At 69.5% G+C, this 112,005-nt stretch carries 102 protein-coding genes (1 of these 102 only partly in view); 54 read left to right on the top strand and 48 right to left on the bottom strand.

From position 1 onward, the window contains the following. The coding region (locus AC07O8_RS23395; RefSeq protein WP_495050335.1) for a type VI secretion system Vgr family protein at window positions 1–830 on the bottom strand (830 nt) is incomplete at its 3' end. Between the two features lie 234 nt (window positions 831–1,064). On the opposite strand from AC07O8_RS23395, the gene AC07O8_RS23400 reads away from it, so the two are divergent. The 4 genes from AC07O8_RS23400 to AC07O8_RS23415 all read left to right on the top strand — a co-directional run bounded on the left by AC07O8_RS23400 (window position 1,065) and on the right by AC07O8_RS23415 (window position 3,754). Beyond that, window positions 1,065–1,613 (top strand): hypothetical protein, encoded by a 549-nt coding sequence (locus tag AC07O8_RS23400; protein WP_495050336.1) that lies wholly within the window; start codon window positions 1,065–1,067, stop codon window positions 1,611–1,613. Further along, window positions 1,603–2,091: a hypothetical protein gene (locus AC07O8_RS23405; protein ID WP_495050337.1), complete on the top strand. Its 489-nt coding sequence runs from the start codon at window positions 1,603–1,605 to the stop codon at window positions 2,089–2,091. The genes AC07O8_RS23400 and AC07O8_RS23405 overlap by 11 nt, the downstream gene beginning before the upstream one ends. Before the next feature lie 194 nt (window positions 2,092–2,285). Continuing rightward, window positions 2,286–3,011: a hypothetical protein gene (locus tag AC07O8_RS23410; protein WP_495050338.1), complete on the top strand. Its 726-nt coding sequence runs from the start codon at window positions 2,286–2,288 to the stop codon at window positions 3,009–3,011. Beyond that, window positions 3,011–3,754: a hypothetical protein gene (locus AC07O8_RS23415; RefSeq protein ID WP_495050339.1), complete on the top strand. Its 744-nt coding sequence runs from the start codon at window positions 3,011–3,013 to the stop codon at window positions 3,752–3,754. Before AC07O8_RS23410 ends, AC07O8_RS23415 begins: the two co-directional genes overlap by 1 nt. A gap of 31 nt (window positions 3,755–3,785) precedes the next feature. Here the strand turns inward: AC07O8_RS23415 and AC07O8_RS23420 are convergent, their stop codons facing one another. Continuing rightward, entirely contained in the window at window positions 3,786–4,709 is a 924-nt protein-coding gene (locus AC07O8_RS23420) for a LysR substrate-binding domain-containing protein (protein ID WP_495050340.1), read from the bottom strand. A gap of 109 nt (window positions 4,710–4,818) precedes the next feature. On the opposite strand from AC07O8_RS23420, the gene AC07O8_RS23425 reads away from it, so the two are divergent. Next, window positions 4,819–5,994: an aminotransferase class V-fold PLP-dependent enzyme gene (locus AC07O8_RS23425; RefSeq protein WP_495050341.1), complete on the top strand. Its 1,176-nt coding sequence runs from the start codon at window positions 4,819–4,821 to the stop codon at window positions 5,992–5,994. Between the two features lie 48 nt (window positions 5,995–6,042). Here AC07O8_RS23425 and tssH read toward each other — a convergent pair whose 3' ends face one another. From tssH to tssA, 10 genes are all read right to left on the bottom strand, one after another. Beyond that, window positions 6,043–8,694, bottom strand: a complete 2,652-nt coding sequence (gene tssH / locus AC07O8_RS23430) for a type VI secretion system ATPase TssH (protein ID WP_495050342.1) — start codon at window positions 8,692–8,694, stop codon at window positions 6,043–6,045. Beyond that, on the bottom strand, window positions 8,691–9,926 hold the full coding sequence (gene tssG / locus AC07O8_RS23435; RefSeq protein WP_495050343.1) for a type VI secretion system baseplate subunit TssG: 1,236 nt from the start codon (window positions 9,924–9,926) through the stop codon (window positions 8,691–8,693). Before tssG ends, tssH begins: the two co-directional genes overlap by 4 nt. After that, window positions 9,923–11,863, bottom strand: a complete 1,941-nt coding sequence (gene tssF / locus AC07O8_RS23440) for a type VI secretion system baseplate subunit TssF (protein WP_495050344.1) — start codon at window positions 11,861–11,863, stop codon at window positions 9,923–9,925. The genes tssG and tssF overlap by 4 nt, the downstream gene beginning before the upstream one ends. A 9-nt stretch (window positions 11,864–11,872) precedes the next feature. Then, window positions 11,873–12,367, bottom strand: a complete 495-nt coding sequence (gene tssE / locus AC07O8_RS23445; protein ID WP_088404496.1) for a type VI secretion system baseplate subunit TssE — start codon at window positions 12,365–12,367, stop codon at window positions 11,873–11,875. Window positions 12,368–12,380: 13 nt separating this feature from the next. Further along, window positions 12,381–13,184: a type VI secretion system accessory protein TagJ gene (locus AC07O8_RS23450; RefSeq protein WP_495050345.1), complete on the bottom strand. Its 804-nt coding sequence runs from the start codon at window positions 13,182–13,184 to the stop codon at window positions 12,381–12,383. 57 nt (window positions 13,185–13,241) lie between these two features. Then, complete coding sequence (locus AC07O8_RS23455) at window positions 13,242–13,739, bottom strand: Hcp family type VI secretion system effector (RefSeq protein WP_297526743.1); 498 nt, start codon at window positions 13,737–13,739, stop codon at window positions 13,242–13,244. Window positions 13,740–13,962: 223 nt separating this feature from the next. Continuing rightward, entirely contained in the window at window positions 13,963–14,442 is a 480-nt protein-coding gene (locus tag AC07O8_RS23460; protein ID WP_067271515.1) for an Hcp family type VI secretion system effector, read from the bottom strand. Window positions 14,443–14,634: 192 nt separating this feature from the next. After that, window positions 14,635–16,134 (bottom strand): type VI secretion system contractile sheath large subunit, encoded by a 1,500-nt coding sequence (tssC, locus tag AC07O8_RS23465; RefSeq protein ID WP_495050346.1) that lies wholly within the window; start codon window positions 16,132–16,134, stop codon window positions 14,635–14,637. Window positions 16,135–16,200: 66 nt separating this feature from the next. Then, on the bottom strand, window positions 16,201–16,710 hold the full coding sequence (tssB, locus tag AC07O8_RS23470) for a type VI secretion system contractile sheath small subunit (RefSeq protein WP_377155241.1): 510 nt from the start codon (window positions 16,708–16,710) through the stop codon (window positions 16,201–16,203). Window positions 16,711–16,791: 81 nt separating this feature from the next. After that, window positions 16,792–17,826 (bottom strand): type VI secretion system protein TssA, encoded by a 1,035-nt coding sequence (gene tssA, locus AC07O8_RS23475; RefSeq protein WP_495050347.1) that lies wholly within the window; start codon window positions 17,824–17,826, stop codon window positions 16,792–16,794. 318 nt (window positions 17,827–18,144) lie between these two features. On the opposite strand from tssA, the gene AC07O8_RS23480 reads away from it, so the two are divergent. After that, window positions 18,145–19,281: a glycosyl hydrolase gene (locus tag AC07O8_RS23480; protein ID WP_495050348.1), complete on the top strand. Its 1,137-nt coding sequence runs from the start codon at window positions 18,145–18,147 to the stop codon at window positions 19,279–19,281. A gap of 98 nt (window positions 19,282–19,379) precedes the next feature. Here the strand turns inward: AC07O8_RS23480 and AC07O8_RS23485 are convergent, their stop codons facing one another. Then, window positions 19,380–19,790, bottom strand: a complete 411-nt coding sequence (locus tag AC07O8_RS23485) for a hypothetical protein (RefSeq protein ID WP_495050349.1) — start codon at window positions 19,788–19,790, stop codon at window positions 19,380–19,382. A 325-nt stretch (window positions 19,791–20,115) separates the two neighbouring features. On the opposite strand from AC07O8_RS23485, the gene AC07O8_RS23490 reads away from it, so the two are divergent. Continuing rightward, window positions 20,116–21,099, top strand: a complete 984-nt coding sequence (locus tag AC07O8_RS23490) for a Crp/Fnr family transcriptional regulator (RefSeq protein WP_495050350.1) — start codon at window positions 20,116–20,118, stop codon at window positions 21,097–21,099. Window positions 21,100–21,196: 97 nt separating this feature from the next. Here the strand turns inward: AC07O8_RS23490 and AC07O8_RS23495 are convergent, their stop codons facing one another. The 5 genes from AC07O8_RS23495 to AC07O8_RS23515 all read right to left on the bottom strand — a co-directional run bounded on the left by AC07O8_RS23495 (window position 21,197) and on the right by AC07O8_RS23515 (window position 27,281). Next, window positions 21,197–23,428, bottom strand: coding sequence for a GAF domain-containing protein (locus AC07O8_RS23495; RefSeq protein ID WP_495050351.1), 2,232 nt, complete (start codon window positions 23,426–23,428; stop codon window positions 21,197–21,199). Between the two features lie 8 nt (window positions 23,429–23,436). Then, the gene (locus AC07O8_RS23500) at window positions 23,437–24,225 is read right to left on the bottom strand and encodes a response regulator (RefSeq protein ID WP_495050352.1); all 789 of its coding nucleotides are present in this window, start codon (window positions 24,223–24,225) and stop codon (window positions 23,437–23,439) included. 9 nt (window positions 24,226–24,234) lie between these two features. Beyond that, a complete protein-coding gene (locus AC07O8_RS23505) occupies window positions 24,235–25,839 on the bottom strand; it encodes a hybrid sensor histidine kinase/response regulator (RefSeq protein WP_495050353.1) in 1,605 nt (534 codons plus the stop codon). A 5-nt stretch (window positions 25,840–25,844) separates the two neighbouring features. Further along, on the bottom strand, window positions 25,845–26,498 hold the full coding sequence (locus tag AC07O8_RS23510; RefSeq protein ID WP_495050354.1) for an MEDS domain-containing protein: 654 nt from the start codon (window positions 26,496–26,498) through the stop codon (window positions 25,845–25,847). A 423-nt stretch (window positions 26,499–26,921) separates the two neighbouring features. Next, complete coding sequence (locus AC07O8_RS23515) at window positions 26,922–27,281, bottom strand: four-helix bundle copper-binding protein (protein ID WP_495050355.1); 360 nt, start codon at window positions 27,279–27,281, stop codon at window positions 26,922–26,924. Between the two features lie 558 nt (window positions 27,282–27,839). On the opposite strand from AC07O8_RS23515, the gene AC07O8_RS23520 reads away from it, so the two are divergent. The 4 genes from AC07O8_RS23520 (at window position 27,840) to AC07O8_RS23535 (ending at window position 33,372) form a co-directional block, all read left to right on the top strand. Further along, complete coding sequence (locus tag AC07O8_RS23520; protein ID WP_495050356.1) at window positions 27,840–28,976, top strand: TolC family protein; 1,137 nt, start codon at window positions 27,840–27,842, stop codon at window positions 28,974–28,976. A gap of 152 nt (window positions 28,977–29,128) precedes the next feature. After that, the gene (locus AC07O8_RS23525) at window positions 29,129–31,405 is read left to right on the top strand and encodes an ATP-binding cassette domain-containing protein (RefSeq protein WP_495050357.1); all 2,277 of its coding nucleotides are present in this window, start codon (window positions 29,129–29,131) and stop codon (window positions 31,403–31,405) included. Window positions 31,406–31,452: 47 nt separating this feature from the next. Continuing rightward, the gene (locus tag AC07O8_RS23530; protein ID WP_495050358.1) at window positions 31,453–32,601 is read left to right on the top strand and encodes an HlyD family type I secretion periplasmic adaptor subunit; all 1,149 of its coding nucleotides are present in this window, start codon (window positions 31,453–31,455) and stop codon (window positions 32,599–32,601) included. Window positions 32,602–32,706: 105 nt separating this feature from the next. After that, window positions 32,707–33,372 (top strand): response regulator, encoded by a 666-nt coding sequence (locus AC07O8_RS23535; protein WP_067271469.1) that lies wholly within the window; start codon window positions 32,707–32,709, stop codon window positions 33,370–33,372. A gap of 32 nt (window positions 33,373–33,404) precedes the next feature. On the opposite strand, the gene AC07O8_RS23540 is transcribed toward AC07O8_RS23535, so the two are convergent. Further along, window positions 33,405–34,550 carry an EAL and HDOD domain-containing protein gene (locus tag AC07O8_RS23540; protein ID WP_495050359.1) on the bottom strand — a complete coding sequence of 382 codons (1,146 nt, stop codon included), beginning with the start codon at window positions 34,548–34,550 and terminating at the stop codon, window positions 33,405–33,407. 340 nt (window positions 34,551–34,890) lie between these two features. Here AC07O8_RS23540 and AC07O8_RS23545 point away from each other — a divergent pair, with 340 nt between their 5' ends. After that, the gene (locus AC07O8_RS23545) at window positions 34,891–35,550 is read left to right on the top strand and encodes a YiaD family glycine zipper/OmpA-like lipoprotein (protein WP_297529372.1); all 660 of its coding nucleotides are present in this window, start codon (window positions 34,891–34,893) and stop codon (window positions 35,548–35,550) included. A gap of 82 nt (window positions 35,551–35,632) precedes the next feature. On the opposite strand, the gene AC07O8_RS23550 is transcribed toward AC07O8_RS23545, so the two are convergent. Further along, window positions 35,633–35,836 carry a hypothetical protein gene (locus tag AC07O8_RS23550; protein ID WP_495050360.1) on the bottom strand — a complete coding sequence of 68 codons (204 nt, stop codon included), beginning with the start codon at window positions 35,834–35,836 and terminating at the stop codon, window positions 35,633–35,635. A gap of 22 nt (window positions 35,837–35,858) precedes the next feature. Then, on the bottom strand, window positions 35,859–36,392 hold the full coding sequence (locus AC07O8_RS23555; RefSeq protein WP_495050361.1) for a hypothetical protein: 534 nt from the start codon (window positions 36,390–36,392) through the stop codon (window positions 35,859–35,861). A 308-nt stretch (window positions 36,393–36,700) separates the two neighbouring features. Between AC07O8_RS23555 and AC07O8_RS23560 the strand changes: the two genes are divergently transcribed. The 5 genes from AC07O8_RS23560 (at window position 36,701) to AC07O8_RS23580 (ending at window position 41,679) form a co-directional block, all read left to right on the top strand. After that, window positions 36,701–36,877, top strand: coding sequence for a DUF1328 family protein (locus AC07O8_RS23560; RefSeq protein ID WP_495050362.1), 177 nt, complete (start codon window positions 36,701–36,703; stop codon window positions 36,875–36,877). A gap of 54 nt (window positions 36,878–36,931) precedes the next feature. Further along, window positions 36,932–37,468 carry a ferritin-like domain-containing protein gene (locus tag AC07O8_RS23565; protein ID WP_495050363.1) on the top strand — a complete coding sequence of 179 codons (537 nt, stop codon included), beginning with the start codon at window positions 36,932–36,934 and terminating at the stop codon, window positions 37,466–37,468. Window positions 37,469–37,472: 4 nt separating this feature from the next. Then, window positions 37,473–38,960, top strand: a complete 1,488-nt coding sequence (locus AC07O8_RS23570) for a phospholipase D-like domain-containing protein (RefSeq protein WP_495050364.1) — start codon at window positions 37,473–37,475, stop codon at window positions 38,958–38,960. Between the two features lie 68 nt (window positions 38,961–39,028). Then, window positions 39,029–41,236: an AsmA family protein gene (locus tag AC07O8_RS23575; protein WP_495050365.1), complete on the top strand. Its 2,208-nt coding sequence runs from the start codon at window positions 39,029–39,031 to the stop codon at window positions 41,234–41,236. Between the two features lie 29 nt (window positions 41,237–41,265). Further along, on the top strand, window positions 41,266–41,679 hold the full coding sequence (locus AC07O8_RS23580) for a response regulator (RefSeq protein ID WP_495050366.1): 414 nt from the start codon (window positions 41,266–41,268) through the stop codon (window positions 41,677–41,679). A 157-nt stretch (window positions 41,680–41,836) separates the two neighbouring features. Here AC07O8_RS23580 and AC07O8_RS23585 read toward each other — a convergent pair whose 3' ends face one another. The 4 genes from AC07O8_RS23585 to AC07O8_RS23600 all read right to left on the bottom strand — a co-directional run bounded on the left by AC07O8_RS23585 (window position 41,837) and on the right by AC07O8_RS23600 (window position 46,919). Beyond that, entirely contained in the window at window positions 41,837–43,456 is a 1,620-nt protein-coding gene (locus tag AC07O8_RS23585) for a DHA2 family efflux MFS transporter permease subunit (protein ID WP_495050367.1), read from the bottom strand. Then, entirely contained in the window at window positions 43,453–44,700 is a 1,248-nt protein-coding gene (locus tag AC07O8_RS23590) for an HlyD family secretion protein (RefSeq protein ID WP_495050368.1), read from the bottom strand. Before AC07O8_RS23590 ends, AC07O8_RS23585 begins: the two co-directional genes overlap by 4 nt. Window positions 44,701–44,818: 118 nt before the next feature. After that, window positions 44,819–46,282, bottom strand: coding sequence for an efflux transporter outer membrane subunit (locus AC07O8_RS23595; protein WP_495050369.1), 1,464 nt, complete (start codon window positions 46,280–46,282; stop codon window positions 44,819–44,821). A gap of 97 nt (window positions 46,283–46,379) precedes the next feature. After that, window positions 46,380–46,919: a MarR family winged helix-turn-helix transcriptional regulator gene (locus tag AC07O8_RS23600; RefSeq protein ID WP_495050370.1), complete on the bottom strand. Its 540-nt coding sequence runs from the start codon at window positions 46,917–46,919 to the stop codon at window positions 46,380–46,382. A gap of 153 nt (window positions 46,920–47,072) precedes the next feature. Here AC07O8_RS23600 and AC07O8_RS23605 point away from each other — a divergent pair, with 153 nt between their 5' ends. From AC07O8_RS23605 to AC07O8_RS23615, 3 genes are all read left to right on the top strand, one after another. After that, the gene (locus AC07O8_RS23605) at window positions 47,073–48,962 is read left to right on the top strand and encodes an ABC transporter transmembrane domain-containing protein (RefSeq protein ID WP_495050371.1); all 1,890 of its coding nucleotides are present in this window, start codon (window positions 47,073–47,075) and stop codon (window positions 48,960–48,962) included. Between the two features lie 83 nt (window positions 48,963–49,045). Beyond that, a complete protein-coding gene (locus tag AC07O8_RS23610) occupies window positions 49,046–49,873 on the top strand; it encodes a thymidylate synthase (RefSeq protein WP_495050372.1) in 828 nt (275 codons plus the stop codon). Between the two features lie 20 nt (window positions 49,874–49,893). Further along, window positions 49,894–50,178, top strand: a complete 285-nt coding sequence (locus AC07O8_RS23615) for a hypothetical protein (RefSeq protein WP_495050373.1) — start codon at window positions 49,894–49,896, stop codon at window positions 50,176–50,178. Window positions 50,179–50,292: 114 nt separating this feature from the next. On the opposite strand, the gene AC07O8_RS23620 is transcribed toward AC07O8_RS23615, so the two are convergent. Together AC07O8_RS23620 and AC07O8_RS23625 are read right to left on the bottom strand one after the other, a co-directional pair. Continuing rightward, entirely contained in the window at window positions 50,293–50,811 is a 519-nt protein-coding gene (locus AC07O8_RS23620; RefSeq protein WP_495050374.1) for an HPP family protein, read from the bottom strand. 22 nt (window positions 50,812–50,833) lie between these two features. Beyond that, window positions 50,834–51,493, bottom strand: a complete 660-nt coding sequence (locus tag AC07O8_RS23625; RefSeq protein WP_495050375.1) for a glutathione S-transferase C-terminal domain-containing protein — start codon at window positions 51,491–51,493, stop codon at window positions 50,834–50,836. Between the two features lie 182 nt (window positions 51,494–51,675). Between AC07O8_RS23625 and AC07O8_RS23630 the strand changes: the two genes are divergently transcribed. After that, window positions 51,676–52,575, top strand: coding sequence for a LysR family transcriptional regulator (locus tag AC07O8_RS23630; RefSeq protein WP_495050376.1), 900 nt, complete (start codon window positions 51,676–51,678; stop codon window positions 52,573–52,575). 12 nt (window positions 52,576–52,587) lie between these two features. Here AC07O8_RS23630 and AC07O8_RS23635 read toward each other — a convergent pair whose 3' ends face one another. The 5 genes from AC07O8_RS23635 to AC07O8_RS23655 all read right to left on the bottom strand — a co-directional run bounded on the left by AC07O8_RS23635 (window position 52,588) and on the right by AC07O8_RS23655 (window position 60,865). Next, window positions 52,588–53,289: a gamma-glutamylcyclotransferase gene (locus AC07O8_RS23635; protein WP_495050377.1), complete on the bottom strand. Its 702-nt coding sequence runs from the start codon at window positions 53,287–53,289 to the stop codon at window positions 52,588–52,590. Window positions 53,290–53,359: 70 nt separating this feature from the next. Next, window positions 53,360–54,937 (bottom strand): MFS transporter, encoded by a 1,578-nt coding sequence (locus AC07O8_RS23640; RefSeq protein WP_495050496.1) that lies wholly within the window; start codon window positions 54,935–54,937, stop codon window positions 53,360–53,362. Continuing rightward, complete coding sequence (locus tag AC07O8_RS23645) at window positions 54,934–56,481, bottom strand: efflux transporter outer membrane subunit (protein ID WP_495050378.1); 1,548 nt, start codon at window positions 56,479–56,481, stop codon at window positions 54,934–54,936. The genes AC07O8_RS23640 and AC07O8_RS23645 overlap by 4 nt, the downstream gene beginning before the upstream one ends. 18 nt (window positions 56,482–56,499) lie before the next feature. Beyond that, window positions 56,500–59,670 carry an efflux RND transporter permease subunit gene (locus AC07O8_RS23650; protein ID WP_495050379.1) on the bottom strand — a complete coding sequence of 1,057 codons (3,171 nt, stop codon included), beginning with the start codon at window positions 59,668–59,670 and terminating at the stop codon, window positions 56,500–56,502. Window positions 59,671–59,692: 22 nt separating this feature from the next. Next, on the bottom strand, window positions 59,693–60,865 hold the full coding sequence (locus tag AC07O8_RS23655; protein ID WP_495050380.1) for an efflux RND transporter periplasmic adaptor subunit: 1,173 nt from the start codon (window positions 60,863–60,865) through the stop codon (window positions 59,693–59,695). A 257-nt stretch (window positions 60,866–61,122) separates the two neighbouring features. Here AC07O8_RS23655 and AC07O8_RS23660 point away from each other — a divergent pair, with 257 nt between their 5' ends. The 6 genes from AC07O8_RS23660 to AC07O8_RS23685 all read left to right on the top strand — a co-directional run bounded on the left by AC07O8_RS23660 (window position 61,123) and on the right by AC07O8_RS23685 (window position 66,361). Beyond that, the gene (locus tag AC07O8_RS23660) at window positions 61,123–61,350 is read left to right on the top strand and encodes a DUF3606 domain-containing protein (protein ID WP_495050381.1); all 228 of its coding nucleotides are present in this window, start codon (window positions 61,123–61,125) and stop codon (window positions 61,348–61,350) included. 17 nt (window positions 61,351–61,367) lie between these two features. Continuing rightward, window positions 61,368–61,691 (top strand): hypothetical protein, encoded by a 324-nt coding sequence (locus tag AC07O8_RS23665; RefSeq protein WP_495050382.1) that lies wholly within the window; start codon window positions 61,368–61,370, stop codon window positions 61,689–61,691. Window positions 61,692–61,748: 57 nt separating this feature from the next. Then, window positions 61,749–62,498 carry a sugar nucleotide-binding protein gene (locus AC07O8_RS23670; RefSeq protein ID WP_495050383.1) on the top strand — a complete coding sequence of 250 codons (750 nt, stop codon included), beginning with the start codon at window positions 61,749–61,751 and terminating at the stop codon, window positions 62,496–62,498. Between the two features lie 60 nt (window positions 62,499–62,558). Further along, window positions 62,559–64,130 carry a cation:proton antiporter gene (locus AC07O8_RS23675; RefSeq protein ID WP_495050384.1) on the top strand — a complete coding sequence of 524 codons (1,572 nt, stop codon included), beginning with the start codon at window positions 62,559–62,561 and terminating at the stop codon, window positions 64,128–64,130. Window positions 64,131–64,256: 126 nt separating this feature from the next. After that, the gene (gene gorA / locus AC07O8_RS23680; RefSeq protein WP_495050385.1) at window positions 64,257–65,663 is read left to right on the top strand and encodes a glutathione-disulfide reductase; all 1,407 of its coding nucleotides are present in this window, start codon (window positions 64,257–64,259) and stop codon (window positions 65,661–65,663) included. 146 nt (window positions 65,664–65,809) lie between these two features. Beyond that, window positions 65,810–66,361 (top strand): tetratricopeptide repeat protein, encoded by a 552-nt coding sequence (locus AC07O8_RS23685; protein ID WP_495050386.1) that lies wholly within the window; start codon window positions 65,810–65,812, stop codon window positions 66,359–66,361. A 121-nt stretch (window positions 66,362–66,482) separates the two neighbouring features. Here the strand turns inward: AC07O8_RS23685 and AC07O8_RS23690 are convergent, their stop codons facing one another. Next, complete coding sequence (locus AC07O8_RS23690) at window positions 66,483–67,376, bottom strand: AraC family transcriptional regulator (protein WP_495050387.1); 894 nt, start codon at window positions 67,374–67,376, stop codon at window positions 66,483–66,485. 101 nt (window positions 67,377–67,477) lie between these two features. Between AC07O8_RS23690 and AC07O8_RS23695 the strand changes: the two genes are divergently transcribed. Next, complete coding sequence (locus AC07O8_RS23695) at window positions 67,478–68,221, top strand: SDR family oxidoreductase (RefSeq protein ID WP_495050388.1); 744 nt, start codon at window positions 67,478–67,480, stop codon at window positions 68,219–68,221. An 11-nt stretch (window positions 68,222–68,232) separates the two neighbouring features. Here the strand turns inward: AC07O8_RS23695 and ppk2 are convergent, their stop codons facing one another. Next, on the bottom strand, window positions 68,233–69,156 hold the full coding sequence (gene ppk2 / locus AC07O8_RS23700) for a polyphosphate kinase 2 (RefSeq protein WP_495050389.1): 924 nt from the start codon (window positions 69,154–69,156) through the stop codon (window positions 68,233–68,235). A gap of 147 nt (window positions 69,157–69,303) precedes the next feature. Here ppk2 and AC07O8_RS23705 point away from each other — a divergent pair, with 147 nt between their 5' ends. From AC07O8_RS23705 to AC07O8_RS23720, 4 genes are all read left to right on the top strand, one after another. Further along, complete coding sequence (locus tag AC07O8_RS23705; protein ID WP_495050390.1) at window positions 69,304–69,606, top strand: antibiotic biosynthesis monooxygenase family protein; 303 nt, start codon at window positions 69,304–69,306, stop codon at window positions 69,604–69,606. Window positions 69,607–69,770: 164 nt separating this feature from the next. After that, a complete protein-coding gene (locus tag AC07O8_RS23710) occupies window positions 69,771–70,277 on the top strand; it encodes a dihydrofolate reductase (protein ID WP_495050391.1) in 507 nt (168 codons plus the stop codon). A gap of 110 nt (window positions 70,278–70,387) precedes the next feature. Further along, window positions 70,388–70,966 carry a DUF4337 domain-containing protein gene (locus AC07O8_RS23715; protein ID WP_495050392.1) on the top strand — a complete coding sequence of 193 codons (579 nt, stop codon included), beginning with the start codon at window positions 70,388–70,390 and terminating at the stop codon, window positions 70,964–70,966. A 91-nt stretch (window positions 70,967–71,057) separates the two neighbouring features. Beyond that, window positions 71,058–72,740, top strand: a complete 1,683-nt coding sequence (locus AC07O8_RS23720) for a hypothetical protein (RefSeq protein WP_495050393.1) — start codon at window positions 71,058–71,060, stop codon at window positions 72,738–72,740. A 77-nt stretch (window positions 72,741–72,817) separates the two neighbouring features. Here AC07O8_RS23720 and AC07O8_RS23725 read toward each other — a convergent pair whose 3' ends face one another. Continuing rightward, a complete protein-coding gene (locus tag AC07O8_RS23725; protein ID WP_495050394.1) occupies window positions 72,818–73,435 on the bottom strand; it encodes a PEP-CTERM sorting domain-containing protein in 618 nt (205 codons plus the stop codon). 408 nt (window positions 73,436–73,843) lie between these two features. Here AC07O8_RS23725 and AC07O8_RS23730 point away from each other — a divergent pair, with 408 nt between their 5' ends. The 11 genes from AC07O8_RS23730 (at window position 73,844) to rbp (ending at window position 86,299) form a co-directional block, all read left to right on the top strand. Then, window positions 73,844–74,377, top strand: a complete 534-nt coding sequence (locus tag AC07O8_RS23730; protein ID WP_495050395.1) for a sigma-70 family RNA polymerase sigma factor — start codon at window positions 73,844–73,846, stop codon at window positions 74,375–74,377. After that, window positions 74,374–75,381 carry a FecR domain-containing protein gene (locus tag AC07O8_RS23735; protein ID WP_495050396.1) on the top strand — a complete coding sequence of 336 codons (1,008 nt, stop codon included), beginning with the start codon at window positions 74,374–74,376 and terminating at the stop codon, window positions 75,379–75,381. The genes AC07O8_RS23730 and AC07O8_RS23735 overlap by 4 nt, the downstream gene beginning before the upstream one ends. 93 nt (window positions 75,382–75,474) lie before the next feature. Beyond that, window positions 75,475–77,979, top strand: coding sequence for a TonB-dependent siderophore receptor (locus tag AC07O8_RS23740; RefSeq protein WP_495050397.1), 2,505 nt, complete (start codon window positions 75,475–75,477; stop codon window positions 77,977–77,979). A gap of 1 nt (window position 77,980) precedes the next feature. Next, the gene (locus AC07O8_RS23745; protein ID WP_495050398.1) at window positions 77,981–78,505 is read left to right on the top strand and encodes a sigma-70 family RNA polymerase sigma factor; all 525 of its coding nucleotides are present in this window, start codon (window positions 77,981–77,983) and stop codon (window positions 78,503–78,505) included. Window positions 78,506–78,623: 118 nt separating this feature from the next. Beyond that, complete coding sequence (locus tag AC07O8_RS23750) at window positions 78,624–80,054, top strand: lysine N(6)-hydroxylase/L-ornithine N(5)-oxygenase family protein (protein ID WP_495050399.1); 1,431 nt, start codon at window positions 78,624–78,626, stop codon at window positions 80,052–80,054. Further along, window positions 80,045–81,283: an MFS transporter gene (locus tag AC07O8_RS23755; protein WP_495050400.1), complete on the top strand. Its 1,239-nt coding sequence runs from the start codon at window positions 80,045–80,047 to the stop codon at window positions 81,281–81,283. The genes AC07O8_RS23750 and AC07O8_RS23755 overlap by 10 nt, the downstream gene beginning before the upstream one ends. Then, window positions 81,267–81,884, top strand: coding sequence for a GNAT family N-acetyltransferase (locus tag AC07O8_RS23760; protein WP_495050401.1), 618 nt, complete (start codon window positions 81,267–81,269; stop codon window positions 81,882–81,884). Before AC07O8_RS23755 ends, AC07O8_RS23760 begins: the two co-directional genes overlap by 17 nt. Continuing rightward, on the top strand, window positions 81,881–83,854 hold the full coding sequence (locus AC07O8_RS23765; protein WP_495050402.1) for an IucA/IucC family protein: 1,974 nt from the start codon (window positions 81,881–81,883) through the stop codon (window positions 83,852–83,854). The genes AC07O8_RS23760 and AC07O8_RS23765 overlap by 4 nt, the downstream gene beginning before the upstream one ends. Window positions 83,855–83,886: 32 nt before the next feature. Next, entirely contained in the window at window positions 83,887–84,612 is a 726-nt protein-coding gene (locus tag AC07O8_RS23770) for a (2Fe-2S)-binding protein (RefSeq protein ID WP_495050403.1), read from the top strand. After that, a complete protein-coding gene (locus AC07O8_RS23775) occupies window positions 84,609–85,751 on the top strand; it encodes an aromatic ring-hydroxylating oxygenase subunit alpha (protein WP_495050404.1) in 1,143 nt (380 codons plus the stop codon). The genes AC07O8_RS23770 and AC07O8_RS23775 overlap by 4 nt, the downstream gene beginning before the upstream one ends. Window positions 85,752–85,939: 188 nt before the next feature. After that, a complete protein-coding gene (rbp, locus tag AC07O8_RS23780; protein ID WP_495050405.1) occupies window positions 85,940–86,299 on the top strand; it encodes an RNA-binding regulator in 360 nt (119 codons plus the stop codon). A gap of 70 nt (window positions 86,300–86,369) precedes the next feature. Here rbp and AC07O8_RS23785 read toward each other — a convergent pair whose 3' ends face one another. Further along, window positions 86,370–87,146, bottom strand: coding sequence for a spherulation-specific family 4 protein (locus tag AC07O8_RS23785; protein ID WP_495050406.1), 777 nt, complete (start codon window positions 87,144–87,146; stop codon window positions 86,370–86,372). On the opposite strand from AC07O8_RS23785, the gene AC07O8_RS23790 reads away from it, so the two are divergent. Continuing rightward, a complete protein-coding gene (locus AC07O8_RS23790; RefSeq protein ID WP_495050407.1) occupies window positions 87,145–87,459 on the top strand; it encodes a hypothetical protein in 315 nt (104 codons plus the stop codon). The genes AC07O8_RS23785 and AC07O8_RS23790 overlap by 2 nt on opposite strands. Next, window positions 87,456–88,220 carry an exodeoxyribonuclease III gene (locus tag AC07O8_RS23795; RefSeq protein ID WP_495050408.1) on the top strand — a complete coding sequence of 255 codons (765 nt, stop codon included), beginning with the start codon at window positions 87,456–87,458 and terminating at the stop codon, window positions 88,218–88,220. The genes AC07O8_RS23790 and AC07O8_RS23795 overlap by 4 nt, the downstream gene beginning before the upstream one ends. 42 nt (window positions 88,221–88,262) lie before the next feature. Here the strand turns inward: AC07O8_RS23795 and AC07O8_RS23800 are convergent, their stop codons facing one another. Beyond that, window positions 88,263–88,754, bottom strand: coding sequence for a MarR family winged helix-turn-helix transcriptional regulator (locus AC07O8_RS23800; RefSeq protein WP_495050409.1), 492 nt, complete (start codon window positions 88,752–88,754; stop codon window positions 88,263–88,265). A gap of 133 nt (window positions 88,755–88,887) precedes the next feature. Between AC07O8_RS23800 and AC07O8_RS23805 the strand changes: the two genes are divergently transcribed. After that, window positions 88,888–89,454: a PaaI family thioesterase gene (locus tag AC07O8_RS23805; protein ID WP_495050410.1), complete on the top strand. Its 567-nt coding sequence runs from the start codon at window positions 88,888–88,890 to the stop codon at window positions 89,452–89,454. A gap of 25 nt (window positions 89,455–89,479) precedes the next feature. Here the strand turns inward: AC07O8_RS23805 and AC07O8_RS23810 are convergent, their stop codons facing one another. Then, on the bottom strand, window positions 89,480–90,115 hold the full coding sequence (locus AC07O8_RS23810) for a bifunctional 4-hydroxy-2-oxoglutarate aldolase/2-dehydro-3-deoxy-phosphogluconate aldolase (RefSeq protein ID WP_495050411.1): 636 nt from the start codon (window positions 90,113–90,115) through the stop codon (window positions 89,480–89,482). A gap of 44 nt (window positions 90,116–90,159) precedes the next feature. After that, entirely contained in the window at window positions 90,160–91,980 is a 1,821-nt protein-coding gene (edd, locus tag AC07O8_RS23815) for a phosphogluconate dehydratase (protein WP_495050412.1), read from the bottom strand. Between the two features lie 311 nt (window positions 91,981–92,291). On the opposite strand from edd, the gene AC07O8_RS23820 reads away from it, so the two are divergent. Continuing rightward, on the top strand, window positions 92,292–92,915 hold the full coding sequence (locus AC07O8_RS23820; RefSeq protein ID WP_495050413.1) for a gamma-glutamylcyclotransferase: 624 nt from the start codon (window positions 92,292–92,294) through the stop codon (window positions 92,913–92,915). A gap of 51 nt (window positions 92,916–92,966) precedes the next feature. Here the strand turns inward: AC07O8_RS23820 and AC07O8_RS23825 are convergent, their stop codons facing one another. After that, window positions 92,967–93,611, bottom strand: coding sequence for a nucleotidyltransferase family protein (locus AC07O8_RS23825; RefSeq protein WP_495050414.1), 645 nt, complete (start codon window positions 93,609–93,611; stop codon window positions 92,967–92,969). 152 nt (window positions 93,612–93,763) lie between these two features. On the opposite strand from AC07O8_RS23825, the gene pdxH reads away from it, so the two are divergent. Continuing rightward, a complete protein-coding gene (gene pdxH, locus AC07O8_RS23830; RefSeq protein WP_495050415.1) occupies window positions 93,764–94,399 on the top strand; it encodes a pyridoxamine 5'-phosphate oxidase in 636 nt (211 codons plus the stop codon). An 84-nt stretch (window positions 94,400–94,483) separates the two neighbouring features. Here the strand turns inward: pdxH and AC07O8_RS23835 are convergent, their stop codons facing one another. From AC07O8_RS23835 to AC07O8_RS23865, 7 genes are all read right to left on the bottom strand, one after another. Then, the gene (locus AC07O8_RS23835; RefSeq protein WP_495050416.1) at window positions 94,484–96,688 is read right to left on the bottom strand and encodes a TonB-dependent receptor; all 2,205 of its coding nucleotides are present in this window, start codon (window positions 96,686–96,688) and stop codon (window positions 94,484–94,486) included. A 155-nt stretch (window positions 96,689–96,843) separates the two neighbouring features. Further along, the gene (locus AC07O8_RS23840; RefSeq protein WP_495050417.1) at window positions 96,844–97,362 is read right to left on the bottom strand and encodes a hypothetical protein; all 519 of its coding nucleotides are present in this window, start codon (window positions 97,360–97,362) and stop codon (window positions 96,844–96,846) included. Between the two features lie 15 nt (window positions 97,363–97,377). Further along, a complete protein-coding gene (locus AC07O8_RS23845; protein WP_495050418.1) occupies window positions 97,378–97,905 on the bottom strand; it encodes a DUF3299 domain-containing protein in 528 nt (175 codons plus the stop codon). A gap of 97 nt (window positions 97,906–98,002) precedes the next feature. After that, window positions 98,003–99,325 carry an ABC transporter permease gene (locus AC07O8_RS23850; protein WP_495050419.1) on the bottom strand — a complete coding sequence of 441 codons (1,323 nt, stop codon included), beginning with the start codon at window positions 99,323–99,325 and terminating at the stop codon, window positions 98,003–98,005. A gap of 11 nt (window positions 99,326–99,336) precedes the next feature. Beyond that, window positions 99,337–100,149, bottom strand: coding sequence for an ABC transporter ATP-binding protein (locus AC07O8_RS23855; RefSeq protein ID WP_495050420.1), 813 nt, complete (start codon window positions 100,147–100,149; stop codon window positions 99,337–99,339). Then, entirely contained in the window at window positions 100,146–100,721 is a 576-nt protein-coding gene (msrA, locus tag AC07O8_RS23860; RefSeq protein WP_495050421.1) for a peptide-methionine (S)-S-oxide reductase MsrA, read from the bottom strand. The genes AC07O8_RS23855 and msrA overlap by 4 nt, the downstream gene beginning before the upstream one ends. An 87-nt stretch (window positions 100,722–100,808) precedes the next feature. Continuing rightward, the gene (locus AC07O8_RS23865; RefSeq protein WP_495050422.1) at window positions 100,809–104,948 is read right to left on the bottom strand and encodes a DUF748 domain-containing protein; all 4,140 of its coding nucleotides are present in this window, start codon (window positions 104,946–104,948) and stop codon (window positions 100,809–100,811) included. Window positions 104,949–105,037: 89 nt separating this feature from the next. On the opposite strand from AC07O8_RS23865, the gene AC07O8_RS23870 reads away from it, so the two are divergent. Beyond that, window positions 105,038–105,805 (top strand): YdcF family protein, encoded by a 768-nt coding sequence (locus tag AC07O8_RS23870; protein ID WP_495050423.1) that lies wholly within the window; start codon window positions 105,038–105,040, stop codon window positions 105,803–105,805. A 234-nt stretch (window positions 105,806–106,039) separates the two neighbouring features. Here the strand turns inward: AC07O8_RS23870 and AC07O8_RS23875 are convergent, their stop codons facing one another. After that, window positions 106,040–107,593: a UbiD family decarboxylase domain-containing protein gene (locus AC07O8_RS23875; protein ID WP_495050424.1), complete on the bottom strand. Its 1,554-nt coding sequence runs from the start codon at window positions 107,591–107,593 to the stop codon at window positions 106,040–106,042. 307 nt (window positions 107,594–107,900) lie between these two features. On the opposite strand from AC07O8_RS23875, the gene AC07O8_RS23880 reads away from it, so the two are divergent. The 5 genes from AC07O8_RS23880 to AC07O8_RS23900 form a co-directional block, all read left to right on the top strand. After that, entirely contained in the window at window positions 107,901–108,752 is an 852-nt protein-coding gene (locus AC07O8_RS23880) for a lytic transglycosylase domain-containing protein (protein WP_431257715.1), read from the top strand. Window positions 108,753–109,159: 407 nt separating this feature from the next. Next, a complete protein-coding gene (gene glyA / locus AC07O8_RS23885; protein ID WP_495050425.1) occupies window positions 109,160–110,410 on the top strand; it encodes a serine hydroxymethyltransferase in 1,251 nt (416 codons plus the stop codon). 16 nt (window positions 110,411–110,426) lie between these two features. Further along, window positions 110,427–110,870, top strand: coding sequence for a transcriptional regulator NrdR (gene nrdR / locus AC07O8_RS23890; protein ID WP_067271194.1), 444 nt, complete (start codon window positions 110,427–110,429; stop codon window positions 110,868–110,870). Between the two features lie 189 nt (window positions 110,871–111,059). Continuing rightward, the gene (locus tag AC07O8_RS23895; protein WP_495050426.1) at window positions 111,060–111,713 is read left to right on the top strand and encodes a GspH/FimT family pseudopilin; all 654 of its coding nucleotides are present in this window, start codon (window positions 111,060–111,062) and stop codon (window positions 111,711–111,713) included. Further along, window positions 111,710–112,005, top strand: the 5' portion of a protein-coding gene (locus AC07O8_RS23900; protein ID WP_495050427.1) for a type IV pilin protein. Its footprint extends 220 nt past the window's final position; the window shows 296 of its 516 coding nt (coding positions 1–296); it begins with the start codon at window positions 111,710–111,712; its stop codon lies beyond the right edge, outside the window. Before AC07O8_RS23895 ends, AC07O8_RS23900 begins: the two co-directional genes overlap by 4 nt.

Consider the following 112,005-nt stretch of genomic DNA (forward strand, 5'->3'; position numbering starts at 1 on the left):
CCGTCGAAGGTCTGGAACTGCGTCTGCAGCTCGTCGAGCCGGTCCTCCACGTACTGCGAGCCGTCCCCCGTCTGGATATAGCCGCCCGGGTAGTCGAAGATCTCCCCGTCGGACAGGTCGTAGTTGCGCGCCACGCTCTGGTGGGTCTCCAGCGACGTCGACGGCCGCTGGAAGTCGTAGTCGGTGATGACGACCTTGCCCGGCTTCACGCACTCGGCGCTGCCCCAGGCCTGCACGTATTCCAGCGCCGGCGTGGCCTGCGCGCCCGAGCCGTAGAACGGCAGCGACTCGCAGCCCGGCTTGGCATCGTGCCCGCTCGCCGAGTCGCACAGCACCACCTTGTGGCCGGCCTCGTCGTGCTCGACGTACCAGTAGATGCCTTCGTGCTCGAGCAGCCGCGCGACGAAGTTGAAGTCGGTCTCGCGGTACTGGACGCAGTAGTTCCAGGTCCGGTACGGGCGCAACAGCTTGAACTCGTAGCGCGCGACCGGGTGGTCCTCGAAGACCTGCTTGACGATGTCGGGGACCGACAGCTCCTGGAAGATCCGGCAGTCCGAGGTCCGCGACAGCAGCCACAGCCACGGCTTGAGCTGCATCTCGTAGACGCAGTACTTGCCCTCGAAGCCGCGTTGCGCGAAGCGCGTCACGTAGCCGCTGAGGTAACGCGGCGCGTCCTCGCGCAGCGCGATCGTCAGCGTCGCGGGCTTGCCCAGCAGGTCCGACGCCAGGATGTCCTTGCGCTCGCTCAGCAGCGTCAGCGTCGTGTCTCCGGCGTCGCTCAGACCCTCCCGCGACACACAGGTGTGCACGCGCAGAGTGTCTTCAGGCAAGGCGGTCTTGAGGCGGAAAGGTGAGGCCATGGATCTTGCTGAATCGTCCTGGCCCGCACAGTAGGGGGCGGCTATCGCGCAGGTAAGAGGCGAAGGTCACTTCGGGCGGGGATCGCCCCATATCCTGCAGGCCTCCCCTTCCCCCCTCGAAGCGGGGGGCAGGACTTGCCTCACTCGACATGTCCGGTGCCTCTCCGCGAAAGTCTCGTCTCAAGTCCGCTCCGAAGAGAAGTCATGCCCCAGATCCGCCGCGTCATCGCCCTGGCCGTCCTCGCGGCCTGCGTCTGGGCCTTCCGGGAGGGTCAGCGAGGCACCTTCGGCATGCTCGGCGCCGCAGTGACCATCGTGGCGGTGGTGATCGGTTTCCTGGCGCTGGCCGCGGCGATCTTCAACCTCAAGGTCTTCGGCGATCGAAAGTGGGAAGACAGCGGCTTCGACAATGCCGTGCTCGGCCAACGGTCAGGCCGAACGTTCGGCGTCTTCCTGGCCTTCCTCTTCGGCGGCCCGATGATCTTCATCGCGATCCGCGGCCTGATCCGGGGCGTGATCCCGCCCTTCTGGAAGGCGCCGGACCTTGTCGCCGCGCAGTCGCCGATGCTGTTCGTGCTCTCGTTCGTGCTCTGGCTGGGTGTGGGGATGGTCCTGTCCGTGCTGATCCTCAAGGGCAGCTGGCGAGCCAAGTTCGGCGGCGAGAAGACATCGTCACCCGAAAGCACGTTACGCCGCGGCGATGATGACGGACTACGTCAACCCAAGACATGGCCACACCCCGATGACCGTTGAGTCGCTCCTCATCCGCCGCATTTACACGAAGTCCTCCCGATACGACAAGATCCGAGGCTTTCGGATGGCCTACACGCTCGACGTGGGCGCCAAACGCCCGGAGTTCGTCCTCCTGCCCGGGGACATCCAGCTCATCGAGGGCCAGCAGATCCACATCGTGCGCTGGAAGCCGGGCTCGCCGACGGTGGTCGCCTTCCTCAACGGGGGATACGACAGACCCACCCACCTGCAACCGGGCAGTTGGTTCGGCTTGACGTCGATGGCGCTCCTCAACAACGGCATGGGCATCTTCTATTGCGTGACGGTGGATCAGTTCGCTCCACTTCTCGTCCTTGGACTGAGCTGGCTGGTGGTGAACGGATGGTTGATCCATGACGTCCGGGCACGGTTGAAGTTGAAGCGGGCCCTGCAGGCCCTGCGAGAATTTCAACAGTTGCGCGCGCGCCTTGGTTGGAGACAGCAAGAGCCGGCGTCTTGAAATTTTCGCCAATTGATCGGCCGCCAGTTGCCAGCGCCGATGCAAACGCGACGGATCACGGGATGCATGGGGCAGGTCTTGCCCCGGTAGAAACATTCGGTTGCGAATTCCCACCTGTGCAGAGGCCAAAGTCACTTCGGCCCGACCGGCCCGCCCGGTAACTTCCGGTTCATCCGCATTCTGAAGAGGCGCCGATGCCTGCTGCACGCATTCCCGGGCCCCTGGGCGCCGGGGCCAACACCCACGAGATCGACGACGGCACGATGATCCGCGCCGCGTCCCCGCTGGTGTCGCCGGTCGGCGCCGCGCCGCGCGCCGAGAAGGCGGCCGCGATCGACGACGACACCCGCGCACTGGCCGCCGTCGCCTACGGTGAGGGCTCGACCGGCAACGTCTACGAGGAGATGGCCGCCATCGCCAACGTCCTGGTGCGTCAGCAGAAGGCGCGTGGCTTCGCGACGATCAGCGCGTTCATCAAGACGGACAAGACCTTCGCATTCGCCGCCCATGACGGCAACCAGCGGCACAACAAGCTCAAGAAGGCCACCGCCGAAGAGATCGCCGCCGACACGGGCATGAGCGACGCCGTGCGCGGCGCGCGCAACGCGCTGAGCGCCACCGGGACGGACTATGCGAACGGCGGCTACTTCTGGGACGGCGCCGACATCAAGTCCAACTACGACAAGCATCCCAAGGTGAAGGCCGGCATCCACATCACCGATCCGAAGCACAACATCTACGACATCAAGGACAAGAACGTCCCCGGTGAAGAATGGTGGCGCAGCGCGGCCGGCGCCAAGACCAAGCTGCGCGGCAAATGGGATTACAAGTACGAGTCCACCGCCGCCTACGGCGGAACGATCTTCTGGAAGTACAACGACGACTTCGTGAAGGCCACCAACAACAAGGTGTACGACTGATGCCCGGACTGTCCCGATCGATGCCTCGCCCGCCGCGCCGCTCGCTGCCCCGTTCGCTGACGATCGCTGCAACCGCCCTCGCCGGCTCGCTCTTCGTCGCGTGCGCGGCGCATGCCGACGCCGTGGCCCGCAATGCGACCGAGCTGCGCGACCTCCTGCGCGGCACGGCGACACCCGCCGCACTGGAGCCGATCAAGACCGAAGGCTGGTGCGGTCCGCAGGGCTGCTTCGTCGACGTCGACGAGCTGCGCCTGGATCGCGACAAGGGCGGCTTCGCCAAGGCGCCGGGCGGCAAGCAGCTCGTCCTCGTCGAACACAAGGCCATGGGCGGCGAGCCGCTGCCGGACATCGACTGGACGTCGACGGACGCCTACCGCGTGACGGCCGGCGGTCAGCGCTGGGGCAGCTGCCTGGAGTTCGCACACACCGGCATCGGCAAGAGCGGCGTGTACCAGCGCTGGGTCAGCGTGGTGCTGGTGCCGTTCAGCGGCGGCAAGCCGGCGGGCACGGCGCATCGTTTCGTCGGCTACTGGGCCGGGTGCGATTCGCTGCAGGCCGCTGCCGCCAAGGGTCAGGTCGTGCTCCCGATCATCGAGCACGGTGAGCCGACGGCGTCGAAGCCCCTGCGCCTCGTGAACCAGCAATGCAGCGCCAAGGGCTGCGACGGCGAGATCGACCGCCGGGTGATCGATGGAGATCCTCGCAGCGAGAGCGGCACGGTGACCATCACCGGGGCGAAGTGAGCCTCAGGGTGAGGAACGGACAAGTCGGGCACTAGTCCGCCGGTACGCGCCCCGCCGCATCGAAGGCCGCGAGCCGGCCGCGCCAGACACGCGCCTGCTCCTGCATCCAGGCGCGGAACGCGACGACAGGCGGCAGCTGCAATGCATCGTCGCGGCACACCAGGTAGTGGTGGCGGTTCGCCACGGCCGTCACGGGAGAGACCTGCACCAGTCGGCCGTCGCGCAGCGCGGACCACGCCACCGTCATGCGCGCGAGCGCGATGCCCGCGCCGATCTCGGCCGCGTCGAGCATCACACCGGCATCGTTGAATTCCATCCCGGCGGGCACGCGCGAGCCGTCCAGTCCGGCAGCCTGCAGCCAGAGCGACCAGTCGCCCGTGGTGTGGCGCAGCAGGCTGCGCTCGGGCCACTGTCGCGGGTCGGTGCCGACACGCTCGGCCACGGACGGCGCCGCGACGCTGACCAGGCGGTCGCCGAACAAGAGCTCGCCATGCATGTCGGGCGCTGGCGCGGCGCCGAAGCGGATCGCGAGCATCGGCAGGCGCGGCGGCAGGCTGGCAAGGGCGTAGTCGGTATGGACGGTGACGTCGATGCGCGGATGCGCCGAGATGAAGGACGGCATGGGCGGCAGCAGCACGGCCCGCGCGATGGACGCCAGGGTCGCGATGTGCAGCGTCTGGATCGGCTCGCCCTCCTCGCCATAAACCGCCGCGTGCAGCGCGTTCAGCGGCGCGCCCAATCGCGCCAGCAGGTCATGGCCGGCGCGCGTGAGCTCGACGCGCGGACCGTTGCGCTCGAACAGGGGCAGCGCGGTCCAGGCCTCGAGCTGCTTGATCTGGCGGCTGACGGCGCCCTGCGTCAGGTTCAGCTCCTCCGCGGCGCGGCTGAACTTGCCGTGCCGGGCCGCCGCCTCGAAGACCTGGAGTGAGAACAAGGGCGGCAGGCGTTTGCGCATCTTGCGGAAAGCTCATGGTGAATGTGCACAGACCTCGTTTTGCCACGCGGACTGGCACGCGAAGAATCGTCGAGGTCAGGCCACTCTACCTGTGCAACTCAAGGCATCCATGGACATCGACGCATTGCGCGCCGCGACACCGGGCTGTACCGGCATCGCGCACTTCAACCATTCCGCCGCCTCGCTGCCGTCGCGGGCCGTGCTGACGGCGATCCGCGAGCAGATGGAACTCGAAGCGACGCGCGGCCCGATCGAATCGGCCGCCGCGCCCACCGCCAGGATCGAGGACCTGCGCATCGGCATGGCGAGCCTGCTGAATGCGACGCCGCAGGAGATCGCCTTCACCGACAGTGGCGCGAGCGCCTGGGGGTTGGCCTTCTCCGCACTGCCTGCGTTGCGGGCCGGCGATCGCGTGCTGGTCGGTCGCCACGAATGGGGCGGCAATCTGGCGACCCTGCACATGGCCGCGCAGCGCGTCGGAGCGCGCGTGGAGGTGATCGATGGCGACGAGGACGGCAGCGTCTCGCCGGCCGCGCTGTCGCGGTTGTTGGACGAGCGGGTGCGCCTGGTGGCGCTGACGTGGCTGCCCGCGAACGGCGGGCTGGTGAACCCGGCCGCGGAGATCGGACGCCTGTGCCGCGCGGCGGGCGTGCCCTTCTTCATCGACGCAGGCCAGGCCCTGGGCCAGGTCGCGACCGACGTGCGCGCCCTGGCTTGCGACGTGCTCGTCGGCGCCGGCCGCAAGCATCTGCGAGGACCTCGGGGCACCGGCATTCTCTACGTGCGCCGGGAGTTCCTGCCGACGCTGCAGCCGGCCTTCCTGGACGTGCTGTCGGCACCTTGGGGCGTCGACGGGCCGGTGCTGCGCGACGACGCGCGCCTGTTCGAAAAGGGCGAGGCGTCGCTCGCCCTGCTGCTCGGCCTGGGCGTGGCGGTCCGGGACGTGCTCGCACTGGGCGTGCCGGCGATCCAGGCGCGCATCGGCGAGTTGGCAGGCAGCTTGCGCACGCAACTGCGGCTGATCCAGGGCGTGCAGATGCTGGACCTGGGACGCACTCACTCGGGAATCGTCTCGTTTAACGTGGCGGGCCACGACGCCGTCGAGGTGCGGCAGCGCTTGTCAACGCAAGGGATCAACGTGGCGGCCCATCTGCGCGCCTACACACCGCTGGACATGGCGGCCCGAGGCCTGGACAGCGTCGTGCGCGCGTCGCTCAGCTACCTCAACACCGAGGCGGAGGTGACCCGGCTGGTCGAGGCGATTGACGAGCTGGCGCGTCGCTGATCGCCGCCATCTCCTGCACGGCGATCAGCGCACGACGACCGTGCGGCCTCAGTCGAACGCGTAGTCGAAGTCCCCGTCCTTCACCGCCAGCTCGACCTTCGTGATCGCCTGGCCGTTGGTGACGCGGGTGAGGTACTCGCGGCTGATGCGCGGCAGCACCGTGTTCGTGAGGATCGCATCGACCACGCGGCCGCCGCTCTCCACCTCGTTGCAGCGGCTGATGATCAGCTTGACCACGTCGTCGCCGAAGGTCAGCGGCACGCCGAGGTTCTCGCCCACGCGCTTCTGGATGCGGCCCAGTTGCAGGCGCACGATCTGGCCCAGCATCTCCTCGCTCAGCGGGTAGTACGGGATCGTGACCAGCCGGCCCAGCAGCGCCGCCGGGAAGATCTTCAGCAGCGGTTCGCGCAGCGCCTTGGCGATGCCCTCCGGTTCCGGCATCAGCTCCGGGTCCGCGCACAGCTTCATGATCAGGTCGCTGCCCGCGTTGCTGGTCAGCAGGATGATCGTGTTCTTGAAGTCGATGTGGCGGCCCTCGCCGTCTTCCATGCGGCCCTTGTCGAAGACCTGGAAGAAGAGCTCGTGCACGTCCGGGTGGGCCTTCTCGACCTCGTCCAGCAGCACGATGCTGTAGGGCCGGCGGCGCACCGCCTCCGTCAGCACGCCGCCTTCGCCGTAACCGACGTAGCCGGGGGGCGAGCCCTTGAGCGTCGAGACCGTGTGGGCCTCCTGGAACTCGCTCATGTTGATCGTGATGACGTTCTGCTCGCCGCCGTAGAGCGCCTCGGCCAGCGCGAGCGCCGTCTCCGTCTTGCCCACGCCCGAGGTGCCCGCCAGCAGGAACACGCCGATCGGCTTGCTGGGGTTGTCCAGGCCGGCGCGCGAGACCTCGATGCGCTTGGCGATCATCTCCAGCGCGTGACGCTGGCCCACGACGCGCTGGTTCAGGGTGTCCGCCAGCTGGAGCACCGCCTGCACCTCGTTGCGCACCATGCGACCGACCGGGATGCCGGTCCAGTCCTGCACCACCGCGGCCACCGCCTGTTCGTCGACCTGCGGCAGGATCAGCGGCGCATCGCCTTGCAGCGTCGTCAGCTCGGCGCGCAGGCCGTGCAGTTCGGTGAGCAGCGTCTCGCGCGCCTGCTCCTCGGGAGCGCCCTCGCCCTCCTTGCGCAGCAGCGCGTGCAGCTCCAGCACGCGATCGACCATGCCCTTTTCCTTCAGGTGGCGCGCCTCCAGCTCCGCCTTGCGGGTCTGCGCTTCGTCCAGCTGCGTCGCCACGCGCTGCTTGCGCTCCGCGACGTCCATGCCGATCGCGCCTTCGCGGCCGATGATCTCGCGCTCGATCTCCAGCGCCTGGATGCGGCGCAGGCAGTCCTCGAGTTCCGCCGGCGTCGCATGCTGGCTCACCGCCACGCGCGCGCAGGCCGTGTCGAGCAGACTGACCGCCTTGTCCGGCAGCTGCCGCGCCGGGATGTAGCGATGGCTCAGGCGCACCGCCGCCTCGATGCCCTCGTCGAGCAGCGCCACGCGGTGGTGCTTCTCCAGGATCGAGGCCACGCCGCGCAGCATCAGCACGGCCTTGTGCTCGTCGGGCTCGGGCACCTGCACGACCTGGAAGCGCCGCGTCAGCGCCGGATCCTTCTCGATGTGCTTCTTGTACTCGGCCCAGGTCGTCGCCGCGATCGTGCGCAGCTTGCCGCGCGCCAGCGCCGGCTTGAGCAGGTTGGCCGCGTCGCCGGTCCCGGCCGCGCCGCCCGCACCGATCAGCGTGTGCGCCTCGTCGATGAACAGGATGATCGGCTTGGGCGAGGCCTGCACCTCGTCGATGACCTGGCGCAGGCGGTTCTCGAATTCGCCCTTCATGCTCGCGCCGGCCTGCAGCAGGCCGATGTCGAGCATGTACAGCGACACGTCCTTCAACTGCGGCGGCACGTCGCCCTGCGCCAGGCGCAGCGCGAAACCTTCCACCACCGCCGTCTTGCCCACGCCCGCCTCGCCCGTGAGGATGGGGTTGTTCTGGCGGCGGCGCATCAGGATGTCGACGATCTGGCGGATCTCTTCATCACGGCCGGCGATCGGGTCGATCTCGCCGTTGCGCGCGCGCTCGGTCAGGTCGACGGCGTAGCGCTTGAGCGCCTCCTGCTTGCCCATCGCCGCCGGCGCGATCGCGCCGCTGGCGTCGCCAGGCGCGGCGCCGGGCTCGGCGGCGCGCATCGCGCGTTCGGGCGAGCCCTCCAGGATCTGGTTGAACTTCTCGCCCAGGTCGTCGACGTTGATCTTCTCGAACTGCTTGGACACCGACAGCAGCACGTTGCGCATCGACGCCGTCTTCAGCAGCCCCAGCACCAGGTGGCCGGTGCGCACCTGCTGGTCGCCGAACATCAGCGAGCCGTAGACCCAGCCGCGCTCGACGGCGTTCTCGACCCAGCTCGACAGGTCGGTGACCGAGGTCGCGCCGCGCGGCAGACGGTCCAGCGAGGCCATCAGGTCCGACGACAGCTGCGCCGCGTCCAGCCCGTAATGCTTGACGATGCGATGCAGGTCGGAGTCGGGCGTGTTGAGGATCTGGTAGAGCCAGTGCTGCAGCTCGACGTACGGATTGCCCCGCAGCTTGCAGAACACGGTGGCGCCTTCGATCGCCTTGTAGGCCAGCGGGTTGAGCTTGCCGAAGAGGCTGGTGCGGGCGATTTCAGTCATGACGATGCTCCCTGTGATGCCGGCGGCGTGGCCCGCCCCTTCGCCCGCTGTTGCGGATGGAGGTGCAGGTCGTCCCGGTCGTGACGATGCGGACGGCCGCCCGAGCGGCCCGTCCAGGAGGTGAAGCCCAGGCGCGCGCTGCCGCTGAGCGCCGCGGCGGGCACCTCGTCGCGACGCAGCACGGGCTGCAGCTCCCATTGCAGGTTGTGGCCGACGTACTGCCGGATCCAGTCGTTCAGCGGCCGCCACGCGTCGCCGTCGGGCAGGAAGCCCTCGTACTGGCGCAGCGTCAGCGGCCCCAGGACGACGCGGAAACGGTACTGCCGGTCCCAGGCCTTGTTGCCTGCGGACGTGTTGCGCCCCAGGCGCGGCAGCTCGCGGCCGATGCGCTCGGGCCGCTGCCGGGCGAAGCCCAGCCGCGTGCGTTCGCCGTCCTCGACGGGCAGCCAGTGCGGCACGTGCTGCTCGATGCGGACGGGCACCTTGAAGTGCGACGACAGGATCTTGGCGAGTCCTTCCGGATGCTGCGCGCGTCCGCCGTGCAGACCGGCCTGGAACAGGCGCGCCGTCTGCGGCAGCGAGTCGCCGGGCCGCTGCGCGCCGTCGAGTCCGGTCGCCGCGCCCAGCCAGGCCGCGTAGCGGTCCGTCGCCGGCCGGTCGTGCTGCACGGCCGGCTGCGATTGCGCCCAGGCGCGGTAGAAGTGCAGCAGCAGCCGGTGATGGAAGACGTCGAGGAAACGGCTCAGCGTCGGATCGCCGCGCTGGTGCAGCCGCTCGCGGGTGTACTCCGTCAGGTGCAGCGGCATCGGCCCCTGCGGGCCGAGCAGGCCGAAGAAACGCACGCCCAGTCGCGGCGCCGGCCCCTGGCCGCGGGTGAGGCTCTGCAGCGCCGCCGGCGCGAAATCGAGCTCAGGCTCCTGGCCCAGCCGGATCGCCTCCTGCGAGGGCCGCAGGCCGCGACCCAGCCGCGGCACGTCGGGCGTCAGGCCCTCGATGCGGCGCAGCAGCGCGAAGAAGTCATGGGCCCAGGGCGTCGCCTCGACGTCCTCGAAGAGCGCGCGCAAGGCGGCATCGCGCTCATTGCGTTTCTCGGGCCGGCGCGCGAGCAGGGACTCGGGCGCCGGCGCGGCAGCGTCGTCGGATCCGGCATCGGATGCCTGCGCCACGGCACCGCCGCCGGAGGCTCCGGCGTCGTCGTCGTCCGGGGTCGAACCAGGGCCGGGGATGTTCATCCGCGCCCCCCGTCGCGGTCGCCGGAGCGGTCGTTGGCGCGTTCGCCGCCGCGGTCGCCGCGTCCTTCCGCGTCGCCGCCGATGCGCGGCGCCCAGCGCTTGACCAGGCCGCGCTGCGTCGTGCGCAGGCTCAGCTGGGTGAAGCTGTTGATCGCGGCATGGCGCGTGAAGTAGCGCTCCAGCACGCTCGCGAAGAGGAAGCTGCTGTGGCCCTGGAACGCGTGCTCGTCGAGCTCCAGCGTGATCTCCGCGCCGGTCCCGAAACTCAAGGGACCGGTGAACGGCAGGCGTCGCACGACCGACTGCGAGGCGACGGCGCGCACGCCTTCGATCTGCCGCAACCAGCCGGCGTCGCCCGGCGGGCCGTACAGCGCCAGCAGGCGTCGCAGCGTGGCGGCCGCCTGCGCGGGCGGCTCGTCGCCCCAGGGCAGCTGCTGCTGCGTCAGCAGGCCGACCAGGCTCCAGCCCGCTTCGCCCGCCGGCTGGCGATTCACCGGCCGCGTCGGACCGTGCACCGCGTCCACCTTCAGGACCGGCCCGGCCGCGTCGAGCCGCCACACGCCGGCGCCGTTGTGCGGCAGCAGCATCGGCAGGTCGCGGTTGGTGACCAGCGCCGAGACCGACAGCTGACGGATGTCCTCGCGATACGGCGCATGGCGCGGATCGACCAGCGAGAGGAAGACCTCGTCGCCGATGTAGCCGGTGCGCGGTCCCTGCTCCTTCTGGCGCGACGACATCAGGCGCGGCTCGCGGCGCGCGGTGTAGAAGCCGGGCGCGTCCGGCGGCGCCTCGTGATAGGTGGCGTAGAGCGGTTCGAAACTCTGCTGGCCGAGCGCCCCGGCGCCGTAGCCGATCACCGACTGCAGGCTGTGGATCTCGTAGTCCATCGGCCGGGTGCGGTCCGGCACGACGTGGTATTCCCAGCTGCCGGTTCCGAGCTGGATCCGGTCCAGCCGCTTCGGGAACAGGTTGATCGCCGGCGTGCAGTGCAGCGAGACGCTGTCGACGTCGACCATGGCCTCCAGCGCGCCGTCGCCGCGGGAGAAGAACAGCACGATCTCGAAAGACGTGCCGTCGATGCGCGCGAGCCGGTCGGCCAGTTGATCGATCTCGAGGAACAGGAAACGCCGCGGCATCGCCGCGAGCTCCTGCATCAGCCGGCTGCCGGAGAAGCTGCGATGCGATTCGGGCAGCAGCGCCTCGTCGGGCGAGAAGCCCAGCGGGCGGATGCTGGTCGCGGGCCGCCACTGCACGGGCACCGCCGCCGCGTCGATGCCGTCCCCGGTGACGAAGCTGCCCAGCGGTGCGCCCAGCGCCAGCTCATGCAGCCGGTAGGCGACCTCGTCCGGCGCGCTCAGGTACAGCGCGAGCCGGTCCAGTCCGAGCTGCCGCACGGGAATGCCGCCGCCGGTCCTGAGCTTGAGCCGCACGCCGCCGCGACTGCCCGCGGCATCGGGAAGCCGCGACACCGGCAGGTCCGGCGCATGGGTGAAGTACTGGACGTCGTCCAGCGTCAGCGGCCAGAGCGTGACGTCGTGGGCGGTGCGGAACTCGCAGCGCGTGTCCTGCCCGCGCGGGATCGCCGACTGCAGCACGCTGCCGCGCGGCACCGGATGGCCCTTGGACAGGTTGGGGTCGGTCGGATCGACGTTCAGGCGCGCGATCATCATCGACGGGATGGGCGCCAGGAAGTTCGGGTAGATCGATTCCAGCAGGTGCGAGATCAGGCGCGGATGTTCCGCGTCCAGCTTGAGCTGCACGCGCGCCGACAGGAAGGCGAAGCCCTCCAGCAGCCGCTCGACATAGGGATCGGCGACCTCGGCATCCTCCAGCCCGAGCCGGGCGGCGATTTTCGGGAAGTCGCGCGCGAACTCGGCGCCGACCTCGCGCAGGTGGGCGAGTTCGTCGTTGTACAGGCGCAGCAGGCGCGGATCCATCGCGTGACCTCAACCCTCGCGGACTTCGACCTGGCCCGCCTCGAGGTCCATCTGCGTGCGCAGCAGGATCTCCAGCGGGATCGGCTGCGCCCAGAGATGGCCGCGGATGTCGAACTCGATCACGTTGTGGGTGTCCATGACGCTCTGCGTCTCGATCGCGCGGACCTCCAGCGTGTCCGGCAGGATGCGCGGCTCGAAGCGCAGGATGGCCTGGCGGATCTGCTTCTCCAGCAGGTGCACGTCGATGCGCGAGGCCAGTTGCCCCGACAGCGCCGGCAGCCCGAAGTTCAGCACACTGTCGCCCACATGGCCGTAGGGATCGCATTCCTTGCCCATCGGCTGGATCGCGTTGAACAGCCAGCCCAGGTCGCGCAGCACCGCCTGGCGCAGCTGCGACTTGGTCATGACGCGGCGTTCCTCCGCCTCGACGCGGTGGAAGGGATCGTCGTCGGTCAACCGGTCCAGCAGGGCCGGTTGCAGGCGGTCGCGGTGGATCTGGCTCATGAGCGCGTCGCGCTCATGGCTGGCGCAGTTCGATCAGGCGCGCGTCCAGCAGCCCGGTCTCGCCCTGGTCGGTCATCAGCACGCGCTGGCCGACGCCGGCGTACTGGTCGTCCTGCGAGCCCGGCAGCGCCTGCCACTCGGTGCGGCGCGCCATCCAGACGCGCTCGTCGTCGAAGGCCACGCTGCGCGGATAACGCGTCGGGATCAGCGCGACGGAGCCGCCGCCGTTGGGGAATTCGAGGTGCGCCGCGGACCACACGAGATCGCGCAGGTCCGTCGGCGGCTCGATGTGGATCTCCTTGATCGCGGAGAACGGCACCCAGCAGTAGCGGCCGTTGATCACCGCCTCCAGCACCGGCCCGAGGCGCGAGTCGCCGTCGCAGATCCAGTCGAAGGCCTGGCCGTCGATCGCGCCGGCGGTCGCGGGCGCGGCGTCCAGCGCCTGCGCGCGCAACTGCCGCGCGCCGGCGACGTCGCCGTCATGCTCGACCTTCAGCGAGTGCACCAGGTTCGCGACCCATTCAGCCGGCTCGCCCATCACCATCGGCGTGGTGCGGCCCTCGAAGACGGCCTCGCGCACCAGCTCGCACTTGAGCGCTTCGCGGTAGGTGTTGACCATCGCCAGCGTGCCCGCGTCGAGCTCGCCGCAGACTTCCAGCTGCGCGGCCGCACGCGCCCATTGGCCCGTCACCGCCAGCAGCTGGAACAGCATCGTGCGCAGCTTCGCATCCTGCGGACGCTGACGGACTTCCGCCTGCGCCGCGGCCAGCGCCTCGGTCGGTCGGCCCGCGGCCAGCAGTTCCTGCACTGCGCTCATTCAAGACTCCCGTGGAATTCAATGCCCCGGCGGGCCCGTGAGCGCGCCGTAAGGACCTCAGGTGAGGTCGTCGTCGAAGGTGTGCGTGCCGCCCATTGCGCCCTTGGCGTTCTGGGTGCGGTACTCGATGTTGACCTTCTGGAAGCTCATCGAGATGCGCTCCACCGGCGCGCCGGTCTCGTCGCAGTCGATGTCGTAGGAGGCGATGCGCGCCTTCTCCAGCGTCAGGCAGAAGTAGTCCTCCTGCGAGCCGCCGGCCTTGCGCAGGTAGAGCTTGGAGCTCTTGACCTCGTCGTTGGTCGCGACGGCGCTCATCAGCGCGGTGCTGGCGCTGTCGAGGCCCTTGGTGATCGTCAGCTGGCGGTAGCTGCGGCGACCGGTCTGCTGACCGGCCACGGCATCGCCCGCGGCGCCCACGCCCCAGCTGAAGCCGCGCACGACGATGTCGTTGGCGTGGCCCGCCGAGGTGGACTCGCCCTTGACCTTGCCCGCGCGCTTGAGCGACAGGTCCAGGTACATGTCGGCGCTGTTCGCGCCGCTGGTCAACGGATTCATCTTTCGCTCCGGCATGGACAACGGATGACGGCCCCTGCTGGCACCCGACGGCGGCACCCCACGGTGGTACCCCACGGTGACGTGCGACAGCACCAAGCGGCGGCCCCCGCCGCCGAACCATCATTCGTTGTCCGAGCGCGGCGCGCCGGGCCTGAGCCCGTCGCGCCGCGGGATCGTCGACGGCAGCGACCCGGCGCGACGCCGGCGTGCCGCCATCAACGCATCAACGCGTTTCGGTCGTGGCCACGTTCCAGCCGAACTTGACCGCGCCGCCCAGGCCGCCCTTGGCGTCTTGGGCCTTGTACTCGAACTCGATGTCGGCGTAGGACACCGACACGCTTTCGCTGATCTCGCCGCCGGCCGAAGCGGACGGGGAGACGGCGGTCACGAGGACTTGCTTCAGGGTGACCTTCAGGAAGTCCTGCTGGCCTTCACCGGCCTTGCGGCAGGTCAGCACGGCCTGGTCGAAATGCTTGCCCGAGGCGCAGGCCTTGGCCAGCACCGGGGACGCCTTGTCGTAGTAATGCGCGAACACGAACTGGCCAGGAACGCCCTTGCCCTTGCCCGAACCGGTACCGGCGGCGGCGGTGCTTTCCTGACGGACGTCCCACGACCAGGCCAGCAGGTCGATCTCGCCCTTGTGGTCCTTGTGGGTGGATTCGCCTTCGACTCCGGCGAACTTCAGATTGGCGTCGATCGTCATGGTCGATTTCTCCTAGATGAACTCTGTGAAAACAGTCTCCGCCTCGACGCTGACCGCGACGGAGACCAGGGATTTCGGACCTGGGAAGGTCCGGATGGCGGGGTGCCTCGAAAGTTCAGAACGCGCCTTCCAAGGCGCTCCCTTCAACACGTCGCGCGTCGTTGCGCGCGATTCTCAAATTCAGGTTCAGCGTCACTTGCCCTTCTGCGAGGGCAGCGTCGAGACCAGCCGCAGCGACACGGTCAGGCCTTCGAGCTGGTAATGCGGACGCAGGAAGAATTTCGACGAGTAGTAGCCGGGGTTGCCCGGGATCTCCTCGACGACCACTTCCGCGGACGCCAGCGGCTTCTGCGACTTCGTCGTCTCCGACGAGTTCGCCGGATCGCCGTCGACGTAGTTCATGATCCACTTGTTGAGCCACTTCTCCATGTCGCCGCGTTCCTTGAACGAGCCCACCTTGTCGCGCACGATGCACTTCAGGTAATGCGCGAAGCGGTTGCAGGCGAACAGATACGGCAGGCGCGCGGCCAGGTTGGCGTTGGCGGTGGCGTCGGGGTCGTCATACTCGGCGGGCTTCTGCAGCGACTGCGCGCCGATGAACGCGGCGAAGTCCGAGTTCTTGCGGTGCACCAGCGGCATGAAGCCGTTCTTGGCCAGCTCGGCCTCGCGGCGGTCGCTGATCGCGATCTCCGTGGGGCACTTCATGGCCACGCCGCCCTCGTCGGTCGGGAAGGTGTGGGCCGGCAGGCCCTCGACCGCGCCGCCCGCTTCCACGCCGCGGATGCGGGTGCACCAGCCGTAGGTCTTGAACGAGCGGTTGATGTTGGTCGCCATCGCGTAGGCCGAGTTGGCCCACGTGTACTTGCCGTGTTCGCCGCCGCCGGTCTCTTCCTCGAAGTTGAAGTCCTCGACCGGATTCGTCTTCGAACCGTAGGGCAGGCGCGCCAGGAAACGCGGCATGGCCAGACCGATGTAGCGCGCGTCGTCGGACTCGCGCAGCGACTTCCAGGCGGCGTACTCGGGCGTGCTGAAGATCTTGGTCAGGTCGCGCGGGTTGGCGAGTTCCTGCCACGAGCCCATCTGCATCAGCGACGGGTTCACCGCGGCGATGAAGGGCGAGTGCGCGGCGGCCGAGACCTTGGCGATCTCGCCCAGCAGCTCGACGTCCGGCGGGCTGTGGTCGAAGTAGTAGTCGCCGACGATGGCGCCGAAAGGCTCGCCGCCGAACTGGCCGAATTCCTCTTCGTACACGCGCTTGAAGATCGGGCTCTGGTCCCAGGCCGTGCCCTTGTAGCGCTTGAGCGTCTTGCCGAGATCGTTCTTCGAGATGCTCATCACGCGGATCTTGAGCTGCTCGTCGGTCTCGGTGTTGTTGACCAGGTAGTGCAGGCCGCGCCAGGCCGATTCCAGCTGCTGGAACTCGGCGTGGTGCAGGATCGCGTTGACCTGCTCCGACAGCTTCTTGTCGATCTCGGCGATCATGGCCTCGATCGAGACGATGACGTCGCTGCCGATCAGCGTGGTCTGCGACAGGGCCTGCTGGGCCAGCGTCAGCACCGCCTGCTCGACGGCGGACTTGGCCTCGTCGGTCTTGGGCTTGAATTCCTTGTTCAGCAGCGAGGCGAACTCGCCGCCTTCGTACTCGATGCCCTGCAATGAAGGCGCGTGTTGCGCGAGGGTGTCATCGGCCATGGTGCGTGCTCCGTGGGATCCGTGGGTCGGTTCTTGAATCGGTTCTGGAAGGCGTCAGCGGCGCGCTCACTGCGCGGCGCCGTCGTCGGGCTTCTGGGCCGAGGCCAGCGACTTGAGCAGCGCCTCGTCCTTGACCACCTTGGCGATCAGTTGCTCGGCGCCGGCCTTGCCGTCCATGTAGGTGATCAGGTTGGCGAGCTGCTGGCGCGCCTCGAGCAGCTGCTTGAGGCCGTCGACCTTGCGCGCGACCGCGGCCGGCGAGAAGTCGTCCATCGACTCGAAGGTCAGGTCGACCATCAGGTTGCCTTCGCCGGTCAGCGTGTTGGGCACGGCGAAGGACACGCGCGGCTTCATGGCCTTCATGCGGGCGTCGAAGTTGTCGACGTCGAAGTCCAGGAACTTGCGGTCCGACACCGGCGGCAGCGGCTCGGTGGGCTTGCCCGACAGGTCCGACAGCACGCCCATCACGAACGGCAGCTGGACCTTCTTCTCGGCGCCGTAGAGCTCGACGTCGTACTCGATCTGCACGCGCGGGGCGCGATTCCTGGCGATGAACTTCTGGCTGCTGGTGGCCATGGGATGCTCCTTGAAGCGGGGATCGGGTGAAAGGTCGGAACGTTGAAGAACGGGCTCGGTGTCGGTGTCGCGGTCGGGCGCTTACTCGCTGGTCGTGCCGGCGAGCTTCTCGATCTCGTGCACGCCCTCGGGGTTGAGGTCGCGCATGATCTCGAGGAAGCTCTTGCTCATCAGCCGCTGCGCGCGGCGGATCAGCAGCGGCGCGGGATTGCTGGGCTCGTGGCGCTCGATCCAGTCGCAGACGCGTTGCAGCGCGCGGACGGCGTCATCGCGGCTGGCGATGGTGCCGGGCGCGGCGACCGCGCCGACGGTCGCGCCGCCGAAGCCACCGACACCGCCGGCCGGCGCACCGGTCGCGTCGTCCGCGGCGGGCGCGTCGCCGCCCTGCCCCTGCAGTTGCCCGGCGGCCGCGACGAGCGGCTTGAACAGGCGCAGCAGCGGCGAGAAATCGGGTCCTTGTCCGGCGCCGAGCGGCACTTCGATCGCCGCGACGATGCCTTGCACCGTCGGCAGCGCCTCATGCAGCCGGGCGGCGAAGGCGGGATCGTTGGCGGCCTGCGACGCCAGGCCGGCCATCAGGCCTTCGGGCGACGGCACGGACTCATCGCCCATCGGATCGGCATTGCCCAGCGCCAGTTCCACGTCGCGCAGCCGGGGACCGCCGCGCTGGCCGGTCAGGCTCGCGGCGCGCAGGTCGGCGATGCCGGCCATGACGCTGGTCAGCGGTTGCAGCGCGTTCAAGCGCATCGTCGGGTCGTCGTGGTCGGACGCGTCCAGTTGCGGATGCACGTGCGCCCACTGTTGTTCCAGCAGACCGCGGATCAGCGCCAGGCCGTCGATGGCCGCGCCCAGTCCTTGCAGCCGGGCGCCGGCGCGCACCAGCCAGACGGCGACGCGCAGGTCGCGGGTGCGCCTGGCCAGCGCCAGTGCCTGCTCCTGGACCGCGTGCCAGTCGGGCTCCTCGGCCGGGATGATGGTGTCGCCGAACTGCTGCTCGGGTTTGCCCGCGCCCGCCGCTTCCAGGGCGAGGAAGGCAGGGTCGTACTCCAGGTCGGCGCCGCATGGGGCGTCGTCCTGCAAGGGGGCAAGCAGCGAATCGAGGTCGAGGTCAGCCATCGCGTCGGAGGCAGCAAAACGGTTGCATGCCATGGACTCTATTGAGGGCTGTAACTGCGCGCAGTGGTCGAAAGTCACTTTGGCGCAAGTGGGGGGCGCTCAGGCTAGGGATTGCCGCCCCTCGCAAGTCAGGCGGACGCCCCTTTGCGGACCGCGGGACACCCTCTTACGAGGTACCAGGATGAATGCCAGCCGTCAGCAACATTAACAATGTGTTTCGGTGCGGGACAAGAACGCGGCGACCCACTCATACTCCGGCCCCGCAAGACCTGTCCCCTGCGGGAGGGACAGGCCCTCCCCCGCTGCAAGAGCTCCCCCATGAAGCACCCGGCTGATTCCCCTCTCAACGCGCTGACGAACGCGCCGACGAACGCGCCCGTCGCGCCGGCCGCGCCGACGCTCGTCGCCCCGCTGCCTCCCGGCGTCGACCGCCGTCGCCTGCTGACACTGGCAGGCGCCAGCGCGCTGCTGTCCGCCTGCGGCGGTGGCGGCAGCGGCGGCGGGGACGCGCCGGCCACGCCGGCGGCACCGCCATCGGGATCGCCGCCCGCCTCCCCACCACCGCCCGCATCGCCCCCCCCTCCGGCGGCGCCGCCACCGTCGGGATCGCCTCCGGCTTCACCTCCTCCTCCGGCCTCGCCCCCGCCGCCGCCGCCTCCTCCTCCCCCGCCGCCTCCCTCATCGGTCAAGCGCGGCGTCGCCTACGACCTCAAGGACGCGGCCGACTTCAACGCGCTGTCGGGCGGCAGCGTGGGCTGGTGGTACAACTGGGCGCTCCAGCCCAACGCGACCGTGGTCGCGCAGCCGTCGATCGCCGGCGCGCTGGAACACGTGCCGATGCTGTGGAACTTCAACTTCAACACGGCGCAGGTCGTGACGGCGCTGAAGGCCCGGCCGACGGTGCAGTACCTGCTGGTGCTCAACGAACCCAACCTCACCGACCAAGCCAACCTCTCGCCGGCGGATGCCGCCGCGCAGTGGCCGCGCTTCGAGGACGTCGCCCGCCAGACCGGCGTGAAGATCGTCGGCCCCGCGATCACCTGGGGGACGATGGCGAACTACGCCGATCCGGTCGTGTGGATGGACGCGTTCATCGCCGCCTACCGCGCCGCCAACGGCGGCCGCGACCCGCAGATCGACGCGATCGCCTTCCATTGGTACGACTACGGCCTGGGCGGCCAGCTGGACCGGCTCAAGAAGTACGGCAAGCCCTTCTGGGTCACCGAGATGGCCAACTGGCACAACGGGGACGGCAGCGCGCAGATCGACACCGCCGCGAAGCAGAAGGCGCAGATGGCCGACATGGTCCAGACCTGCGAGTCGCGCACCGACGTGGTCCGCTACGCCTGGTTCACCGGCCGCTGGTCGAACGACGTGCACTTCACCAGCCTGCTCGGCAACACCGGCGTGTTGACCGAGGTCGGCCAGCACTACAAGAGCCTGCCGAAGTCCTGATGGACCGCAGACCTCACTGAACTCAGGTTGACCACCCCTCGACGCGCAGGCCCAGGCCCGTCGACAAGACGAGGTGAGGCGAGGCGAGGCGAGGCGGTCTAGCGCAGCGCGGCGAGCAGTGCCGCCTGCGCGACGCGGCGGCGCTCCGCCCCATCGGTGGTGTCGCGCCCGTCGGCGGGTGCGAGCACCGCCTGCACCGTCATCACCGGGACCGCCGCCGCCGCCGTCAACCGCCGCAACACCGCCGGCGGCAGGTCGTCACACGCGACGGCGCCGTACAACTGCCCCAGCAGGCGGGCGATCTCCTCCAGCGCGGCGCCCTCCTCAAGCATCCGCTCGGGATCCAGCACGGTCACCTGCGCGCCCAGTTCGAGCGCCACCTGCTTGAACAGGCTGGGGGCCGGCGCGCCCTCATCCCCGCACACCATCCCCATCCTCATGCCCAGCAGGGGCTGATGCGTCGTGCGCGGAAGCGGCGTCGTGCGCGGGAACGGAGCGTGTGGGGGCATGGTCGGACGCGTGGCGTGGCGGAGGGGGAAACAGCGGCATGGCGGAGGCGGAGGCCGAGGCGGACGCGGCGGACGAGGTGGACGCGACATCGCACCGGAGGCCGAGGTCCGCAGCGTAGTCAGCTCCCGACGAAGCGGGTTGACCAATGTCAATGCGCAGGCCTTGCGTCACCCAGGCGCGGCGGGGTGCGGGCCGGGCTCGACGGATCGTTACCGAACCGTCACCGAGGGTTCACCGACTGTTGCTGATCGATGTCAAGGATTGGTTCCGCGGTTGCGGGCCGTTTCTAGCATTCCCGGCAATCCCTCCAACCACGAGACCCTCATGCAAAGCGCCATCGCCCTCGCCTCCCCTCCGAGCGACCTCTCCCGCGATCGCCTGCGCGATGTGCCGGTCGGCCGGCCGCGCATCGCCGTCGCGGCTGCCGCGGCAGCCGCAGCGCCCGCGGCGCCCGCGGCGCCCCGGCCGCTTCGTGACCTCGCCCTCGCCCTGTCCTCCGACGCCGCGCTCGTCGCGGACACCGCCCCGGGGCTGATCGCGCCCGACTTCGGCCTGCAGGAACGCCCACCGCTGTCGCTGTCCGTCGCGGAGCCGCACGTGGTCGCCCGCGACCCGCAGCAGCGCATGCTGGAGGTGATGCGCACCATCCGCGACATCCTCCAGCCCGCGGCCAAGGTGGTGCGCGCCGGCGACATGATCTTCCGCGCTTCCCAGCCCTTCAACACGGTCTATCTGATCAATGCCGGCGCGTTCAAGCTGGTGAGCCGCAGCCTGGACGGCCGCGAGCAGATCGTCAGCCTGAAGTTCCGCGGCGACTGGCTGGGCTTCAGCGGCATCGCGCACGGCCGCCATCCCTGCGACGCGGTCGCGATGGACACCGGCAACATCTCGATCATTCCGTACGACACGCTGCTCCAGGCCTGCGCCCGCCATCCGGAGATGATGGCCGTGGTCCACGAAGGCATGAGCGCCGAGATCACCCACGAACGCCAGTCGCTGATGTCGGTCTGCACGCTGGCGTCGCTGGCGCGGGTGGCGGAGTTCCTCTGCGCCTGGGCGCGCAGCATGCATCAGCGCGGGCTGCGCGCCGACGAACTCACGCTGCGCATGACGCGCGCCGATCTCGGCAACTTCCTCGGCATGACGCTGGAGACGGTCAGCCGCTGCCTGTCCAAGCTGAACCGCGAAGGCCTGATCCTGTTCGGCGAGCGCGGCCGGCGCCAGATCTCGATCCCCAACCGCGAACGGCTCGAGCAGTTCGTGATCGGCGGTTCGATGGCGCGGGGGAAGCTGGCGACGGCGGCATGAGTCCGGAATGAGTCCGGCATGAGTCCGGCGCGAGTCCGGTGAGCCAGGCCTGGAATCCTGCCGCCGCCGCAGGTGCACGATGGCGTCGTCCGTGTCCTCAGCGCGACAGCACCTTCCCGATGGCCCGCGCCAGCGCGTCGCGCTCATAGGGTTTGGGCAGCAACGCCCAGTCCAGCGCGTTGTCATGCCCAGACGACAGCAGCTCCGCCGAGAACCCCGACATCAGCAGCACGGCGATGTCCGGCCAGTGCTGCCGGACTTGTGACGCCAGTTCGGTCCCGCGCATGCCGGCGCCCAACGCGATGTCGCTCAGCAGCAGATGCGGCAGCGCAAGGCCCCCGGACGCGTCGGCTGCATCGTCCAGATCGCGCAGATGCCACAGATGCCGCAGCGCTTCCTCCGCGCTGGCGCAGGCCGTGACGCTGCAGCCCAGGTCGGTCAGGTAGCGGCGCGCGACCGCGCGCACCTCCGCGTCATCCTCGACCAGCAGCACGCGCAGTCCCGGCGGCACCGCCGCAGCCGCCGCAGCCGCCGCCTCGTGCTCGACGGCCTCGCGCTTCGCTGCCGGCGGCTGGGGCAGGATCAAGGACAAGGTCGTGCCGTGGCCCGGCGTGCTGTCGATGCCGATCGCCCCGCGCGACTGCCGCGCGAAACCGTAGACGGTGCTCAGTCCCAGCCCGGTGCCGCGCCCCGGCTGCTTGGTGGTGAAGAACGGCTCGAAGGCGCGCTCCCTGACGTCCTCCGGCATCCCCATGCCGCTGTCCGAGATCGCGATGCGGACGTAACGCATCAGGGGGACCTCGATGCCCTCAAGGCCCTCGAGGCCCTCGGGCGTCGGATCGTCGCCGTCCTCCAGCTCGCGGCGCAGTGCCGGCGGGATGGCCGTCAACGGCGCGGCCTCGAAGACCAGGTCGCCGCCCTCAGGCATCGCGTCGCGCGCATTGATGGCGATGTTGAGCAGCGCCGATTCCAGCTGCGCCGGATCGGCCTGCACGTCGGGACAATCGGCGGCCACCTCGATGCGGATGCGGATGCGCTGGTCGAGCGTGCGGCGCAGCATGTCGGCCAGCGAGCGCAGCATCGCCGCCACGTCGACGCTGGCCGGCTGCAGGCGCTGCCGGCGCGAGAACGCCAGCAGCTTGCCGGTCAGCTCCGCGCCACGTCGCGACGCCCGCGTCGCCGCCGCGACCAGTTGCGGCGCGAAGCCGTCGTCGGTCACCGCGGGCAGCTCGGCCAGCACCTGCAGGTTGCCCTGGATCACGGTCAGCAGGTTGTTGAAGTCGTGCGCGATGCCGCCCGTCAGTTGACCGACGGCCTCCAGCCGCTGGGAGTGGTTCAGCGCTTCCTCGGTCTGCGCCCGCTGCAGGCAGGTGCCGAGCAGATTGGCCACCGATTCCAGGAAGCGCATCTCCGCATCACCGAAGCGTCGCGGCTCGCGCGAGCGCACCGCGAGCGTGCCCACGGGACGTCCCCGATCGGACAGCGGGACCGCCAGCGCGGACACCAGGCCCGCCTGCAGGTAGGTCGGCGGCACGGCGAAGCGCTGCTCGTTGCGGTAGTCCTCGACCACGACCGGACCGCCCTGCGCCAGGACGAACCCCTGCGGCGTGTCCGGCCGGTTGGCGACCTTCGCACCGAGGCCCTCGCCGTCCAGCAGGCCGACGCCGCCGGCCAGGCGCAAGGCGGTCCGGCCCGGCTCGAGCAGGAACACCACCGCCAGGTCCGCCTCCAGCGCCTGGGCGGCGATCGAGGGCACCTGACGCAGCACCTCCTGCGGATCGAGCGAATCGACGGCGATCCGGCCCAGTTGGGCCAGATGCTCGCTGTAGCGCGCCCGCTGCAAGGCCTGGCGCACGCGCGGGTACTCGGCGACGCTGCGGATCGAGGCCATCGTGTACGGCAGGCCGAGCGGCTGCAGCGGGCTCAGTGCGATCTCCACCAGCACCTCCGATCCGTCACGTCGGCGGGCGACCAGCTCGGTGGCGGTGCCGCCCATGGGCCGCGACCGCGGCGCGCTGTCGTAGGCATGCCGGTACGCGGCGTGGCGCGGGCGGATGCTGTCGGGGACCAGCATCTCGACCGGGGCGCCGATGAGGGCCTCGTGGGCGTAGCCCAGCAGTTGGGTGACCGTCGGATTCGCGAGCCGGATCAGCCCCTGGTCGTCGACGAGCAGCAGACCGTCCGGCGAGGCGGCGAACAGCGCGCGGAAGACGGCGGATGGGTCGAGGCCGGAGGATCCACCGCCATTGGCGCCGATCATGTCGCCCGCGTCGACCGCATCGACCGCATCGACCGCGCCGGCGGCGGCGCCCTTGCCCGGGTCGCCCATGACGGCGCTCAGGTCGAGCGCGTCGAGGTCACCCTCGGCGCGAACAGGTAGCCGGCGCCGCGCACCGACTTGATCCACTGTCCCTCGCCCGACTCGGCGCCGAGCTTGCGACGCAGCCGCCCCACCTGCACGTCGATCGTGCGGTCGAAGGGCCCGGACTCGCGACCCCGCGTGTGCTCGAGCAGGAAATCCCGCGACAGCACGCGCCCCGGATGCAGCAGGAAGATGTGCAGCAGGTCGAACTCGCCGGTCGTCAGCGCGACCTCGCCACCGTCCGGTCCGGTCACGCGGCGCGCGGACAGGTCCACGGTCCACCCCTCGAAGTGCATGCGCTCGCGGCCGACGGACAGGTCATGGACGACCTCGCCAGCGGATGCTGGCGGAGCGACCGTCGATCCGGGCGCCAGGCGCCGCAGCACGGCCTTCACGCGGGCGACCAGCTCGCGCAGGTCGAAGGGCTTGGTCACGTAGTCGTCCGCGCCGACCTCCAGCCCGACGACCTTGTCCACCGCGTCGCCGCGCCCGGTGACGATCACCAGGCCGCAGCGCCAGTGCTCGCGCAACTGGCGCGCGATCACGAAACCGTCCTCGCCGGGCAAGCCCAGGTCCAGCAGCACGAGGTCCGGCGTGTCCGCCGCCATCAGGTCCATCAACGCCCGGCCGGTGTGGCGCTGCGTCGTGCGGAAGCCGTGCGAGGCGAGGTAACCGGCCAGGAGCTGGGTGATGTCCGGCTCGTCGTCGAGGATCGCGACATGGGCGGGCTTCGTCGCGGAAGAAGTGAAATCGGGCGCGGTCATGAGGCCCGATTAGAGCGCGTCCGCGCGGATCAGCCGCTCCAGCGTGCGCGTCAGGCGATCGAGGTCGATGGGCTTGACCATGTGCTCGTCGAAGCCGCTGCTCAGCGCCTTGTCGCGATCGGACGCTTGGCCGTAACCGGTCAGCGCGATCAGGCGCGGCGCGGCCTCGCCGAGTTCGCGATGGATCAGCGTCGCCAGCTGGTAGCCGTCGATGACGGGCATGCCGATGTCGAGCACCGCGGCGTCGAAGCGCGACGCGCGCACCCGTTCCAGCGCCTCCTGCGGCAGCGTCGTCGTGACGACGTCGTAGCCGGCGTAGCGCAGCGCCATGCCCAGCGTCTCGGCGGCGTCGCGGTTGTCGTCCACCACCAGCACCCGCCCCTGCACAGGCGGCAGCGTGTCCAGCGCCTCGGTGGCCGGCCCCGGCGCGGGCGGCGCGACGTGGATCTCCGCCGGCAGCGTCACGCGGAAGGTCGCGCCCAGCCCCGACCCGGCGCTGTGCACCGCCACCTGCCCGTGATGCATCTCGACGAGCTGCTTGACGATCGCCAGTCCGATGCCGAGCCCGCCCTTGGAGCGGTCCAGCGTGGTCGAGCCCTGCTCGAACAATTCGAACACGCGCGGCAGCATGTCCGCGTCGATGCCGGCGCCGTTGTCCTGCACCTCGATCACCAGCGAATCCCCCACGGCACGGGCCGCCACGCGGATCTCGCCGTTGGTCGGCGTGTACTTGGCGGCGTTGCTCAGCAGGTTCACCAGCACCTGCCGCAGCCGGGCCCGGTCGCCCATCAGCCGCAGTTCCGGCCCGACCTCGCAGGCCACCCGCAGCAGGTGGTTGCGCTCCTCGAGCAGCGGGCTCACGCCCTCGATCGCGTCGCTCAGCAGGAAAGGCACGTCCACCGGTTCCCGCGACAGTTCGATCTTGCCGCGCGTGATGCGGGTGATGTCGAGCAGGTCGTCCACCAGCTTGGACAGGTGGCCGACCTGGCGTTCGATGATCTCGTGCTCCCGCGACAGCTGCCCCGTCTGCAGCCGGATCAGGTGCAGCGCGGTGGAGATCGGCGCCAGCGGGTTGCGCAGTTCGTGGCCGAGCATGGCGAGGAACTCGTCCTTCGCGCTCGCGGCGCGTTCGCGCTCGTGGTCCAGCCGGGCCGCGTGCAGGCCGGTCGATGCCAGCGTCGCCGCGGCGCGCATGAAGGCGCTCTGGTGCGGCGACGGGAAGTCCGGCCGCGAGGAGCCGAACCACAGGCTGCCCGCCCGCCCGGCCGGCCCCAGGTAGAGCCGCACCACGCGCAGGGTGCCCAGCGGCGACTCCAGCGGGGTCGCGGTGTCGGCGCTGTCGGGCATCTGGCGGCAGGCGAGGATGAAGTCCGTCCAGGCCTCGTGCGAGACGCGCACGCCGCCGAGCTGAAGCACGGTCGCCGGCACGGCGTCCGGCACCAGCGGCGCATGCAGCAGGCAGACCGCCGTGCCGACGATGCGGTTCACCGCCTCGGTCGTCAGTTGCAGCACCGTGGCGGCGTCGCGTCCGACCCAGAGGGCCGGCAGCGCGAGCAGGCCCATCAGGTCGCGCAACGCCTGGTCGGCGGCGGACGGTTCTTTTTCTCGGGACATCGTGGTCATTCGGCCCGCCGGTCTGGCACCGGCATTGGAAGCGCCGCCGGCGCGGACCGTCCGCGGCGCCGCCCCGTGGCGCGGCGCGCGGACAGCTCGCGCAGCATCTCGGCCGGCGGCGTGAAAAAGGGATTCTCGCGCAGCACGCCGCCGATCATCGTGAGCGGATGCGTCCGCAGCAGATCCATCATGGTGGCACCGTCCAGCGGCGCCAGGTCGTAGACGCAGATCGCCAGGCGGCGATTCGCGTCCAGCACGCCGTTCAGGCGCGCCTCGTACTCCAGCAGATCCAGGCGGTCGAGGCCGTGACGGACGGCCCAGCCCATCTGCGTCATCACGCGCAGGCCGTCGAAGCCGTCCGACTCGCCGCCCTGCGCCGCCGTGGCCTGCGCCATCTCGGCGAGCAGGGCCTCGACATCGATCCCGCCGGGCTGCGCGGGCCAGGGACGCAGCGCAAGCTGGCCGCGGTGTTCGCAGGCCGCCACGTCGATCCCGGCACCGACCAGCCGCGCCCGGTGATCGTCCAGCCCACCGGATTCGATCAGATGCAGGTTGCGTTCGTTGTTCTGCTCCGCCTCCCGATAGAAGGGCGCCAGCACCTGGCAGGCCTCTTCACGGCTGTCGAAAAAAGCGCAAATGTGGAAATGAGGGGTGATCACTGCTCTCTCGCACCGTCCGCGGCGGTTGTGCCATCGGACGTCCTCCGTCCCGAATTGCATTGGCCAGTCGGCTGGCTCTCAGGCGTTGATGCGTCGATGTTAGCCGTGAAGCGAGCGGGCGAAGACGATGCCGGTCATGGAACGCGTCGTCGCCGCCGGGCCCAGCGCCGTTCGACCATGTTGAAGCGCCGGGATGGCCTGCCGCCGTGACCGGCATCCGTGCATTCGGGGTCGCTCGACCCGCCCGTGCATTCCCGATGCAATATTCGATGCAACCGGAAACATACCCGACGCCTCGATGGTTTCAGGCAATCCCTGCCTCGAATTTGTCAAGGCTCGCGTCGAGGCCAATCATTTACAAAACCGCAACCCCAGGAAATACATCACTCATTCTTGCAGGAACCCTGACGGGGGGCCGTGGACTCAGGCGTGGGCACCCAAGGTGTGGCGTTCGCCCGCATGGGGGTCGCAAGCGGCCGCACAGGCCCGGCAGGCCTGGGCGCAACGCTTGCAATGCGCGTGCTGATGCTTGTCGCACTCATCGGCGCAGGCCCGGCACAAATGCGCGCACAACGCGCAGAAATCGCCGTGATGGGCGGATTCGCGCGACAGCACGCCGATCGTCGTCTCGCAGAGGGCCGCGCAGTCGAGCGTCAGCAAGGTACACGCCTCCATCAGGCGGTCACCCGAACGGATGCAGGCGTTGGCGCACTCACGGGTCGCGAGCAGGGCCTCCGCGCAGGCCTTCATGCAAGGTTGCAGGTCTTCGGTGGCGCTGGTCATGGCAAGTCCTTCTTGGTGGGGGAGACCTGTTTCGTGGCAACCGCCATGCCTCGCGCGCGCCCGGATCGGTGGGAGCGCTTGAGCGCGTGAATCCATCCGAGTCAAAACTAGCAAAAGTTTGCTAGTCATACTGCATTAGTAGGTGGGCCGCCACAGGCAATTTCAAAAGGCTAGCAAATGATTGTCATTGTGAGGCGACCGGACGAGAAACGAAACTGAGCAGCATTGCAAAACAGCCCGAAGGGGTTTACCTTGAGCTGCCCATCCCCTCTCCAGTTTCTCCGCCTGGTGAATATCGATATTGCCCGCGGCTGGCGATATCCACTGGCTGCCCTGGCCTTGATCTGCCTGCCGGCACGCGCCGACGACCGCCCCCCGGCCGTCGCGGACATCGAAGCCCGGGCCGCGACTGGAACGCCGCTATCCCTGAACGCGCCTGCCGCCCCGTCGCCCTCCTCCCCACCTGAGCAGGGGTCCGCGTCTGCCTCTGCCTCTGCCTCTGCGTCCGAGTCGGCGTCTGCGCCTGAGCCCGCGCACGCGGTGCCCTGGGGGACGGCCATGGACGACTTCCTGGGGACCGCGCTGTCCGCGGACCCGTCGATCGAGCGCGCCCGGGCCTCGATCGCCGCCGCCGAGGACGGCATCACCGCCGCGAAATGGCAGTTCGGTCCTTCGCCGAGCTTCTCGCGCGAACTGGCCAGCGGCACGAACCGGTACGTCAACGTCCTGCGCATCCAGCAGCCGCTGTACACCGGCGGGCTGCTGACGGCCGGCCTGAACTCGGCGCGCACCACGCTGCGCAGCAGCCGGTTCGAGCTGCAGGCCGCGCAGCTCCAGCTGAAGCTGCGCATCGTGCAGACCTGGGCCGACTGGGCCAAGGTCCGGGGACGCATCGACAGCCTGGAAGCGCTGCGCGACGAGCATCAACAGCTGCTGGAGATGATCCGCCGCCGCAATCAGGCCGGAGTCGCCACCAACGCCGATGCCGCGCTGGCGGCCTCGCGCCTGAGCGCCGTGCGGGCCGAGCTGGCGCAGGCCCGGCTCGAGGAAGCGCTCCAGCGCGACCGGCTGCAGCGTCTGGCGCGCCGTCCCGTCGATGAGCCGCTGCGTGCCGTGCTCGACGGCGAGCTGCCGGCACCGCCGACGCTGAACCAGGTGCTCGACCGCATCCAGCTCTCGCCCGAAATGGCGATGGCGCGCGCCGGCGTCGACCTGTCCCGGGATGAACTGGCCCGGGCCAAGGCGGCGCTGATGCCGACGGTCAGCCTGCGGCTGGACCGTCAGAGCGGCGCCTACAAGGACGATCGCCTCGGCCTGGTGGTCCAGGCCGGACTGCAGGGCGGCCTCTCTGCCCTGGCCGGCGTGAATGCGGCGCGCGCGCGGATCGTCGCGGCCGAGGCCGCCGTCGCCGCGACCGAACAGGACCAGTTCAGCAACTACCAGCTCGAGTACACCCGCTACGCCGCGGCGGGCGCCTCGCTGCGCAACGCGCAGATCACCGCCGCGACCGGCGACGAGGTGCTGGCGTCGTACCGGCGCCAGTTCGACGCCGGCAAACGCGCGTGGCTGGACCTGCTGAACATGGTCCGCGAGGCCCACGCCACCCGGCAGGCGCAGCGCGACGCCGCGATCGACGAACGCGCCGCCCTGTACCGCCTGAACCTGCTGCTGGACGGCGGACCGGCGTCGGGCTGAGTGCCCCGCCCGACCGCCCCGGTAGCGCCCACCGCCCACCGTCCAACGTCCAACACCCGACGCGCGACGCCCGACGCCCCGCGCCCGACGCCATTTGCGATCCGCCATTTGCGATCCGCGATTGGCGATCCGCGATCTACGAGATGCCCGCCATGACCTGGAATCCCTTCAAGCGCTCGACCACCGCGTCGTCGCTCCCCCCCGTCGCGCTCGCGACCGCCCTGTCGCACTGGATGCGGCTCAAGGGACGTCCCGTCCCGGTCGAACTCCTGAGTCGGCGTCAGGGGGAACTGGCCCTGGCCGGCGAAGATCTCGCCAGCGCGCGATGGCTGGCCGGCGCGGTCGACGAGCGGACCCGTTTCGTCCTGCTGGACTCGCCGCAAGTCGCCGCGCTGCCGCTGCTCTGCCGCCACGTCGAGCACGGCTGGCAGGTGGTCACCGCACGCACGCCGGAGGGGCTGTGGACCTGCGCGGGCAGCGACCAGGTCCGACGCGAGCTCGTGCTGGACGACCAGCCCTGCCTGCATGCCATCGCGGACGGCGAGGCCGATCCGGCGGCGGCGCACAGCGCGCGCGGGATGATGCTCGCGCAGGTCCGCGGCCAATGGCCGATCTTCCTCGAAGCCGCCGGCCTGTCGCTGCTGCTCGCCACGATCGGCATCGCCATCTCCTTCTTCTCCATGCAGGTCTACGACCGCGTCATCCCCAGCCAGGGGCATCAGACGCTGTGGGTCCTGACCCTGGGCGTGGCGCTGGCCGTCCTGATCGAGTTCCTGCTGAAGCTCGCGCGCGCATCGCTGCTCGAGCCGCGGCTGAAGCACCTGGACGTCGGCATCTCCAAGGCGCTGATGGCGCGCCTGAACGCGGTCCGCATGGACCAGCGGCCCGGCGCCGTCGGCACGCTCGCCTCGCAGGTGCAGAGCTTCGAGGCGATCCGGGGCATCCTCTCGGCCAGCACCCTGTTCCTGCTCTTCGACATGCCGATGGCGCTGATCTTCGCGCTCGTGATCGCGGCGATCGGCGGCTTCTGGATGGCGCTGCCGGCGGTGGTGCTGTTCGGCGTGACCGTGCTGACCGGCCTGCTGCGCGCCCGTCGCATCGCCCGGCTGACCGCGAGCAGCCAGTCCGGCGCGAATGCCAAGACCGGCCTGCTGGTCGAGGCCATCGAAGGCACCGAAGCGATCAAGGGCCTGGGCGCCACCTGGCGCTTCGAGGCCCGCTGGGCCGCGCTGTGCGAAATCAACGCCGCGCAAAGCCTGGCCCTGAAACATGAAAGCGACACCACCTCCTACCTCTCCGCCGCCTTGCAGCAGGCGAGTTATGTCTCGCTGATCTGCGTCGGGGCGGTGCTGGCCATCGACGGGCACGTGACGCAAGGCGCGATCGTGGCCTGCTCGATCCTGTCGGGCCGCGTGCTGTCGCCGCTGGCGGCCATCCCGCCGCTGCTGGTGCAACTGGGCAGCGCCCGCGCGTCCATGAAGGCGCTGGACGCGATCTTCCGGCTGCAGCGGGACAACGAGGGCATCGATCGGCCGATCGTCCCCGAACGCATGCGTGGCGAGCTGCGCTTCGAGGACGTCGAGTTCGCCTATCCCGGCCAGAAGGACCCGCTGCGCATCGGCAACCTGCGCTTCCGACCCGGCGAGAAGGTCGCCATCCTCGGAACCATCGGCGCCGGCAAGACCACGCTGCTGTCGCTCGCCTGCGGCCTGACCCGGCCGACGCGCGGGACCGTGTACCTGGACGGCGTCGACCAGCAGCAGCTCCACGCGGGCTGGCGCGCGACCCAGATGGCCTACGGCCCGCAGCACGCCTGGCTGTTCTCGGGCACCTTGCGCGAGAACCTGCTGTTCGGCCTGCCGGACCTCGGCGATGACCGGCTGGTCGCCGCCTGCCAGAGCACCGGTCTGTGGCCCATGGTCGCGCAGCATCCGATGGGCCTGGACCGCAAGCTCTCGGAAGGGGGACGCGGCCTGTCCGGCGGGCAACGGCAACTCGTGGCCCTGACGCGGCTCGTCCTGGCCGACCGGCCGATCTGGCTGCTGGACGAGCCCACTTCGGGCATGGACGACGGCCTGGAACAGGCGACCTTGCGGCTGATGCGGCAGATGCTCAAGCCCGAGGCGACGCTGCTGCTGGTGACCCATCGCCTGTCGATGCTGGCGCTGGTCGACCGCGTGATCGTGCTCGCACCGCAGGGCGTCCTCGCCGACGGCCCGCGGGACGAGGTGCTGGCCAAGCTGCAGGGTCGACCGGCGCCGGCGCCTTCCGCCCCGCCCGCTGCTGCAACGGCCGCTGGCACCTCCGCTGTGACCGCCGGTGTCACCGCCGGTGTCACCGACGCTGCAACGGCCGCTCCACCTGCCGCTCCGTCCGCCATGCCGCCTGCCATGCCGCCCGTCGCCCCTTCTCCCGTCCAGCCCGCTTGAACGCTGGCCGCTCCCATGCTCGTCGACATCAGGAAGTTCCCATGACAATGACGCAAGATTCTCACGAGGGCCAGTCGCGCGTGCGCTGGACCGTCCTGGCCACCATCGTCGCGCTGGGCGCGGGCTTGTGGTGGGCCTCCCAGGCGCCGCTCGACCAGGTCACTCGCGCCACTGGAAAAGTCATGGCATCCTCACGCACACAAGTGATCCAGGCGCCCGATGGGGGGGTCGTGGAGAAGCTGTACGTGCACGAGGGGGACGCGGTGCGTAAAGGGGATCTGCTCGCCCAGCTCGACAACACCAAGGCGAGCGCCGCGCTGGCCGACTCGAGCGAGAAGGCCGATGCGCTGAATGCCTCGCTGGCCCGACTGCGGGCCGAAACGCTGGGCACGCCCTATCGCCCTGCGGGCACGGGACCGTTCAACGACCTGCAGCGCAAACTCTACGAACGCCGCCGGACGGCCCTGGAGGAAGAACTGGCGGTCCTGTCCAAGTCCGCGGACCTCGCCCGGCGCGAGGTGGCGCTCAACGAGCCGCTGTACCAGGCCGGCGACATCAGCGCGGCCGAGTTCCTTCGGCTCCAGCGCACGGCCAACGAGGCGGCCGGACAGGTCACCTTGCGTCGCAACCGCTTCCTGCAGGATTCGCAGGCTGAATTGGCCAAGACGGAGGAGGAACTCGCCAGCGTGCAGCAGATGCTGAACGACCGGCGGGGCAACCTCGAACACACGCAGCTGCGAGCGCCGGTCGACGGCGTGGTCAATCTGATCACGCTGACGACGGAAGGCGCGGTGCTGCGCCCCGGCGACGAGATCATGCAGCTGCTGCCCACCGGCGACGACCTCATCATCGAGGCCCGGCTGCGCGCCGCCGACATCGGCTTCATCCGTCCGGGCATGCCGGCGGTGGTCAAGGTGGACGCCTTCGACTACAGCATCTACGGCGCGCTCGACGGCAGCGTCAGCTACGTGAGTCCCGACGCGCTGACCGAGCGCACGCCGCAAGGCGAGCAGCCGTACTACCGCACGCACATCCGCATCAGCGGCAAACGTTTCAAGGGCGCGAAGGCGGACCGCCTCGTGATCCAGCCCGGCATGACGGCGACCGCGGAAATCATCACCGGTCGCCACACGGTGCTGGACTACCTGCTCAAGCCGGTCAGGAAGACGATGTCGGAGTCGCTCGGCGAGCGCTGAAGCGGCCGCGACCGCACGACGCCTGGGCGCGCACCACTCACTTCACGTCATCCACCTTCATCGACCATCGGCAACAACAACTCCGAACCAGAGGGGAACACCACCATGATCACCGTCACCATCATCGAAGACGATGCCACCGTCCTGCAACGCCTGATCGACGTCGTGTCCGCCAGCAGCGCCTGCCAGATCGTGGGCATCGGCCGCAATCGCGGCGAATCGGTCTCCGCGATCCTGGCCAATCGCGCCGACATCTACCTGGTCGACCTCGGCCTTCCCGATGTGGACGGCATCGACCTGATCAAGCTGATCGACGAGAAGTGCCCCGATGCGCACAGCATCGTGATCAGCACCTTCGGCGACGCCAAGCATGTGATGCGCAGCCTGCGCTCGGGCGCGTCCGGCTACCTGCTCAAGGAGGAGATCCAGCCCAGCCTGATCGACAAGATCATCGCCACGCACAACGGCCATGCCCCGCTGAGCCCGGCGGTGTCGCGGCTGGTGCTCGACAAGCTGGAGAGCCTGGAGACCGGTGTGAAGCCCAAGGTGGACAAGGGGCAGAAGCTCAAGGAACTGGGCCTGGGCCAGCGCGAATGGAGCGTGCTGAACCTGCTGATCGAAGGCCTGCCGATCGTCGACATCGGCAGCCGGCTGTCGATCTCCCGCTTCACGGTGAACCAGCACCTGCGCTCGATCTATCGCAAGCTGAATGTCAATTCCCGTGCGATGGCCACCAGCGTGGCCCGGCTGCATGGCCTGATCGACGAGTGAGCGCGCCCCGGGGACGCACCACCGTCCACCGGTCAGGAACAAGCCGCCTCAGGGCGGCTTGTCCGTTGGGTCGAGAGTCTCAGCGGCAGGCGCATGCGCAGCAGTTGCTTGCACAGCAGGAAGGAAGCCAGTTCGAGCGCCCCGGACGTGCGCACGAGACCCTCGCGGCGCAGGCGCAGCCGGCCATCCGCCAGTTCGCCGCGCAACAGGCGAGCCAGTTCGCGGTCCCGCCCGTGCACCGCGGCGAGGTTGAACACCGCCAGCCAGGCGATCAGGACCGCGCGCGGCAGCGATGCCAGGACCTCGGCGAGCGAGTCCGCCTTCACGGCGGCTTGCGGCGCATGGATCGCCTGTACCCGCAGCAGCCGCGCCACCAGCGCAGGATGACGCCCGGCGAGCAGCGCCAGCGACGAGGCCGAGCCACCGGACCGCGCCAGCATGAACAGCTGTCCGACCACGCTCGCGTCGCAGCCCGGCAATGACGGCACGGCCAGGGTGGTCGAACGGGCGATGCCATAGCCCTGGAAATAGTCGGCGCCGGCGCGACGTGCCCGTTGGAGGGCTTCGTCGTCCTCGATCTTTTCGGCGACGACGGCCAGGCCGAGCTGATGGGCCTGACGCACCAACGCCGGCAATTGCTCCGGATCAAGCGCGATGACATCCAGCTTGGCGAACTGGACCCAGGGCGACAGCGTCCATCGCGGATCGTCCGCGCAGACCACATCGTCGAGGGCGAACCGGTAACCGCGGCTGTGAAGATCGCGCAGGCGCGCCACGAGCGGCGCGTCGACCTCCACGGTCTCGAGCACTTCGATCACGCCGACGTCCGGGGTCAGCGCCTCCGCGATCGGACTCATCAGCGTGCGACGGTCCATGTTGATCAGCAGGTCGCCGATGGGATTTTCAGCAGCGGGCGCATCGAGCAGGAATTCGCCGTCGATCAAGGCGTTGGACAGCACCGCGGCCGTCGCGTAGGCGCCCAGCTCCGGTCCGACGCCCGCATCGCGGGCATTCCATCGGAACAGCAGCTCGGTGGCCACCACGCGGCCGGTCCGATCGATGACCGGCTGGGCGGCATAGCGGACATGGGTGCCGAGGTGTTCGTCCTGCCAGCGTGGCGAGGCGGGCGTTGGCGCACTGTGGACGGGGCTGCGACCGGGTTCGGAAAGGCGGGACATGGGCATTCCGCAGAGCGGTTGGCGAAGAAGGCTTCATGCTATGAACCAAGTGCTCGGCACCGAATAACAAGCACTTGTCATCCGGCACGCTGCAATAACAGTTATGTGCTGGAGTGCTGACTGCGACACAGCGGAAAGGCGGCGGGTGCCGCGCTTGCCCTCGACCGTCACCGTCGGACGCGTGTTCGGACTGGAACCCCGGTGCGACGCGCGGGCAACTCATCCATCGGCCCCGGGAAGCGGCCGCCGCGGCGCGGGACACTGCCTCGCGCGGGCGGTGGCACCGCCGCCCCGGCCGATGGGTTTTCTTACCCGGATCACAAGGAGAAGCAAGATGCAGATGCGACACACCCGACTGGCCGCGGCCGCCCTCGCGGCGGCTGTCCTGGCCGGCTGCGCGAACATGGACGACCGTCAGCGCGGGACCGCCGGCGGCGCCGCGATCGGTGCCGTTTCAGGCGCGGTCATCAGCTCCGCGACCGGCGGCAAGGCGGGCACGGGCGCGCTGATCGGCGGCGCGCTGGGCGCGGTGGCCGGCAACGTCTGGTCACGTCACATGGAAGACAAGCGCCGCGCGATGGAACAGGCCACGCAAGGCACCGGCGTGGAGGTGACCCGCACCGCCGACAACCAGCTCAAGCTGGACGTGCCGAGCGACATCTCCTTCGCGACCAACAGCGCGGCGGTCGAGCCGCGGCTGCGGCCCGTGCTGGACGCGTTCGCCAACGGCCTGAACAACAACCCGTCGCCGACGATGGTCCGCGTGGTCGGCCACACCGACAACACCGGTTCGGACGCGATCAACGATCCGTTGTCGCTGCGCCGGGCGGAAAGCGTGCGCGGCTACCTGGCCGACCGCGGCGTCCGCTCCGACCGGATCGAAGTCGCCGGCCGGGGCTCGCGTGAACCGCTGGTGTCCAACGACACGGCGGAGAGCCGCGCCAAGAACCGCCGCGTCGAGATCTTCCTGCGCGAGCCGCAGCAGGGGTCCGGCGGCTGAGCCTGAACGGGAGCGCTCCGGCGCCCCCATGACAAAGGCGCTCCGCAAGGAGCGCCTTTTTTCGTTGCCGGCCTTGACGAGGTCAGGGCAAGGTCTTGGCGGGTTCGGGTCCCATGTGCGGGCCCGTGCGATGCAGCGCACCGCCCTCGCCTTCCCAGGTCGTGACCTCCTCGGGTTTCGAGTGGCAGGTCTTGTGCCGCAGCGCGTGACGCCGGGCCTGCCATTGCCACAAGGCGTAGCCGGCCAGGCTCGACAGCGCGAGCGGTACGAGGCGTTTCATCAGCATGGTGTCGCTCCTCTTCGATCGATCAGCGGGCCGGCGCGCTCGCCTTGGGCTGGCGCGGCGGCGGGACATCGGGGCCGGGACGCATCGTCGCGCTCGGCGGATTGGCGGGGGCGGACGGGATGCCCGCCGCGGTCGGGTTCTCCTGCACCATGCGGTCGATGCGGGTCAGGATGCCGCCGCTTTCGACGCTGCCGTCGCGCGTGCCCTGTCCCATGACCATCATGCGGCAGTCGTCGCGGTCTTCCGCGGCGACGCGCTGGCAGCGCAGCATCGCGTTGTTGGCGAGGTCCTGCGTGCTGGCGGTGCGCAGGTTGCCGCGCTGGGCTTCCTGGCGCGCGGCGCCGGCTTCCTTCAGACACGCCGTGCGGGCGGGTCCGGTCTTGCCGGCCAGGCAGTTGGCACGATCCTGTTCGTAGGTCGCCTGGATGTCGGACTTGGACGAGGCCCCAGCCGCGAAGGCCGGCGTCGTCACGATCATGACGGCCGACAGCACCGCCCCGGCAGTGATCCAGGCAGCAGCGGAAGGCGACGTGAGGGTCTTGTTGAGCTTGATCATCGGGGTTCCTTTCCAGCGCTCGGCGCCGAGGTCGGAAGACGGGGAGAGAGGATGAAGCAAGACTAGGCCCGGCGCCCGTCGGCGTCTGTCGTACCGCGCCGGAGCCGCTTGTAGGACGAGTCCGGCATCGCCGATCCCGTGCCACCAGGCGCCCGCCGACGTCTGCCTGCAATCCGCCCGCACGGCGCGCCTGCGGCGTCCTGTCCTACATCCGGACGTGGGCCCTGCTGATCCCTCCGGGCCCCTGGCCGCTTCTACAGTGAGCCCCAAGCGCCGCGCCGCGGCCGAAAGCACGAAAGGACATCGTCATGTTGAAGTGGGCCCTGATCTTTGCCGTGATCTCGCTGATCGCCGGCGTCCTCGGTTTCACCGGTCTCGCCGCAGGTGCGGCCGGCATCGCCAAGATCCTCTTCGGGATCTTCGTCGTCATCTTCCTGGTGCTGCTGGTGCTGGGCATCACCGGCGTCAACGCGATCCGGAAGTGACGCCCGCCCTGTCCTGAAGTGTCCCGAAGTTTCCCGAACCAGAGGAGCCAGCCCATGAACGCCCCCGAACACCAGCATCTGAAGCTGGATGAACAGGCGCTGCAACGCGCTCGCCAGCACCTCGACGAAGGTCCCGTCACGCCCAGCTACGGCCCGTGGCGCGAGGACGTGATCCGTCTGCTCAACGACGCGCTCGCCACCGAGCTGGTCTGCGTGCTGCGCTATAAGCGCCACTACTTCACCGCGCACGGCCTGAACTCGCCGCGCATCGCCGAGGAGTTCCTCGAGCACGCCACGCAGGAAGCGGTCCACGCCGACCGCATCGCCGAGCGCATCGTGCAACTAGGCGGCGATCCGGACTTCCGGCCGGACTCCTTGACCCAGCGCAGCCATGCCGAGTACGACGAGTCCAAGGACCTGAAGGCGATGCTGCGATCGAACCTGATCGCCGAGCGCATCGCCGTCGAGGCCTACCGGCAGATGATCCAGCTCATCGGCGACAAGGACCCGACGACGCGACGCATCCTCGAGGAAGTCCTCGCCGAGGAGGAAGAGCACGCCGACGACCTCGCCGACCTGCTGAGGGACTGACGCCATGCGCCGGCGCGTCGCCGCCCTGCTCTTCGCGCTCGGCGCCAGCGTGGCTCTCGTGGCTTGCGGCACGCCGCGTGCGCCGGTCAACGGCCGACTCCCGGATCCTCCGTCGATGGCGCCGACGCTGACGCGGGTGGCCGCGCAGGTCGACGTCGTCGGCCCGCGCGGCCCCATGAACCAGGCCAGCCGCGAGCAGGCCGTTCAGGCCGCCGCCGCGCAAGGCAAGGCCGACCTGCTGAAGCGCCAGATCGCCGCGATGTCGGCCTTCGGGGACGTCGACCTGTACGCCGGCAACGACGCGCAACTGCTCGTAGACGGTCCGGCGACCTTCGCCGCGATGTTCGCCGCCATCGACAAGGCGCGCCGCCAGATCATCCTAGAGAGCTACATCATCGAAGATGCCGACGTCTCGCGTCAGCTCGCGGACCGGCTGCTGAAGCGGCGCGCGGAGGGCCTCGACGTCGCGGTCCTCTACGACGGCGTCGGCTCGATGGGCACGGACGAGGCCTATTTCGACCGCCTGCGTCAGGGTGGCGTCTCCGTCTGCGCCTTCAACCCCGTGAATCCGCTCAAGCAGCGGACGCGGTATCACAAGATCACGCAGCGCGACCATCGCAAGATGCTGGTCGTCGACGGCGAAACCGGCTTCACCGGCGGCATCAACATCAGCGCGGTGTACTCGTCCGGATCTGGCGGCTTCGGCGGAAGCAGCGCGTCGAAGGCGCCCAAGGCCAAGGCCGCGTCGAGCGAGGCCGCCGACGGCAAGCCCGGAGAAAAGTCCGGGGACAAGGCCGACCAGAACGGCTGGCGCGACACGATGGTGCAAGTCCGCGGCCCCGCGACGCAGGCCCTGCACACGATGTTCCGCGAGGTCTGGGCCCAGCAGCACTGCGAAGGCAGCGTTGCCGCGCTCGCGCCCCCGCCTGGCCTGCCGGCGGGCCAGCAGCTGATGCGCGTGATCCCCGCCTCGCCGCAGGACACCGAGAACCGCATCTACACGCTGCTGCTGGGCAGCATCCGCGCCTCGCAGCGCAGCGTGTACCTGACGATGGCCTACTTCGCGCCGGGCCAGGACATGGTGGACGCCCTCAGCGAGGCCGCGCAGCGCGGCGTCGACGTCCAACTGATCCTGCCCTCGCGCAGCGACTTCGGTCCGGTGATGCAGGCGGGCCGCAGCCACTACGAGCGCATGCTCAAGGCCGGCGTGCGCATCCATGAGCTGCAGGACGCCGTGCTGCACGCGAAGACCGCCGTCATCGACGGCGTCGTCTCGACGATCGGCTCCAGCAACATGGACTGGCGCAGCTTCGTGCACAACAACGAGGTGAATGCCGTCGTGCTCGGCGAGGACTTCGGCGGCGCGATGACGCGGATGTTCGAGCGCGACCGGACCGCCTCCAAGACGATCGAGCTGCAGCGCTGGCAGGACCGCGGCCTGTGGCAACGGGGCAAGGAATACTTTTCCAGGATGTTTGAACAATGGTGGTAAACAACGCGCCCTCCTCCGCGCCGGCGCCTTCGCCGGGTCCGCGACGACACCGCCTCCCCGGTTGGGCGATGGGATTGCTCGTGCTGCTGGCGCTGCTGCTGATCACGGTCGGCGTCTGCGAATGGCTGGGTTGGCCGTTCCTGCGCCGTCCCGCGGAACAGTGGCTGAGCCAGAAGCTCGACCGGCAGGTGCGCTTCGACGGCGACGAGGACAACACCGGCTGGCAGCTCCGGCTGATCGGCCACCTGCGCCTGCGCACGCACAGCCTGACGATCGCCGGTCCCAGCTGGAGCACGCTGGGCGGGCCGATGCTGCAGGCGCAGGACGCCTCGCTGACCTTGCGGTATTCGGACCTGCTGGCCCTGCGTCACGAGGGTCAGGCCTTGCAGGTGAAGGCGCTGCGCGCGGACGAACTGACGATGCGACTGGAGCGCGATGTCGAAGGACGCGCGAGCTGGCAATTCGGCAAGCAGCCGCCCAGCGACACGCAGGTGCGCAAGCGCCCCAACGTCGACGGGATCCGCTTCGACCTGCTCGAGGTGGGCCAGGGCACGGTGCTGGTGGACGACAAGATCCAGCAGCTCTCGCTGCTGGGCCGCTTCGCGCTGCGCGAGACCTGGGTGACGCCGGAGGACGCCGCGTCGGCGGTGCGTTCAGGCCTCGCCGCCTCAGGCGCGGCGTCGAGCACCGTGACCGCACAGCGCGCGCTCACAGCGGCAGCGCGGGTCGCCAGCGCGGCCGCTTCGGGCACGCGGCTGGCCGTGGACTTCGGCGAACGCGTGGCAGGCAAGCCCAAGGGCGCGTCCGCCCCCGCCGGCGAGCCGGGTCCGGGAGAAGGCGGCCGCTACGGCGTGACGGCGCAGGCCGAGGGCCATTGGCGCGACCTGCCGATCAAGGCGAACCTGCAGACCGGCTCCGCGCTGCCGTGGATGTCCTCGGATCCGAACGCGCCAGCGGTGCCGGTCACGCTGCGCGGCAACATCGGCAAGGCCCAGTTGAGCTTCGACGGCCAGGTCCGCGACCTGCTGGTCAGCCAGGGGCTGTCCGGGCAGTACACGCTGGCGGGGCCATCGCTGGCCGCGGTGGGCGAGCCGCTCGGCGTCACGCTGCCGACGACACCGGCCTTCGCGATGGCAGGCAAGCTGACGCGTGACGGATCGCGCTGGACCACGGCCGTCAGCAAGGCCACGATCGGCAGGAGCCAACTGAGCGGCGAGTTCCAGTACGACAAGCCGGAGAACGGCCTGCCGACGCTGACGGGCGAACTGCGCGGGCGCGAACTGTGGCTGGCGGACCTGGGGCCCGCGGTCGGTGTGCCGGCCGAGCCGGGTGCGCCCAAGGTGAAGAAGGCACCTTCGCGCGTGCTGCCGGACAAGCAGTTCGACCTGCCCTCGTTGCGGGCCATGAACGCCAACGTCAATGTGAAGCTGGCGCGTTTCGAGTCGGGGACCGCGATCCTGCAGGCGGCCGAGCCGCTGAATGCGCGCATCGTCCTCCAGGACGGCGTGCTGGAACTGCGCGACATCGATGCGCGCGTCGCGCGCGGCCAGGTGGCGGGCACGATGAAGCTGGATGGCCGGGGGCCGCAGGCCAAGTGGCAGGCGCGGCTGCGCGTCGGCGGCGTGCACCTGGAACAGTGGCTGAACCTGGAGCGCAAGAACGGCCAGCGCTGGGTCACGGGGCTGATGGGCGGGCGGGTGTCGCTCGACGGCCAGGGCCGGTCGACCGCCGAGCTGCTGGCCAGCGCCGACGGCCGGATCGTGCTGTACTGGACCGAGGGCTCGATCTCCCACCTGATCGTCGAGGCCGCCGGCATCGACATCGCCCAGGGCCTGGGCCTGGTGGTGCGGGGGGACGATGCGCTGCCGGTGAATTGCGGCGTCGCCGATCTGCAGGTCAAGGACGGGGTGGTGACGCCGCGGCCCATGGTGATCGACACGAAGGATTCCGTGGTCCTGGTGGACGGCGGCATGTCGCTGGCGACCGAGCGGCTGGCGCTCACGGCCAAGGTCGATCCGAAGGACCGGAGCCCGCTCACCCTGCGCACGCCGCTGAACATCCAGGGCACGCTGGGCGATCCGCAACTCAGCCTGCAGAAGGGCCCCCTGCTGCGCAAGCTGCTGCCCGCGGCGGTGCTGGGCGTGGCGGTGGCGCCGCTGGCGGCGATCGTTCCGCTGATCGACCTGGGCGAGCAGGCGGATCCGGAGAGCCTCAAGGCGCTGTCTGAATGCAACGCCCGCCTGGCGCCTCTGTCGAAGCGCGGCTCGGGATCGTGATAATGGGCGCCTTGCTCACGCCCATGCCCATGTCCACCGTTCCCGTCACCGCACCGACGCCCGGCACGCTGAACTGTTTCCTGGTCGAGGACAGCCCGCTGATCCGGGAGAACCTTGTCGCGACGCTGCAGGAGATGCTCGACCTCGACGTGGTCGGCTGGGCCGAGGACGAGGCCGGCGCGCTGCGCTGGCTGCACGACGAGGCGGTCCCCTGCGACATCCTGATCATCGACCTGTTCCTGAAGCGCGGCTCGGGCATGTCGCTGCTGCCCAAGGCGCGGCTGCTCCAGCCCGAGGCCAAGGTGATCGTGCTGACCAACTACGCCACGGCCGACATGCGACAGCGCTGCGAGGGGCTGGGCGCCGACAAGGTCTTCGACAAGTCCAGCGAACTGGACGAGCTCATCGCGTACTGCCTGGACCTGGCGTCCTCCAAGGCCTGAAGGCTGGGGCCGGAAGCCGGAGGCCCGAGGTCGGAGGCAAGCACCAAGCGCTGCCCAAGTCGCAGAACGACGAACCACCAGTCGCACAGCAGAAAGGGGTCCCGCAGGACCCCTTTTCAACCTTGGAGCGACGCCTGTCGCCTCGACGGTCGGTGGCTCAGTGCGCCCCACCCGCATCCACCGGCACGCCCATCTTCGGCGGCCGCTTGGTCAGCCAGACGAAGGCGATCAGCACGACGAACAGCGCCGCGGACGCCAGGAAGATGTCATCCGCCGCCCGGGTGAATGCCTGCTGGTCGACCAGCCGGTTGAGGTAGGCCAGCGCCTGGTCGTGGCTGAAGCCCTGGCGCTGCAGCGTGTCCAGCGCCGCCGTCTCCGCCGGATCGCCCAGCGCGAGCCGTTCCGCCAGGTGATGGTGGTGCAGAGCCGCGCGGTTCTCCCACAAGGTCGTGGAGATCGACGTCCCCATCGCCCCCGCCGTGATCCGCACGAAGTTGGACAGGCCGGCCGCCGCGGCGATCCGGTCGGGCGTGATGCCCGACAGGGTCAGCGTCGTCAGCGGGATGAAGAAGAACGCCAGCGCCCCGCCCTGCAGGATCGTCGGGATCATGATGGTCCCGAGGTCCGTGTCCGTCGTGAACAGCGAACGCATCCACAGCACGATCGCGAACATGACGAAAGCGAAGCTCGCCATCATCCGCGGATCCCACACCGAAACCTTCTTCCCCACCACCGGCGAGAGCAGGATGGCCAGCACCCCCACCGGCGCCAGCGCGAAGCCCGCCGCGGTGGCGGTGTAGCCCATGTGCTGCTGCAGCCACAGCGGCAGCAGCACCACGTTGCCGAAGAACAGCCCGTAGGCGATCGACAGCACCGAGGCCCCGAACAGGAAGTTCCGCCGCGCGAAGAGCCGCAGGTCCACCACCGGATGGTCGTTCGTCAGCTCCCAGACGATGAACACCGCCAGGCCCACGACCGCGACCACGGCCAGCGCGATGATCTGGTTGGACTCGAACCAGTCCAGCTCCTTGCCCTTGTCCAGCATCACCTGCAGCGAGCCCACCCACAGCACCAGCAGCGACAGCCCGACGGTGTCGATCGGCAGCTTCTTGGTCGGGGTCTCGCGGCTGCGGTAGATGCTCCAGGTCAGGCCGGCCGCGAACAGCCCCACCGGCACGTTGATGTAGAAGATCCACGGCCAGGTGACGTTGTCGGTGATCCAGCCGCCCAGCAGCGGCCCGACCACCGGCGCGACCAGCGTCGTCATCCCCCACAACGCGAGCGCCGTGCCCGCCTTGTGCTTGGGATAACTCGACAGCAGCAGCGTCTGCGACAGCGGGATCATCGGCCCCGCCACGAGGCCCTGGAACACGCGCGCCACCACCAGCATCTCCAGCGAATGCGCGAAGCCGCACAGCCAGGAGGCCAGCACGAACAGCAGCACGCTGGTCGTGAACAGCCGCACCGCGCCGAAGCGCTGCGTCAGCCAGCCGGTCAGCGGGACGGAGATCGCATTCGCGACGCCGAAGCTGGTGATGACCCAGGTGCCCTGCACCGGGCTGACGCCGAGGTCGCCGGCGATCGCGGGCAGCGACACGTTCGCGATGGACGAGTCCAGCACGTTCATGAAGGTCGCCAGCGACAGCGAGATGGTGCCCAGCACCAGCGCGGTGCCGGTCAGCGGCGCGGGGCCCGCCGGTGGGCCCGCGGGTGCCGGCGTCGCGGCAGGCCCGGGGGCCGCCAGCGCGCCGGGCGCGGTCGGAGTGGAATCGCTCATTGCACGCGGGACGTGTTCGCCTTGACCGCGGCCTTGCCGAGGTTGGTCGCGATGATCTTGTTCACCTGCTCGTCGGCGGCCTTCTCCTGGACGTCGAAGATCGCCGTCTGCAGGCGCGGCGCGCTGGCGCCGGTCGCGGCGGCCAGCATCGCGCCGCCCTGGTCACGGATGTCGATCTGCACGTCCATCGACAGGCCCACGCGCAGCGGGTGCTCCTGGACTTCCTTCGGGTCCAGCGCGATGCGCACCGGCACGCGCTGCACGACCTTGATCCAGTTGCCGGTCGCGTTCTGCGCCGGCAGCAGCGCGAACGCCGCGCCCGTGCCGGCGCCCAGGCCCTGCACCGTGCCGTGGTACTCGGTCTTCTTGCCGTAGACGTCCGCTTCCAGCGTCGCCTTCTGGCCGATGCGCAGCTTGGCCAGCTGGCTTTCCTTGAAATTGGCGTCGACCCAGACCTGCTGCAGGCCGACCACCGCCATCAGCGGCGAACCCGCCGCGACGCGCTGGCCCAGTTGCACCGAGCGGCGCGCGACCCAGCCGTCCACCGGCGCGATCAGCTCGGCGCGCTGCAGCGCCAGGTAGCTTTCGCGCAGGCGCGCGGCGGCGCGCAGCACGTTCGGGTGTTCCTCGACCTTGACGCCATCGGTCAGCACCTGGTTGGAGGCCAGTTGATCCTTGGCGGCTTGCAACGTCGATTGCGCGGCGGCGGCCTGCGCGCGGGCCGAGGTCAGTTGCGACTGCGCGTGTTCCAGCTCTTCCTTGCCGACGGCGCCGGTGGCGACCAGCGGCTGGCGGCGGGCAACGTCGGACTGCAGGCGGTCCAGGTCGACGGTGACGCGCTTGAGGTCGGCCTCGCGGACCTTGACCTGGGCTTCGAAGCCGCTGTTGTTCGCATACAGCGTGCGGACCTCGCGGACCGTCTGAGCCAGCTGCGCCTGCGCCTGCTCCAGCGCGACGCGGGCGTCGACCGGGTCCAGGCTCACCAGCTTCTGGCCGGCCTTCACGAAGTCGGTGTCGTCGGCGTAGACCGCGCGCACCGTGCCGCCGACCAGCGGCGTGATCTGCACGACGTTGGCCTGCACGTAGGCGTTGTCGGTGGACTCGTAGCGACTGCCGACGATCCATTCATACCCGGCGTAGGCCAGGCCCGCCACGATGACGACGGCGGCGATGATCGTCAGGCCCCGCTTGCGGGTGCCGTTCTTGGCGGGAGCTTGCGGGTTGTTCGGGGGCGTTGCGCTCATGGTGTGCTCTTCGGGATTCTTGTGAGTCAGGGGCGGCGGCGTAGCGGCCGGCGCTTCAAGGTCGGGGGCGATGGCTGTCGGAGGAACGGCGATATCAGCGGCGATATCAGCGGCGACATCAGCGACGGTCGGCGGAAGCCGTCGTCTGCGCGGCGCCTCGCGCGGGCTCGGCGTAACCGCCGCCCAGCGCGCGCATCAGGTTGATCTGGGCATCGACGGTCAGGGCCTGCAGATCGATCTGGCCGCGCTGCTGCAGCAGCTGGTTCTGCTGCGCGTTGAGCACCGCGATGCGGCCGGTCAGGCCGGCGCGGTGGCGCTGATCGGCCAGTGCGGCCTGGCTGTCGGCGTTGGCCACCGACGCGTCCTGCTGCGTGCGCTGCTGGCGCAGCGACTCGAGCGTCGTGTACTGGTCGCTGGCGTCGCGCACGGCGTCCAGCACCGCGACGTTGTAGCTCGCGATCGCGGCATCCTGCTCGGCCGCGCTGCCGCGCAGGTTGGCGCGCAGCCGACCGCTGTCGAACAGCGGCAGGTGCAGCGCCGGGCCCGCGCCGTACTGGCGGCTGCCGCTCTTGAACAGCTCATCCAGCCCGATCGAGTTCAGGCCGACGAAGGCCGTCAGGCTCACGCTCGGATAGAACTGCGCGCGGGCGACGCGGATGTCCTGCGCCGTCGCCTCGACCCGGGCGCGCGCGGCGGCCAGGTCCGGGCGGCGGCCCAGCAGGTCCAGGTGAGGCGCCTGCTGCCAGTCGAGCGCGCCCGGCAGCGCGGCGTCCAGCGACTCGGTCGCCTTCGGGCCCTGGCCGGTCAGCGCGGCGAGCTGGTGGCGCAGCAGCGCCTGCTGCTCGCGCAGCACGACCTGCTGGCGCTGGATGTCGGGCAGCGGCGCCTCGGCGACGCGCAGGTCCTGGCCGTTGTCCAGGCCGGCGGCGCTGCGTTGGCGCACCAGGTCGAAGGATTGGTCGCGCAGCGCCTTCTGCTGCTCCAGCAGACGGCCCTGCGCCTGGCTGCGCGCCAGCGCGACGTAGGCCTTGGCCACGGCGTTGGACACGCTCAGCCGCGCCGCGGCGGCGTCCGCCTCGGCGGCGCGCCGCTGGCCCAGCGCGGCCTGCAGCGCCGCGTCATGCTTGCCGAAGAAGTCGAACTCGTAGCTCAGACCGGCCTGGATGTTGGCCAGCGTCCGCAGGCTGCCGGCGAGCGGCGGCGGATAGATGCCGTTCTCGGTGATGCGCTGACGGGTCACGTCGGCCTCGAGCTGGGCGGACGGACGCTTCGCGGCCTCGGCGTTTTCGGTCATCGCCGCGGCGCGGTCGATGCGGGCGCGGGCCAGCGCCAGGTTGGGCGAGTTCGCGATCGCCTGGTCGACCAGCGCGTCCAGCTGCGGATCGCGGAAGGTCTTCCACCAGGACGCGTCGAGCGCCTGGCTCTGGCTGTCGTCGAGGCCGAGGCGGGCGGCTTCGGCGCCGTCCAGCGGCCGGCCGGGTTCGGCCAGCTGGGGGATGGGCGCGCAGGCGGTGAGCACCATCAGCAGCGCCGCGCCCATGGCCAGGGCCAGCGTGGTGCGGTGAAGGAATCGGGAGGTCATCGGAGGGTCCTCAATGTTGTTCTTCTGGGGGGAGCAGGCAATTGAAAAAGGCGAAAAAGGCAGCATCGGTCGTGCTTGTTCGTCGGTCAGTCGTCCGTCATTCACACTTGTCGACCAGCGTCGACGACTCGGAGGTCAAGCCCGCGTCGCGGATCGCCTGGCCGTTGACGACGATGCGCTGCAGCAGGCCGATCAGCGTGCGGAACTCCTGGTCGGTGAAGCCCGCCAGGTGGTCGTTGAAGACCTTGGACAGCACGCCGGGAGCGGCCGCCATCGCGTTCACGCCGACGTCGGTCAGCGACACCATCACCACGCGCCGGTCCTCGAGCGACCGCTCGCGGCGGACCAGGGCCTTGGCTTCCAGGCGATCCAACAGCCGCGTCATCGCGCCGCCGTCCATCGCGAGCTCGCGAGCGAGCGCGGCGCTGGACATCGGGCCGTTGAAGCGCAGGCGCAGCATCGGCGCCCACTGGGCGTGGGTCAGGTCATGCTGGCCGAGCATCTTGTCGGCCTGCAGCACCATGGACTGCTTGATCTGCCGCAGCAGCCAGCCCAGGCTCGGCTCCGACGTGAAGCTGTCGGCGCTGTAGAAATCGGCAGGCGGGGGCAACTTGGCACTCATGGCGTCGTCTTTCATGACTTCGGATTTCCAGGACGGAGCTTCTGGAAATGCTTGATGACAATTATTGCTTAGGCAATGATTGCCCTGCCAATCACTGCCTGGGATAGGCTTTCCACGCGTAGGGACATTCCCGCAACACGCCGCCCCTAAACTGACCCGATGTCCGCCATGTCCCCTCCTTCGATGTCCTCGACCTCCCCGAGCGACGCCGCGCCCTCCGCCGGGCCGCAGGCGTCTCCCTCCGCCACCGGCGGTCAGGCAAATGCCGTGCGCACGCCGCCCCAGGCGTCGCCGAGGACGCCGCCCCCCTTGCGGGCGATGGCGCCGGCGCTGTGGCCCTTCCTCAGGCCGTACCGGGGACGGATCGCCGCGGCGATCCTCTTCCTGATGCTCGCGGCGGCGGCGACGCTGGTCTTCCCGATCGCGCTGCGCCAGCTGATCGACCAGGGCCTGATCTCCGCCGACCCGGGCGACCGGCTGATGGCGCTGCGCGAGCACTTCGTCTGGCTGTTCGCGACCGGCGCGGCGCTGGGCGTGTTCTCCGCGTTGCGCTTCTACGCGGTGACCTGGCTGGGCGAGCGCGTCAGCGCGGACCTGCGCACCGCCGTCTACAGCCACGTGTTGCGCCAGAGTCCCGAGTTCTTCGAGACCACACAGACCGGCGAGGTCATCAGCCGCATCACGACGGACACCACGGTGATCCAGAGCATCGTCGGCTCCAGCCTGTCGATGGGGCTGCGCAACGTGATCATGGGCCTGGGCGCGGTGGCGCTGCTGATCTACAGCAACCCGTGGGTGATGACGCAGGTGCTGGGCATCCTGGTGCTGGTGGTCGCGCCGGCGATGTTCTTCGGACGCCGGGTGCGACGGCTGTCGCGCTCCAGCCAGGACCGCATCGCCGACACCAGCGCGATCGCCGCGGAAATGCTCAACGCGATCACCGTGGTGCAGTCGCATGCGCAGGAGGCGCGCGAGACGGTGCGCTTCGACGCCGCGAGCGAGGCCGCCTTCGACACGGCGCGCAAGCGGACCAAGGTGCGATCCTTCCTGGTGGCGTTCATCATCACGGCGACCTTCGGCGCGCTGCTGTGGGGGCTGTACCAGGGCACGCAGGCCGTGATGGCGGGCAAGATCTCCGCCGGCCATCTCGGCCAGACCGTGGTCTACGTGATCCTGCTGGTGTCGTCAGTGGCGGTGCTGGCGGAAGTCTGGGGCGATCTGCTGCGCGCGGCGGGCGCGATGGAGCGCCTGATGGAACTGCTCGCGGCGCAGTCGCCGGTGGCGGATCCGGCGGCGCCGGTCGCCCTGCCCGCGTCGGCCGGCCCGGCGCGCGTGAGTTTCGAGCAGGTCCGTTTCCACTACCCGTCGCGGCCCGACCGCGCGGCGCTGGAGGACTTCACGCTGCGCATCGAGCCCGGCGAGACCGTGGCGCTGGTCGGCCCGAGCGGCGCCGGCAAGAGCACGGTGCTGCAGTTGCTGCAGCGCTTCTTCGACGTGCAGGGCGGCAAGCTGCAGCTGGACGGCGTGGCGGTGGACCGCGTGAAGCTCGCCGAGCTGCGCGGCCGCATGGCGCTGGTGCCGCAGCAGAGCGTGATCTTCTCGGCCAGCGCGCTGGACAACATCCGTTACGGCCGCCCGGACGCGAGCCGCGAAGAGGTCATCGCCGCCGCCAAGGCCGCGCATGCGGACGAGTTCATCCGCCAACTGCCGGACGGCTACGACAGCTTCCTCGGCGAGCGCGGCGTGCGCCTGTCCGGCGGCCAGCGCCAGCGCATCGCGATCGCGCGGGCGATGCTGCAGAACGCGCCCCTGCTGCTGCTCGACGAAGCCACCAGCGCGCTGGATGCCGAGAGCGAACGGCTGGTGCAGCAGGCGCTGGACGAGGCGATGCGCGACCGCACGACGCTGGTCATCGCGCACCGGCTCTCGACGGTGCAGCGCGCCGACCGCATCGTCGTGATGGACCACGGCCGCATCGTCGAGCAGGGCACGCATGCCGAGCTCGTCGCGCGCGGTGGCCTCTACGCGCGCCTGGCCGCCCTCCAGTTCAACGCTTGAGCATTCCTCCCTCTCCCGCTTGCGGGAGAGGGTCGGGGTGAGGGCCAGCAGCCTCCGCCGTCCGCCCCTCTAAAATCTTCTCCATGACCGCCGACCTCACCCCCTCGCGCCCCGTGCGCAGCCAGTACGAAGACTTTATGCGCCACGTGTACGAGCACGGTGTGGCCAAGGGCGACCGGACGGGGACGGGCACGCGCAGCGTGTTCGGGCACCAGATGCGCTTCGACCTGAGCGAGGGTTTCCCGCTGGTGACGACGAAGAAGGTGCACCTGAAGTCGATCATCCTGGAACTGCTGTGGTTCCTGCGCGGCGACTCGAACGTCAAGTGGCTGCAGGAGCGCGGCTGCACGATCTGGGACGAGTGGGCGCGCGAGGACGGCGACCTGGGTCCTGTCTACGGCGTGCAGTGGCGCAGCTGGCCCAAGGCCGGCGGCGGGCACGTCGACCAGATCGCGGAGGTGGTCAAGCAGCTGAAGACCAATCCGGACTCGCGCCGGATCATCGTCTCGGCGTGGAACGTGGCGGAGCTGGACCAGATGGCGCTGATGCCCTGCCACGCGTTCTTCCAGTTCTACGTGGCGGACGGGAAGCTGTCGTGCCAGCTGTACCAGCGCAGCGCGGACATCTTCCTGGGCGTGCCGTTCAACATCGCGAGCTACGCGCTGCTGACGCAGATGCTGGCGCAGCAATGCGGGCTGGGGTTAGGCGATTTCATCTGGACGGGCGGGGATTGCCACATCTACTCGAACCACTTCGAGCAGGTGGAGACGCAGCTGGCGAGGACGCCGTTCGCGTATCCGACGATGCATATCAAGCGGAAGCCGGAGTCGATCTTCGACTATGAGTTTGAAGACTTCGAGCTGCAGGACTACCAGCACCACGCGGCGATCAAGGCGCCGGTGGCGGTGTGAGCAGCGGGAGCTGAACTCACATGGCGTTGAGGCCGGAGGATCTTTCGGAAGAGGAGATGCTCGCGGCTGAGGCGCGGTTTCCAAAGCTGGCCGCAACGGCCGGACGGAAGGCCTACGAGCAGGCGTTGGCGGAGACGGGCTCGGTCGTTGTGGCGAGCGGGGATTGGCTCGTCAGGCGGTTTTCGGATGGGCGCGAGAGGCTTATAACAATGCTGCCGCCGGACTTGCGAGTGAAGCGCGGTGCTGTGCTCAAGCGTACTGAGAGAGACGTATCGATCGAACAGACTTCCTCGCATGAGAACTGAGCCGCCGCCGCTCTCGTGGGACTTCCGCAACTATTTCTGGTTGCCAGAATTGACCAACGCCGGCATGACCTGCCCCCGTCCTCCGCACACTGGCTGGAATTGGGAATGTCTCGTTCAGGCCAGATGGTCACCCCCACCAACCCGTCCTTCGCTGACCCGATTCACCAACAGCATCACCACCGTCAACACCACGGCGCTGATCAACACATTGACGAGCAGAAACCTGGCCGCGCCTTCCAGCGAGCCCACTCCGCCAAGCGCAGCCATCACCGCCATCCCACTGGCCGGCGGATGAGTGATCCCCAGCAGGCACAGCGCGACGACGCTCATCGCCAGCGCGACAGCCGCGGCCAACAGGGGAACATGAACAAGTGCGGCGGCTGAAAGCCCGATCACTGCCGCCACGAGGTTCCCGAGCACCACCGCCTTCGCCGCAGCGAACGGATGATTGGGCGTCAGCGCCATGAGCGTCGCTGATGCGCCCAGCGGCGCTGCCAGGTCGTGCGCGTCCGCAACGTGCCCGGTCCAGAGGACCGGGAACCCACCGACCACGAGGAGCGCCACCAACAGGCCGACGAAGGTCCTCACTGAGGCACCCGGCTCGTCGTTCAACAGCGGCTTCCCCAGGCTCACGGCCGTCTCCGCAAACCGCGCCTCAGGCAGCAACCGCAGCTTCAGCAGCGATCGTGGCCCGATGCTTCGTGACGATCTCCAACTCGTCGCTCAGCGCCTTCTTCACGGACGCGCGCGCTTCCACGCGGTCCTTCCAGGCGAAGAGCCTCGTCAGGTGCCCGATCTGCGCGCCCGAACGCGCATGCCACAGCGTCGCCCACAGGTAGGCATCCACCACCGAGAACTGCTCGCCCGTGATGTACGCGCGCCCGTCCGATAGCAGCTCGTCCATTCGCGCATACGCCGCGACCAGCTTCGCCCTGGTCCATTCCGTGCCGGCCTCCGTCAGCAGCTTGCGCATCAGCGGAATGTGCTTCTGCGCAATCTCCGTGCCGATGAAGTTCAGCAGCACATCCACCTTGGCCCGCTCCAGCGTGCCCTGTGGCGGCGTCAGGCCGCTCTGCGGATACTGGTCGGCGAGGAAACTGGTGATCGGCCCCGTCTCCGTCAGGATGTCCAGCTGCGGGTTATCCAACTGCAGCGCGGGCACGTAGCCCAGCGGGTTCACATCGAAGAAGGCCTCGCCCGTCGAGGTGGTCTTGCCGAACACGTCGAAGTGCACGAGTTCAGGATTCAGGCCAAGCTCGTTGGCAATGACCTGGACCGCGCGGGAGCAGGTGTCGTCAGCGATGAAGAGTTTCATGAGAGTCTTTCGATGAGTGGGTTCTGCCGGCGGCAACCCAGTGCGCCGCCAACGGAATGAACTCTAGTTAGCGCTCCACAGGCGATAAAGCGGTCGACGGTCCGCTGTCTGTCGCTCCCGGCGCGACAGTGCGGCGTCCGTTTCAAGGCATCCTTGCGCCGACGAACCAGGAGGAGTGAACCGTGACCAAGCGCGTAGATGCCGCAGTGGCCGATATCGAGACCTTCGTCGCCGTGGCCCAGCTCGGCAGCTTCACCAAGGCGGCCGAGCTGCTCGGGACGACCAAGTCCAACGCCGGCAAGGCCGTCCAGCGGCTGGAGGCAAGACTTGGCACGCGCCTGTTCCAGCGCACCACGCGGGCCGTCCACCTCACCGACGACGGTCAGGTCTACCTGGTGGCCGCCCAAAGCGCCCTCGACGGCCTGCGGGAGGCGGAACAGGCCCTCGCCGCCCGACGCTCCGAGCCCATCGGCCGCGTCCGCGTGGACCTTCCCGCCGGCTTCGGCCGGCTGTTCTTCCCGTCGCTGTCCCTGCTGCGCGAGAAGTACCCCAAGGTCACGCTGGAGATCGGCCTGTCGGACCGGATGTCCGACGCCGTTGCCGAGGGCTGGGACATCGTCGTGCGCATCGGCGCGCTGCCGACCGACGGAGAGATGACCGTCCGCAAGCTCTGCTCGCTCAAGCTGGGGCTGTACGCCTCCCCCGAGTACCTGGCGCGCAAGGGCAACATCACGACCGTCGCCGAACTCGCCGGCCACGATGCGCTCATCTTCCGCGGTCCCTCGGGCCGCCTGCGGCCATGGACCCTGCTGGACGATGGGGAACAGCGCGAGATGTCGCCGGCCCCCGTCGTGGTCCTGGCGGACGGGCACGCCCTGGTGGAGGCCACCATCCAGGGCGTCGGCATCGCCCAGATCCTCGACCGCGTCGCGCGGCCCCATGTCGCGGCCGGCCGCCTCGTCCATGTGCTGCCCGAGGCCGACGTGGACGGCCCGCCCGTCCACGCGATGATCCCGCTCGGCACCCGCATGGCCACCAAGACCCGCGCCGTCCTGAACTTCCTCGCGGAGACCCTGGCCTGACGCCGACCGGCGTCAACCGCCGCCCGCCGCCCTGCCTCGCCGGCCCGCTTCCGCGCCGGCGTCCATCGCCCGCTTGAGCTCGCAGACGAGCGCGTCGACGTACGAGTCCTCGAGCCCCGCATCCGCCAGCGCGAAGTCGAGGTGGCAGACGTACTCCGCGTTCGAGCCGATCGACCCGCCTGCCGTCGCAATGAGCGGCGCGATCGCCGTCACCGCCGACTCCGGCTCGTAGTGCGGGTTGTCCTTGTTCACGACGAACACGAGGGCCGACGCGGTCGCGCCGTTCTGCAGCGTGATGCGCTCCCAGCGCGGCTCGTAGCTGCCCGCCACCATCTCGCGGGCCCAGAGCAGCTTGAGTTCGAAGCCGGCCGATGCTTCGTCCAGCTTCAGGGCCACGCCCTCGGTCCTGCCGCCCGCCTCGAGCGCGAGCATGCGCCCCGGCCGGTCGTTGGACCCGCGGCCCGCGACGGTCTTCAGGCAGAAGCTCCGATGCCAGCCCTCCAGCACCGCGTTCTCGCGCGCGACGTAGTGCAGCAGCGGATTCCACATCAGCGAGCCGTAGGCGAAGACCCAGAGCTCGCCCGCAGGACGCAGCAGCAGCGTCGCGGCGAGCGACTCCTCCAGCTTCGCCGCGGACCACAACATGCCGGGCGGCAGCTGCAGCTTCTCGGCGAAGCTGCCGTCCTCGAGAGAATTCCTGTTCAGGGTCGACATGTCTTCAATGCCTGATCTTCAATGCCGGAGTCGAGACCGCCGGTCCGGGCAGGAAGCCCCGCCCGGTGAATCAATTCTGGGTATCGACGGCGTCCCGATAAACGCTGGGACCGGCGTCGCTCTGTCTCGTGGATCGCGACAGTCGGCGGCGCCCGCTCAGGAAGCCGAAGGCGGAGACCGCGGCCAGCACCGTCACCCCGGTCAACACATGGATGAGTCCGTGAAAGGCCGTGTCGTGCGCGGCGACCACGCGTCCCGGGATCACCCGTGGGACCAGCGACAGCGCGGCATCCAGGTCCCCCGTGGTGAGCCGTCGGGCCGCGAGCACCACCTGCTCACGCGGGGTCGGGTCGTCGGCGTCGATCTCGTCGACCAGCGCCCCATACGTCAAGCCCGCCAGCACGGCGCTCACGATGGCCAGGGTGATGCCCTCCCCCGCCACGCGCGCCGTGTTGAAGATGCCGGTCGCCATCCCGGCGCGTTCCACCGGCACGACGCTGATGGCCAGGCCGTCCATCAAGCCCCAGGGAAGACCGCTGCCCAGCCCGATCACGAACATCGGCAGCACGTAGTCCAGCAAGGGACCGTCCACCCGCGCGTAGCTCAGCCAGTGCAGCCCGGCCGCGGCGATGAGGAAACCCAGTCCCGACAGCACGCCCGCGGACGCATGACGCGTCAGGCTCGCGGCCAGGAAGGGCACCACCATCACCGGCAAGGACAGCGCGACCATCAGCAGACCCGCCTCGAGCTCGGTCATGCGCTCGACGCCGATCAGCCGCAGGGGCAGCATCACGACCAGCACGATGAAGCTGTAGCAAGTGCCGATGGGGAGCATCTGCACGCCCACGAAACGGCCCAGACGGAACAGCGACAGGTCCAGCATCGGACGGGCCACGCGCGCCTCGACGATGACGAACGCGACGAGAAGCAACCCCGCGCCCGCCAGCAGGCCCACGACCAGCGGACTCGACCAGCCGCTCTCCGGCGCCTGGATGAGCCCGAAGGTCAGCAGCGCCAGCGTCCCGCTGAAGGTGATGGTGCCGGGCCAGTCCAGGCCTTGGGCGCCGGGGTCGCGCGTCTCGCGCATGCGCGGCAGCCCGAAGAGCATCGCCAGCAGGCCCAGCGCGGCGGTGGTGAGGAAGACGGCCTGCCAACCCAGGAACTCGATCAGTGCGCCCGCCACGAGCGGCCCGAACGCCAGGCCGATGCCGAAGGTGGCGCCCAGCGCGCTGAAGGCGCGCGTGCGCGCATGGCCGTCGAACTCCTGCGCGAGTGCCGCCGAGCCGCTGGACAAGGCCGCGGCGGCGCCGACGCCCTGGACGGCCCGCATCCAGTCGATCCACAGCACCGACGGTGCGACGCTGAGCGCAAGCGAGGTCAAGGTGAACAACGCCAGGCCGATGGCGAAGACGCGCTTGCGGCCGAACTGGTCCGCGAGCGCTCCAGCTGCCATCAGCAGGCTCCCGAAACTGAGCATGAAGGCGTTGGTGATCCAGGTGAGCCCGGTGGGCGTGCCGCCGAGGGCACGGCCGATGGCGGGTGTCGCCACCGCGCCGCCGGTGAAGCTGAGCGGCAGCACGAGCGCTGCCAGGCAGATCGAGGCAAGGATGAGGAGGCTTTCGCCGCTTCGAGGCGTTGGTGATTTCAGTTCCACGACGGGCCTCCCTGATCGCCCTTGCCGTCCTTGCCGTCGTTGTCGCCCTGGTTGCCCTGGTTGCCCCAACCGCCGCCCAACGCGCGGATCAGCCGGACGGAGGTGACCGCCTGCAGGCCGGCCAGTTGAACGGACGAGCGTCGCGACGACAGCACCGCGCGCTCGGCGTCGATGACCTCCAGGTAGCTGACGTCCCCCTCCGCGTACTGGCGACGCGACAAGCGCGCCGCCTCCGCCGCCGCGTCGGCGCCTTCCGACTGCGTCCTGACCTGCTCCTCCAGCACGCGAAGCTCCGCCAGGCCGTCCTCGACCTCGCGGAAGGCCGTCAGCACCTGCTGCCGGTACTGGGCCACCTGCCCTTCGTACTGCGCGCGGGTCTGTGCCAGTTGCCCCTCGCGCCGGCCGCCATCGAAGAGCGGCAGGCTCAAGAGCGGTCCCAGGAGGAAGGTGCGGCTGCTCCATTGCAAGAGGTCGTCGGCGTTGCCCGATTCCAGGCCGCCACCGCCTGTGAGCGTCAGCGAAGGGAAGAACGCCGACTTGGCGACGCCGATGCGGGCATTCGCCGCGGCCATCGCGCGCTCCGCCGCCGCGATGTCGGGGCGACGCTCCAGCAGGCTCGAGGGCAGCCCCGCCGGCACGCGCAGGCTGAAGGCCTCCAGCGGCTTGGGCGTGAAGCTGAACGCCGCCGGCGCCTTGCCGAGCAGCACCGCCAGGGCGTGCTCCGAAGCGGCGCGCAGGCGCGCCACCGTCATCGCATCGCTCCGGGCATTGGCCAGCTCGGACCTGGCGCGCGCCACGTCCAACGCGCCGGTGTCGCCCGCCTTCTGCCGCCGCTCGGCGAGCTGCAGCGCTTCCTCCCGCAGGCGGACGGCCGCGACGAACACCTCCGCCTCCGCGTCCAGCTGGCGCAGCGTGAAGTAGCCCTGGGCGACGTCGGCTTGCAGCGCCATACGCACCGATTGGAAAAGCGCCTCGTTGCGTTGGCCTTCCGCCCTCGCCGCCGCGACGCCCGAGGAGACATGACCGAAAAGGTCGACCTCGTACGAGATGCCGAGTTGCGCGCGATAGATCGTCTGGGCCGCCACCTGGCTGCCAGGTGCCAGGCCTTGCGAGACTGCGGACGGCCGTTGACGCGAGGCTTCCGCGCCCAGATCCACGGCCGGGAACAGACCGGCGCGCGCCGCCTGCGTCATCGCCCGGGATTCCTTGACGCGAGCCGCCGCGACCTGCAGTTCCTGATTCGCCTGCATCGCCTGCTCGACGAGCTCGTTTAGGGCCCGGTCGCCGAAGACCGTCCACCAAGCGCCGCGCGCCAGTTCTTCCGCGGGGGCGGCTTCCTTCCAAGTGGAGCCGTCACCGCCTTTCAGCACGACCGCATGCCAATCTTTCGGCGCCTCCTTGAAGGCCGGCGTCACCGCGGCGTCAGGCGCCCGGTACGGCGGCGCCACGGAACAGCCCGCCATCAGCAGCAGACTGGCCAGGGTCGTCAGGCCCCAGGCGGCGATTCCACCGGGCACTACTTGCTTGTTCGTCCTCATGTCCGACTCCTTCCCATCTCAGTGGGCGACCTCGATATGGGGGTGGTGGCCCTGCTTGTCCACGAGCGGACGTCCGCCGGCGATCTTGCGCAGCACGACGTACAGCACCGGCGTCAACATCAGCCCGAAGAGCGTCACGCCCAGCATCCCGAAGAACACGGCGATGCCCATGGCGCTGCGCATCTCCGCGCCCGCGCCCGTCGAGAGCACCAGGGGGACCACGCCGGCGATGAACGCGATGGAGGTCATCAGGATCGGGCGCAGGCGCAGCCGGCTGGCTTCGATCGCCGCCTCCACGATGCCGCGCCCATCCATCTCCAGCTCACGGGCGAACTCGACGATCAGGATCGCGTTCTTCACCGAGAGCCCCACCAGCACCATCAGCCCGATCTGCGTGAAGATGTTGTTGTCGCCGTGGGTCAGCCAGACGCCCGTCAGCGCCGACAGGATGCTCATCGGCACGATCAGCAGGATCGCCAGCGGCAGCGTCATGCTTTCGTACAGCGCGGCCAGGACGAAGAACACCAGCAGCACGCTGATCGGGAACACCCAGAGGGCGGAGTTGCCTGCCAGGATCTGCTGGTAGGTCAGATCGGTCCATTCCATCTTGATGCCGCGCGGCAGGACTTCGGCGGCGATGCGCTCGACCGCGGCCTTGGCCTGGCCGGACGAGTAACCGGGTGCCGGTCCGCCGTTGATGTCGGCCGCGGGGAAGCCGTTGTAGCGGACCACGGTCTGCGGACCGTAGGTCTGCTTCACGCTCACCAGCGACGACAGCGGCACCATCTCGCCCGCGGCGTTGCGGGTCTTCAGCAGCCCGATGTCCTCGGCGCCGGCGCGGAACGGTGCGTCGGCCTGTGCGCGCACCTGGAAGACGCGGCCGAACTGGTTGAAGTCGTTGACGTAGAGCGACCCCAGATAGATCTGCATCGTGTCGAAGACGTCCGTCACCGACACGCCGAGCTGCTTGGCCTTGATGCGGTCCAGATCCACGTCCAGTTGCGGCACGTCGATCTGGTACATCGAGAAGCTGGGGCCGAGTTCGGGCGCCTGCGCGAGCTGCTTCAGGAAGGCCTGCGTGGCGTCGTTCAGCGCCTCGTAGCCCAGCGCCCCACGGTCCTCCAGCTGCAGCTTGAAGCCGCCCAGCGTGCCCAGCCCCTCCACCGGCGGCGGCGGGAACACGGCGACCTGCGCTTCCTTGATGGTCGAGAACTTCGCGTTCAGCGCCGCGATGACCTCCTGCGCGGACTCGCCCGGGTTGCGGTCCTTGGAGGGCTTCAGCAGCGGGAACATCAGCGCGCTGCTCGACGAGTTGCTCAGGCTGACGGACAGGCCCGGGAACTGCGGCACCTGGCGGACGCCCGGGACGCTCAAGGCCATCTCGCCCAGCTCGCGGACCAGCTTCTCGGTGCGGTCCAGCGACGCGCCCGCGGGCAGCTGGATCACCGCCACCAGGTAGTCCTTGTCCTGTGCCGGGACGAAGCCGCTGGGCACGGCCTTGCCGATGAGCACGGTGCCCGCGAGCAGCACGCCGTACAGCGCCATCATCCCGGCCTTGCGCCCCACCGCCGTGCCGACGCCGCGGCCGTACGACGCCGAGCCGCGATGGAACACGCGGTTGAACGCCGCGAAGAAACGACCGAACACCTGGTCCATGCCGCGGGTGAGCCAGTCCTTCGGCTCGTGATGCCCCTTCAGCAGCAGCGCGGCCAATGCGGGCGACAGCGTCAACGAGTTGAAGGCGGAGATGACCGTCGAGATCGCGATGGTCATCGCGAACTGGCGATAGAACTGCCCGGTCAGGCCCGACATGAAGGCCAGCGGCACGAACACCGCCACGAGCGCCAGGGCGATCGCGATGATGGGTCCGCTCACCTCGCGCATGGCCTGGTAGGTCGCCTCGCGGGCGCCGAGGCCGGCGCTGATGTTGCGCTCGACGTTTTCCACCACGACGATGGCGTCGTCCACCACGATGCCGATCGCCAGCACCATGCCGAACAGGCTCAGCGCGTTGATCGTGTAGCCGAAGCCCAGCAACAGCGTGAAGGTGCCGACGATGGAGACCGGTACCGCCAGCAGCGGGATGATGGACGCGCGCCAGGTCTGCAGGAACAGCACCACCACGACCACCACCAGGGCGATGGCCTCGAGCAGCGTCTTGATGACCGCGTCGATGCTCAGGCGGACGAAGCGCGTCGGGTCGTAGGCGATGTCGTAGTCCACGCCCTGGGGCATGTCCGCCTTCAGCTCCTTCATCAGGTCGTGGATGTCGTCCGAGATCTGCAGGGAGTTCGCGCCCGGGGACTGGAAGACGATGAGCTGCACCGCGGGCTTGTTGTCCAGCATCGCGCGCAGCCCGTAGTCCGAGGACGCGAGCTCGACCCGCGCCACGTCCTTCAGCATCGTGATCGCGCCCTCCGGGGAGCTCTTCAGGATGATGTTCCTGAAGTCCGCCTCGCTCTTCAAGCGGCCTTGCGCATTGACGTTGAGCTGCAGCGGCACGTTCTCCATCGGCGCCGCGCCGACGATGCCGGCGGCCACCTGGACGTTCTGCTCGCGGATGGCCTTGACGACGTCGGTCGCGGTCAGCTGGTGCTGGGCGACCTTCTGCGGGTCCAGCCAGACGCGCATGGCGTAGTCGCCGGAGCCCCACATCACGACCTCGCCCACGCCCGGGACGCGCGCGATGCGGTCCTTCACGTTGATCAGCGCGTAGTTGCGCAGGTAGGTCAGGTCGTACTTGTCGTCGGGCGACAGCACGCTGACGCCCATGGTCAGCGTCGGCGAGGCCTTGACCGTCGTGATCCCGAGACGTTGCACGTCCTCGGGCAGACGCGGCATCGCCTGCGAGACGCGGTTCTGGACGAGCTGCTGCGCCAGGTCCGGATTGGTCCCCAGCTTGAAGGTCACGGTGATCTGCAGGTTGCCGTCGCTGTTGGCCTGCGACTGCATGTACAGCATGTTCTCCACGCCGTTGATGCGTTCCTCGATGGGCGATGCCACCGTCTCGGCGATCACCTTCGGATTGGCGCCCGGGTACTGCGCGCGCACCACCACGGAGGGCGGCACCACTTCGGGGTACTCGGCGGTGGGGAGCTTGAACAGCGCGATGACGCCGCCGAGCAGGACCAGCATCGACAGCACGCCCGCGAAGATGGGCCGGTCGATGAAGAATTTGGAGATGTTCATGATGCTGCCTCGATGAGGGCGATCACGCGGCCGACTTGCGGCGCGCCGGAACGCCCGCCATGTCGACCAGCTTGGCGCTGATGCGTTCACCGGGACGTGCGCGCTGGACGCCGTTGACGATGACGCGGTCGCCGGCCTTCAGGCCGGACTCGACGACGCGGAAACCCTCGTGGAGATCGCCGAGGCGCACCTCGCGGTACTGGGCCTTGCTCTCGCCGTCGACGACGAGGACGAACTTGCGGGCCTGATCGGTACCGATGGCGGCGTCGTCGATGAGGACCGCGTCGCGCGGCCGGGCGCCGCCGACGAGGACCCGGGCGTAGAGGCCGGGGACCAGCGCGCCGTCGGCGTTGTCGAAGCTGGCGCGGACCCGGATGGTTCCCGACACCGTGTCCAGGCGGTTGTCGACGGAGCTGACGACGCCCTCGCGTCCGTAGCCGGCCTCGTTGGACAGGCCCAGCGACACCGGCACCTTGGCGCCGGCGGTGCGCAGATGGCGGAGGTAGGTCTGCTCGTCGACCGAGAAGGACGCGTAGATGGGCGAGGTGGACACGAGCGTGGTCAGCACGGGCGCGTTCGCGCCGGCGGTCACGACGTTGCCGAGCGTCAGTTCCGCGCGCGAGACGCGGCCGCTCACCGGCGCGACGACGGCGGTGTAGGAGAGGTTCACCCGCGCCGCCTCGAGGGCGGCCTTGGCGGCCTTCACCTCGGCGGCGGCTTCGCGTGCGGCGTTCTGGCGATTGTCGAAATCGCGGCGCGCGATCGCGTTGCCCTCGATGAGCTTCGAAGCGCGTTCGGCTTCGCCCGTGGCGAGCGACGCGCGCGCCTGGGCAGCGGCGAGTTGGGCGTCGGCGCGGTCGTACTCGGCCTGGTAGGGCTGGGCGTCGATCGTGAAGAGCGGATCGCCCTTCCTGACCACGGCGCCGTCCTTGAAGTGCACGGCGACGATGCGGCCGGAGACCAGGGGACGGATGTCGACACGGTCGACCGCCTCGAGGCGGCCGGAGTAGGACTGGCGCTCGGCGATCTGCCGGGCGATGACGGCGGCGACCTCGACCTCGGGGCCGACGGCCGCGTTTTCGGCGTGGGCGGCGCGCAGCGGTTGGGTGGGGGCATCCAGCATCAACCATGCGCCCGCGCCAGCCACCACCACTGTGGCGACCGTCGCGAGAACGGTCTTTGGAAACGCAAACATGACAGCTCCTTGGGGGACGTTTTTCAGAACGGAAATGGATGGATGGCAGTATTGCGATCGGCCACTTCCGGATAAACGACCTGCCCTCGGACGCTTTGTCAGCGCGGGGGAGACAATTTTTGAGTTGCTGGGGGGGTGTCGGCGTTCGATCCGAGGCAGGACATGGGCGATGCAAGGCTGGTCCCGAAGGGGGTGGCATCCCGACTGCCCCAGCAGCTGGAGGCCGTCGTCGGCGGCCCCCTCACCAGGAGTTCACCATGTCCGAGGAAGCCAGCTTCGCCGCCCCCACAGAGTCATCGGGCGGGCCCACCATTGACGTCGACGATGCCGGTCAGGTGCAGACCTGGGCGGACAAGTTGTCCGCTTCCGAGGCCCAGATCCGCGAGGCCGTTGCACAGGTGGGCGGCAACGCCAGCGACGTCGAGGAGCATTTGAAGGGCACGCGGTCGACCACGAATGCAGAACTGACCAAGAAGGCCCTCTGAGCCGGCGGAGCCTGCTGATGTCGGACAAGCACCCGGTCACTCCTGACGGTCGGTATCTGGTGGTCATGGGACGGCTCTGGCGCCGATCGAATCCGGCGTTGCCTCCGGAGCAGGCGCACGCCCTGGTGAGCGAACTCATGGACGCGCGGCGGCAGCTCGCCAGAACGGACCTGACCGCCGAGCTGCGCGCACGCACGCGCTCCCGGGTCGACGCCGCCAAGCGCTCGCTCGGCGAGCGCGGCGACGTCTGGTGGGAGGACGGCGCTCCAGACTTCAACCGGCACATGGTCCGCAACACGCCCTACGCGGACTGGTTCGCCTCGCTCCCTCCGGCTGGCTGACGCGCCGCACCGAGTGGCAGAGTCGGGGCTGTCAACAGCGAAAGATCGGCACTGGACATGAAGCTTCTCCTCACCGGACTGAACGGCACCGTGGCGCCTTGGGTCAGCCGCGAAGCGCAAACGCGAGGCTGGGACGTCGTGGGTTGGGACCGCGGCGCGGTGGACCCCGCCAATGAGACTGCTGCCCTGGCCTTCCTGCGCGCCGAGGCGCCGGAGGCCATCGTCCACCTGGCGATGGGCTCCGAGTCCTGGGCAGGTCAACTCGCGGGCTTCGCGAGGCTGCACGGCGTCCCCATGGTCTTCGTGAGCACGGCGATGGTCTTCGACGCCTCGTCAGGCGGCCCGCATCGGCCCGGCGACCCGCGGACCGCCAGCGACGACTACGGCCGGTACAAGATCCGATGCGAGGACGCCGTGCTGACGGCCTGTCCGTCGGCGACGGTGGCCCGCATCGGCTGGCAGATCGCGCCGGACGCCGTGGGCAACAACATGCTGCGTCACCTGGATGAGCAGCACGCCCGCGATGGGCGCATCCGCGCGAGTTCGGCCTGGGTGCCGGCGTGTTCGTTCATGTCCGACACCGCGGCGGCGCTCTGCGATCTCGTTCAGGAAGGCACGGGCGGTCCCGTTCATCTCGACAGCAACGCCTTGGATGCGCTGACCTTCGACCAGGTGGTCCAGCGGGTGGGGAAGAAATTCGGCCGGGATTGGGGCGTCGAGGTGACGCAGGACTACGTGCATGACCAGCGGCTGGTGAACGAGAACGGCGGCTCGATGCTGCCGCCGCTGAACGTCCATTGGGGGTGACCCCTCGCCTCGCGGGCATGCACCGATCCGCTCGCCCTCCCGCACTGCCATACTGGTCCGGTGCACGAGCTGGAGCAGATCATCGTCCTCTTCGTGGCAGCGGTACTCCTGGCCGCGGCCGCCCGAAGGCTGGGCGCGCCCTACCCGGTCTTCCTGGCGGTCGGCGGCGCGGTGCTCGCCTCGGTCCCTGGCGTCCCGCAGCTCAGCTTGCCGCCCGACCTGGTGCTGGCGCTTTTCGTGGCGCCTATCCTGGTCGACGCGGGATACGACGCCTCACTGCGCGACCTGAAGGACAACTGGCTTCCGCTGGCAAGCCTGGTGATCGTCGCGGTCGGCCTGACCACCGCGGCGGTCGCCCTGGTCGTGCACACCCTGGTGCCGACGCTGCCCTGGGCCGCCGCGATTGCGCTCGGCGCCATCGTGGCCCCGCCCGATGCCGTGGCCGCGACCGCCGTCCTGCGCCCGCTGCATCCGCCGCAACGCATCCTGGGCATCCTGGAGGGCGAGAGCCTGCTGAATGACGCCAGCGCGCTCCTGATCTATCGCCTGGCCGTCGGCGCCGTCGCGGCGGGCAGCTTCTCCCTGCAAGCCATCGCGCCCGCGTTCATCCTCAGCGTCGTCGGCAGCCTGGTCGCCGGACCCGTGCTGGGCGTGCTGACGCAGCGTCTGCTCGAACGCGCCCAGCACATCCCCACGGCCATCATCATGCAGTTCGTCGGCGCCGTGGCCGTCTGGCAACTGGCGGAGCACCTCGGCCTGTCGGGCGTGCTCACCACGGTGTGCTTTGCCATGACCTTGGCCCGCATCGCACCCGCCCGCATCGAGGCTCGCGTCCGCGTGCCCACCAACGCGGTGTGGGCGACGGTCATCTTCGCGCTCAACATCTTTGCGTTCATCTTCATCGGGCTGCAATTGCGCCCGATCCTCCTCGAACTGCCCGAGGCCACGCGAGAGCGTTACCTGGCCGTCGCGGCCGCCGTGCTGCTGACCGTCATCGTTGTGCGAATCGGCTGGCGCATGACGTTCAACGCGATGCTCAAGGTGTTCGGCAACAGACATCGCGTCAAGGTGGCGCGGCTGATGCTGAAGCCGACGGTCGGCAGCGGTCTCGTCATCTCGTGGGCCGGCATGCGAGGCATCGTCACGCTCGCGGCAGCCATGGCGCTGCCGGCACGGTTCCCCGGGCGGGAGCTCATCGTGCTCACCGCGTTCCTGGTCGTCCTGGGTACCTTGCTCATCCAAGGCCTGACGCTCAAGCCGCTGCTCCGCTTGCTCCATCTGCGCGACGGCGACCCGGTGGGCGAGGAGGAAACCGTCGCGCGGCAGCGCATGCTGGAGGCCGCCTTCGCCCATCTGCCGAAGGACTCGACGCCCGCGCACGACCTGGTCCGCAAGAATCTGAAGATGCACCTGGGACGACCGCTTCACGACAGCGGCAGTGCCTTCGCGTCGTTCGGCGCCGACTACGACGCCGCCTATGAAGGGGCGCTCGATGCCGCCCGGCGGACGCTGCTCACCATGCGCGACGCCGCGGAGATCGGCGACGACGCCTTCCACGCCCTGGAGAACGAGCTGGACTGGCTGGAGGCCTCCGACCCTTTGCGCGCAGCCAACGCAGACGCGACAGATTAGCCGTCCCGCTGCACCGGGTGGCCCGCGCGCCGGAGTCGCACCGCCGACCGTTGCCTGCGAAGCAGGCGCGCTGCGGCACGCCATTGTTCCGACCCCCACAATGACCTGTTCCCCCGCCCACGGTTGATGGGCAGCGCGCGCATCGGTACGCTGTCGTCAACGACGTACAGGCAGTCAAGGCATATGCAGCAGTTCGACTTTGATCTCTTCGTGATCGGCGCAGGTTCCGGCGGCGCGCGCGCGGCCCGGGTCGCCGCGCAACATGGCGCGCGCGTCGGCATCGCCGAGGGCGCCAACTTCGGCGGCACCTGCGTCAACCGCGGCTGCGTCCCCAAGAAGCTGATGGTCTACGCGAGCCGCTTCCCGGATGCGTTCAAGGCCGGCAAGGCCTTCGGATGGGACGCGCCGGCGGCCCGCTTCGACTGGCACGCGTTGATCAACAACAAGGACACCGAAATCGACCGCCTGGAGAGCGTCTACGAGCGCAATCTCCGGGGCGTGGGCGTGCAGACCTTTTCCGAGCATGCCACGCTGCTGGATGGGCACACGGTGCGGCTGCGCGGCAGCGGCCAAATCGTGACGGCCAAGCGGATCCTCATCGCCACCGGCGCGGCTCCCGACCGCCCCAGTTTCCCCGGCGTCGAACTGGCGATCACGTCGGACGAGCTCTTCCACCTGGACGAACAGCCGCGGCGCCTCCTGATCGTCGGAGGCGGCTACATCGCCGTCGAGTTCGCCGGCGTCTTTGCCGGTCTGGGCAGTCAGGTGACCCAGCTCGTGCGGGGCCCGGCGCTGCTGCGCGGTTTCGACGACGAGATCGCCGGGACGCTGCGGGAGCACCTGTCCCTGCGCGGGGTCGATCTCGTCTTCAATGACCGCATCGAGCTGCTGCGGCGGGAAGGCGAGGCCTTGCAGGTCACCACGACCGGCGGCCGGTCCTTCGAGGTGGATACCGTCCTGCTCAGCACCGGACGCCGCCCGAACATCGACGCCCTCGGGCTTGAGGCGGCCGGCGTCGAGGTCAACGACAAGGGCGCCATCGTGGTCGGCCCGGGCGGCAGCACGCGCGTCGCCTCCATCTTCGCCATCGGCGACGTCACCGATCGTCTGAACCTCACGCCGGTGGCCATTCGCGAGGGCCAGGCGTTTGCAGACCGCCACTACGGCGGCATCGACGCGCCGGAGATCGACTATGCGCTGGTCCCGACCGCGGTCTTCACCACGCCGGAAATCGGCGTCGTCGGTCTGACCGAGGCGCAAGCGCGGGAACGCCACCCGGCCCTGCGCGTGCTGAAGACCCGCTTCCGCTCGATGGCGCAGGCCTTCGCCGGCTCGCGGGACGAGGTCTTCTTCAAGGTGCTCGTCGATGAGGCGACGGACCGGGTGGTCGGCGTCCACCTGCTCGGCGACGGGGTCGCGGAGATGATCCAGTTCATCGCGGTCGCGCTGAAGGCGCACGCGACTTGGCAGGACTTCCGCAGCACGGTCGCCTTGCATCCGACCATCGCCGAAGAGCTCGTCACGCTCAAATGAGCGCGGCGCGGCGGATCCGCGGCTCGCCGGTCGGAAAGACGGTGCGCCGACCGCTTCCTCTTGTCCTACACGCACTCGCACCGCTCTCCGGCAGAGGCAAGGCCCGACCCTCGGCACCATTCACGGCAACACCTCAGAGCACTGCCATGACCACCAACCCGCCGATCTCCGCCGCCGACATCCTCCTCCGCATCGTCTCTTCGCGCCCCGCCTTGCGCGTCGAGGACGTCGAGCTCCACAGCTCGGCACGCGGCCTGAGCAACGCCGCGCTGGACGCGCTGGTGGAACTCTCGGCCCTGACCGAGACTACCGACGAAGCGGCGGCCGAGGCTGGCTACCGCCAGGCCATCGCCAACGATCCCTGCCACATCGAAGCCTTCTCGCAGTTGACTTCGCTGCTCAGCCGCCAGGGCCGTCATGACGACGCGCTGGAGCTGATCGACCAGGCCGTCGGCTGGTGCAGCGACATCGCCTCGCTGTACTTCTTCGCCGGCAAGGTCCAGGAGAGCGCCGGTCGCGTTTCCCAGGCCATCGCCGCCTACGAGCAGGCGCTGGACCTGAACCCCGCGCTGGCCGAAGCGCATTACCGCCTGGGCTCGCTGTGCGAGCAGCTCGGCGAGCCGCGCGCCTCCGCGGCCCACTTCCGCGTCTATCGCCGCCTCGTGGACGAGAACCAGTCCAACCTGCGGCTGAGCTGACCCGGCCGGAGCGGATTCCCCTCATCCCTCCTTCCGATCCCGCACGACCGGTCCATCATCCGGCGGTCGACGAGGACTGCGGCGTCCGGCTCGTGCGGCGATGGCACGGGATCAGAGGAGATCAGGCCCGCGCATACCGGCTCGGCGCCACACCCACCTGCCGGCTGAACGCCGTGCTGAAGGTGCTCGTCGAGCCGTAGCCGACGCGCTCCGCCACTTCCGAGACCGAGCGCTCCCCCGCGCGCAGCAGCTCCTTGGCGATCTCCATGCGCCAGGCCAGCAGGTATTCCATCGGCGCGACGCCGACCGTGCGCGTGAAGCGCTCGTAGAACGCGGACCGCGACAGCGCCGCCAGCTTCGCCAGCTGTGCCACCGTCCACGGACGCTCGACCCGCGCGTGCATCTGCTGCAACGCCTTTGCGAGGCGCTGATCGGCAAGCCCGCGCAGCATCCCCGCAGGCGCGTCGGCAGTCGAACTCGCGCGCATCGCTTCGATCAGCATCGCTTCGACCAGGCGCGACAGCATGAACTCGCCGCCCGGCTTGGGCGCCATCGCCTCCTCGCTGACCAGTTGCACGAGCAGCGCAAGCCGCGATGAGCCGCGCACGTGCACCACGCGCGGCAGCAGGGCCACCAGCAAGCCGGGATCGGCGCAGTCGAACTCGAACGCGCCGCCGAGCGAGCGCATGTCCGCCGAACCGCGGCGCTCGCCGTAGCGCAGCTCGCCGCGCGTCTTCGCGGCTTCCCGCGGATCCATCGGCATCACCGGCACCGCGTCCACGCTCGACAGCGTGAAGGCCGGCGTCGTCGGCAGCAGGACGAAGTCGCCGGCCTGCAGCGTCACCGCCTCATGGCCATCGACTGCCAACCGGCTGTGTCCCTGCAGCACGATGCAGAAGCTCGGCTGGCCGTACGCGGAGTAGCGCACCGCCCAGCCGCCCTTGCCACTGATCAGGTTGGCCATCACCGCGCGCGGGCGCAGCAGGCGCACAACATCGGAAAGCGGATCGCTCATGTCCGGACGATGGCCAAAGAAATGCGGACGATACACCCTCGTTCGTCCGGCATCGGGTCTCTATCGTTGCGCCCTGTTCCACCCACCCACGGAGATTCCCGATGAAGACCGTCCTGATCACCGGCTGCTCGTCCGGCTACGGCCTCGCCACCGCCCGCCACTTCCACGCCCAGGGCTGGCAGGTCATCGCCACCATGCGCACCCCGCGCGAGCTCGACATCCCGCCCTCCTCCCGCTTCCGGGTCGTGGCGCTGGACGTCACCCGGCCGGAGAGCATCGCCCGAGCGCTCGAGGACATCGGGCCCATCGACGTCCTGGTGAACAACGCCGGCATCGGCCTGTTCGGCGCCTTTGAAGCGACGCCGATGACCACCGTGCGCGAGGTCTTCGAGACCAACACCTTCGGGACGATGGCGATGTGCCAGGCAGTGATCCCCCGCCTGCGCGCGCAGCGTTCGGGGACCATCGTCAACGTGACGTCCAGCGCGACGCTGGCGCCCTTCCCGCTCGTGGCCGCGTACACGGCCAGCAAGACGGCGATCGAGGGATTCAGCGCGTCGCTCGCGCTGGAGCTGCGCGACTTCGACGTGCGCGTGCGCCTGGTCGAGCCCGGCTACGGGCCCGGCACGAACTTCTCCGCCAATTCCGGCGAGCGCATGCAGGGGCTGATCACCGAGCCCTACGCGGGCTTCGCCCAGGACGTCTTCGCGGAGTTCATGGGCGCCTCGCTCACCACGACGCCGGAGGACGTCGCCGAGGCCGTCTGGCTGGCCGCCAACGACACGACGGACCGCCTGCATCGCGCCGCCGGTCCCGACGCGGTGGCGCTCGCCGAGCGCCGCTGATCCCGACCTGCTCAGTACTTCGCCGGCACGAACATCGACGCCGGCACCGGATGCCGCATGTAGTCGTCGTGCCGCTCGCGGTCCGGCAGCCGGATCTCGGGGCGCTCGACCTCGTGGTACGGGAACTGGTCCAGCAGATGCTGGATGCAGTTCAGCCGCGCGCGCTTCTTGTCGTCGGCGGCCACGACCCACCACGGCGCCTCGGGGATGTGGGTGCGATCCAGCATCACTTCCTTGGCCCGCGTGTAGTCCTCCCAGCGGCGGCGCGACTCCAGGTCCATTGGCGACAGCTTCCACTGCTTCAGCGGATCGTGGATGCGGCCGAGGAAGCGCAGGTGCTGCTCCTCGTCGCTGATGGAGAACCAGTACTTGATCAGCGTGATGCCGGAACGCACCAGCATGCGCTCGAACTCGGGCACCGAGCGGAAGAATTCCTCGACGTCGTCATCGCCGCAGAAGCCCATCACCCGCTCCACGCCGGCGCGGTTGTACCAGCTGCGGTCGAAGAGCACGATCTCTCCGGCCGCGGGCAGATGCGGCACATAGCGCTGGAAGTACCACTGCGTGCGTTCGCGGTCGTTGGGCGCGGGCAGCGCCACCACGCGGCACACGCGCGGATTGAGGCGCTGCGTGATGCGCTTGATCGCGCCGCCCTTGCCCGCAGCGTCGCGGCCCTCGAAAAGGATCACCACCTTCTGCCGCGAGTGCTGCACCCAGTCCTGCAGCTTGACCAGTTCGCGCTGCAGGCGGAACAGGTGCTTGAAATACGCGATCCGCTCGTTGTGCGCCTCGCCGGCGTCGCTCTCGTCGAGCGCGCGCAGCGCCTCGTCGACGTGGCGGTCCTCGATCTCCAGCTCCAGTTCCTCGTCGTAGCCGTCCTGCAGGTCGCGGCGGATGCGTTCGACGAGATCGTCGCGATCGGAATCTGGGCTCATGGCGGCGAAAGGCGGAATTGCGGAAGCCTCGATCATCCGCCAGCGCGGTGACGGCGACGTGACGGGGCCGTCACCGCGTCCATCGCCTCGACCCGTTGCTCGGCCCTCACCGCTGCAAAGGGCGAGAATGCGGCCCCGGAGGTCCCCATGATCCTTGAAGTCGCCCCGCTCCCCGTCCGCGCCGGCCACGAGGCCGCGTTCGAGGCCGCGTTCCTGCAGGCGCAGGCCATCATCTCGGCCATGCCAGGCTACCTGGGTCACGAACTCCAGCGCTGCCTGGAACGGCCGGGCGAATACCTGCTGCTCGTCCGCTGGCGCACGCTCGAAGACCACGAGGTCGGTTTCCGCCAGTCGCCGCAGTACCAGGATTGGCGGGCGCTGCTGCACCCCTTCTACGATCCGTTCCCGGTGGTGTCGCATTACGAGTCGGTCGCCGGGGCGGCCGGCTGAAGGCTGCTTACTGCCACGCCACGCCGCGCCCCACCACGCCACGCCAAGTCACTTCGCCGCAGTTGCAATACCTCACCGGAGCGGCCTGGCCGAGTCCGTAAACTTCCGTCCCTGCTCAAGGCCGGCCTCCTGCCGGTTCCGACTGCGTTCCGCCTGACGTCCCCATGCCTCACCTGACCCTCATCGCCGCCCTCGACCGCGCGCGCGGCATCGGCCGCGACAACGAACTGCTGGTCCGCCTGCCCGAGGACATGGCGCGCTTCAAGGCGCTCACGATCGGCCACACCGTCCTCATGGGCCGCAAGACCTGGGACTCGATCCCGGCGAAGTTCCGTCCGCTGGTGCAGCGCCGCAACCTGGTGCTGTCACGGCAGCCCGGGCTCGCGCTCGACGGCGCGGAGGTGTTCGCGACGCTGGACCAGGCGCTCGCCGCCTGCGCCGCGGACGAGACCGTGTTCGTCATGGGCGGCGCCCAGATCTACGAGCTCACCCTGCCCCGCGCCGACGCGCTCGAACTCACCGAGATCGACGCCGCCTTCGACGCTGACGCGTTCTTCCCCGCCGTCGACCCGCAACGTTTCGACGAGGTGCGCAGAGAACGCCACCACAGCCCCGCCGAACGCGGCCACGACTGGCCCTACGACTTCGTCCGCTACGAGCGCCGCGGCTGACGCCACGATCCACCGTTCGAACTGGCGCACGCGGTCGATCGCAGCTCGCTTCGGCCATGCGGTGACAGGCGCCGACCGTCCTCCCTTCATCGACACCCCACTCCGACCCCATGTCCGGCAACCATTTCCACGTCCACGGTCCGCACGACCACGAGCTCGAACACGCGGCGCAGCACGAGCCCAACGGCCTCGCCGGGCAACTGGCAGTGATCACCGCCATCCTGGCCACGCTGGGCGCGTTCTTCTCGTACATGGGCGGCGCCACGCAGGCCAACGCGGGGCTGTTCAAGAACAACGCCGCGATCACCAAGACCGAAGCCGCCAACCGCTGGAACTACTTCCAGGCCAAGAGCAGCAAGCAGAACCTGGCCGAGTTCGCGCTCGACCTGACCCCCAGCGACGAGCAGAAGGCGAAGTACCGCGAGAAGATCGCCCGCTACGAGTCCGAGAAGAACGAGATCAAGGTCCAGGCCGAGAAGCTCGAGGCCGAGTCCACCGAATGGGACCACAAGAGCGACGAGCAGTTGCATCTCCATCACCGCTGGGCGCAGGCCACGACGGCGCTGCAGGTCGCCATCGCGCTCGCCGCGATCGCGCTGCTGACCAGGCGCCGCTGGATGGAGTACGCGACCCTGGGCGCCGGCGCGATCGGCGTCGGCCTCGGGATCGCGGCCTGGCTGCACGTCTGATCTCAAGTTCCCGAGGGATCGGCCGATAGCGAAGGGGTCACCGCCACGCCACCAGAGCACCGCGGGATTGCCGCCAGGGAGGCGCTTCGACATGACCCTCATCACCTCGACCGGCGCCGGCGTGCTCGACCGCATCGCCGCCAGCCGCTCGACCTCGACCTACCGCCCCGCGGGCGTGTCCGCGCAGGCGGCAGGCGCCGCCGCGAAGGTGGCATCGTCCGCCTCATCTGCGCCCACGCGCGTCACGCTGGATGCGGTCGCCGACAGCGACCTCGTCTATGCGAAACCCAAGGCGCCCGGCTTCGGGCCCCAGCGCTTCTGGGCCAACGCGCGGGACGACAGTCTCAGCGAACTCATGACCCGCAACAGCGGCAAGGACGCGGTCACGCTGTCCGACCGGTGGCGCGGGCTCGGCGGCGGATTGCTGAAGCAGCTCGCGGACACCGGCACGGCCTACAAGCAGACGCTCGCGGACTACGTGCCGGGCGCCGATGCCGCTGGCGCCGTCGAGAGCAACGACCCTGCCGCGACCGCCGCGGCGGCGGCCGCGCTGCAGGAACAGGCGCTCGGCGGCGTCAGCACGAACGCCGCCGAAGTGAGCCTCAAGATCCAGACGCGCTCGGGCCACACGGTCGAACTCAAGATCGGCGTCAACGCCGGCGATCAGGGCGGCACGCGCGGCCTGCAGGTGGAGGTCAAGAGCTCCGGCGCGCTCAGCAGCGCGGAGCGCCAGGCGCTGGCCGCGTTGAGCGACGGGCTCGATCAGGCGCTCGAGGGCCTGGGCGAAGGCGCGCCGACGCTCGACCTCTCCGGCCTGACCGCCTTCGACCGCGGCGGTGTGCTGACCGGACTCGATCTCAAGATCGAGAACCCGAATGCGCCCCCCGACGTGCCCGGCAAGATGCAGGCGTTCTCGCTGCACCTGGGCACGGACGCGAAGTCGGTGAGCCTGCGCACGACCAGCGGCGAGATGAACCTGGACGTCGACGCCACGCCGCCCAAGGGCGCCGCGAACAACGGCCAGCGCTGGTCCGCGATCGATCAGCTGCTCAAGCAGATCGACGCGGCCGCCGATCGCGGCCATGCCGACGCCGCGATGACGAAGGCGTTCAAGGACGCGTTCCAGCAGCTCCAGGCGCCGCCGGTGGACGAGGCTCCGTCGAGCGCGGTCGGCGCAGCAAAGGCCGTCGCCAAGGACGATGGCAAGCCGATCGCGATCACTCCCGGTACTGGCCCCGACGCGGTCGCCGCGGCCAACGCCGCCCTGCTCGCGAAGTCCGGCGATCCTGACGAGGTCGCGCCGGTCACGCCGACGATGAGCGACGGCCTGCGCTCGCAAGTGCAGTCGCTGCAGAGCGGCCTCTCGGACTTCAAGGCGGGATTCAGTGCCGACTCGCAACGCACGAGCCGCATCGGCAGCATCAAGGAGTCCGGCCACGCCGATTACAAGATCAGCCAGACGACGACCGACCGGCCCAACACCACGACGGGCGGGCGTTCGGTCGCGCAATCGCAGACCGAGACGCTGGACGCCAGCTTCCAGAAATCGCGCACCTTCACGCTGGACCGCGACGCCGGCAACTACGACGCCTACACGGTCCAGGACAGCAAGACCGTCACGACGCTGATCGACACGGTGAAGGACTCGCTCTCGCGCGCGATGCGCAAGACCGACGAGCAGCGGCAGAAGACCTTCACCCAGATCGAGAACTTCAAGGCGACGGCGCACGACGAGTGGCCATCGCAGCGGAGCTTCACGGAGCGGCTGCGCTGAAGCGCTGAAGTGCTGACGCCGGAAACAAGAAAGCCCCGCGGCGCGAGCCGCGGGGCTTTATTGCAGGGGGTGGTCGATCAGGCCGACTTGCGACGACGCGACACGGCGACACCGACCAGCGCCAGACCGGCCAGCGCCAGCGTGGCGGGTTCCGGCACTTCCGCGGCGGAAGCCTGGAAGAAGATCTTCTGGTAGGCGCTGCTGTCGTTCAGGCCTTGGATGTCGTTGATGCGATAGCCGCCGGTGAAACTGACGGTGTGCAGGCACAGGCTCAGCGGGCTGTTGCCGGTGTCGCACTGGTTCAGCGAGACGCCGTCGCCCGCGGCGGTGAAGCCCCACGACCAGTTCGGCGAGTAGTACCAGTTCGCGCCGTTGGCCACATGCGTGTTGCTGGTCATGCCGGTGTTGACGATCGTGTCGGCGCGCAGCGCGGCGGCCAGCGACAGCAGCGTGTCCGAACCCGTGACGCGGCCGGCCATCATGAGGTAGTCGCCGGTGCAGGCGCTCAGGATGTTCTCGCCGCTGTTGCCGATGGCCAGCGCCATCGTGCCGACGTAGCACTGGGTCCAGCCGCCGTTCAACACGGTGTTGATGTCGACGTTGCCTTGAGCGCCCACCGGCAGGTAGGTCGGGGCGGCCTGGGCGGCTCCGGCGAAGGCCAGGGTGGCGAGCAGGGCGGCGATCTTGGTTTTCATGGTCGTGGTGACGGGGAAGTCGGCTGATTGTTGATGCAATTGCAAAAGCAACCGCCGTGCCACGTCTTTAACTCAATGATTCATATGACAATTTTTCAAGCACCCCTAGTACTAGGGGTACAAACGTCAACAAATCCGACACATCGGGCACACCACTTGCCGTGAACTACGTCACGACTCAGTTGGACAGCCGCCGGCTTCACGCCCTCGCGCCGACCCGACGATCACCGCCGCGTTCCAGCGGCGCGATCCTGATTTCCCACCCCCTCTTCACTTCGACGGTCAAGGACTGAGGCAGCCCGCTTCCGGGCCCCGTGTCCATGCATTGACCGGTCACGTGGGTTTGTGCGTAAATGCGAATCGTTTTTATTTGGAAACGACACGCAGGTCGCCCATTCGAGCCGTCCCATGCAAGACACGCACACCCTCGACATCACCGCCGTGGGCCACCTCTATCGTGGCCATCACCATTGGTTGGTCGGCTGGCTGCGCCGGCGTCTCGGGTGCCCCCATCACGCGGCGGACCTCGCGCACGACACCTTCGCGCGCGTGCTGGTGCGCCGGGACGCCCTCACCTGGCACGCCGACCTGGGCGGCGGCAAGGCCCTGCTCAGCACCATCGCTCACGGCCTGATGGTGGACCATCTGCGCCGTGCGGCGCTGGAGCGCGCGTTCCTCGAAGCCCTCTCCTTGATTGCCGAGGACCAGGCGCCGTCGGTCGAGGATCAGCAGGTCATGCTGGAGACCCTGGTCGAAGTCGACGCCGTGTTGCGCGGCCTGCCCGCCAAGGTCCAGCAGGCTTTCCTGCTGTCGCAGATCGACGGACTGCCCTACGGCCAGATCGCCAAGGAACTCGGCGTATCGCTCAGTTCCGTCCAGCAGTACATGACGCGGGCGTTCAACGCCTGCTGTCAGGCTCGGCAAGGCTTGTCGCTGCAATGACGAGTCCCGGCCTGGCACCGGGCGAAGCGCACCCGGCGGTCGTCGCGTCCGCCATTGAGGCGGCCGTGGCTTGGATGGTCAAGCTCCAGTCGGGCAGCGCGACTGCGCAAGACCATCAGGCCTGCGAGCACTGGCAGCACGAACGGCCGGAGCACGCGCAGGCGTGGGCCACGCTGAGCGGTTTCAGCCAGAGACTGAAGACCTTGCCGCCTTCGCTCGCTCGAAGCACGCTGGCGGCGACGCACGCCCTCGAGCGTGAGCGCGCGCCGCGTCGACGTGCGCTTCTCAAGGGCGTGGCCCTGCTGGCCGGCACTGCGGGCATCGGACTCGCAAGCTCGCCGGATGGCGGCTGGCAAAGCCTCGCCGCCTCGCACCGCACCGGCGTGGGCGAGCGTCGACGCGTGGCACTGGCGGACGGCAGCGTGCTGCATCTCAACACCGGCACGGCGTTGGATGTGCGCGGCGATGCGCGCGAGCGTTGCATCGACCTCTTTGCCGGCGAAGTGTTGATCGAGTGCGCTCGCGGCACCGGCAGCGCGGCGCCCCGGCCTTTCGTCGTGCGCACAGCACAGGGCCGGATCGAAGCGGACGAAGGCCGCTTCATCGTGCGGCAACTGGCCGCACGAACTTTCGTCCAGGCGCTGGAAGGCGGGGTCGACGTGAGCCCCGGCAACGGGCAACTCGCCAGTCGACGACTCGCGGCGGGTCGTCAATGGGCGTTCGACGTCGGCGGCGCCGGCGCCGTCGAGGCGGCCGACGGCGGCGCGGGCGCCTGGGTCGACGGCCTGATCGTGGCGCGCGACATGCCGCTGGCGGCGTTGGCCGCGGAGCTTTCGCGCTACCGCCACGGCTGGCTGCGCTGCGACGCGGCCGTGGCCAGGCTGCGCATCTCGGGCGTGTTTCCGGTCAACGACCTGGACCGCGTGATGGCGGCGATCCAGCGCACCTTGCCGGTCCGGGCTCGCGCGCTCACCTCCTGGTGGGTGACCTTGGAGGCGCGCTGAAACTTTCTTGAGAAAGTTTTGGGGAAGGACTGCAGTTTCCGGCGACTCGTTCGGTTCACAGGAAAACCACCCACGTTCTGACGAAAGGTTTCCATGACCGCCCGCCGCCTCAGCGCCGCCCCCACCGCCCCCGCTTCTGCTGCTTCTGCCGCCTCTTCCACGACCCTGTTCAAGCGCTCGCCCCTGTCTGCCGCCAGCCTGGCCGCGTGTTTCGCGCTGCCGCTCTTTCCAGCAGCCGCTTTCGCACAACAGGGCGCCAGCAGTGCCGCAGCGTCGACAGCCTCGGCGGCGCGCAGCTTCGACATCCCGCCCGGCCCGCTCGATCTCGCGCTCAACCGGCTGGCGCGCAGCGCCGGCCTCCTGCTGTCGTTCGACCCCAAGCTGGTCGAAGGCCGCCAGAGCGCCGGCCTGAACGGCACCTACACGGTGGACGCCGGCTTGCGCAGCCTGTTGAGCGACACCTCGCTGAAGGCGGTCGTCCAGCCCGACGGCAGTGTCGTCGTCGAGCGGGCGACGTCGGATGAGACGGCCGCGATGCCGTCGGGCGTCCTGCCGGCGGTGCGGATCCGCGCCCGCAACGGCCTGCCGGCGACCGAGACGACCGACCGCTACGACGCTCCCGCGTCCACCACGGCGACCCGCCTCGCGCTGTCGCCGCGCGAGACGCCGCAGTCCGTCACCGTCGTCACCCGCGCCCGCATGGACGACTTCGGTCTGCTCAACGCCAACGACGTGCTCGCCAGCACCACCGGCGTCTCGGTCGACGTGGTCGAGACCGACCGGACCTACTTCAACGCCCGCGGCTTCGACATCTCCAACTTCCAGATCGACGGCGTCGGCATGCCGTTCACGAACGGCGACCAGCTCGGCGACATCGACACCGCGCTCTACGACCGCGTCGAGGTGCTGCGCGGCGCCAACGGCCTGCTCTCCTCCACCGGCAATCCCGCGGCGACGGTGAACTACGTGCGCAAGCGGCCCACGGCGGACTTCCAGGCGTCGTTCGGCCTCACGCTCGGCTCGTGGGACAAGAAGCGCGCCGAGGGCGACGTCTCCGGCCCGCTCAACGAGGCCGGCACGCTGCGCGGTCGCGCCATCGTCATGGCCCAGCGCAACGAGTCCTTCATGGACAACTACGCACTCACCAAGCACCTGGCAGCGGGGCTGCTGGAAGCCTCGCTCGCGCCGCGCACGACGCTGACGCTGGGCGTCTCGCGGCAGGCCAACCGCCCCGAGGGCACGGCCTGGGGCGGCCTGCCGCTGAACTACGCGGACGGCACGCCCACCGACTACCCGCGCTCGACCGCCGCGGCGCCGCGCTGGTCCCATTGGGACAACACCGACACGACGGCATTCGTCGAGCTGGCACACGCGCTGGGCGGGGGCTGGACCGCCAAGGGGATGGCGAGCACCCGCAAGCTGAGCGCCGACGGCCAGCTGTTCAGCATCTCGGGCGCCCTGCCCGATCGCGCGACGGGGGCCGGCACGGAGAGCTGGACCTCGACGCAGCTGACCGACGAAACGCAGCGACTCCTCGACGTCAGCGCCGCCGGCCCCTTCGAGCTGGCGGGCCGCCGCCACGACGCGGTGGTCGGCATCAACACGGCGCGTGTCCACAACGAGGCGTCCTACCAGCGCGGCGCCGGCAACGGCACGGCGATCACGGCGCCCGACGGCTGGGGGAGCTACCCCGAGCCGGCCTGGGACGGCGGGACGGGCTCGGCCGACTTCGTCAACCGGCGCGAGTCGATCTACGCCATGACGCGCCTGAACCTGGCCGATCCGTGGAAGCTGCTGCTCGGCCTCAACCACACCCGCATGCGCAGCGAGGGGCTGGGCTTCCGCGCGGTGCCGCGGGTCTACAAGGAGACCGAGACCGTTCCCTACGTCGGCACCGTCGTCGACGTCGACGCGCACCACTCGCTGTACGCGAGCTACACCAGGATCGTGAACCCGCAGACGCAGGTCGATGCGAGCCAGACCCTGCTCGGACCGATCACCGGCAGCAACGTCGAGGTGGGCGCCAAGGGCGAGTGGCTCAACGGCGAGTTGAACGGCTCGTTCGCCGTGTTCCGCACCAGGCAGAACAACCTGGCCGAGTACGCCGGTTTCGACACCGACGGCGGCTTCTCCTACTACCGCCGCATCGATGCGACGTCCACCGGGTTCGAACTCGAGATGGTGGGTCGGCTGAGTCCCGACTGGGACCTGACGGCCGGCTACACCCAGCTGCGCCTGGAAGACGCCGCGGGCGCCGACGCCCGCACCTTCATCCCGCGACGCACGGCCCGCCTGTCGGCGCGATACCGCGTGCCCGCGCTGCCTCAGCTCAAGCTCGGCGCGACGCTGCGCTGGCAGAGCGCCATCCACCGCGTGAACGGCACGCAGACCGCGCCGGACGGCGCCGAGATCATGGCCCGACAGCCCGGATATGCGGTGCTGGGCCTGATGGCGCGTTACGACTTCAGCGACCGGTTGAGCATGCATCTGCTGGTCAACAACGTGACCGACCGGAAGCACCTGGCCAGCCTCTACTGGGACCAGAGCCTGCAGGGCGCCGGACGCAACGGCCAGCTCACCTTGAACTGGAAGCTCTGACATGACGGCGCCGCAGCCGCCGTCCACCCACCCCGTCGTCGCCGACTTCATCGCCCACCGTCCGCTGCTCAGGCGCGCGGCGTGCCGCTGGATGGGCGATCGCGACCTCGCCGACGACGTGGTGCAGGAGGCCTACATGAAGCTGATGCAGAGCACCCCGCCGACGGCCCTGCAACAGCCGGTGGCCTATTGCATGCGGGTCGTGAAGCACCTCTGCATCGACCACCTCCGACGTCGCCGGACCGAGCAGCAACTGCTCGGCGAGGAGGACGAGGGTCTGGACCTGGAAGCCGGCACCGGCACGCCCGAGCACCAGGCCATCGGCCGCCAGCTCCTCCAGTGCGTCGATCGATGCCTGCGCGGGTTGCCCGCGCGCACGCGCCAGGCCTTCGTGCTGCACCGCGTGCACGGCCACACGCAGCAGGAAGTGGCGCAGCGGCTGGGCGTGTCGACCACGCTCGTGAATGCCATGGTGCAGGACGCCGTGCGGGCGCTCGCACGCTGCCCGGACCTCGATCGTCTCTGAGTACCCCCTCGGATCGCAGGTCCTCTTCCTGAATATTCGGCGGCGGCATTCGTCAAAGGGAGGTAGTGCGCGGTCGACAACCGCGCTCCCCACTCTCAGCGACTGGAAGGCGGCCACGATGCCTGGCAACGATCCCCGATCCAACGACGCCGAGGTGCTTGATGTCATCGGCATCGGCCTCGGCCCCTTCAATCTCAGCCTCGCGTGCCTCATGGCGCCGCTGGCGGATGCGGCGGCGCCGTGCCGCGCGCTCTTCCTCGAGAGCCACCGGGAGTTCAACTGGCACCCCGGCATGCTGATCGACGAGACCACGCTGCAGAACCCCTGCCTCGCCGATCTCGTCAGCCTGGCCGATCCGACCAGCGAATACAGCTACCTCAACTACTGCAAGCACAGCGGCGAGATCTACTCGCACTACATCAACGGTCCGCACTACATCACCCGCGAGGCTTTCAACCGCTATTGCCAGTGGGCCTCGAAACGCCTGCCCAACGTGCGCTTCGGGCACGAGGTGGTGGCGGTCGCCCATGACGCTCACGCCACGAACGGCGCGCCCTACCGCGTCCATGCCCGCCGCGCGGACGGCGCGCTCGTCGAGTTCTCCGCGCGCAAGCTGGTGCTGGGCGTCGGCGCGCAACCCAGCCTGCCGGCGTGCTGCGAGGACGGCCCCCATCCCTACCTGCACACGGCCCACTACCTGCAGCACAAGGCGCAACTGCTGGACAAGCGCTCCGTGACCATCGTCGGCAGCGGCCAGAGCGCCGCCGAGGTCTGCCACGACCTGTTGAAGGAGGCGGCGCAGCGCGGCACGACGGTCAACTGGATCACGCGCTCCCCCTACTTCTTCCAGATGGAGACGACCCGGCTCACGCTGGAGATGTTCTCCCCGGACTACACCGACTACTTCTACGGCCTGCCCGATGAGCGCAAGCCCGCCGTGCTGGCCCGGCAGGACAGCCTCTACAAGGGCATCAACGCGCGGCTGATGGACGACATCTACCACCAGCTCGAGCGCGCGCGGCAGCGTCGCAGCCACCAGGCCCATCTGGTCACCCAATCGGAACTGCGCCGCTGCCGATTCGACGAGGCCAGCGGTCAGCACCTGCTGGAGTTCCATCGCACCGACACGGGCGAGGTTTTCGAGCATCAGACGGACGGCCTGATCTTCGCCACCGGCTACCGGCAACGCGTGCCGCGCTTCCTGGGCGGCATCGAGCATCGGCTGCGCTTCGACCGCCAGGGCCGCTACCAGCCGACCCGCAATTACGCGGTCGACACCGCGGGCCACGAGGTCTACGTGCAGAACGGCGGCCTGCACAGCCACGGGCTGAGCAACCCCGAGCTGGGCCTGGCCTGCTATCGCAACTCCTGCCTGATCCGCGAGCTCACCGGACGCGAGCACTACCCCATCGAGACCGGCTTCGCGCTGCAGAGCTTCGGCGTGCCGCGATCGCCGCTGTTCCGGGCGCTGCCGTCCGCGGCCCTCTTCCCTCATTCCCCCAATTCCCCGCACTCCCCGCACTCCCCGCAGGACAAAGCATGCGCCTGAGACACGGACTGATCCTGATGACGCTGTTCGCCGTCATCAGCGACGCCCTGCTGATCCCGTTCTATCCGCAGTTCTTCGCGGAGCGCTACGGCGAAGGCAGCCCCTGGCACGTCGGCGCCTACGTGGCCTTCATCTCCATCACGGTGATGTGCGTCTTCCCGCTGTGGGTGCGCGTGGCGCGCCGCTTCGAGACGTTGCACATCCTGCAGGTCACGCAGGGCATCGCCGCGGCGTTGTGCCTGGCCAGCTACTGGGCGCCGGACCTGGCGAGCTACTGGGTGCTGTCGATGGCGATGTTCGCCTTCAAGAGCAGCTACCTGCTCAACTTCCCCTACCTGATGCGCACCGAGACCGACGCGACGCGCGCCGGCGCCATCGGCCTGCTGTCGGTGACGGCCCACCTGGGCGTCGTCCTCGGTGCGGTGGCGGGCGGTGCGGTCATCGAGCACTGGGGCGTGCGCGGCTGCGCGCTGCTGATGGCGCTCGCCGACCTCGTGCAGATGGGCCTGTGCACCTGGCTGATCCGCAGCCGGCGCATGGTGCCGGTGCTGGCCGAGGACGCCGAGGAACGCGCGGTACCGCGACGCTTCAGCCTGAGCGGTCACACGGCCATCCTGAAGCTGGCCGTGGTGATGCTGCTGTTCGACTTCGGCGCGGCGCTGGTGCGGCCGTTCTTTTCGCTGTACTGGTCTAGCCTGAGCGCGGCCGGCAGCGAGGCTGGCGGAGAACTGGCGGCGGGCGCGGCCTTCGCGGTGCCCAAGATCGTCGCGGTGGGCGCCTTGCTGGTCCACCGCTGGCTGACGCTGCCGGAGCAGCATCCCACGCGCCGCACGCTCGCCAACCTGATGCTGGGCGCCGTAGGGCTGCTGCTGCAGGCCGCGCCCGACATGGCGACGCTGCTGATCGGGCGCGTGCTGCTCGGCTGGGCGCTGTACCAGCTGGTCATCAACTTCGACGTGCAGCTCTACCAGCTCAGCACGCCGGACGATTTCGGCCGCGACTACGGCGTCATCAACATCTTCCAGAACTGCGGTGTGCTGCTCGCGTCCTTCACCGCCGGCTCGCTGGTGGCGACGCTCGGGCTGCGGGCGCCGTTCCTCGTGGCCTGCGCGGCCTTCCTGCTCGCGGCCGCGCTGTGGCTGTGGAGCTTCCCGAAGGCGCGCCCCGCGGACCGCGCGCCCGCCATCACCCCCGACCCGAAGGAGTCTTCCCATGCGCCCGTCGCCTGAATCCGCCGTCGCCGCTACTGCGGCCACTGCTGCCGCGCCGACGACCTACGCCTCGCCCGGCGGCCTCGTGTTCCGCCGCCTCGCCGTCCCGGACGACATCCCGATGATCCACGGCTGGTTCCAGCAGCCGCACGCGAAGTTCTGGTGCCTGCAGGGCAGCAGCGTCGCGGAGGTCCGCGAGCTCTACGCCGCGCAGCTTGCCAGCGGCTTCCGCGACGTGCACATCGGGTCCCTGGCCGGCGAGCCCGTGGTGCTGGCCGAGTCCTACGACCCGCGCTTCGACCAGTTGGCCGATCACTACGCCGTGCTGCCGGGCGACCTCGGCATGCACCTCTGCGTGGCGCCGGCCCGCCGGCCCGTGCGCGGCTTCTCGCGCCGCGTCTTCCAGGCCGTGATGGACCTGATGTTTGACGGCCTGGGCGCGAGCCGTGTCGTCGTCGAACCCGACGCGCACAACGACAGGATCCACGTGCTCAACAAGACCTTCGGCTTCGTCTACCGCGGCGACGTCCAGCTGCGCGAGAAGGTCGCCAGCCTCGCGCTGTGCACCCGCGCGGACTACCGCACCGCCCTGCAACACCTCCAGGAGATCCCGGCATGACCGCTCATTCCACCCCGACTTCGACTTCGACCTCAACCTCGACGCCTACGCCCGCCACCGTGGTCGACCACCTGAACCCGGAGGTCTGGCGCACGGTCAACCGCCTGCTCGTGCGCAAGGCGCTCTCCGAATACGCGCACGAGCGGATCGTCGAGCCGCGGCCCGATCCCGCGCAGACCGCGGAGCGTCCGCAGCACCAGTGCTACTCGTTGGCCACGCCCGACGGCGACACCGTCTACCGCTTCGAAGCGCGGCTGATGGCGCTCGGTCACTGGGCCGTCGACGCCGATTCCATCGAGTGCCTGGCGGGTGGCGTCAGCCGCGAGGTCGACGCGCTGCGCTTCATGACCGATTTCAAGCAGGCGCTGGGCCTCAAGCCCGAGCAACTGCCGATCTACCTGGACGAGATCTGCAGCACGCTCTACAGCAGCGCATACAAGCGGCTCAACGCCGCGCACGGCAGCCGCGCGCTGATCCACGAGACCGATTTCCAGGTGATCGAGACCTCGATGACCGAGGGTCATCCCGCCTTCGTCGCCAACAACGGCCGCCTCGGTTTCGACGGTGCCGACTACCGCGCCTATGCGCCCGAGGCCGCCGCGCCGTTCCAGATCGTGTGGCTGGCCGTGCACCGCGACCAGGCGGCCTTCCACTGCGTGCCCGATCTCAGCTACGAGCAGCTGCTGCGCGAGGAACTCGGCGACGAGACGCTGGCCCGCTTCGACCGCCAGCTGCGCGAGCAAGGCCTGACCCCGACCGACTACCTCGTCGTGCCCGCGCATCCCTGGCAATGGGCCAACAAGCTCTCGGTGGCCTTCGCGCCCTACGTCGCGCAGCGGCGCATCGTCTTCCTGGGCCTGAGCGACGACCAGTACCTCGCGCAGCAGTCCATCCGCACGATGTTCAACGTCAGCGCGCGGCACAAGCGCTACGTGAAGACTTCGCTGTCCATCCTCAACATGGGCTTCATGCGCGGCCTCTCGCCGTACTACATGTCCGGCACGCCGGCGATCAACCAGTGGATCAAGGCGCTGCTGGACCGCGACGACGAGTTGCGCGCCAACGGCTTCACGATGCTGCGTGAGGTCGCCTCGATGGGCTTCCGCAACCACTACTACGAAGCCGCCGTCGAGTCCGACACGCCCTACAAGAAGATGTTCTCGGCCCTGTGGCGGGAGAACCCGCTGCCGCTGCTGAAGTCGGGGGAGCGGTTGATGACGATGGCCGCCCTGCTGCACGTCGACCGCGACGGCGAGGCGCTGCTGCCCGCGCTCATCGAGGCCTCGGGACTGGGCGCGCGCGCGTGGCTGAAGCGCTACCTCCAGGCCTACCTCACGCCGCTGATCCACTGCTTCTATGCCTACGACCTGGTCTTCATGCCGCACGGCGAGAACCTCATCCTCGTCCTGAAGGACCACGTGCCGGTGCGCGTGATGATGAAGGACATCGCCGAGGAGGCCGCGATCTTCAACACCGAGGCGCAGTTGCCAGAGAACGTCCGCCGGCTGGTGATGGACTTCCCGGACGACCTGAAGACCCTCGCCGTCTTCATCGACATCTTCGACGGCTTCTTCCGATACATGAACCAGATCCTCGTCGAGCACGGCACGTGCAGCGAGCAGGACTTCTGGCACGAGGTGGCGGACAACATCCGCGTCTACCAGGACGAGCATCCGCAGCACCGCGACAAGTACGCCCGCTACGACCTCTTCGCGCCGACGTTCCGGCAGTCCTGCCTGAACCGGCTGCAGATGGGCAACAACACGCAGATGATCAACCTGTCCGACCCGGCGGCCAACCTGAAGATCGTCGGCACGCTGGACAACCCGCTGGCGCCGTTCGCGCCGGCCGGGTCCGTCGCGGCGAAGCCAGGAACGGCGTCGGCGTCGGCATCAGCGTCGGCATCAGCGTCGGCGTCGGCATCCGCATCGGCGGCGCCGTCGGCGACACCGGCCGAGGTCGCATCCTGACCCTCGCCGCGTTCTTCGCGCGGGCGCGCACCGTGGTGCCGTCGCTGCAGGGGCGGTGCCGCATTGACGTCGACACCCCGGCGGGGCCGGACGGCGCGACGGCCCTGCCCGCCGACACGGCCGCCGCACGTCTCGTCGCCGCGCTGCGGGCGCGCGATCCCCAGGCGGGCCGCGCGTACTGGGCGCTGCGCGCCTGGTCGCGGCTGGTCTGGCAGCCGACCTATGCCAGCGTGTTCTCCGTCGAGCTGGCGGGCGGCGTGCTGCCGCTGGCCGGTCTCGGCTGGGACGTGGACGTCGACGAGGCGGACGTGACCGGCTTTGCCGTTCCCACGTCGAGCTTCGCGACGACGACGCCGGGGTCAGGTCGTGCCTTGGCAGCCGCGCAACTGCGGGCGCTGTCGGCGACGCTGCTCGGCGCGGTGCAAGCCGCCCTGCCGCTGCATCCCAAGGCGGCGCGGCGACAGCTCGCCGACTGCGTGCTCGCGGCACTGCTGAGGGTGCAGGCGCTCGCGAGGCGCACGGACGACGAGCTGTCCGACATCGGCGCCGAGTGGCTCACGCACCTCGGCGCGTCCGACGACAGCGGCTACCTGGTTGTCGACACGGCCCCCGGCGCCTCGTGCCTGGCGCTGGACCGCGGCGTGTGCTGCCTCGACGACAGGCGCGCCGGCGGCGACATGTGCAACACCTGCCCGCGCCTGCCGCGCGCCGAACGGCTGCGGCGGCTGGGCGCCCAAGATCTCCGGAACTTCGCATGAACGACATCGTCCGACGCGCCCACCTGCTGTCCACGCAGCCGCAGTTGCCGGTGCAAGCCTACTTCGACGACGACCTCTTCCAACGTGAGATGGCGATGTTCGAGCGCCAGGCGCCCCGTTATGTCGGGCATCGCCAATGGGTGCCGGAGCCCGGCGACTGGCGCACCCTCCAGCACGAGGACAACGCCCGCGTCCTGGTGCACGGACGCGACGGCGTGAAGCTGCTGTCGAACGTGTGCCGCCACCGCCAGGCCTTGATCCTCGGCGGCGATCCGGGCGCGGTGACGGCCGGCACCTCGCACGGCCGCCTGCCGGCGGCCTCGGGCGGCCACATCGTCTGCCCGCTGCATCGGTGGACCTACACCGATGCCGGCGAACTCGTGGGCGCGCCGCACTTCTCGCCGCAGCCCTGCGCCCATCTGCCGCGTTATCCGCTGAAGGAATGCCACGGGGCCTTCTTCGAGGGCCCGCGCGACCCCCTGCGCGATCTGGCCGGCCTGTTCAAGCGCCCGGAGTTCGACTTCTCGGACTACGTGCTGGACCGCATCGAGACCCACACCTGCCGCTACAACTGGAAGACCTTCATCGAGGTCTATCTGGAGGACTACCACGTGGGTCCCTTCCATCCCGGCCTCGGCAGCTTCGTGACCTGCGACGACCTCGACTGGGAGTTCGCCGCGCCTTTCAGCGTGCAGCGCGTCGGCGTGCACCGCGGGCTGGACGCGCCGGGATCGCCGGTCTACCGCGCCTGGCATGAACGCCTGCTCGCCTACCGGGGCGGCGTGCCGCCGGACTTCGGCGCCATCTGGGTGACCTACTACCCGACCCACATGATCGAGCTCTACCCGCACGCCCTGGTGCGCTCGACGCTGCACCCGCGCGGCCCGCAGGAGACGCTCAACGTCACCGAGTTCTACTACCCCGAGGACATCGTCGCGTTCGAGCGCGAGTTCGTCGAGGCGCATCAAGCGGCCTACAACGAGACCGTCGTCGAAGACGACGAGATCGCCGAACGCATGGACGCGGGGCGCCGGGCGCTGTGCCGACGAGGCACCACGGACGCCGGCCCCTATCAATCGCCGATGGAGGATGGGATGCGGCATTTCCATGAGTGGTACCGGCTGACGATGGGCGGTTAGCCGTCACCGCGCGCATCGCGTAGAATCGGGGTCCCCCTCATGGCTGACTGGCAAAGCCGCCAGACTGCAGCCGTTCGCGTACCGACCATCTGCTCACGCCAGATACCGTCCACGCATCTTCCGCGCCGTGCGCGCCTATGGGGCGCCTCAGACTCCTGACGGTGCGCCATGACTCAGAAAGGCTCTCCTTGAGCACCAAGATCTATGTTGGGAATCTGCCCTACTCCGTGACCGACGCCAGCCTCCGAAGCAACTTCGGGGAACATGGCAGCGTCAAGTCCGCCAAGGTCATGATCGACCGCGACACCGGCAACTCCAAGGGCTTCGGCTTCGTGGAAATGGCCTCGGCCGAAGAAGCCCAGGCGGCCATCACCGCGCTGAACGGCATGTCGGTGGACGGACGCTCCATCGTCGTCACGCTGGCCCGTCCGCGCGAAGGCGGCAACGAGGGCGGCGGCAGCCGCAACAGCGGTTCGGGCGAATTCCGCTCGACCAAGCGCTCGGATGTCGGCTACGGCAACGGCGGTTTCGGCGGCGGACGCTACTGATCCCGGCAGCGTCAGAAAAAGAACCGACTCGTCCGAGTCGGTTTTTTTTCGTCCGGACGTGCCTGTCCGCTCAATCGCAGGCCGCGCCGGCCTGCACGCGCCGCAGACATCCGCGCTCCGACCGCGGGTCGGCGTCCGTTCCCCAGTAGCGGGGCGGGTAGTTCCAGACCGGTCCGCCCCACGCCAGCGTGCGTGCCCCATCCGTGACATAGACGTAGTGCGCGCGGGTCCGCTTCAGCGCGTCCTGCATCTGAGCCGGCGTGGCTGAATGGATGAGCGCCCAGGTGTTGACCCGGAGCGAGTCGGCGAGGTCTCGTGCCTGCGCGTCGGGGGTCCCCCAGCGCTCATCGCCGGCCGGGCCGTCGAAGCTCACGACATGCTCGCCCGCGCGGGCCGATCGCAGGAAGCACTGGTTGGGACCGGAGGCGCCTGCATTCCAGACCAAGGTGCCCCCGGCATTGAGCGCTGACAGATGTGCACGCACCCCTTCCCAGCGGGTATTCGCGGTCTCGCAATCGCCGGGCTTGCCGGCAATCATCGGATCGGGTCCCGCCTGATCGAAGAAGAAGCCGTCCACCCCGTCCAGGACATCCCGATAGGCAGCGATTTCCAGCGGCACGGCGGCAAAGCGGGCCTGCTGGTCCTGCGTCACGCCGCCGTGCCCCATGGCGATGTAGCCGAGCACTCTGCCGCCCTGCGACCGGATGGTCCGGATGACCGCTTTCCAATTGGCCTGCTGCGTCGCATCGAGACGCTGCACGCCCTCCACCGGGCCGATGACGACCAGGCTGCCCGGCGGCACCCGCCCCTCGTAGCTGCGGGGCGACTGGTCCCACAAGGCCAGCATGCCGAAGTTGGAGGGCGCGGCCTCACAGGCCGGACTGAGCGTGGCGAGTGCCGCGAGCGCGGCAGTCAAGGCCATCGCGGTGGTCAAGGATCTGACCGAGCCCCGCGTTGAAGAGTGGATTGGTTTCATCATGCGCCAGGGACTTTCGGTAGCGATCGTGAAAGGCGGACAGGCCCATGTTCGCTCGTTGCGAACATCCTTGCGCAACGGAGGGATCGTTGCGATGAACGCCGCGGCCCGCGGTGGCCAATCGACCAGAGGCGATCCAGTTGGATACGATGGCACGTTGCGCAATCGCTTAGAGAAGTCATGAAATTCGCCACCTGGAACGTCAACTCCCTGGCCGTGCGCCTGCCCCAGCTGCTCGACTGGCTGGCCGCCAATCCGGTCGACGCGCTCGTGCTGCAGGAGACCAAGCTCACCGACGACAAGTTCCCGACGCTGGAGATCGGCGAGGCCGGTTATCAGGTGCAGTGGTTCGGTCAGAAGACCTACAACGGCGTCGCCCTGCTGAGCCGGACGCCGGCCAAGGACGTGGTCAAGAACATCACCGGCTATGCCGACGAGCAGGCGCGGCTGATCGCAGGAACGGTCGGCGACGTGCGCGTGATCGGCGCCTACTTCCCGAACGGTCAGGCGCTGGACAGCGACAAGTTCGTCTACAAGATGGCGTGGCTGGACGGCCTGCGCGCCTGGCTCGCCACCGAGTTGCAGCAGCACGAGAAGCTCGTGCTGATGGGCGACTTCAACATCGCCCCCGAAGACCGCGACTGTTATGACCCGGCCGCCTTCGTCGGCCAGACGCACACCTCGCCGCAGGAGCGCGCGCACTTCCAGGCGCTGCTCGACCTCGGGCTCACCGACGCCTACCGCATGTTCGAGCAGCCGCCCAAGAGCTACAGCTGGTGGGACTACCGGATGCTGGGCTTCCAGAAGAACAAGGGCCTGCGCATCGACCACATCCTGGTGAGCGCGGCATTGAAGTCGCGGGTCACCGCCTGCACGATCGACCGGGCCATGCGCAAGCTGCCCAAGCCCAGCGACCACGCGCCGGTGATCGTCACGATCGACTGAGCCCGCTGGCGGAGCGGAGCGGTCCGCTCCGCGACGATCCCGTCAGACCGGCTCGACCTCGCCGCGCATCAACGCGGCGCATTCGTCGAGCAACGCGTGCAGGCGCTGCACGCGCTCGTCGCCCAGGCGCTCGTTGAGCGAGAGCTGCGCGCGCTTCCACGTCGCCTTCATCTGCTTGCGCCGTGCGTGCCCTTCGGCCGTCGCCTGCAGCTGGCGGCTGCGCGCGTCCGCGCCGGGCAGCGTCTCCACCAGCCCCAGCGTCTGCAGCGGCTGCACGTTGCGCGACAGCGTCGAGAGATCGATGTCCATGCGCCGCGCGAGCTCGCTCGGCTGGATCGGCCCCAGCACAACGATGTGCGACAGCAGCGCGTACTGCGTGGTCGTCAGGCCGGACTCGACGAACTGCGCCTCGCAGTGGTTGGACACCAGCCGCGTCACCTGACGCAGCTTGAAGTTGGTACAGCCCTTGGGCGAGATCGGCTCCGCCTGCGCCAACGCGGGCGTTGTCCTGGAGGAAGAGACGGAAGCGCTCATCTGGAGGGATCTCCCAAGGTGTCGCCGGGAGGCTTGACAGCGGAATATTGTAGCTGCAACCATTGCAGCCACAAGCTTTGACCCCGACTTCTACTCCGACGTCCACCCCAACCCACTTCCGCAGGATTCCATGATGAGCGCAGCACTGACCCCCTCGCCCACCGCGTCACACGATGAAGCGCTGGCCCAATGGCAGGCGGAAGAGCGGGAGGTCCGCGCGAAGTTCCGTCCGGAACACGGCGTGGCCACGATGGCGGAGATCGCCGGCATGACGGGCCTGGAGCAGATGCTGGCGATGCTCGACGGCAAGCTCCCGCCGCCACCGATCGCGCAGACGCTGGACTTCACGCTGCTGCGCGCCGCCAAGGGCGAAGTGATCTTTCAAGGCACGCCGAAGTTCCGGCACTACAACCCGATGGGCACGGTGCACGGCGGCTGGTACGCGACGCTGCTCGATTCGGCGCTGGGCTGCGCGGTGCACACGACGCTGGACCCCGGCCGCGGCTACACGACGCTCGAGCTGAAGATCAATCTCGTGCGCGCCCTCAACGAGCGGGTGCCGGTCGTGCGCGCCATCGGCCGCGTGCGGCATGTCGGCCGCCAGATGGCCACCGCCGAGGCCGATCTGGTCGGCCACGACGGGAAGTTGTATGCGCACGCCAGCACCACCTGCCTGGTGTTCGACCCGCCGAAGCGGTGAAGCGATGAAGCGGTGAAGCGACCGGTCAGCGGCGCAGCGCGCTGGCTTCCTTGGCCAGTTGCGTGATGCGGGCCCAGTCGCCCGCCTTCACCGCGTCCGCCGGCGTCAGCCACGAGCCGCCGCAGACCTTCACGTTCGACAGTGCCAGGAAGTCCGGCGCGGTCTGCACGGTGATGCCGCCCGTCGGGCAGAAGGCCACGTCAGGGAATGGCCCGGCCAGGGCCTTCAGCAGGCTCGTGCCGCCGACCGCCGTGGCCGGGAACAGCTTGAGGAAACGAAAACCGGCGTCGCTGGCCATCATCACTTCGCTGGCCGTCGACACGCCCGGCAGCAACGGCAGGAAATGCGCCGAGCAGGCGCCCGCCACGTCCATCGTGAAGCCGGGGCTGACGGCGAAGCTCGCGCCGGCCTTCTTGGCCGCGATGGCATCGGCCGACGTGCGCAGCGTGCCGGCGCCGACCAGCGCCTCGGGCACCTCGCGCGCGATCGCGGCGATCGCTTCCAGCGCCACCGGCGTGCGCAGCGTCACCTCCAGCACCTTCACGCCGCCCGCCACCAAGGCGCGCGCCAGCGGCACCGCGTCCTCGACGCGGTCGATGACGATGACCGGAATCACCGGTCCGTGTTCAGCCAGGCTGAGGGTGTCCTTGATGGCAGTCATGTGAATGTCCTTGTAGTCGAAATCCGTGGGCGTTCCGCTCGGCCTCAGAGCCAGCTGATCGCGCCCTCCTCCGCCGTCGTCACGTTGCGCCGCATGCCCGCGAACAGTTCGCGGCCCAGACCGGCGCCGTTCTCGATGACCGAGTCGGCGGTGATCGTCGCCAGTTCGCGGCGCTCCCATTCGGCGGCCGGGACCAGCGCCGACAGTTCGCCGCTGTTGGCGCAGACCCGCACCAGGTCGCCGTCGCGCAACCGGGCCAGCGGACCGCCGGCCAAGGCCTCGGGACTCACGTGGATGGCGGCCGGCACCTTGCCGGACGCGCCGCTCATGCGGCCGTCCGTCACCAGCGCCACCTTGAAGCCCTTGCCCTGCAGCACCGCCAGCGGCGGCGTCAGCTTGTGCAGCTCCGGCATGCCGTTGGCCTGCGGCCCCTGGAAGCGGACCACCACCACCACGTCGCGCTCCAGTTCACCGGCCTTGAACGCGGCCTGCATCGCTTCCTGGCTGTCGAAGATGCGCGCCGGCGCCTCGACCGTGTGCCGGTCCTCCGGCACCGCGGACACCTTGATCACCGCCCGGCCCAGATTGCCCGCCAGCAGCTTCAGCCCGCCGGTCGGCGAGAACGGCGCCGCGGCCGTGCGCACGACCGTGTCGTCCCCGCTCTTCGCCGGCAGGTCGGTCCAGGTGACGGTGCCATCGTCCGCGCGATGCGGCAGGCGTCCGAAGGCGCTCAGGTTCTGGCCCGACACCGAGGTCAGCACGTCGCCGTGCATCAACCCGGCGCCCACCAGTTCCTTGATCACGAAGCCGGGACCGCCGGCGGCCTGGAACTGGTTCACGTCGGCGCTGCCGTTCGGGTACACGCGCGACAGCAGCGGCACGACGCTCGACAGCTCGGAGAAGTCGCTCCAGTCGATCAGGATGCCCGCCGAACGCGCCACCGCGACCCAGTGGATCAAGTGGTTGGTCGAGCCGCCCGTGGCCAGCAGCGCGGCCATCGCGTTGACGATGCTGCGCTCATCGACCACACGGCCGATCGGCGTGTAGTCGCGCTGCGGAATGATCTTCAGCACCTGACGCACCGCCTCGCGGGTCAGCGCCTCGCGCAGGCCGTCGTGCGGATGCACGAAGGCCGCGCCCGGCACATGCAGGCCCATCGCCTCCAGCAGCATCTGGTTGCTGTTGGCCGTGCCGTAGAAGGTGCAGGTGCCCGCGCCGTGATAGGCCTGCGACTCGGCCTGCAGCAGCTCGTCGCGACCCACCTTGCCCTGCGCGTAGAGCTCGCGCACCTTGGCCTTGTCGTTGTTGGAGAGCCCCGAGCTCATCGGACCCGCCGGCACGAACACGCAGGGCAGATGCCCGAAGTGCAGCGCGCCGATCAGCAGGCCCGGCACGATCTTGTCGCAGATGCCCAGCAGCAGCGCCGCGTCGAACACGTCGTGCGACAGCGCCACCGCCGTGCCCATCGCGATCGTGTCGCGCGAGAACAGGCTGAGCTCCATGCCCGGCGTGCCCTGCGTGACGCCGTCGCACATCGCCGGCACGCCGCCGGCGACCTGCGCCGTCGCGCCCAGGCGATGGACCTCGTCGCGGATGAGGGCCGGATAGCCCTCGTACGGCTGGTGCGCCGACAGCATGTCGTTGTAGGCCGTGACGATGCCCAGATGCGGCGCCTTCTCGGCCACGATGCGGAGCTTGTCGTTGGCAGGCATCGCGGCCACCGCGTGCGCCACGTTCGCGCAGCCCAGGCGTTGCACGCCGCGCTGCCGACCCGCCATGCGCTCGATCAGGTCCAGATAGCGCTCGCGCGACGCGGCGCTGCGCGCCTTGATCCGCGCGGTGACCTCCAGAATGGTCTTGTTCATGCCGACTGCCGATGTAACTCGGCCAGGGTTGGATTGGTAACCATATTACACGCCCGGGAGGTCCAACGGCTCCTCAACGGTCCTTTCCCGGGTACAAGCTGGTTACAGAAACCTCCCGGGAGCCACACACGCGGCACGCCACGTTCCCACGTTCTTCGTCGAAGTCCTCGGTAGCAAAACCGCTGCAGGAAGCCAGTGGTCGGGGGCGGGAGGGCATGGGGTTTGGACGCTTGCCGGCCGGGCCCCATGCCCTCGCGACCAACGCACCGATCGTTGCAGGTAGGCGGTCCTGCTATGGCAGCATCCCTCCCATGATCGCCGACCCCCTCGCCGAAGCCAGATTGGAAGACCTGCCTGCCCACAGCCAGCAGTTGCTGGAGGTGGCGGAGCGGACCTGGGACCGTGAGCACGGCCTGATGATGTTCGCTTATGGCTCCCTGATGTGGAACCCTGGTTTCGACCCTGCGCAGACCTTGTTGGCCAGGGTCCAGGGCTACCACCGGGCGCTGCGCCTGCGATCGCTCGTGAACCGTGGCAGCAGCGAGCAGCCTGGGCTCGTGATGACGCTGTTGTCGGGCGGCAGTTGCCGGGGTTTGATGTACCGGGTCGAGCCCAAGGACAGCGAGGCGACATTGCGGCGCTTGTGGCTGCGCGAGATGGTGGTCGGCACCTACGTGCCGCGGTGGTTGGACTGCCACTGCGCCGACGGTCTGGGCACGCGCAAGGCGCTGGCGTTCACGCTGTCGCGACGCAGTCCGGGCTGGGTGGGCGACATCGCCGACGACCGGCTGCTGCACATCCTGCGGCACGCGCGCGGCCGGTACGGCACGACGCTCGACTACCTGCAACGCGCAGTGACCTGCCTGCGCGAGCACGGCATCCACGACCGCGCGCTGGAGCGCCAGCTGGCGCTGGCCCGGTCGCACGGGCTTTGAACGGCGCCTGAACGCCCGGGCTCGACGGCGCCGACGGAGAACGAGGCAGGCTCAGCCCAGCGACCGCATGCCTTCGCCGCTGGGGCGGGGCTTCAGCGGATCGACGGCCAGGCGTTGCAGGTCCTCGACGGTGTCCACGTCGATGAGCACGCCCGGATCGTCCACGTCGACTGCCTGCGCCGGGTAACGCGCCAGCAGACGGCGCGCGCCCTCGTCGCCCTGCAGGCCGGTGAGCTCCGAGAACAGCTCCGCGTTGAATCCCACCGGGTGCCCGCGACGTCCGCGGTGCTGCGCATACGCGATCGGGTCGTGCTCGATGGCCTGCGCGACCGCGGCCAATGTGGTCGACCGCACCATCGGCATGTCGGCCGGCAGGATCAGCCAGCCCGGCGCATCCCCGGTCGCGGCCACCCCGGCCGCGATCGAATGCCCCATGCCCAGCGGCGCGGGGCGCCCGAGGCGGTCCTGGTCGGGCAGCACCAGCATGTCGCGCGAGGCCACATGGCGTCGGACCAGAGGCGCCAACACGGTCGAGGTCACCACCAGCATCGGCAGGCCGGACGCCATGGTCTGGCGCAAGGTCAGCGCCAGCACGGTCTCTCCGTTCACGACCTGTTCCAGCTTGTGGCCCTCGCCGCGAAAGCGCTGGCCGCGCCCTGCCGCGAGCACGACGACGGCGGGTCGTCGCTGATTCATGCGAACTTCCTTCTGGTTTGGTCCCGATCCCCCTGGGCCCCGCTCTGCGGCGCGGCTCGACGGGACCAAGCATGCCTGCGGCACGAAAGCGCTCCCACCCGGAGTTTCCAGGGTGGGAGCTTTACTTAAGGATTCGCCCGATACTCCGGAAGATGGACAAACTCTCCGACCTTCGAAAGAGCTACGAGCGCGCCGAGCTCGATGAACAGCAGTCCGCGGCCGAGCCGCTGCGGCAGTTCCGCGAATGGTTCCAGCAGGCGCTGGACGCCCAGGTGCCCGAACCCAATGCGATGACCCTGGCGACCGTCGGTCCGGAGGGACGTCCGTCCACCCGCATCGTGCTGATCAAGGACATCGAGGACCGCGGCCTCGTCTGGTACACCAACTATGACAGCCGCAAGGGCCGCGAGCTGGCGCTGCATCCGTTCGCCGCCCTGCAGTTCCACTGGGTCGAGCTGGAACGCGTGGTCCGCATCGAAGGCGCCGTCGAACAGGTCGACGCGGCGCAGTCCGATGCCTACTTCGCATCGCGGCCGCTGGACTCGCGGCTGGGCGCGTGGGCCTCGCCGCAGAGCGAGGTGATCTCCTCGCGCGCGGTGCTGGTGGCCAACGCGGCCAAGGCTGCCGCGCAGCACGGGCTCAGTCCGAGAAGGCCGCCGCACTGGGGCGGGTACCGGCTCGTGCCCGAGCGCTGGGAGTTCTGGCAGGGACGCAAGTCGCGGCTGCATGACCGGCTGGTGTATCGCCGCGAAGGCCACGAGTGGCTCCGCGAGCGGCTCGCGCCCTGAGCCAGAGACTGCAGCACTTCCACCGCCGCTGGCCCTCACCCCTTCCCTCTCCCGCAAGCGGGAGAGGGGGTAAGAGTTGGGTGCTCAGAACTTGACCTGCAGCCCTGCGAAGAGGCTGCGGCCCGGCAGCGGCGTGAGTTCGCGGATGGTCTGCACGCTGCCGGCGTTGTAGGCCAGCTTGTTGGCCAGGTTGTCCAGCTTGACGTACCACATCGCGTCCAGGTTGCCGATGTCGAAGTGGCGCGCGATGTTCAGACGCAGGATGCCGTAGCCGGCCGTCGGCGTGTCCAGCGCCGGCACGCGGTCCTGGCGCAGCGCGCCGCGCAGTTCCGCCTGGACCAGCCACGGACCGCGCTCCGCCTGGATCGAGAGGCTGCCTCGCACCGGCGCCAGGCGCGGCAGCGGCTCGTTGGTGTCGCGGTTGGTGCCGCGCACCAGGTCGATCGTCGTGCCCAGCGCCAGGTCCCATCCCGCGAGCCTGGACAGCGGCTGCTTGCCTTCCAGTTCCACGCCGTGCATCCGGGCGCGTACGCCGCGGTAGAGGTACTCGGGCACCGAGGCGATCTCGCCGTCCTCGCCGACCTCTTCGAGGCTGCGGCCGCTCGCGTCCAGCGCGATGTAGTTGGAGAAGCGCGTCTGGTAGACCTGCACGCTCCACTTCGCGTCGCCCTGCTTCCAGTGCAGCCCCAGGTCGACCGCCTTCGCGCGCTCGAGGCCCAGGTTGATGTCGCCCACCTCGTAGGCGCCCGACGCCACATGCACGCCGTTGGCGAACAACTCGTAGAAGGTCGGCGCGCGCTGGCTGCTGCTCAGGTTGCTCGACAGGCTGAAGCCGTTGCCCAGCTCGTAGGCGCCGCTCAGCGAGAAGCTCTTCGGGCTGAAGCGCCGCGTCACCGGATCGCCGAAGCGTTCCTCGTCCCCGCCGGTCGAGCCGATGTCGACGCGCTCAGCCCGGGCACCGGCCTGCAGGCTCCACGGACCCGAGCGGAACTGCTCGATCAGGAACAGCGCGTTGTTGCGCGTCTTCGTGCCGGGCACCAGCGCCTCCTCGCCCAACGCGGAGAAATCGCTGAGCTCCCATTGCCAGCCGAGCACCCCCTGCATCGTTCCCCAGTCGCCCTGGAAGGCCGAGTGCGTCGCCTCGATGCGGCCGTCCTTGCCGTCGGACGAGAAGACGGTGCCGACCTCGCCGCTGCCCTCCACCTCCTGGTGCTTGTAGCGGCTGCTCGCGAACTGCCAGGTCACGCGCGCCAGGCCGGGCAGCGGATCGCGCCATTCGCCGGCGGTGGCCAGGCGCTGGCGCTGCATCTCGATGCGCACGTCGGGCTCGACGGTGACGCCGTAGTCGTTGTGATAGTCCTCGACCGACACGCCGGCGTAGCCCTGCGAGAACAGCAGCGAACCACCCACCGCGCCGCTGCGGCCATGGCTGTCGGAGTTGCGGACGCGGGTGGACGAGCCGTCCTCGCTCTGGAAGCGCGGCACGCGCTGGTCATCCGCGCGTCGGTCGGCCGCGTCCACGTGCCAGGCGAAGCCGGTCGTGCCGCCGTCGAGCACGACCGCGCCGCCGCGTTCATTCGACGCGCCGCCCAGGCGCAGTTCCGCCGCGCCGTTCAGCCCAGGCTGGGCCAGGCGCGGGATGCGGTTGTCGATCGCGTTGACGACGCCGCCGATCGCGTTGCCGCCGTACTGCAACGCGGCCGCGCCGCGCAGCACCTCGACACGGGTCAGCACCAAGGGATCGACCGGCAGCGCGTGGTCGAAGCTCAGGCTGGACGCGTCGACGGAAGCGCCGGAGTTGCTGAGCATGCGCACGCGGTCACCGTCGAGACCGCGCATCGTCGGCCGGTTGCTGTTCGGCCCGAAGTAGGTCGAGCCCACGCCGGCCATGCCGTCGAGCGTCTCGCCCAGGCTGGCGCCGCGCTTGAGGGTCAGCGCGTCGCCGCTCAGCACCTGCACCGGCGCGGCGAGTTCCTTCTGGCTCAGCGGATTGCCGGTCACGACGACCACGTCGAGCTTGTGCTTGTGAGGGCGGTCCGCCGCGCCGGACGCGGTGCCGGTGGCGGCCGAGATCGATGCGGCGCCCGGGGCTGGGGGCGCCGATGAGGGTGCCGATGCGGGTGCCGATGAGGGTGCCGATGCATTTGCAGGCACGGGGGTGGGCGCGGCCGAGGCCTGCTGCGCCCAGGCGCCGCCGGCGGCGACGCTCAGCGCGATGGCCAGCAGCGTGGGTTGGAAAGGGGCGCGCGAAGACGCCGACGAACGGATCGAAGTGGACGGGAAGGCCATGGAAACACTCTCGAGCACCGGCGGCGGAACGCCGTGGCGCCATCAAATTCTGGAAGTGCCCTCGCAGGCCGTCACGCGGCGATGCCGACGGCATGCGCGAACGGCCCGGTCGCGCCGACGGGCGCGCCTGAGCGAGGGCGGAATCGAGGGAGGTGTCAGGCTCTCGGCGGCCCGCGGGCGCCTTTGCGCCATTGCTGCGCGAGCATGGCGTCATGCGGCTGGTCGATGCCGGTGGGGATGTCCGGCGGCAGCGCGGCCCAGGCGGAGGCCTGGACGATGGGGCCCAGCACGTGGCTGAGCTGGTCGAGGAGTTGGCAGTCCGGCGTGCCGGCCGCGTGGCCGAAGCGCGGCGTGCCGCCTTCGTCCGTCGTCATCGCGGCGGCCATGGCGGTGCCGTTGCCGTCGCCATTGCCATTGCCATTGCCGTCGCCGTTGCCGTCGCCGACACCGACGTCGGACGCGACAGTGGCGGTGGCTTCCTTGGCGTCGACGGTCGCTTCAGCCGCCGCGGCGAACGCCGCGACCGTGAATGCCAGCCGCGACGAGGTGGCGGGCGATCCGTGCAGCGTCCGGTGCACCAGACCAAGCGCCTGGAAACCCATCACCGCGGCCACGCACAGCCAGATCCACCAGCGCTGCTGGCGGGTCAAGGCGATGGAGGTCGGGCGCGACATGGGGACCGGTCGGTGTCAGCGTGTCGCGCGGACGGCGTCCGTCACGCGATAGAACATGCCGTAAGGATCGTCGTTGAGGACGGCCATCTGGCCCTCCACGGTCACGACGTCCAGCGTGTAGCGCACCGGGGTCTTGCTGCGGACTTCGACCAGTCCTTCAGGGCCGGCCGGCACGCAGAACGAGCAGCTCGTGGGCACCGACGACAGCAGGAAGTGGCTCTGCTTGTCGCCCGGCTCCAGCGGCATCATGAATCCCTGGACCTTCACCGTGCGCTGGTTCAGCGCCAGCACGCCGGACGGGAAGCTCGGGAGGACCTTGCTCTTGTCCGCCTTCACGGTGACGGAGGACAGCAGCTTCCAGCTGACGACGCCTTCGACCTCCTGCAGCGGCTTGAAGGGACTGCGGGGGTCGTGATAACCGGGGCCGGAGCCCATGGCGACCGGCGCGCCCTGCGCGACGGCGGCGCCCGCCATGACGATCGTCACGAGCGCGACCGCAGCCCGGCGGGCCTGCATTGCAGCAAAAGTGAAGCGAGGGGTCATCGAGGGTGGCGCGTGAATGCGGCCTCAGGGCCGCGTGAAGCTCATGATTGTGCACCGGCTCGATGACCGCCCGGCGCAAGGTCCGGGCGAGCCGCGTTCAACGCGGCGTCTGAAGCAGCTCGGTGACGTCGAGGCGATAGCCGCGCCATGCCGGCCAAGCCGCGGCGATCAAGGCCAGGCCGAGCGCCAGCGCCGGCACCAGCGCTTCCCAGCCGGAGACCCAGGCGCCGGAGATCCGCACGGACTGCTGCTGCGCCAGCACCACGCCAAGGCCCGCGGTCAGGGCGTGAGCCAGACCGAGCGCCAGCAAGGTCGCCAGGCCCGCCAGCATCAGCGCCTCCATCGCGATCAGCGCGGCGACGCGTTGCGGCGTGGCGCCTAGCATCCGCAGCATCGCGAGATCGCCCTGGCGCTCGCGCACCGCGTGCAGCAGCGCCACCAGCACGGACAGGGCCGCCGCCAGCAGCAGCACGCCGCCGAAGCCGCGCAGCACGTCGACGCCCACGCCGACCATGCTCAGCAGCCGCGCCGTCTCCAGCGCCGGCACCGAGGCCTGCAGGCCCGGCTGGGCATTCACCCAGCGCGGCAGCATCACCGCGGCCAGCGGGCTGCGGTAGCGGACCAGCACCATGCTGACCTCGAGCGAGGTCTCGTCATGATGCGCAGTCTCTTCCCGATGCACGAGCTCTTCCCGATGCACGAGCTCTTCCCGATGCACGAGCTCTTCCCGATGCACGGGCTCTTCCCGATGCGTGGCCTCGTCCTGATGTGTGGCCTCGTCCTGATGCGTGGCTTGTCCGTGTCCATGCGCCGCGTGCGCTTCCCAGACGGAAGCCAGGTCCGTCAGCACGAGCCGATCGACGACGCCCCCTGTCGGCGCCAGCACGCCGGTGACCTCGTAGGCCGCGTCGTGCTCGTCGCCGCCGGACGCGAGGCCGTGCGTGCCGTGAAAGCGGTCGCCCGGCTTCAGGCCGGATCGTCTGGCCACTTCCGCGCCGAGCACCGCCTGCATCGGCGCCCGCCACGACTGGCCCCGCGCCAACGGCAGTGGGTACAGCGTCAGATAGTCGGCCGTCGTGCCGACGATGCGGAAGCCCTGGAAGCTGTCGCCGAGCGAGATCGGCACCGCCTGCGCGACCAGCGGCTGCGCGCGCAGCTGCGACACGGTGCGCAGCGGGATGTTGCCGGTCGACTGGTCCAGGTGGAACACGCCCGCCAGCAGAATCTGCATCGGACTGCCCTTCGCGCCGACGACCAGGTCGATGCCGCCCAGGTCGCGCCTCAGCCCGTGCTCCATCTGCTCGCTGACCAGGACGACGAAGCCGATGGCTGCCAGGCCGAGGCTCAGCAGCATCAGGTTCAACGCCGTCAGCATCGGACGCGCCCAGAGGTAGCGCCACGCGAGGCGCGGGAGATTCAACGGCGCGCGGCTCATGAGATCGGGGTCGACGATGCCGCGGCGTGATCGGGGTTCGACGCCACGGCGTGATCGGAATTCGACGCCACGGCGTCGGCACTCCGCCCCGCGAGCCGCAGCCGGTGCAGCGCCGGCCAGCCGGCCCACGCCGACTCGATCCGCGCATCATGCGAGGCGATGATCAGGCACACGCCGTGCTCGACGACCGCGCGGCGCAGCAGCGCCAGCGTCGCTTCGCAGGCCTCGTCGTCGAGGTTGGCCGAGGGTTCGTCGGCGAGCACGAAGCGCGGCGCGCGCAGCAGCGCCCGCGCGAGCGCCACCCGCTGCGCCTGCCCCTGGCTGAGCGCATGCGGACGGCGCTCCTGGAGCGCGCCGATGCCGAGCTCGTCGAGCAAGGCCCGGATACGCGCGAGATCCGGCGCCAGGCCGGCCGCCACATAGGGCAGCGACAGGTTGTCGCGCACGCTGAGCGAGGGGCTGAGGTGCAAGCGCTGCGGCACGAAGCCGAGCCGCGCGCCGCGCCAGGCGTCCCGCGCGGCCGGCGCCAGCGCGCCCACGTCGACCTCCCCCATCGCCAGCCGTCCGCCCGACGGCGTCAGCAGGCCCGCCATCAGCGCGAGCAGCGTGCTCTTGCCGCTGCCGGACGCGCCGCGCAGCAGCAGATGACCGTCGGCGGGCAACGCGAAGTCCGGGAACCGGAGGTCGATCCCGGTGCCGGTGCCGGTGCTGGTCGCGCACGGACCATCGCCATCGCCCTTGACGTCCACTTCGCGCGCCTGGGGCCGGCCGCCGTAGCGATAGCGCAGCCCGTCGAGAACGACCCTCAACCCGCCGCCTCGTCCTTCAGCAGTTCCTTGAACTTCTTGGCGAACTTGTCGACCTTGGGCGCCACGACGAAGGCGCAGTAGCCCTGCTCCGGATGGTTGGCGAAGTAGTCCTGGTGATACGCCTCGGCGGGCCAGTAGTTCTCTTCGGGCTGGACCTCGGTGACGACCTTGCCGCCGTGGGCGCGCTGCGCCTCGTCGACGACCTGCCGGATCACGCCGAGCTGCTCGGGCCGCGTGTAGTAGATGCCGGACCGGTATTGGGTGCCGACGTCCGCCCCCTGGCGGTTCAGCGTCGTCGGATCGTGGATGGTGAAGAAGACCTGCAGCAGGTCCTCCAGGCTGACGACCTTCGTGTCGAAGCGCACCCGCACGACTTCGGCATGACCGGTGTTGCCGGCGCAGACCTGCTCGTAGTTCGGGCTGACGACCGGCCCGTTGGTGTAGCCGGACTCCACGCCGAGCACGCCCTTGACGCGCAGGAACACCGCCTCGGTGCACCAGAAGCAGCCGCCGCCGAGGGTGATGAGGTCCTCGCCGGGTGGGAGGTGGACAGGGTTCGGGGTGGTGGTCATGGCGGGTTCCTCGTGAATCGGTCGACCGGGTCACTTGTGGGCGGATCATCGGCGATCAAGACCGGGACGGCGCGCGTCCCGGGGGGCTCACTGTGCGCTCAGCGCCAGATCGACGCGCGGCGACCAGGCCTTGTCCTTGTCGGCACCGCGCTCGTCGTCCTTCGCATGCAGCTTCGGCGAGGCCAGGAACATGCGCGCGTTGGGCACGCCGCGTTCGAGCAGCGCGTCGCGCACCGCGACCGCGCGCTGCAGCGCCAGCTCGCGCAACTGCTCGTCGGTGACGGTGTAGCTGTCCATCAGCAGCTCGCGCATCTGCGCCGCCGGGATGTCCTTGGACAGCCCGATGACGTTGCGCGGCTTGTTGGGCAGCTTGGCGTTGTCGTAGACGAGCTTGAGCAGCCGCGCGCGCTGCGCGTCGTCGAGCACCACCGGTGCCGGCGCGGCGTCCGCCGACGTGCCAGACGTGCCAGACGTGCCCGACGTGCCCGACGTGCCCGAAGCGCCCGCAGATCCCGAGATGCCCGAGGCGCCCGACGCCGCCGGCGCGCCGACCGCCTGCGTGACCGACGCGCGCCGCAGTTCGCGGCGGCGCTCGGCGATCAGCGCGTCTTCCAGCCTCGCGCCTTGCGCCGCGCGGCGCTCGCCCTCGGGATCGACCCAGCCGGTGATGCTCAGTTGCAGCGCCGGCTTGTCGGCCAGCACCTTCGTCAACGGTTCGAGCTTCTTCGCCGCCTCCGGCTGCAGCGCCGCGGTGCCCGGCTGGAACGCCAGCTGGCTCATCTCGGCGCCGCCACCGCCGGACAGCAGCGAGAACGGCGCGGTCAACGCCTTGGTCAGCAGGTTGACGATCAGCTTCACCACCAGCCCGCCGACGCTGAACTCCGGATCGTTGAGCGAGCCCCTGACCGGCAGGTCGACGTCGATGACGCCGTCGCTGTCCTTGAGCAGGGCCACCGCCAGCTTGACCGGCAGCCGCGTCGCGGTCGGGCTGTCGATGCGGTCGCCGAAGGTCAGCTGGTTGAGCACGACCTTGTTGTCGGCCTCGAGGCGGCCGCCGGGCTCGATCTGGTAGTGGACCCGCGTGGACAGCTTGCCGCGTTCGATCGCGTAACCCGCGTACTTGCCGGCGTAGGGCGACAGCGGCGCGAGCTCGATGTCGGTCGCGCTGGCGGTGATGTCGAGCGCGAGCGGCGCGCCGCTCGGGTTCAACTGGCCGCTGATGTCGAGCAGCCCGGTGCCCTCGACCTTGCCCTTGAGCTGCAGCGGCGCCATCGCCGTCGAGCCCGCCGAGAACGCGCCCAGCGTCCCCGTCAGCTCGCTGAGGTTGGCGCTGTAGTTGGGCTTGATGAAGCGGTCGTTGAAATCGACCTTGCCGCCATTGACGCGGGTCTCGGCGATGCTGATGCGCAGCGGCGGATCGCCGGCGGCAGCCGATGCAGCCGATGCTGCAGGTGCTGCAGGTGCTGCAGGTGCTGCAGGTGCTGCAGGTGCTGCCGGCTCCGGCGGCGCGGTCGCGCGCGCCACCGTCGCCGCCACCGGCGCGGAGGCCGCCGGCGTGCCCGCCACGGCGGCCACCGCCTGGCCCTGCTCGGTCTGGTTCAGGTCGCGCAGGTTGAGGCGCCCCTGCTCATTGATGATCAGGCGCGCGTAGAACTCGTCCAGCACGGCCTGCTGGATCTTCACGTCCGGCGCGCCGCCGGGCGCCAGCGCCACCCGCAGCCCGCCCAGCTTCAGGCCTTGCCAGCTCAGCAGGTCCTCGGCCGACCGCCGCTTGCCCTCCTGCAGACGCGCCTGGCGCAGCCGCAGATCGGCAATCAGCAACTCGCCGCCGGCCCGCACCGACGGCCCCCGGGGGGTTTCCGTGAACTCGAAGCCGCCGCGCATCGAGCCTTCGGCGCGCTGCAGATGGATGCCGATGGACGGATCGAGGTAGGGATCGGCCCAGTGCAGCGGCAAGTGCTCCGCGCTCAGGCGTCCCGAGACCTTCAGCGGCGCCAGCGCCAGTTGGCCGTCCCAGCGGAACTTCGGCACCTCGCGCATATTCCGGCGCGTGGCGTCGGGGCGGCGCAGCGTGGCGCCCAGTTGCACCGGCAGCGGCTTGCGCAGCTGGCGGCCGTCCCAGTCGATGCCGGACACCTTCAGCATCAGCTCCTGCACGCCGATCGGCCGGGCGGGCTCGTCATCGAGCACATGCGTGGCCAGGTCGAGCAAGGTCGCCTCGCCGCCTTCCACGGCGATCTCGGCGATCTGCGCGGTCCACGGGGCGTCGTTGACGCGCGCGGGTGCCGGCGCTGTTGCGGTCACAGGACTTTGCAACACCTCGGGCACGTCCAGCGTCAAGCGATCGCCGCGCCCTTCGAGCCGGCGTTGGCGCGGCGTCGTCGCCGCAGTCGCCGCAGTCGCCGCAGTCGCCGCGGTCGCGGCGCCTTGCCCGCCCGTCGCATGCGACGGGGTCGAAGGTCCCGTCCAGGCGTCCCAACTCCACTTGCCGGCCTTGTCGCGGCCCAACTGCGCCTTCGGCGCCACCAGCGCCAGGCGGCCGGCGCTCAGCTTGCGGCTGTCGAGCGCGAGTTCCGCCTGGTCGAGGCTCAGTTGCTTCAGCGCCAGCACCGGGGTCCTGCCGTCGGCCAGTTGCACGTCGTCGAGGCTGAGCGCCTTCAGCGACAGCTTCAGGTCCTCGCCCGACGGCCCCGCCCGCACGGCGCCCTGCGTCGCGAAGCGGCCCTGCACCGACAGCGGCGTCGCCGCCTTCAGATACGGCGCGAAGCCGTCCAGCGCGAGGTCCTTCAACGCCCAGTCGAGGGCGATGCCCGCCGCGCCGACCTCACCCTTGCCGCTGAAGGCGGCTGGCGTCTTCGCGCCTTCAGGCGACAGCGTCGCGACGATCTGCACGGGCGCCGCCTTCGCGGCCAACGGCCAGTTCAGCCCGCTGCCCTTGATCGTCAGGCCGTCGATGTGCCACCGGGCCACGGGACGCAGCGTTTCGTCGGTCCAGCCGACGCGACCGCCTTCCAACGCGAGTTGCTGCACGCCGACGCGCCACGGCGCCGCGCCCTTGGCCGGTGTCTTCGCGGCGTCAGACGACGCGGTCCTTGGGGCCGCAGCGACGGTGTCCGACGTCGGTGTCGGCGCCGCCTTCCCGGCCGGCATCTCCGGCAGCCACAGTCGCCCTTGCGGGTCGCGGCCCATCAGCAGTTCCGGCTGCTTCAGGCTCACCGCGCCCAGCAGCACCTGCCGCTTCAGCGGCTGCACGTCTGCCAGGTCGACGGTCAGCGCCTGCCAGCGCAGCCAGTCCGCCCAGCCGCCGTCCGCTTTGCCGTCCGCTTGGCCGTCAGCTTCGCCGGCCGCACGACGCTGCAGCGACAGCTCACGCACCGAAGTCCTGCCGCTGAGCTTGACCTCCGGCGGCTGCTTCGGCGGTTGCTTGAAATCCAGCGTGAGTTGCGAATCGACGAAGCCCTTGGCCAGCCGCATCGGCAGTTCCTTGGGCCAGTAGGCGCGGTATGCGGACAGGTCCAGCGCGTCGAGCTTGACCGTCATGCTTGCGCTGCGGGTGTCCGCGAACGGCTGCGCCTGGCCCTCGCTCTGGAAACCGACGCCGTTCAGGCGCCCCGACAATCGCGGCTGCACGTGGACCTCGACGTCCGTATCCAGCGTCGACAGGAAGGGGATGCCCAGGTGGAGCGCCTGGAGCTCATGGACCATCCCGACCGTGCGGTCGTCCAGGCGGAACTCGCCGTCGGTCAGCTCGATGTTGTAGAGCGCGGCCTCGGCGGGCCCGTCGTCGGCAGTGGGCGGCGCCTTGGGCGCCGCGGCCAGCCTGGCGAGGACGTCGTCGAGGTCGGTCTTGCCGTCGGGGAGCAGCGCGACGCGCACCCGGGGTGCGTCCACCGTGAGCGACGACAGCACCGGCGCCAGGTGCCACAACGAGCGCGGCGACAGCACCGAGCGCACGCGCTGCACCTCGAACAGCGGCGGCGCGCCGGCCGTCGGTCCGGCAATCTTCAATCCGTCCAGCGTGAGCGCAAGCCGCCACGGCGTGAAGCTCGCCGCGCCCAAGGTGACAGTGCGTCCCAGCTGTTCGGACGCGATCCTGACGCCCGCCCGCTCGATCCACATCGGCAGCGCGATCCACGCGACCAGCAGCAGCGCGACGACGGACAGCGCCAGGCCGACGAGCACGCGCAGCGCGCGCCGGGGCCAGACCGGAAGAGCAGAGAAGAACACGAAGGGCAGCCGGCGAAACCCGGACGAGTCGTCAAGGAAGCTGATTATGCTGGCGGGCCTCAACGCCTGACACCGATCCCCGGCTCTCGATGAACGACCTGATACATGCGGTCGCAGCGTTCCTGCTGCCGCCCACCGGCGCCTTTCCGCTGCTGCTGCTCGCGTGGGGGCTGCGGCATCGCCGCCGCTGGCTCTCCGGCGCGCTGTTCGCGACCGGCCTGATCGCCGTCTGGGTTGGCAGCACCGAGCTCGGCGCGCTGTGGCTGCAGGACCGCCTGCTGGGGACGCAGCAGGCCGTGCGGGTCGAACGCCTGAAGGACGTTCCGGCGAAGGAAACGATCATCGTGGTGCTCGGCGGCGGTGCCCGCAAGCTGATGCCGGAGTACGGCGGCCCGCAGCTCAAGGCCCTGTCGATCGAGCGGCTGCGCTATGGGATCTGGCTGTCGAGACAGTCGGGCATCCCGCTCATGTTCACCGGCGGCACGCCCCGCGACGCGTCGGACGACCGGCTGACCGAGGCAGCCCTGGCCGAACGCACCGCGGCGCAGGAGTTCGGCTTCACGCTCGCGGCCAAGGAGGATCGCGCCACCGACACGCGCGAGAACGCGGCATTCACCGCCGAGCTGCTACGCGGGCAATCGATCCGCCGCGTCGTGCTGGTCACGCACGACGTGCACATGCGCCGGTCGCTCCGGGCCTTCCGCGACGCCCTGCCGCCCGAGGTGGAGGTGATTCCCGCGCCCCTGGGCCTCGCGCTGCCCGGGTTCGAATGGCGCGACCTGTTGCCGTCGCAGGAAGGCATCTCGCGGGCGCGCTACCTGGGCTACGAATGGTTGGGCTACGTCGGCGGTCATTGACGGCGGACATGGGCGGCGGACATTGACGGCGCCACAAAGAGAAACCCCCTCCGCGCCGGACGTGCCGGACGAGGAAGGGGTGGGCGGACCAGCCGCCTTTGGGGCTCCGCGGCGAATTGCCACAGGGCTCCTGGCGCGCAGAGACTGCGCCAGTGGAAGTGCCGGAAAGGCCCGACAACATTAGGTCGGCGCGCGGGCCCTTTCAAGCGGCCGCCCCCCGGGATCCGTAGTTTCCTAGCCCCCGAACAAACGCCGATAGAGATCCGCCGCACGGGCTTTCTGCTCGGCCGGCATCTCGATCACGCGGCCCCATTCGCGCGGCGTCTCTCCCGGCCACTTGTTGGTCGCGTCCAGGCCCATCTTCCCGCCCAGTCCGCTGACCGGCGAGGCGAAGTCCAGGTAGTCGATCGGCGTGCCCTCGACCAGCGTCGTGTCCCGCACCGGGTCCATGCGCGTCGTGATCGCCCAGATCACGTCCTGCCAGCTGCGGATGTCGACGTCCTCGTCCACGATCACGATGAACTTCGTGTACATGAACTGGCGCAGGTAGCTCCACAGGCCGAACATCAGCCGCTTGGCATGCCCCGGATAGGCCTTCTTGATCGAAATGACCGCCATCCGGTAGCTGCAGCCTTCCGGCGGCAGATAGAAGTCGACGATCTCAGGGAACTGCTTCTGCAGGATGGGGACGAACACCTCGTTCAGCGCCACGCCCAGGACCGCCGGTTCGTCGGGCGGCTTGCCGGTGTAGGTCGAGTGGTAGATGGCGCCGTCGCGCTGGGTGATCCGGTTGACCTCGAAGACGGGGAACCAGTCCTGCTCGTTGTAGTAACCGGTGTGATCGCCGTAGGGGCCTTCCAGCGCATGGAGGTAGCCGCCCTTCTCCTTGAGCGGGATGCCGTCCTCGCTGTGGCCGGTGAAGCCCGGCGCCGCCGGCGGGATGTGGCCCTCGAGCACGATCTCCGCCGTCGCCGGCACCTGCAGCATGCGGCCGGCCTCGCCGACGTTGGTGTCGGCGACCTCGGTCCGCGAGCCGCGCAGCAGGCCGGCGAACTGGAATTCGGACAGCGTGTCCGGCACCGGCGTCACCGCGCCGAGCGTGGTCGCCGGGTCGGCGCCGAGCGCCACGGCGATCGGGAACGGCTGTCCCGGATTCGCGATGCCGAAGTCGCGGAAATCCAGGGCACCTCCCCGATGCGCCAGCCAGCGCATGATCAGCTGTCGCTTGCCGATCAGCTGCTGTCTATAGATACCGAGGTTCTGACGCAGCCGCGGGTTCGCGATCTTCTGCGGCCCCCGCGTCACCACCAGGCCCCAGGTCAGCAGCGGTCCGACGTCGCCGGGCCAGCAGGTCTGGATCGGCAGCCGTTTCAAGTCGACGTCCGCGCCCTCGATCACCTGCTCCTGGCAGGCCGGCCGTTTCACCAGCGACGGTTTCATGTCCCACAGCGCCTTGGCCATCTGCGCCAGCTTGCCGACATCGCGCAGGCCGCGCGGCGGCTCCGGCTCCTTCAGCGTCGCCAGCAGCTGGCCGACCTCCCTCAACTGGGTGGTCGACTCGGCCCCCATGCCCAAGGCCACGCGCCGCGGCGTCCCGAACAGGTTGGCCAGCACCGGCATGCGGAAGCCGGTCGGCTGTTCGAACAGCAGCGCCGGGCCTTCCGCCTTGAGCACGAGGTCGCTCACCGCCGTCATCTCGAGCACGGGAGACACCGGCTCGGCCACGCGGCGGAGCTCGCCCATGGCCTCCAAAGCGCCCATAAAGTCACGCAGATCTCGGTACTTCATAACTCAAAGTAGTTAAGAACAAGGCCCATACGGTTGACGGGTTATTTTTGATCCATAGAATCGCGCCCTGCCCTGGCCCCCAGGGTTATCCCGGTCTTCGCTGTGGGACGCGAAGCCGGTGTGCTGCCAATGGACGCTGGATCGCCCGTCTGTCGCATCAAGAGCCCGGAGCCCTCTGAGAGCCCTCCGAGCCGTCGACGACGCCCGAGCCGGCCCATTATCACCACCCCCAGGTGGGTGTCCTGCGAGTGAACGCTTCGAGCGGCTCGCCAGACAAACACCGGGTGTGGTCGGAGAAAGGAGTCGCATGACAGCGCGTTCAGACCTGCTATCCCTGCCCCGCCAGGCGCAAGCCGCCCTGGTGCTTTTCGTCAAGGACATCGGCCAGGGCCTCCTGGTCGTCAGCCACAACACGCTCGCCCTGGTGGGCTTCGCCGTCGTCGCCGTCGGGCTGGTCTTCGCCAGCCAGGCCGACCTGCGCCAGCAACTGGAAGGCCAGGTGCTGGGCTGGCTCAACGCCCGCCACGAGGCGCGCGTCGAGGCCTCCGGCGACGTGCTCGCGCTGATGGCCGAGCCCGACGCGATCAGCCGCGCCACCGCGGTCGATCCGAAGGAGCTCACCCGCCAGCAGGCGCTGGTGGCCAACTACCTGGCGCGCCGTTACCGCGTGGCGCCGGAACCGGTCAGCCGCCTGGTGAAGGAAGCCTGGGACGTCGGCCAGCGCGCCCGCGTCGAGCCGACGCTGATCCTGTCCATCATGGCGATCGAGTCCGGATTCAACCCGTTCGCCCAGAGCGCCGTCGGCGCCCAGGGCCTGATGCAGGTGATGACGCGCGTCCACGACGACAAGTACGAGGCCTTCGGCGGCAACTTCGCCGCCTTCGACCCGGTCACCAACCTGCGGGTTGGCGTGCAGGTGCTGAAGGAGTGCATCCAGCGCGCCGGCAGCCTCGAGGAAGGCCTGCGCCGCTACGTGGGGGCCGCCAACCTGCCCGACGACACCGGCTACGCCTCGCGCGTGCTGGCCGAGCAGGACCTGCTCAAGGCCGTCGCCCAGGGCCGCAACGTCAGCCCGTCGGCGCCGCGTCCGGTCCGCGAGCCGGCGTCCGCGCCGACTCCTACCGGCGAACAGGTCGCGATGACGGCCGTGATGCGCTGATCGCTGCGCCGCGCCTTCCGCACAGTTCGGCAAGGGCCCGGCAAGGGCTTGACAACGGGTTCCCATCGGAACCCGTTCCTCATTGGGCGAAGCCTCCGTCCCGGCGCCCGTGGGAACAATGTCACGAGAAGACCGGCGCCCCTCGACGGTGCGGCTACACTGCGGGCTTCGCGCAACTGGCGATCAGGGCGCCCTGACCGGTGATCATTCCTTCACCGACGCAGGCGTCGCCCGAGGTGGGCCACCACCGGGAAGCGCGAACGGCCGGGGACGTCCCCGGTTGTCCGTGCCGTTCGCCTGGGCCGCCCTCGTTCCGTCCTCCGTCGCCGGATCGCCGTCCTTGCTGACCGGCGATCGCGCCGATGCGCTGCCGGGCGGGCGGCGCCAACCCTTGAGCCGACATCATCATGTTTGACCGCACCCAACAGACCCTCGCCAACGTCGATGCCGAAGTCTTCGCCGCCATCCAGCAGGAGACCCGGCGCCAGGAAGACCACATCGAGCTGATCGCCTCGGAGAACTACACCTCTCCGGCGGTGATGGAAGCCCAGGGCAGCCAGCTGACCAACAAGTACGCCGAGGGCTATCCCGGCAAGCGCTACTACGGCGGCTGCGAGTACGTGGACATCGTCGAGCAGCTGGCGATCGACCGCCTGAAGCAGCTCTTCGGCGCCGAGTTCGCCAACGTGCAGCCCAACAGCGGCTCGCAGGCCAACCAGGGCGTGTTCTTCGCGCTGCTGCAGCCCGGCGACACCATCATGGGCATGAGCCTGGCCGAAGGCGGTCACCTGACCCACGGCATGGCGCTCAACATGAGCGGCAAGTGGTTCAACGTCATCTCCTACGGCCTGGACGCCAAGGAAGCGATCGACTATGACGCGATGGAAGCGCTGGCGCGCGAGAAGAAGCCCAAGCTGATCATCGCGGGCGCCTCGGCGTACTCCCTGCACATCGACTTCGAGCGCTTCGGCAAGATCGCCAAGGAGATCGGCGCCTACTTCATGGTCGACATGGCCCACTACGCCGGCCTGATCGCCGCGGGCGTCTACCCGAACCCGCTGCCGCATGCCGACGTCGTCACCTCGACGACGCACAAGAGCCTGCGCGGCCCGCGCGGCGGCATCATCCTGACCAACGACGAGGCGATCGCCAAGAAGATCAACTCGGCGATCTTCCCCGGCATCCAGGGCGGCCCGCTGATGCACGTCATCGCCGGCAAGGCCGTGGCCTTCAAGGAAGCGCTGACGCCCGAGTTCAAGGCCTACCAGCAGCAGGTCGTCGCCAACGCCAAGGTGCTGGCCGACACGCTGATCGAGCGCGGCCTGCGCATCGTCTCCGGCGGCACGCAAAGCCACGTGATGCTGGTGGACCTGCGCCCGAAGAACCTGACCGGCAAGGAAGCCGAGGCCATCCTGGGCGCCGCCCACATGACCTGCAACAAGAACGGCATCCCGAACGATCCGCAGAAGCCGATGGTCACCAGCGGCGTCCGTCTGGGCACGCCGGCCATGACCACGCGCGGCTTCAAGGAGGAGCAGGTGCGCAAGACCGCCCACCTGATCGCCGACGTGCTGGACAACCCGCACGACGAGGCCAACCTGGCCCGCGTGCGCGAGCAGGTGGCCGAACTGACGCGTCAGTTCCCGGTCTACCGCTGAGCGGGGCCGGCGCCACATGCGTTGCCCGTTCTGCGGTCACGGCGACACGCAAGTGTCGGAGACCCGGGAGTCCGACGAAGGCGACGTGGTGCGTCGCCGCCGTCGCTGCCAGTCCTGTGACAAGCGCTTCACGACCTACGAACGCGCGGACATCGCGCTGCCGATGGTCGTGAAGAAGGACGGCACGCGCGCCGAGTTCGACATGGGCAAGCTGCGCGCGTCGATGACGCTGGCGCTGCGCAAGCGGCCGGTGAGCATCGAGCAGATCGACGCGGCGCTGGAGCGCATCCAGGAAAAGCTGCTCAGCACGGGCGTGCGCGAGATCCCGTCGACCAAGCTGGGCGAGCACGTGATGCGCGAGCTCAAGCGCATCGACAAGGTCGCGTACGTGCGCTTCGCGTCGGTGTACCGCTCGTTCGAGGACGTCGACGAGTTCCGGCAGTTGATCCGCGACATCTGAGACCGAGTTCGTCGGAGCACGCTCGGGGATCACGCGTCCTTCACGGACTTTTCAGGCGCATCCCCCATGCGTCCCCAGACATCCCCCAAAAGCCGGCCCCCTTCAGCGGGCCGGCGTTTCCCTCCTGAAGGCGAAGCGCAACGCAGGCCATCTCCCTAGAGTTCCCAGCAACTCTTCGGGAGATTTTCCTTGCAGCCCTCCGCCTCTCCAACGTCCTCGAGCTCTTCAAGCTCTTCGAGCTCTTCCAGCTCTTCAAGCGCTCCGAGCGCGCATCCGCCCTCCTGCGGCGCCCGTACCCGTGCCGGTGCCCGCGGCCTCAGCCTCATCGAGGCGATGGTCAGCATCGCGCTGGTGGCGCTCGTGGCCCTGCTTGCGGCCCCCGACCTGCGTGACTGGCTCTGGCGCCAGCGACTCGCGAATGCCGCGCAAGCGGTGCTCGGCGACCTGCAACTTGCCCGCAGCGAAGCCATCCAGGGCGCGCGCAATGTGATCCTGCGATTCGGCGGCGATGAGTCCGCCGTCGCGGGCAGCGGACGCTGCTATGTGCTGCACACCGGCGCCGTCGGCGGCTGCGACTGCCACGTGGACGCGCCACCCACTTGCCGTGCCGACGCCCAGGCGATCAAGCAGGTGCGCTGGGTGCGCGAGCGGGGCCAGGCGGAGGTCACGTCCAACGTGCCGTCGATGCTGTTCAGCGGCCGCCAGGGAACCGTGTCGGTCAGCGGCACGATCGATGTGCGCGTGAGCGGCATCGGCTCGGTCCACCACATCGTCAGCATCACCGGCCGCGTGCGCAGCTGCACACCCGACGGCGCGCTGAGCCGCCTGCCGAGGTGCGCATGACGACGCGTCCGATCCCCACCCCGCCCCCGATCCCGATCCCGATGCCGTCCGCCCGCCGGCCCGCGGTACCCATCTGCCCGACGCAGAGGCACGGGACGCCCCGCGGCTTCTCGCTGATCGAGGCCCTGACCGTGCTGGCGATCGTGGCCGTGCTGGCCGCCTTGACCTTGCCCGGCTTCCGGGACCAGGTCATCAAGGGCCGCCGTGCCGAGGCGCGCGAAGCGCTGCAGGCCATCCAGCTCGCACAGGAGCGTTTCCGCTCCCGCGGTCCCCGCTACGCCGACCGCCTGGA

Source organism: Roseateles sp. GW821-FHT09G09 (assembly GCF_059415965.1).

What these genes read in the sequence shown, in the direction of transcription:
- AC07O8_RS23400 (WP_495050336.1), top strand. Translation starts at nt 1,065, where the DNA reads ATGCCCCAGATCCGCCGCGTCATCGCCCTGGCCGTCCTCGCGGCCTGC.
- AC07O8_RS23405 (WP_495050337.1), top strand. Translation starts at nt 1,603, where the DNA reads ATGACCGTTGAGTCGCTCCTCATCCGCCGCATTTACACGAAGTCCTCC.
- AC07O8_RS23410 (WP_495050338.1), top strand. Translation starts at nt 2,286, where the DNA reads ATGCCTGCTGCACGCATTCCCGGGCCCCTGGGCGCCGGGGCCAACACC.
- AC07O8_RS23415 (WP_495050339.1), top strand. Translation starts at nt 3,011, where the DNA reads ATGCCCGGACTGTCCCGATCGATGCCTCGCCCGCCGCGCCGCTCGCTG.
- AC07O8_RS23420 (WP_495050340.1), bottom strand. Translation starts at nt 4,709, where the DNA reads ATGCGCAAACGCCTGCCGCCCTTGTTCTCACTCCAGGTCTTCGAGGCG.
- AC07O8_RS23425 (WP_495050341.1), top strand. Translation starts at nt 4,819, where the DNA reads ATGGACATCGACGCATTGCGCGCCGCGACACCGGGCTGTACCGGCATC.
- tssH (WP_495050342.1), bottom strand. Translation starts at nt 8,694, where the DNA reads ATGACTGAAATCGCCCGCACCAGCCTCTTCGGCAAGCTCAACCCGCTG.
- tssG (WP_495050343.1), bottom strand. Translation starts at nt 9,926, where the DNA reads ATGAACATCCCCGGCCCTGGTTCGACCCCGGACGACGACGACGCCGGA.
- tssF (WP_495050344.1), bottom strand. Translation starts at nt 11,863, where the DNA reads ATGGATCCGCGCCTGCTGCGCCTGTACAACGACGAACTCGCCCACCTG.
- tssE (WP_088404496.1), bottom strand. Translation starts at nt 12,367, where the DNA reads ATGAGCCAGATCCACCGCGACCGCCTGCAACCGGCCCTGCTGGACCGG.
- AC07O8_RS23450 (WP_495050345.1), bottom strand. Translation starts at nt 13,184, where the DNA reads ATGAGCGCAGTGCAGGAACTGCTGGCCGCGGGCCGACCGACCGAGGCG.
- AC07O8_RS23455 (WP_297526743.1), bottom strand. Translation starts at nt 13,739, where the DNA reads ATGAATCCGTTGACCAGCGGCGCGAACAGCGCCGACATGTACCTGGAC.
- AC07O8_RS23460 (WP_067271515.1), bottom strand. Translation starts at nt 14,442, where the DNA reads ATGACGATCGACGCCAATCTGAAGTTCGCCGGAGTCGAAGGCGAATCC.
- tssC (WP_495050346.1), bottom strand. Translation starts at nt 16,134, where the DNA reads ATGGCCGATGACACCCTCGCGCAACACGCGCCTTCATTGCAGGGCATC.
- tssB (WP_377155241.1), bottom strand. Translation starts at nt 16,710, where the DNA reads ATGGCCACCAGCAGCCAGAAGTTCATCGCCAGGAATCGCGCCCCGCGC.
- tssA (WP_495050347.1), bottom strand. Translation starts at nt 17,826, where the DNA reads ATGGCTGACCTCGACCTCGATTCGCTGCTTGCCCCCTTGCAGGACGAC.
- AC07O8_RS23480 (WP_495050348.1), top strand. Translation starts at nt 18,145, where the DNA reads ATGAAGCACCCGGCTGATTCCCCTCTCAACGCGCTGACGAACGCGCCG.
- AC07O8_RS23485 (WP_495050349.1), bottom strand. Translation starts at nt 19,790, where the DNA reads ATGCCCCCACACGCTCCGTTCCCGCGCACGACGCCGCTTCCGCGCACG.
- AC07O8_RS23490 (WP_495050350.1), top strand. Translation starts at nt 20,116, where the DNA reads ATGCAAAGCGCCATCGCCCTCGCCTCCCCTCCGAGCGACCTCTCCCGC.
- AC07O8_RS23495 (WP_495050351.1), bottom strand. Translation starts at nt 23,428, where the DNA reads ATGGGCGACCCGGGCAAGGGCGCCGCCGCCGGCGCGGTCGATGCGGTC.
- AC07O8_RS23500 (WP_495050352.1), bottom strand. Translation starts at nt 24,225, where the DNA reads ATGACCGCGCCCGATTTCACTTCTTCCGCGACGAAGCCCGCCCATGTC.
- AC07O8_RS23505 (WP_495050353.1), bottom strand. Translation starts at nt 25,839, where the DNA reads ATGTCCCGAGAAAAAGAACCGTCCGCCGCCGACCAGGCGTTGCGCGAC.
- AC07O8_RS23515 (WP_495050355.1), bottom strand. Translation starts at nt 27,281, where the DNA reads ATGACCAGCGCCACCGAAGACCTGCAACCTTGCATGAAGGCCTGCGCG.
- AC07O8_RS23520 (WP_495050356.1), top strand. Translation starts at nt 27,840, where the DNA reads ATGGACGACTTCCTGGGGACCGCGCTGTCCGCGGACCCGTCGATCGAG.
- AC07O8_RS23525 (WP_495050357.1), top strand. Translation starts at nt 29,129, where the DNA reads ATGACCTGGAATCCCTTCAAGCGCTCGACCACCGCGTCGTCGCTCCCC.
- AC07O8_RS23530 (WP_495050358.1), top strand. Translation starts at nt 31,453, where the DNA reads ATGACGCAAGATTCTCACGAGGGCCAGTCGCGCGTGCGCTGGACCGTC.
- AC07O8_RS23535 (WP_067271469.1), top strand. Translation starts at nt 32,707, where the DNA reads ATGATCACCGTCACCATCATCGAAGACGATGCCACCGTCCTGCAACGC.
- AC07O8_RS23540 (WP_495050359.1), bottom strand. Translation starts at nt 34,550, where the DNA reads ATGTCCCGCCTTTCCGAACCCGGTCGCAGCCCCGTCCACAGTGCGCCA.
- AC07O8_RS23545 (WP_297529372.1), top strand. Translation starts at nt 34,891, where the DNA reads ATGCGACACACCCGACTGGCCGCGGCCGCCCTCGCGGCGGCTGTCCTG.
- AC07O8_RS23550 (WP_495050360.1), bottom strand. Translation starts at nt 35,836, where the DNA reads ATGCTGATGAAACGCCTCGTACCGCTCGCGCTGTCGAGCCTGGCCGGC.
- AC07O8_RS23555 (WP_495050361.1), bottom strand. Translation starts at nt 36,392, where the DNA reads ATGATCAAGCTCAACAAGACCCTCACGTCGCCTTCCGCTGCTGCCTGG.
- AC07O8_RS23560 (WP_495050362.1), top strand. Translation starts at nt 36,701, where the DNA reads ATGTTGAAGTGGGCCCTGATCTTTGCCGTGATCTCGCTGATCGCCGGC.
- AC07O8_RS23565 (WP_495050363.1), top strand. Translation starts at nt 36,932, where the DNA reads ATGAACGCCCCCGAACACCAGCATCTGAAGCTGGATGAACAGGCGCTG.
- AC07O8_RS23570 (WP_495050364.1), top strand. Translation starts at nt 37,473, where the DNA reads ATGCGCCGGCGCGTCGCCGCCCTGCTCTTCGCGCTCGGCGCCAGCGTG.
- AC07O8_RS23575 (WP_495050365.1), top strand. Translation starts at nt 39,029, where the DNA reads ATGGGATTGCTCGTGCTGCTGGCGCTGCTGCTGATCACGGTCGGCGTC.
- AC07O8_RS23580 (WP_495050366.1), top strand. Translation starts at nt 41,266, where the DNA reads ATGTCCACCGTTCCCGTCACCGCACCGACGCCCGGCACGCTGAACTGT.
- AC07O8_RS23585 (WP_495050367.1), bottom strand. Translation starts at nt 43,456, where the DNA reads ATGAGCGATTCCACTCCGACCGCGCCCGGCGCGCTGGCGGCCCCCGGG.
- AC07O8_RS23590 (WP_495050368.1), bottom strand. Translation starts at nt 44,700, where the DNA reads ATGAGCGCAACGCCCCCGAACAACCCGCAAGCTCCCGCCAAGAACGGC.
- AC07O8_RS23595 (WP_495050369.1), bottom strand. Translation starts at nt 46,282, where the DNA reads ATGACCTCCCGATTCCTTCACCGCACCACGCTGGCCCTGGCCATGGGC.
- AC07O8_RS23600 (WP_495050370.1), bottom strand. Translation starts at nt 46,919, where the DNA reads ATGAAAGACGACGCCATGAGTGCCAAGTTGCCCCCGCCTGCCGATTTC.
- AC07O8_RS23605 (WP_495050371.1), top strand. Translation starts at nt 47,073, where the DNA reads ATGTCCCCTCCTTCGATGTCCTCGACCTCCCCGAGCGACGCCGCGCCC.
- AC07O8_RS23610 (WP_495050372.1), top strand. Translation starts at nt 49,046, where the DNA reads ATGACCGCCGACCTCACCCCCTCGCGCCCCGTGCGCAGCCAGTACGAA.
- AC07O8_RS23615 (WP_495050373.1), top strand. Translation starts at nt 49,894, where the DNA reads ATGGCGTTGAGGCCGGAGGATCTTTCGGAAGAGGAGATGCTCGCGGCT.
- AC07O8_RS23625 (WP_495050375.1), bottom strand. Translation starts at nt 51,493, where the DNA reads ATGAAACTCTTCATCGCTGACGACACCTGCTCCCGCGCGGTCCAGGTC.
- AC07O8_RS23635 (WP_495050377.1), bottom strand. Translation starts at nt 53,289, where the DNA reads ATGTCGACCCTGAACAGGAATTCTCTCGAGGACGGCAGCTTCGCCGAG.
- AC07O8_RS23645 (WP_495050378.1), bottom strand. Translation starts at nt 56,481, where the DNA reads ATGAGGACGAACAAGCAAGTAGTGCCCGGTGGAATCGCCGCCTGGGGC.
- AC07O8_RS23650 (WP_495050379.1), bottom strand. Translation starts at nt 59,670, where the DNA reads ATGAACATCTCCAAATTCTTCATCGACCGGCCCATCTTCGCGGGCGTG.
- AC07O8_RS23655 (WP_495050380.1), bottom strand. Translation starts at nt 60,865, where the DNA reads ATGTTTGCGTTTCCAAAGACCGTTCTCGCGACGGTCGCCACAGTGGTG.
- AC07O8_RS23660 (WP_495050381.1), top strand. Translation starts at nt 61,123, where the DNA reads ATGTCCGAGGAAGCCAGCTTCGCCGCCCCCACAGAGTCATCGGGCGGG.
- AC07O8_RS23665 (WP_495050382.1), top strand. Translation starts at nt 61,368, where the DNA reads ATGTCGGACAAGCACCCGGTCACTCCTGACGGTCGGTATCTGGTGGTC.
- AC07O8_RS23670 (WP_495050383.1), top strand. Translation starts at nt 61,749, where the DNA reads ATGAAGCTTCTCCTCACCGGACTGAACGGCACCGTGGCGCCTTGGGTC.
- gorA (WP_495050385.1), top strand. Translation starts at nt 64,257, where the DNA reads ATGGGCAGCGCGCGCATCGGTACGCTGTCGTCAACGACGTACAGGCAG.
- AC07O8_RS23685 (WP_495050386.1), top strand. Translation starts at nt 65,810, where the DNA reads ATGACCACCAACCCGCCGATCTCCGCCGCCGACATCCTCCTCCGCATC.
- AC07O8_RS23690 (WP_495050387.1), bottom strand. Translation starts at nt 67,376, where the DNA reads ATGAGCGATCCGCTTTCCGATGTTGTGCGCCTGCTGCGCCCGCGCGCG.
- AC07O8_RS23695 (WP_495050388.1), top strand. Translation starts at nt 67,478, where the DNA reads ATGAAGACCGTCCTGATCACCGGCTGCTCGTCCGGCTACGGCCTCGCC.
- ppk2 (WP_495050389.1), bottom strand. Translation starts at nt 69,156, where the DNA reads ATGAGCCCAGATTCCGATCGCGACGATCTCGTCGAACGCATCCGCCGC.
- AC07O8_RS23705 (WP_495050390.1), top strand. Translation starts at nt 69,304, where the DNA reads ATGATCCTTGAAGTCGCCCCGCTCCCCGTCCGCGCCGGCCACGAGGCC.
- AC07O8_RS23710 (WP_495050391.1), top strand. Translation starts at nt 69,771, where the DNA reads ATGCCTCACCTGACCCTCATCGCCGCCCTCGACCGCGCGCGCGGCATC.
- AC07O8_RS23715 (WP_495050392.1), top strand. Translation starts at nt 70,388, where the DNA reads ATGTCCGGCAACCATTTCCACGTCCACGGTCCGCACGACCACGAGCTC.
- AC07O8_RS23720 (WP_495050393.1), top strand. Translation starts at nt 71,058, where the DNA reads ATGACCCTCATCACCTCGACCGGCGCCGGCGTGCTCGACCGCATCGCC.
- AC07O8_RS23725 (WP_495050394.1), bottom strand. Translation starts at nt 73,435, where the DNA reads ATGAAAACCAAGATCGCCGCCCTGCTCGCCACCCTGGCCTTCGCCGGA.
- AC07O8_RS23730 (WP_495050395.1), top strand. Translation starts at nt 73,844, where the DNA reads ATGCAAGACACGCACACCCTCGACATCACCGCCGTGGGCCACCTCTAT.
- AC07O8_RS23735 (WP_495050396.1), top strand. Translation starts at nt 74,374, where the DNA reads ATGACGAGTCCCGGCCTGGCACCGGGCGAAGCGCACCCGGCGGTCGTC.
- AC07O8_RS23740 (WP_495050397.1), top strand. Translation starts at nt 75,475, where the DNA reads ATGACCGCCCGCCGCCTCAGCGCCGCCCCCACCGCCCCCGCTTCTGCT.
- AC07O8_RS23745 (WP_495050398.1), top strand. Translation starts at nt 77,981, where the DNA reads ATGACGGCGCCGCAGCCGCCGTCCACCCACCCCGTCGTCGCCGACTTC.
- AC07O8_RS23750 (WP_495050399.1), top strand. Translation starts at nt 78,624, where the DNA reads ATGCCTGGCAACGATCCCCGATCCAACGACGCCGAGGTGCTTGATGTC.
- AC07O8_RS23755 (WP_495050400.1), top strand. Translation starts at nt 80,045, where the DNA reads ATGCGCCTGAGACACGGACTGATCCTGATGACGCTGTTCGCCGTCATC.
- AC07O8_RS23760 (WP_495050401.1), top strand. Translation starts at nt 81,267, where the DNA reads ATGCGCCCGTCGCCTGAATCCGCCGTCGCCGCTACTGCGGCCACTGCT.
- AC07O8_RS23765 (WP_495050402.1), top strand. Translation starts at nt 81,881, where the DNA reads ATGACCGCTCATTCCACCCCGACTTCGACTTCGACCTCAACCTCGACG.
- AC07O8_RS23775 (WP_495050404.1), top strand. Translation starts at nt 84,609, where the DNA reads ATGAACGACATCGTCCGACGCGCCCACCTGCTGTCCACGCAGCCGCAG.
- AC07O8_RS23790 (WP_495050407.1), top strand. Translation starts at nt 87,145, where the DNA reads ATGCCGAAGTTGGAGGGCGCGGCCTCACAGGCCGGACTGAGCGTGGCG.
- AC07O8_RS23785 (WP_495050406.1), bottom strand. Translation starts at nt 87,146, where the DNA reads ATGCTGGCCTTGTGGGACCAGTCGCCCCGCAGCTACGAGGGGCGGGTG.
- AC07O8_RS23795 (WP_495050408.1), top strand. Translation starts at nt 87,456, where the DNA reads ATGAAATTCGCCACCTGGAACGTCAACTCCCTGGCCGTGCGCCTGCCC.
- AC07O8_RS23800 (WP_495050409.1), bottom strand. Translation starts at nt 88,754, where the DNA reads ATGAGCGCTTCCGTCTCTTCCTCCAGGACAACGCCCGCGTTGGCGCAG.
- AC07O8_RS23805 (WP_495050410.1), top strand. Translation starts at nt 88,888, where the DNA reads ATGAGCGCAGCACTGACCCCCTCGCCCACCGCGTCACACGATGAAGCG.
- AC07O8_RS23810 (WP_495050411.1), bottom strand. Translation starts at nt 90,115, where the DNA reads ATGACTGCCATCAAGGACACCCTCAGCCTGGCTGAACACGGACCGGTG.
- edd (WP_495050412.1), bottom strand. Translation starts at nt 91,980, where the DNA reads ATGAACAAGACCATTCTGGAGGTCACCGCGCGGATCAAGGCGCGCAGC.
- AC07O8_RS23820 (WP_495050413.1), top strand. Translation starts at nt 92,292, where the DNA reads ATGATCGCCGACCCCCTCGCCGAAGCCAGATTGGAAGACCTGCCTGCC.
- AC07O8_RS23825 (WP_495050414.1), bottom strand. Translation starts at nt 93,611, where the DNA reads ATGAATCAGCGACGACCCGCCGTCGTCGTGCTCGCGGCAGGGCGCGGC.
- pdxH (WP_495050415.1), top strand. Translation starts at nt 93,764, where the DNA reads ATGGACAAACTCTCCGACCTTCGAAAGAGCTACGAGCGCGCCGAGCTC.
- AC07O8_RS23835 (WP_495050416.1), bottom strand. Translation starts at nt 96,688, where the DNA reads ATGGCCTTCCCGTCCACTTCGATCCGTTCGTCGGCGTCTTCGCGCGCC.
- AC07O8_RS23840 (WP_495050417.1), bottom strand. Translation starts at nt 97,362, where the DNA reads ATGTCGCGCCCGACCTCCATCGCCTTGACCCGCCAGCAGCGCTGGTGG.
- AC07O8_RS23845 (WP_495050418.1), bottom strand. Translation starts at nt 97,905, where the DNA reads ATGACCCCTCGCTTCACTTTTGCTGCAATGCAGGCCCGCCGGGCTGCG.
- msrA (WP_495050421.1), bottom strand. Translation starts at nt 100,721, where the DNA reads ATGACCACCACCCCGAACCCTGTCCACCTCCCACCCGGCGAGGACCTC.
- AC07O8_RS23870 (WP_495050423.1), top strand. Translation starts at nt 105,038, where the DNA reads ATGAACGACCTGATACATGCGGTCGCAGCGTTCCTGCTGCCGCCCACC.
- AC07O8_RS23875 (WP_495050424.1), bottom strand. Translation starts at nt 107,593, where the DNA reads ATGAAGTACCGAGATCTGCGTGACTTTATGGGCGCTTTGGAGGCCATG.
- AC07O8_RS23880 (WP_431257715.1), top strand. Translation starts at nt 107,901, where the DNA reads ATGACAGCGCGTTCAGACCTGCTATCCCTGCCCCGCCAGGCGCAAGCC.
- glyA (WP_495050425.1), top strand. Translation starts at nt 109,160, where the DNA reads ATGTTTGACCGCACCCAACAGACCCTCGCCAACGTCGATGCCGAAGTC.
- nrdR (WP_067271194.1), top strand. Translation starts at nt 110,427, where the DNA reads ATGCGTTGCCCGTTCTGCGGTCACGGCGACACGCAAGTGTCGGAGACC.